The sequence below is a fragment of the candidate division WOR-3 bacterium genome (genome assembly GCA_039803925.1).
Lineage (GTDB): Bacteria > Hydrothermota > Hydrothermia > Hydrothermales > JAJRUZ01 > JBCNVI01.
Window position 1 is genome coordinate 1 of the sequence record JBDRZL010000003.1, and the last position, 115,343, is coordinate 115,343.

Here is a 115,343-nt window from a genome sequence, read left to right on the forward strand (position 1 = left end):
CCCTGAACCTCCCTATACTCCTCCCACCAATACCTTGTACAAGATAACACAAAAAATAATAAAATCATTAAACTAACCCTAAAAAAAATTAACACTTTATAAATTCCTAACATACTTTCCCTCCTTTTCAAATAAACAACTTTTCTTTTCAGAATTTTCTAAATCCACACACCTTGATAAAGATGCACCCATAGAATAAACAATAACCACAACTTCTATATTAAGGTTATCTTGCCAGTTATTTCCATAATATTCTTTAAGAACATTTTTTATCCTCTCCCCTATCTCATATCCCCATCCTTTCTGACTTTCATAAGGAAATATAATATTCCCTGCCTCCTCATCTATTGAACTTAAAGGATAATCAGCTCTTTTCTTTTATCAATCAGGAAGTTATTTTCAAAATATAAATTGAATTTTTAAAAAATGGGGGAGTATAATTAAACATAATTAACTAATTTAAATTCTGGAGGGGATTATGAAAAAAATTGACTTTATTAAACTTTTTTTCTGGTTTTTTATTTTTTTCTGGATAATTGTCCTTTTTGGAACTTCTTTAACATATTTAAGCTCAAGGGATGAGAAAAAACCCCTGTGGGTTATTATAGATGAACTAAAAAATTTTCATGAACCAAAAGTAAATTTTTATAAATTAGAGAAACCTATTTTTTTATACTTTAATGGCTCAGAATTTTTTTCTATCTCAGCTATTTGCACATTCAGAAGGGCTATACTTGAATACAAGGAAAATGAAAATGTTTTATTTTGTCCTGTCCACGGAGAAAAATTTGACCTTAACGGTAATCCTTTAAATAAAAAATTAAAAACACTCAAAAAGTATCAAGTTAGAATAAAGGGAGGAAAAATATATGTCCTTATTGAATAAAATACTTGAGTTTCTTGAGAAAAGAATTTCCCTCAATGAGCTTGTATCATTTATAACTTCCTTCGGAATTTTCTATACACCCCTTCCCCACGATAAACCTGTTAAAGAAGCAATAAAAGACGCAATGGAAACTCCTTCTCCATCATATACAAGATGGCCATATCTTCTCGGAATTCTAACTTTTATCTTATTTATCTTCTGTGTAGTATCAGGAACTATGCTCCTTTTTTATTACATTCCATCAAAGGAAAATGCATACTCTTCCACTGTGGATACAATAATAAATAAACCCTTTGGCTTTTTCATATTTAATTTCCATTACTTTTCAAGCATAACACTACTTGTTATACTTATCTTCCGCCTTATAAGATTTATTTATCATAAAGTCTTCTCCCCACCCAGGGAATTTTTCTGGATTTTAGCATACCTTCTTTTTCTTTTGATTGTGTTTGAGTATATTACAGGAATTTCCTTACCAATGGACGGAAGCTCAGGATTTATGAGTTATAGAATTTATGAAATAATTTCACCAATACCAATTATCGGGAGCCTTTATAAAATTTTTCTATTTGCAGGCGAACTTTCAGATTTTTTCCTTTTAAGAAGCTACATTTTTCACATAATTATCTTACCTTTTTTTATTTTTTTCCTTTTCTATCTACATTTTCTTTCTGTAAGAAAACTGGGTTTATCAGATGGTTACTTTAGGGGCGATAAAGTTTTCCCTGGATACTTTTTTGAAATTTTAATAATAGTGTTCCTTGCTTTTGCTATAATTTTCACACTCAGCAACATTTTCCCGAGAAAAATCTCAGAACCTTTTGTTCCTTATAAAAACTATGTAAATTATAAAGTTCCCTTCTTTTTACTGTTTTTTGATTTTCTGAGAACAAACCTTAACCAGATTTCTTATTCAATTTTATCCTTTATCCTTATTATTTTTCCATTCTTTCTCCCTTGGATTGATAGAACCCCACCAATTCCCCTCATAAAGAAACCACTTACATTTTTTCTTTATATCTTCTTTTTCAGTGTATTAATTTTTATATCCCTTTTAGAATTCCTGAAATGAAAGGAATAATAATTTATTTATCATTCTTATCACAGATAGATTCAACAGGTTGCTTTTTGTGCCACAGTGAAATAAGACTTAACTACACAAAGAGCATTCACTATTATGAGAATGTCTACTGTTCTGATTGCCATGGTGGAAATGAAAAATCCCTTGACATAAAAAAAGCCCATTCAGGGAATTTTAAAGGCAAATTCTCAAAAAAAGAAATTTTAAATTTATGCTCTAAATGTCATTCCTCAGCAGAAAAAATGGCTCCCTACGGCATAACCTTTGATCAATTTGAACTTTATATGCTTTCCGCTCACGGGAAATCTTTAAATAAAAAGAATAACATTCCTGTCTGCTCCGATTGTCACAATTACCATAATGTTTACAAAGCAAATGATATAAATTCTCCTGTAAATAAATCAAAGGTCTCATATTTATGCGGAAATTGTCACAAAAAAGAATTTGAAGAATATTCTAAAAGCATACATTTTGAATATGTTAGAAGAGGAATAAAAGACTCTCCCACATGTCCTGATTGCCATGGTTCCCATGGAGCCTATCCACCAGGTTTCAGAGATATTGATAAAATTTGTGGTAAGTGTCATGAAAATGTAAGAGCAAATTTTTTGAAAAGTCCCCATTATAAGGTATTTGTTGAGATAAAAATTAAAGAATGCGAAGTATGTCATGGAAATCACAATATAGTCAAAGCCGATCTTACCACTTGGGATAAAAGCTGTATAAACTGTCACGAAAAAGATAATAGTTCCTTAAAATTAAAAGAAGAGATCAAAACACTTCTTATTGAAACTGAAAATTCCTATAAAGATGCAACTGAATGGATCTCAAAAATAGAAAAAATTCCTCTTGAAACAAAGGATTTAAAGGAAAGAATTAATGATGCAAATAATTCTCTTGCAGAAGAAATAGGTATTCTTCATACATTAAATATTGAAAGAATAAAGGAAACCTATCTTCAATACAAGGGAGTTTATGACGATGTAAAACATGAAGCAATAAATAAATATAAACTGTTCCAGACAAGATACATAATAATACCTGTTTTATGGATTTTAATTATAGTTACAGTTTTTTTAATTTTTGAATTCAAAAGGAGAGTAGAAAAAGCATGAGAAAAGTCTACATAATAATCTTTTTTTCTTTCCTTACCTTCACAATTTTTATAATTTTTATAATTTTTTCATTTCAAATTACCTCCCATCCTAATTTTTGTGGTTCCTGTCATTATATGAGACCTTACTTTGAATCCTGGAAAACATCATCCCATAATGGCATTCCATGCGTTGAATGTCACATTCCCCCTGGTATAACTTCTGAATTTAGAAAAAAATATGAAGCCCTTGCAATGGTTGTAAGGTATTTTACAGGAACTTATAGCACAAATCCATGGGCTGAAATTGAAGATGCTGCCTGTTTAAAGTGTCATGAAAAGAGACTTTTATACGGGAAGGTGTATTTTAAAAATATTCTTTTTGACCATCAACCCCACTTGACAATGCTAAGGAGGGGGAAAAAATTGAAATGCACCTCCTGCCACTCTCAGATTGTTCAGGGAGCACATATAAAAGTTACTGAAAGCACATGTTTTATATGCCACTTCAAGGGAACAGAACTGGGGAAAGGAACAGCAAAATGCACAATGTGTCATGGTATGCCAAGAAAAAAAATAGAAATCGCCTCTTTTACATTTGATCACTCCGATGTTGAAAAATACAGTATGGATTGCCTCTTATGCCATGCTCATTCTGTTGAAGGATCTGGCTCAGTTCCTGAAGAAAGATGTTTTACATGTCATAATGAACCAGCAAGAATATCGGAGTATAAAAACAATGAAAAAATACACGAAATTCATGTCACTATACATAAGGTGGAGTGTTTAAACTGTCATCAGGAAATTTATCATGGAAAACCAAGGGAAATAGAAGAGGTAATAAAAACTCCATGCTCCACATGCCATTTGGAGGGACATACCCCGCAGAAAGACCTTTATATGGGAATTGGAGGAAAAGGTGTAGAACCAACTCCTTCAGTTATGTTTCTTTCAGGTGTAAGATGTGAGGGATGCCATATAATAGATAAAGAAGGGAAAATAAAAAAATCAGGTCCTTTTTCCTGTATGAACTGTCATGGTGCTTCCTACTACAGAATCTACAATTCCTGGAAAGAAAATATTGAAAAAAGAATAAAGGAGACTGAGAAAATCATAGATGAAGCAAAAAGTAAATTGAAGGACTCAGAATATTTAGAAAATGCTGAATATAATCTCAAACTTGTAAAAGAAGGAGGTGGTTTGCACAATGTTTTGTATTCTGAAAAATTATTGAAAAAAGCAGTTGATTTTATTAATGAAGGTTTAAAGGAAAAAGGAATTAGCCTTTATAAAACTGAAACTTTTCTTATAACAGAAGCAATAATTGAATGCACAAGATGCCACTACGGAGTTGAAAGGAAAATAAGCATCTTTGATGGAAAAACTTTCTCTCACTATATACATATTTTAAATAAAATAGAATGCAATAACTGCCACAAAGAAAATAAGGAAGAAAAACCACACATGATAACCCTTTTGAAAGAAAAAAAAGACTGTTTGCCCTGCCATCATAAAGAGAATATAAAAAAAGATTGTATTACCTGTCATGGTAAAGAAATAAACTCCTACCACAACATCCATGTAAAGGAAATGGAGTTAAAATGTAATGAGTGCCATGGTAAAAATCTTTTAATAAAAGAAGATACCTGTTCACAGTGTCACTCTTAATTTTAATTTTTTCTATAAACTGTTTAGACTGCCACCTTAAAAGCATTTATGATTCCCTTATGCAATCTCCCCATAGAATTTTAAATTGTCTTGACTGCCATATATCCTTTGATAAATATCCGCATCCAGAAAAAGATAAAATTTGTGAAAATTGTCACACAGATGTTGTTGTGTTTTTCTACAGAAGTGACCATTTTGAACATCTTAATTGCTATTCCTGTCACGGAAGTCACAAAACTTTATCATTTAAAATTTACGGCTCTAAAATCATAATTTCAGAAAAATGTTCAACCTGTCACTTGAAAGAGGGAGATGATTACAAAAAAAGTATCCACTTTTTATCTCTTAAAAAAGGCATAGAGGATGCACCATCCTGCATTGATTGTCATTCAGAGCATTATATTTTATCCCCCTTAAAAAAAGAATCACCTGTTTACTACAAAAATGTTCCAAAAACATGTGCTAACTGTCATGAAAATAAAGCCATAACCGAAAAATATGGATTACCACCTAGAAGATTTTCAACCTACCTAAAAAGTTATCACGGTCTTTATTTAGAGGAAGGCATTTTAAAATCTGCCAATTGTGCTTCCTGTCATGGAAATCACCTGATTTTACCAGCGGAGGACGAAAAAAGTCCGATACACCCCTTAAACCTTCCAAAAACCTGCGGAAAATGTCACCCTGTTGCAGATATAAAATTTACACAGGGTAAAATCCATGTGGAAGCCAAAAGAGAAATAGCACCCTATGTTTACGCAGTCAGATTATTTTATACAATTTTTATTTCAATTCTTGTTTTTGGTTTTATTATGCATATAATTTTTGATATTATAAGATACAGAAAAAAAAGGAGGGAAAATGAAAAATAAAATATTAAGATTTTCAAGGTCATGGAGAGTTCAGCATATGCTTTTAATGATAAGCGTTTTATTACTCATTCTTTCAGGTTTTTCCCTAAAATATTCCCATACCACTTTCGGTAAAATACTGATTTTTCTTGAAGGAGGATTTGAAGCAAGGGGAGCACTTCACAGAATGTCAGCTTTTTTATTAATTTTTACAACAATATATCATTTTATTTACATACTTTTTACAAAAGAAGGCAGAAAGGAATTTAAATTGCTTTTACCATGCAAAAAGGATTTTAAAGATTTCATTGATAGTATTTTATATGATATAGGAAAAACAGATAAAAAACCCGAATTTGATAGGTATTCCTACAAAGAAAAAATGCAATACTGGGTAATTTCCCTTTTAATACTTATAATGGTTCTTTCTGGTATAATTCTTATTTTTCACAACTACTTCTTTATCATTTTTCCAAAATGGATTATCGACTTTTCCCTTTCCCTTCATTCATGGACTGCTACAATTGTTATAATATTTTTAATTTTGTGGCATTTTTATATAGTCCATCTTTCACCTTCAAATTTTCCTATAAACTTTTCCTTCTGGGATGGTTATGTAGACGAAGACTGGTTAAAAGAAAATCATTATTTAGAATATAAAAAGATAAAGGAGAAATGAGCTTAATTTTAGTTTTTATTTTTATTTTACAGGCACCTTTAGAAGAAGATAGAAGGTGTCTTTTATGTCACGGTAAAAAAGATTTTGGAATTGTTGAGGAAGGTAAATTTAAAAGTCTATATGTAAGTTATGAAGAACTTAAAAATTCTGTCCATAAAAAATTTTTATGTCAACAATGTCACAATGATGTTAGAGTAATACCTCACCTTATAAAACCAAAAAAAATTCACTGTTTGCAATGTCATTTTGAAGGAAATGTTGTTGGAGCACCCACTGAGAAAAAACCTGAAAAATATAAAGAAAGTATTCATGAAAAGGGAAAAAGGGAAGGAAAAAAAGTCCCTGAATGTATGGATTGCCACGGAATTCACAATGTAAGAGCACCTGAAGATAGCCTTTCAAGTGTATATAAAAAGAATGTTCCCTCAACATGCGGAGAATGTCATATGAATCAAAGGGAAGAATATGAAACATCAATTCACTGGCAGGGTATAAAGAAAGGGATAATTGGATCTGCTGTTTGTAATGATTGTCATAGAGAACATGATGTTTTGCCACCTGAGGATCCGAGGTCAAGTTTAAATCCAAAGAATGTTATAAAAACCTGTGAGAAATGCCACGCAAATGTTGAGTTAATGAAAAAAACCGGTGTACCTGTAAAACAGGTAGAAGCTTACAAGGAAAGTTTTCATGGGATTGCCCTTGAGTTTGGTGTTTTAAAAGCTGCAAACTGCACTTCCTGCCATGAACACCACAAAATTTTACCTCAAAGAGACCCCAGATCTCCAATTCATCCTGACAATTTACCCAAAACATGTAGCAAGTGTCACCCCAATGCTTCACAGAATGTAGCAAAAGGAAGAATTCATGTTTTACCTCAAGAAAAGGAATCAGGTATTATATTTTATGTTTATAACTTTTTTAAAATCTTTACCTTTCTTGTTATAACAGGTCTTATAATCCACATATTACTTGACCTCTATGGTAGATTAAGGAGGAGAAAGCATGGAGAATAAAGAATTAGAGGAAAAATTTATTGAAGAAATTGAAAAGGAAGAAAAAATTGAAATAGATGAAAAATTGAAGGAAAAAATAAAAAGGGAAATCAAGGAAAAATATAAAAAAGAGTTTGAAAGGTTAAAAAAGGAAAAAGAAAAAAAAGAAAAGGAAGAAAAGATAAAAGAAGAATATTTTATAAGATTCAGCTTAAATGTAAGACTTCAGCACTTATTTCTTGCTATTGGTGTTTTGATTCTTATATTTACAGGTCTACCTATAAAGTTTCATGAAGCAGGATGGGCCAAGATGTTCCTTAAAATAATGGGTGGAATACAGGTATCAAGGTTGCTTCATAGAATAGGAGCAAGTATACTTATTTTCGTTTCCTTCTGGCATATTTTCTACATTCTTTTTACAAAAGAAGGCAGAAGGGAATTCTGGGAACTTTTACCCAGAATAAAAGATTTTAAAGATTTCTTCCAGAACATTAAATATTTTCTTGGACTTAAAGGGGAAAAACCAAAATTCGGAAGATTTTCATATGTGGAAAAATTTGATTACTGGGCTGTTTACTGGGGTATGGTGATAATGGTTTCTACTGGTTCTATTCTGTGGTTTCATAACTTTTTTATTGGTATTCTTCCAAAATTTGTAATAGATATTGCAAAAGAAGCACATTCAGATGAAGCAATGCTTGCAACTCTTGCCATTGTTATATGGCACTGGTATAATGCCCATTTTAACCCTGAGGTATTTCCCTTCAATCCCACCATTTTTACAGGAAAAATTTCAAAAGAGAGAATGCTAAAAGAACATCCCCTTGAATACGAAAGAATAATGAAGGAAAAAGAAAACAAAAAATGAGAAAACTTGCTTTCATTTCTTTGTTATTTTTCCTGATCCTTTCTTACCTTTCAATAATTTTCTTTAAAGCTACCGATAATCCTGATTTTTGTAATACCTGTCACTTTATGAAACCCTATTATGATAACTGGGCAAGTTCTTCACATAATACAGTCCCATGTTATAAATGCCATTATGGACCAGGAAAAAAGGAATACATAGGGGGAAAATTGAGGTTAACGGGTGAAATATTAAGATACTTTGCAGGATTTTACTCAAAAGAAATAAAAACAAAAGTAAAGGACGATGCTTGTTTAGAATGCCATAAAAAAGAAGAATTTTTAAATAAGGAAATTAAATTTACTGAGAAAGAAATAAGTTTTAACCACAATTTCCATTTAAATGATAAAACAAATAACCTTAACTTCAGGTGCCAGAACTGTCATTCAGAACTTGTTCAGGGAAAACATACTGCAGTTTCAATCAAGGTATGCATTTTATGTCACTTTATTGGTGGAGAATTTGGGAAAAAAGGTGAATGTGGAATCTGTCACGGACCGCCAAAGGAAGAACTTCTTATTTGGGGGGTTCCTTTTAAACACTATGAATATATTAAAGGTGGCGTTGATTGTCTAACTTGTCACTTAAATGTTATATCTGGCAGAGGAGATATAAAATCAGAAAAATGTCTTGAATGTCACATTGAAGTTAAAAGAGAATTTCTTGATAAAAGAAAAATACACGATATTCATGTCCATGGAGAAAATATTTCCTGTTTCAGGTGTCATGAGGAAATTAAACACGGAAAAATATTAGTGACACAGGTTTTCTCACCACAATGCCAGGAATGTCACGGAAATGCCCACTTTGTTCAGGAAAAAATTTATTCAGGAACAGGAGGAATTGGAGTACCAAATCTTCCTGATAGAATGTTTATTGCAGGTGTTATATGTCAGGGCTGTCATAAAGTTAATTTAGAAAGAACTTTAACTGGTCCTCATTTTAAACTACCAAAGGCTAATCCTTCTGAATGTGTTTTCTGCCATGGAAAAAATTTTGATAAACTCCTTTTAAAATGGCAAAACCTTGTAAAAGAGAGGATTGAAAGAATAAAGAAGAGAGAAAAAATTTATTCCCTGTTAAAAGATTTAAAAATTCTTCAATATGATTCAAAAAAGATTGAATTAAATCTTGAACTTGTTAATAAGGATAAAAGTTTCGGAGCTCATAATATAAGATATATAAATCTTTTACTTGATGAAGTTGAAAAAGAATTAAAAATTGATACAAAAAAACCAGATATTGAAAAAATTTATAGTAACAATCCAAAATGTATTGAGTGTCATTTCGGTGTTGAAAATAAAAATTTATATTTTAAAAATAAAGAATTTTTACATGGTCCCCATCTATTTAATTATAAATGTAATGACTGTCATATAGAAGATGAACCTTCAAAGGATCTTCACGGCAATTTAAAAAAAATATCGGAAGACTGTAATTCCTGTCATCACCAAAAGGAAAAAAATTGTGAAGATTGCCATAAAATACAGAAAGAATTTTATAGTGGTGAATATCTTTCAGAATCAATGGATGTAATGAAAGAAGCTGGAATAGATTGTTCGGATTGTCACATTGAAGAAGGAAAAATTATAAGACCAGAACCATCTATTTGTTCAAATTGTCATGAAACAAGTTATGAAAAAGATTTTGCTGAAAAATTAAATTTTATTAAATCAGAAATAAAAAAATTTGAATTTAGAATTGAAGAAATAGTAAATAAATTAAAGGAAAAAGGAAATAAAAAAGAAATTATTGATTTTTACAATTTTCTTGAAGAATATGAAAAATTTAAAAAAGAAGGTTCCTACGGAACACACAATATAATGTTTATGGAGGAATTTTTTAGAAAAATTAAAAAGTACAATTATTAATTAAAAGGAGGAGGGGAAAATGATTTTAATCTTTTTTTTAATTTTATTTGAAAACAGTGATTGTTTAGTATGTCACGAAGATATAAAAATGCCAGGAAGAGCCCATGAAAAGGTAAAGTGCAGTGATTGTCATACAGGAATCAAAGAATTACCCCATGAAGTACCCTTAAGTAATGTCAACTGTGGACTATGCCACAAAGAGGAAATGGGAGTTTTTGAAATGGATCCACATGAGAGGGCAAGGAAAAAGGGAAATTTGAAAGCTCCAGGTTGCACTGATTGCCATGGAACCCATGATATAGAACCTGTAATAGAAGTAAAATCAAAACTTCACCCCCTTAATCTGGATAAATTTTGTGCAACATGCCATCCTTCAGTTTCTGTTCCTGAAAAATACCATGCTGTTTTGTACCCTTCGGAAAAATGTCTTGAATGTCACGACAAAGAAATAAAAGAAAAACTAAGAAAATCAGTTCACAAAAATCATGAGTGTGTTGATTGTCATAGAACTGTATACAGTCTTGAACCTGACGGAAAACATGTAAAAAAATTAAACTGTAAGGATTGCGGGTTATGCCACAGGAAGGAATGTGAGGAACATGAGATAAGCATACATGGAATGGGCATAAAGGAAAAAAAGCCTGCTGCAAAATGCTGGGACTGTCATGATAGCCACGAAATTCTTGAAGCTTTTAATAAAAATTCAAAAGTTTATTATGTAAATTTACCTGAAACTTGTGGAAAATGTCATTCAAAACCTGAATTTGCTGAAAAATGGGGAATCACAATAAAAAATCCCTATGCTTTATATGAAGAAAGCATTCATCATGAAATGCTACTTAAAGGTGAAAGAGCAGCAACCTGTTCTGACTGTCATGGAGTTCATAATATAGTTCCCCATAGAGATATCTTATCAACAATTTATAAACAGAATGTTCCTAAAACCTGTTCAAAATGTCATGAAAAGGAATACATGGAATATGTAAAAAGTGACCATTTCCGCGCAATAAGATTTGGAAACTTTGATGCTCCCTCCTGCATAGACTGTCACTCAGAACACAGAATACTTCCTCCCTGGGATCCAAAATCTCCTGTTTATCCCTTGAACATACCAAAAACATGTGCTGATTGTCATGAAAGTGTAAAACTGAGTGAAAGATACGGAATACCTGTTATGGAATTAAAAAGTTACCTTGCAAGTTACCATGGTGTAAAACTTGGAGCAGGTAATATCAAAGTTGCAAACTGTGCATCCTGTCATGGTAATCATTCTATACTTCCTTCAAGTGATCCTGAATCACCTGTAAATAAGAAAAATTTACCAATTACCTGTGGAAAATGTCACAAAGGTATTGCGGAAAAAACAGGTTTCATTGGTCCTATTCATGAGCGGATAGATAGAAATATTCAAATAATAAAAAAGATTGTGTCCCTTATTTACATATTGCTCATAATAGTCACAATAACATCAATGATAATTTATTGCTTTTTTGATTACTGGAAGAAAAGAAAGGAATTTTTTATAAAAGGATTTAGAGAATTTAAACTTGAAAAGGTTGAAAATACTAAATTTTCCTATTTTGAAAGAAGATTGCATTTAATCCACATAATTTCTTTCTTTATTCTCGTTTATACAGGTTTTGCACATCATTATCCAGAAAATTTCTTTTTCAGCTTTTTTGTTAAAATAGGAAATGGTGCCTTGAGAGCATATTTACACAGAATTGCAGGCACTTTAACGATCATTTCTTTTATAATTACGGTCTTACTTATGTTATTTACAAAAAAAGGGAGAGAAAAATTTTCAAAAATTTTATTTAATCTTAAGGACATCTCAGATGCAATAAATTTACTTTTATATAACCTGAATATAAAGAAAGAAAAACCAGAACTGAACCACCCATTTACCTTTTATGAAAAATTTGAATTCTGGGCTTTGGTATGGGGAACTATTGTAATGAGTATAACAGGTATTGCTCTATGGTTTAAGGATTTCTTTTTAAATTTCATGCCCTCATTTATACTTGATATATTCCTTTTGATTCACTTTTATGAAGCTATCCTTGCAACTCTTGCAATATTAACCTGGCATTTCTACTGGGCAATTTTTGATCCTGAAGTTTACCCTATGAATCCTTTGATGTTTGAGGACAGAGTTTTCTCATATTATCTAAAAAAATAAAAATTAATATATTTTCTTTTTGAAATTAAATAGTTAAAAAAATTAAAATTATAAAAATTATGATAAGAATCTTAAAAATTCTTTCTCTTTTTTATTTTTTGGGCTGTGGTAGAAATATTAATATTTATTTTTTGGTATCTCTTTCTGGACCTGAAAAAGTTTACGGAAAAGAAGCAGAAAAGGGAATAAAGCTTTTTTATGAGAAGATTAAAGACAAAAAAATTAAAGGAAAAAAAATAAATGTAATAATAAGGGATACAGAAAGTGATATAAATAAAATAAAAAAAATTTTTGAAGAAATTAAAGAGGATAGAAACTCTTTTATTATAATCGGACCCGAAATTTCTAAATTTGCTATTTTTGCATCCTTAATTGCTGAAAAGAATAAAATCCCCATCATAACTCCCACAGCAACTAACCCACTTGTTACAGAAGGTAAAAATTTTGTTTTCAGATTAACCTATACAGATATTGCTCAGGGTTCATATTTGGCAAAATTTGCTATTCGTAATTTAAAAAAGAAAAAGGCTATAATTCTATTTGAAGCTCAAAATCCTTATTCAGAAGAACTTTCAAAACAGTTTGAAGCAGTATTTAATAAAGAGGGGGGAGAAATTTTATTTAAAACCTTCTATTTAAAAGGAGATACCTCTTTTTCTAAACAGATAGAGAATTTTAAAAAATATAAACCAGATCTTATTTTTATTCCAGGATATGTTAAAGAAGTAAGTATGTTTATTAAAGAAGCATATAAAAAGGGATTAAATATTACTTTTTTAGGTGGTGATGGATGGTATTCTCCCCTTTTAATAAGTTCCCTTAAAGATATATGGAAGGAAGGTGTAGAAGCATTTATCACTTCTCCCTTTTCTCCTTTTGATACATCAAAAAATGTAATAAAATTTTTAAATGATTTTAAAAATAAATATAAAGAAACTCCTTCCTTTGTTTCCGCACTTTATTATGATGCTTTTAATCTTTCTGTTTATATAATTGAAAATTTGCAAAAAATTGATAGGGAAGAATTTGTAAAAAATCTTACTAATCTAAAAAATTTCATAGGAGTAACAGGTAGAATAAGTTTTAATGGTAAAAAAGACCCTGACAGGGAGGTATTTATTTTAAAGCCAGAAGAAGAAGGATTTAAGTTTATTACAAAACTTTATTTTGAATAAAGGAATATGATAGCTATATTAATATTAAATTTTACATTAGCATCAAAATGTGGTGAGTGTCATACTGATATATATAAGGAATGGAAAAATTCACTTCACGCACAGAGCTTTGAAGACCCAGTATTTCAAGATGCTTACAAAAAAATCATAAATACCGAAGAACAAAAACTCTGTTTAACCTGTCATGTTCCCACTGTTTCTGAAACAAAAGATTATATGATAAAACAGGAAATATCAAAGGAAGGAATAACATGTGATTTCTGTCACAGTGTAAGGGATGTTAAAAATGGAAATTTTGAACTTGAAATAGGTAACATAAAATTTGGTCCAATTTCAGATATTCCTGAAAATTTAAATATAGGCCACAAGAATAAATATTCTGAAATTTTCTCAAAAGCTGAATTCTGCAAAACCTGTCATGAATTTAAAAATAAGTATGGAGTTTATGTTCTTGATACTTACAATGAATGGAAAAACAGTGAATACAGTGCAAAGGGAATTCATTGTCAAAACTGTCATATGACAGAAATACCTTTTACAAAAATTGTGGATCCAAAAGTTTATCCTTCAAAAAGACACATAACGGATCACAAGTGTTTAGGTGGACATTCAGAAATAAGATTAAAAAAAGCAGCATCTCTTAATGTCTTATATAAGGTTGAAAATAAAAAAATAATAACAAGTGTATATGTTACAAATAATGAGTCAGGACATAAATTACCAACAGGGATACCTATAAGAAAATTAATTCTTGAAGTCTCACTTGTTAATAAATTTGGAGAAATTATTAAAAAGCAAAGCAAAATTTATCAAAGGGTTTTAGTGAATAAAAATAATGAGGTAATAGATGAAATAGATAAAATTTTCACAGAGGCTTATAGGGTTTTTGATGATAATAGAATTTCTCCAAAAGAGACAAGAAGAGAAGTTTTTACCTTTGATATAAAAGATAAGGGTCCCTATTTTTTAAAAACGCAACTTAAATATGAATACAGGATCCCTTCCCTTGAACCTGATGTAATGCTTTTTTTAATACAGGAAAAGGAATTATTAATTGAAACTGAAAAACCATTGAAAATTGGAAAACTAAGTTTTATAATATTTTCTTTAATTATTTTTTTAATTTTTTTTTATATACTTATATCATTTTTAAAAACATTTAAAAAGGAGGGATAAAAATGGAAAATAAAAGAAGAAATTTTTTAAAAAATTTAGCCTGGTTTTTACTATCAATAACAAGCTTAATTTTTATCTTTCCGGTTTTTTTTTATCTTTTACCTAAAAGGGAGGAAAAGAGACTCAACATTTTTACAGATAAAAATGGAAATCCAATACCTGAAAACATAGTTAAGGAGGGAAGTTACGAGCTTGGTCTATCCCAGGATGGTCCAACTATTTTAATAAGAAGAGAAGGAAAGCTTTATGCCTTTTCAGCAGTATGTACTCACTTGGGATGTATTGTTAAATGGGTACCTGAGAAAAATGAATTTTTCTGCCCATGTCATGCAGGTAGATTTGATGCCAATGGAGCTGTTATCTCCGGACCTCCACCTTCTCCTTTAAAAAAATATAAAGTAGATATAACATCTGAAGGTATTATTGTCCTTTCTTAAAGGGAGGGAAAAATGAAAAATTTATTCAAGGCAGTTGATGAAAGATTAAAATTAAGCGAGCTTTATGAAAAATATCTATCAGGTTATATGGTTCCTGAAAACCTGAATTTCTGGTATTCAATGGGCGCTGTATGTCTTACTTTTTTCCTGATACAGATTGTAACAGGAATTCTTCTCCTTATGTATTACATTCCATCAGTTGAAAAAGCTTTTGAAAGTGTCACCTTTATTACGAATGAAGTTACCTTCGGATGGCTTATAAGAAGGGTTCATGCAGTAGCAGCAAACATATTTGTTCTTGCCCTATTTTTTCACATGCTTTCAACCTTAATAATGGGATCATACAAAAAGCCAAGGGAGATACACTGGATTACAGGATGTTTACTTTTTGCTCTTGTTCTTGTTGAGTGCCTGTCAGGTTACCTTCTTCCCTGGAGTCAGCTTTCCTACTGGGCAACTTCAGTTGCTACAAGTTTTCCTGGTGCTTTTCCCTTTATAGGTGAGTGGCTTGTTTATTTAATAAGGGGCGGAGAAAAAATAACTCAATTCACCCTCGGAAGATTCTTCTCAATCCATGTCTCCTTTATACCTTTCACAATCTTTGTTTTAATTGCCATACATATTTTCGTTATGAGAAGAACGGGAATATCCTATCCTCCCGGAACTGATGAAACAAAGGTTAAAAAGATACCCTTCTTTCCCCATTTTGCTCTTAAAGATTTAAAAATTATATATTTATTTTTAGCCTTAACATTATTCATTGTATTCTTTTTCCCTCAACTTGTTATACCTCATGATGCCCTCATTCCTGCTGACCCACTTTCAACACCAGAGCACATAAAGCCGGAATGGTATTTTCTTGCCAACTACCAATTTTTAAAATTGATTCCCAATGAATTTCTCGGAATTTTCTTACAGATTTTGATAGCTCTTCTTATCTTTCTAATTCCTTTTATTGATAGAAATCCAGAAAGGAGAATATGGAAAAGACCCCTATTTTTCGGAGCTGTGGTTTTTGGTATAGCTTTTTATATTTTATTAACAATCTGGGGGTACTTATCATGAAAAATAAATTTATAATCTTATTTTTTTTAATATACCCTTTAAAACTTTTATCTTATGAAAAAACTGTGTGTATAAAATGTCATCTTGAAAGTGGTGATGAATATTTAATTAAACCTGTCCATGAATGGGAAAAAAGTATACATGCTGAAAATGCTATTTCCTGTCATAACTGCCATGGTGGTAATCCAAAGGATGAGGAAACTGCCATGAGTGAAGAATTTGGCTTTATTGGAAAACCTAAATATGAAGAAGTTCCTGAATTCTGCGGAAAATGCCATGCGGGTGTTAAGGAAAATTATTTAAAAAGTGCTCATGGACAAACTCTCCCTGATGGTCCAAACTGTGTTACCTGTCATACAGCTCACAGTCAGCAAAAAGCCGGACTTTTCCTAATTAATCCAGAACTATGTTCAACCTGTCACGATTATGAAAGAGCTGAAAAAATCAAATTTGCACTTATGAATACTGAAAATACAATTTTAAAATTATCTAAAAAAATAGAAGAACTATGGATAAATGGATTCAATGTAGATGAATTGAATAAAAATCTCTTTGCAACAAGAAACTCTTTCAGGAGATTAACCCACATTGTCGAAGTTGATTACATTCTTGAACAAACCGGAGGAATTTATTCAGATCTTGGAAAAATTGAAGAAGAAATTAAAAAGAAAGAAGATATACTTAATAAGAGAAAATTATTAGGTGCTATAGTTATAATTTTCCTTTTAATCTCTGCATATGTTTTTGGAAAAATTTATGAGGAATTAAAAAAAGAAATAAAATCTTAATGTTACCCAAAATAAAACTGGGTAAAACTAAAGAGGAGATCCCAATTTTTTCTCTTGGAACATGGGGAATAAGAAATGAAAGGGAAATGATAAAGGTTATTCAGTATTCAATTGATACAGGTTTAAACCATATAGATACAGCTGAAATGTATACTGGAGCGGAAGAAATTGTCGGTAAAGCCATTAAAGGATACGATAGGAAAAAAATTTTTATAACAAGTAAAGTTTTACCCTCAAATGCTTATTTTAAGGGTGTAATTAAAAGTTGCGACAATTCCCTTTTAAAATTAAAAACTGATTATATAGATCTTTATTTACTTCATTATTATACAGGGGAATACCCTTTAAAGGAAACATTTGATGCCTTCAATTATTTGATTGAGAAAGGAAAAGTTAGGTATGTAGGTGTTTCCAATTTTGAAGTTAAAGAATACGAAAAATTCAAAACTTTTTTAAAAGAATATAACATTCAAAATAATCAGATAGAATATAACCTTTCAAACTGGCAATATGTAGAAGAAAAAATTTTACCACTTTATGAGAATGAAGATATCACTTTATCAGGTTATTCACCTTTATGGCAAAATAATCCTCCTAAGGGAACTAAAGGTTTTAAAGTTCTTGAAGAAATTGGTAAAAAATACGGGAAATTACCCTTTCAGGTTGCTCTTAATTTTTTAACAAGACATAGAAAAATATTCATAATATTCAAAACAGAAAATATTGAGCATTTGAAAGAAAACATTGAATCTCTAAATTTCAATTTAGAAGAAGAGGATATTAAAAAAATAAAAGAAAATTTTTAAATTTACTCAAAAACTATAAGTGAATAACTTACAAGGGAATCAGTTAATTCCTCATAATATTTTTTATAATCAATTAAAGTTCCCCTTTTTATATCAAGATTTTTTAATATTTCAAGAAAAAGAAAATTTGTATTTTTCCCATCAATTTTTGTTATGTTCTCATTTTTTTCTAAAAAATCAAAAGCTTTCTCATTTTCAAGATTTAAAAGATAATCAATGTATTTTATATCAATCTCTTCAGGGTCAAAACTTTTTTCATCACCAAACTTTTTTCCTACATGGGATAGATCAATACTTGATATAAAGAAAAATTCTCCTTCAAATTCTTTTATAACCTCTAACAATTTTTTGGCTATTTCCCTTAATTTTTCTTTATTACTTTCAGAAACAAGAAAAGCAAGAACTTTTTTATCCTCTTCAAGAAAACTTATGAAAATGAGGGGAAATTCAATTGAATGTTCTCTTTTAAATGAAAAATAATCTGATGTTATATCGTAATCAAATTTTTCTTTAATTTTTTCAAGAAAATTTATATCTGTCTCAATTATTTTTTCTTCTACCTTAAAATTTTTTGGGAATAAAGAAAAGGGAATTTCAAACCAGAAATGAGGGACACCAAATATTACTATTACTTTCTCTCTAACATTTTTTAAAAAAGCAAAAACTTTCTGATATGTTTCTTTTGCTACAAAAATATCAATATGAGGTATTATCATTCCCTTTATTTTTTTAGTTATTTCTAAATTTTTATCTTTTAAAAATTTAGTAAGTTCTTTTAATCTATTATTAATTTTAATTTCCTTAAATTCTAAACTTTTCATCTTCTCCTTCTCCTCATTAATCTTCTTAAAAAACCTTTCATTATAAAGAAGATAATTTCTGTCAAGTTCATTTATAAAGCTAGCTATCTCAAAATTCGACAAAATTATACCTGTCATTTTTAAAAATTCTGATTTTATATCTGAAATAGTTCTTTTACCATCAATAAGTGTTAAAAGCAAAAAACTTTCCCTTGAAAAAAACATCTCCTTTGATATTGAAAAGGGATCAACTACAATAAAACCTCTTTTGTCAGGAATAACATCAAAGTATCTTAACTTTGGTCTTTCTTCCATTTTTTATTTTCTTATATTTAAATTAAACTCTTACCCCTGAAAGGTATAATTTCTTCATCACTTACATCAAATATTTTTAAAATTGTATTGGCTACATCATAAATTTCCGCATCTTTCCTACCTTTAAGATTTCCATCAGGACTTTTTAAAATATAAACTCCTTCATAGGAATGATTTGCATCATCAGGTCCTGTATCATTTTCAAGAGTAAAAATTTTATTTATTCCTACTGAACCAACGCTCCTGTAATCAAGATTCCCGAATATAACAATTAAATCAGGAGGAAAACCTTTAACTTCGGGATATATTTCCTCAGGATAAAAAGCCTTTGTTCCTATATTTTTACCCTCTTCATTTTCTAAATTTTCAAAAATTTCCCTTAACTCTTTCCTTACTTTTTCATAATCCCTTTTATCTAAAATACCCTCTTTATCTCTACCTTTAACATTTAAAAAAACTCTTGAATAATAACCGCCTTCACCGTATGCAAAAGTTTTATTAAAATCAATCATCTCGGGTTCAAGACGCCTTTGCTCTTTAAAATTTTCCTTTAATTTTAAATAACCCTCTTTAATCAAAAGTTCATTAACAGCAACACAACCCTCTATTTTTTTTGCACCATGGTCTGAAACAACCATTATCCATGTATCCTCAGGTAATATTTCAAGAATCTCTCCTATTTTTTTATCGAGGAAAGCATAATATTCCGGTATTACATCTTGGTACTCATTATTTTCTTCATACATTTTGTGTTCCCTATCAAAGAACCTCCAGAATCCGTGATGAATTCTATCTGTCCCCATTTCAACAAAGAAAAAAAAGTCAAAATTTTCTTTTTTTAAAAAATATTTTACAATCTCAAATCTCTGTTCCGTTAATTTATAGATTTCTTTTTTTAACCAGTCTTTTTTCTCTGTTCTAAAACCCTTTGCATCAAACATATATTCACCAAAATTTTTTTCAATTTCTCTTTTTATTTCTTCAGGATAGGCATATTTACTTTCAGGTCCTGGTGTTAAAAAGCAGGAAATCCTTATACCGTTAATTGGTTTAGGTGGATAGGAAGGCGGAATTCCAATAGATATAATCCTTTTTCCTTTTCTTGAAAGTATTTCCAAAACAGTATCAGAGTTTAAATCATGAGATGTTAAAACCCTTAATTTATAATCTTCTTTCTTTCTATTCCTGAAACCATAAATTCCAAGGTCTCCTGGTGTTTTTCCAGAAAGCATGCATGCCCATGCAGGAACAGTTATAGGGGGAGTTATACTCTTTAATATACCATACTGGGAGTTTTCCATTAGATTTTGAATATTCGGTGTTTTCCCCTTCAACTTTTTATCAAAAAAATCAAAGGGAACTCCATCAAGACCAAAAACAAAAAGTTTCATTTTTCCTCCTATTTCAATGTATGTAATAATATACTTTTTAAAAATATTTAAAATCAATAATTAGATCTTTCAACATAGAAATTTTTTCATAAAATTTTTGTATTCAACCTCTTAAAGATTATTAATTTTAAAACCTTTTTTAATTTTTTATGATTTTTATATCTCTTCCAGATTAAGGGAAAACAAAAATAATTGTTTTAAAAATACCATATAAAATAGAGTATTTGTAGGGTCTTATTATATATATAAAAATTTAGAAAGCCTTTTCGGTTTTTTTTAACGAATCTGAGATTTTGTTATGATTAAAAAATTTTTAGTTTTTGACCCTAAATAAATCTTTATTTTAAAATTGAAAATATGACAACAGAAACAGTGAATATTCTTGCACTTATTTTAGGAGTCCTTGCTTTAATTCAACCCCTTATTCTATCTTATTTTACAAACAAACTTATACAAAAAGAAGATGAAAGAGCGAAGAAGATGATTGAAGAAAGTAAAAAAGATACAGAAAGGATAATTGAAACAACACAAAGGATGATTGAAGAAAGTAAAAAAGATACAGAAAGAATGATTGAAATAGCACAAAAAATGATTGAAGAAAGTAGAAAAAGTACTGAAAAGATGATTGAAACAACACAAAAAATGATTGAAGAAGGTAGAAAAAGTACTGAAAGGATGATTGAAGAAAGTAAAAAAGATACAGAAAAAATACTTGAAAGAACACAAAAGATGATTGACGAAGGAAATAAGAGACTTGAAAAATTTATAATGGAAACACAAAGAATGATTGACGAAGGAAATAAAAGACTTGAAATACTCCTATCAGAAGTTATTAAAAGAGTCTAACTAATTAAACTATCTCAAATGCTTTATAATTTAAAATATTTCCCTGTGCCTTTCTTCAGCATTCTTTTCCATAACCTTTAAAGTTTCATCCATTTTATAAAGCATCTCACTTATTTTTTCTAACATTTCTGTTTGTCTGTTTAAAATCTCAGTATGTTTATTTAAAATTTCTTTCATCTATTTACCATTACTCCATGCAAGAAATAATGATAAAATGAATTAATTGTAATAACTTTCAAAAAATATCTTCCCTTATCTATCTACCTCACCAAATACAGGATCTAAAGAACCAACAATTGCAACAAGATCAGAAATTAAATGCCCTGGCAATATCTTTTCTAAAATCTGTAAATTTGCAAAGGAAGGGGATCTTATATGAACCCTGTAAGGCTTATTTGACCCGTCGGATACAATATAAACTCCAAACTCACCCTTTGCACTTTCAACAGAAGCATAAACCTCCCCTTCAGGAACAGGAAAACCTTCTGTAACAAGTAAAAAGTGATGAATCATTTCCTCAATTGAATCATAAATCTTTGTTTTTGGGGGTGGAACAAATTTATAGTCATTTATTAAAACATCGCCCTCCGGAATCATTTCAATAGCCTGTTCTATTATTTTAATTGACCACTTCATTTCTTCAATCCTTACCCTATATCTTGAATAAACATCACCATCATAAAAAATAGGGATTCCAAAATCAATTTTATTATAGACAGAATAAGGAAAATTTTTCCTAACATCATATTTTATACCCGAACCCCTTAATACAGGACCTGTAACATTATATTCAACTGCCATTTCAGGTGGAATTACTCCTATACCTTTTGTCCTCCTTTCAAAAATTAAACTTTTCTGTATAATTTCATCCATTTCAATAATTTTATTTAATGCCTCAGGAAGGAAATTTTTAACTTTATTAAGCCATCCATGGGGTGTATCAGCAGCAACACCACCTATTCTAAAAAAGGAAGGGTTCATTCTCTGTCCTGATATTTCTTCAAAAAAATCCAGTATCTTTTCCCTTAATTCAAAGGCATACATAAAAATTGTCATTAAACCTAAATCAAGTAAATGGGTTCCAAGCCATATAAGATGTGCAGCAATTCTTTGAAGTTCTCCAAGAATTACCCTTATATACTCAGCTCTTTCAGGAACTTCTATTTTTAAAAGCTTTTCAACTGCAAGAACATAAGCCCAGTTCTGTAATATAGGCGCAGTATAATCCATTCTATCTGTCCATACCATTGCTTTTTGATAGGGCAAATTTTCCATAATTTTTTCCGAACCCCTATGGAGAAAACCTATTATTGTCTCTGCTTTTTTAACCCTCTCACCATCAAGATAAATTTTAAGCCTCATAACTCCGTGGGTTGCAGGATGCTGTGGACCAATATTAAGCTCAATTAACTCTTCCATTAGTAAATATCTTCAAGAGTTGGAATAGGACCTTCTTCTTCAAGTTTATAATCTTTTCTTAAAGGAAAACCAGGGAAACTCTCCCATAATAAAATTCTTTTTAAATTAGGATGATTTAAAAACTTAATTCCGAAAAGATCGTAAACTTCTCTTTCAAACCAGTTAGCACCAGGATAAATTGAACACACTGATTCAATTTCAGGTCTCTCCCTTTCAAGTTCCACTTTTACTCTTATCCTTTCATTTCTTATAAAAGACAAAAGGTGATAAATAACTTCAAAAATATTTTTTTCTTTATAATCACAGGCTGTTATATCTATTAAATAATCAAATAAAAGCTCCTCAGAATATCTCAATATTTTAAATACTTTTAATAAATTCTCCTTATTTATTTTTAAAGTTAAAATATCTTTTATTTCTAAACTAAATGGAATTTTTTCTTTACTTAGTTTATGCTCTATTAAATTTATAAGACTTTTCAAATTTTCTTTTCTATTTTTTCCTGTAACTTCTGAATGGCATATAAAAGGGCTTCAGGTCTCGGAGGACATCCTGGAACATAAACATCAACTTTTATTATCTTATCTATACCTTTTAAAACTGAATAACTCCTGTAATAGGGACCACCAGTTGAAGCACATATTCCCATTGATATAACCCATTTTGGTTCAGGCATTTCTTCATAAAGTCTTTTAATAACAGGTGCCATTTTTAAAGTTACTGTTCCTGCAATTATAAGTAAATCTGCCTGTCTCGGTGAGGGTCTAAAAACTTCTGCTCCAAATCTTGAAAGGTCAAATAATGGATCAGTTGTTGCCATCATTTCAATTGCACAACAGGCAAGACCAAAGGTTAAAGGCCATAAACTGTACTTTCTACCCCAGTTAATCACATCTTCTACTCTGGTTAAAATAAAAGGAGGTAAATCTTTCATTTTTAATTTTAAAAACCTTATAATCTAAAATTCAAATGGAAAAAAAGAAATTACTCGCTGGTCTTTTTGTATTTATCTCCATTCTCGTTCTTTTTTTTCTTTATATATTTTTTACTGAATTCAAGATAGCAAAAAATAGATTCTATTATGAAGCAGTTGTTCCTGATGCCTCATGGCTTGAAAGAGGTGATATAGTAACAGTTATGGGAATAAATATGGGAAGAGTTGAAAAACTCTGGATTGAGGGAGATAAAGTCATTATAAGATTTTTTATTGATGGTCTAAAATTAAGAAAAGGCGCAAAAATTATTGTTGAAAATCAAGGGTTCCTTGGAAGAAAAAGACTTATTATTAAACAGGGAAATGGAGAAGAATACCCACCTTTATCCCGAATTGAAGGACAAACTGGATGGGATATAGGTAATCTGATATCAGAAGGTGAAAAACTTATAGATTCTTTAAATTTAATTTTGAAAGGAGTAAAAGAGCTTGTTTTAACTTATGATAAAACAGGCAATGAAGTATTAAAAGAAATTAAAAATGTTTCTAAGGACTTATCAAGATTTTTAAATACATGGGAAAAAACAGGAGAAAGTGTATCTGAATTTACAGAAAATTTAAAGGGTTTATCTTCCCTTATTGAAAGGTCTGATACCCTTTTAAAAAAGATTGAAAAAAGTGAAGGAACACTTAAAAAATTAATTTTAGAAGATACAACTTATAGAAAAGTTGACTCCCTTTTAACTGAAATTAAAAATTTATTAAAGGATATAAAGAGTGATCCGAGGAAATATTTTAAGTTTTCAATATTTTAAATGAAAAAGGAAAAAGTAATCTACATATGTGAAAATTGTTCCTATGAATCTTATAAATGGCTTGGAAGATGTCCTGTATGCGGTTCATGGGACTCTTTCAGGGAATTAAAAAATAAAAATTTAAAGGAAAAAGAAAAAGGTGAAGTTTTTAAATTCACTGATATTAAACTCAAAACTAAAAAATTTATCGAAACAGGAATAAATGAGGTGGATCGGGTTTTAGGGGGAGGTCTTGTTGAAGGTGGTTTATATCTACTTGGTGGTGACCCTGGTATAGGTAAAACAACCCTTTTACTTATTATTGCTGAAAAAATTTCAAATAAGGGAAAAAAGGTTCTCTTTGTTTCTGCTGAGGAATCAGGGGAACAACTTAAAATGAAGGCAGAGAGGCTTAAAATTGAAGGTGAAAATATATGGATATCACAAAGTTCTGACACTGAATCAATAGAAGAAGAAATTAGAGAAATAAAACCGGAATTTTTAATTATTGATTCAATTCAAACGGTTTTTAACCCCCTTAATCCCTCTTCTCCTGGAAGTGTTTCTCAAGTTAGAGATGTAGGTTCCTTTTTTTTGAAAATTTCAAAGAGGGAAAATATTACAACCTTTTTAATAGGTCATGTAACAAAAACAGGAGAAATTGCAGGACCCAAAACCCTTGAACATATGGTGGATTGTGTTTTATACCTTGAGGGCGAAAAAAGGGAAAACTTAAGAATTTTAAGACCTTTTAAAAATAGGTTTGGCTCAACTGATGAGATAGGAATTTTTGAAATGCTGGAAGAGGGACTTTTGGAAGTAAAGGATACCTTAGGGTTATTTGTTTCTGAATTAAAAGCACCTGGAGTTATAATTTTCCCAATGGTGGAGGGTAAAAGGGTAATAATGGTTCAGATAGAATCCCTTGTTTCAAAAACTTTTTTCCCTGTTCCTAAAAGAGAATCTCAAGGGTTTGACATAAGAAGGCTTTCAATGATTTTAACCTGCTTAGAAAAATATCTGAATTTACCCTTTTATCAATACGATGTTTATGTTAATGTAACAGGGGGGATAAGGATAAATGAAACTGCTGGTGATTTACCTCTTGCCCTTTCCATTATCTCCTCCTATAAAAATATTGAACTTCCAGAAAATTTCATAAGTTTTGGTGAAATTGGACTTGCAGGTGAAATAAGAAATGTAAGGGATTATAAAAAAAGAATTCAAGAAGCAAAAAGAAAAGGGTTTAATAGGGGAATTATTCCCTATATTGAAAATTCTGATAAAGATTTTTTAAGCATAAAAAACTTAAAAGATGTTTTAAGAATAAATGTTTTTTCTTGATTATATAGGTTTTTACAGTAATTACCTTATAATTTTTCTTTTAATTTTATTGATAATACTCTTATTTTTAATTTCTAAAAAAAGAGAAAAAATTCCTCAATTTATAATTGACTTTGAAACACTAAAAGATGAAAGGTTTCTTGAACTTTTTGTTAAGGATCTATTTTATTTTAAAATTATCCTGTCAAAAATTGATTATCAAAAATTTGAAGAATACATAAAAAATCTTACTGGTGAAGAAAGGGAAAAATTTATTTTTTATTTTAAGGAAATTGAGAAAAAGAAAAAAAATAAATTTTTAAAGTTAGTAAACAAAAATATTGAAGATTTAATTTTTAAAGGAAAAAAGAAAAAAATTATCATATCCGATCAGAAACTTAAAGAAAAATTAGAAGAATCAGGTATTCAATTTTTTTATTTTCCAGAAATTGTAAAAATATTTAAAATAAAACTTAAAGAAGGAGATGTTATCAAAATAAAAATTGTAAAAAGGGGAAGACATTTTGATGAAGGAATAGGATTTTTACCGGATGATACCCCAGTAATAGTTAAAGATGGAGCAAATTATTTAGGAGAAGAAATTACCTGTGTAATAGAAAAAGTAAAAGATACTTATGCAGGAACTATTTTAGAGGCTAAAATCTTTAAAGGAAATACCTAATTTTTTCTCTGAAACTAATTTATTTAACTCTTCAAGAAGTTCTTCAAGGTTTTTGACCCCGTATTTGAGAGCATTTTCCTTTATTGTTCCCCATATAGGCTCTCCGCAGGAAATAGCAGGAATTCCATATTTTAAAAAGATAGAAACACTATCAGGATAAAGGGTTAAAATTTCTTCTATATTTGTATCCTCTGTTATCTTTTTCATATTTAATTAATACTTTTTCTATTAAGAAATTGCAAAAACTTAAAAATTATTATAAAATTAAAAAATGCCCCCGTAGCTCAGGAGGATAGAGCGGCAGTTTCCTAAACTGCAGGTCGGGGGTTCAAGTCCCTCCGGGGGCATTTAATAAAAAATTTGGAACTAAAGGTAAGAGGTAGTCTATTTTTGGTTACGAGGATTTTCTTAATAGAGAAACTTGGAGAAAAAAACTATAAGGAAAAGTTAAAGAAATTTTCTCAAGAAATTTCAAAATTTCTTGAAGGTGAAATAATAGAAACTCTCTTTTACCCATATGAGCTTTTAAAACTTTTACATAAAGAAATTTTTGATAAAATTTTTAAAGGTGATATAAAAAAATTTAGAGAAATTGGAAAATATTCAATAAAAAGGGAATTTGAAATAGGTTCTTTCAGAGAATTAATAAAAAAAGTTGATATAAAAAATTATATTTATCAAGTTGGAAGTATGGTTTATAACTATTTTTATAGTTTTGGTAAATTTGAAATAAAAAGTGCAGATCTTGAAAATAAAAAAATTGTTATTCATATAACAGATATGCCTGATATTGATTTTTTTTTCGAGGAGAGAATAAGAGGTGCTCTGGAGGCTGCAGGTGAAATAAAAGGTTTTAAAGGTTTAAAAGTTGATATCACAAAAAGAGTTTCAAAGGGTGATAATCTCTTAGAGTATGTTATAACATATAAATGAATAAAAAAGAATTAAAAATAAGGGGTATTGCCTTTACAAATCTAAAATTATTTATAAATGAAAAGTTAGGAATTAATACATTTAAAAAATTTTTTGAAATTATTCCACAGGAATTAAAAAAATTTTTTAGTGAAGAGATTATAGAATCCCAATTTTATGACCTTGAAGACTTTTTAAAAATAATTGATTATCTTTTAAAAATTTATGAGGGCAATAAAGAAGAATTAATGTTTAAGATAGGTGAATATTCTGTTCAGAGAGCCTATGAAGGTCCTTTTAAAATAATATTTGATGTATCAGACTTTCAAGGTTTTGTAAATAGTATCCTTGAATTTGCTTTTAAGTATTACTTTAATTTTGGAAATTTTAAAATAAAAGAATTTGAGCCAGAAAAAGGTAAGGTTAAAATTATTGTAAGTGACATTCCTTTTAAAGACCCTTTTTTTGAAAAAAGGCTTGAAGGAGGAATTTATTCTGCCTTCAAAATTAGAGGATTAAAAAATTTAAAAAGTAAAATAACCAAAAGTATTGCAAAAGGTGATGATGTTATAGAAATAACTTTAGAATGGGAAGTTTAATTATCCCTTTTTGTTTCTCTTAAATAGTAATAAAGTGAAAGAGCATCTGTAATTCTTATACCAGGAACTCTCAATGCCTGAGCAAAAGTTCTTGGTCTAATTTTACTCCACTTTTCCTTTGCCTCATAGGAAACATTTGGAATTTTCCAGAAATCTATTTTTTCCGGTATTTCCCTTACTTCAATCTTACTTACTCTTTTTGCTTCCTTCATTTCCCTTTGGATATAACCATCATAATGAATTTCACTTATGATTCTTTCCTTAATATTATCCTTAACCTTCCTTATTATTCCCTTTTCCTCTAAAATATCATAAATTTTATTATCCCTTTTAATAAGATCAAATAGGGTTATTGATTCCGGTAAATCTTTAATTTTCAAAAATTTCTCTGCCTCTTTTCTTTTTATCCTTTTTTGTTTTAAAAAACTTATAATCTCCTCAAAAACTCTTTTTTCTTCTAAAAATTCCTCCCATTCCTTTTTCTTTATTAGTCCGAATTTATAACCATAAGGCAAAAATCTTTCTTTCGCTGTATCCTGTCTTAAAGTTAATCTGTATTCCACTCTTGATGTAAACATCCTGTATGGCTCATCAACTCCCTTTGTTACAAGGTCATCTATCATAACACCTATATATCCCTCATTTCTTTTTACAATAAAGGGGTCTTTATTATCAAGATATAAAACAGCATTTATCCCTGCAACAATTCCCTGGGCAGCAGCCTCTTCATAACCTGTTGTTCCATTTATCTGACCTGCCAAAAATAAACCTCTTATTTTCTTTGTTTCAAGCCACGGATTGAGTTCCTGAGGATTTATAAAATCATATTCTATTGCATATCCAGGAACTAAAATTTTTGCATTCCTTAAAGGAGGTATTGTTTTTAAAATTTTATACTGAATTTCCTCTGAAAAAGATGTGGATAGTCCACTTATATAAACGATATTAGAATTTCTTCCGTCAATTTCAAGAAAAAGTTGATGCCTTTCTTTATCAGGGAAATTAACAACCTTTAATTCAAGAGAAGGACAATACCTTGGACCAATTCCGGTTATATCACCTATAAAAAGGGGACACTCATTTAAATTCTCCCTTACAATCTTATGAGTTTCTTCATTTGTATAAGTTATCCATGCTGGAATCTGCTCAACTTTTAAATAAAAATTTCTGAAGGAAAAACCCCTTGGAGGCTCATCACCTTTCTGTTCCTGAGCAAGGGAAAAATCAACACTTTCTATATCTATCCTTGGTGAGGTTCCTGTCTTTAATCTACCTATTTCAAATCCAATATTTTTGAGAAATTCAGATAACTCATAAGAAGGATCCTCCCCAATTCTTCCTGCTTTTATTTTTTTCTTTCCTATATGAATGAGCCCCCTTAAAAATGTGCCTGTTGTTAAAACACAGGAAGCTGAAAAAAATTCTCCATTTTTTACTGTAATTACTCCCTTATAAAACTTTTCTTTATTCCTTTCTTCAATTATAAAACTTTTAACTTCGTCTTCAAGAACATATAAATTTTTTTGACTGAATAAACAATTTTGCATTCTTTTTTTATATTCTTGTCTATCTGCTATTGCCCTTAATGAGTGCATTGCAGGTCCCTTTTTAATATTTAAAGTCCTGAACTGTGTGCCTGTTTCATCTATATTCATACCCATTTCACCACCAAGAGCATCGAGCTCCTTAACAAGTTGAGCTTTTCCAACACCCCCTATTGAAGGATTACATGACATCTGTGCAATCTTATCTTTCCTTATTGTGATTAAAAGTGTCTTTGCTCCCATTCTTGCAGATACAAGAGCTGCTTCACACCCAGCATGACCTCCACCTATAACAATTACATCAAAGTAATTTCCCATTACTTTTTCTTTTTTGTTTCTTGCTTTTTAACTTCCTCTATTTTCTTAACCTCTTCTTTCTCTCCTTCATAAGTAAACCAATCCTTATCCTTTTTTAAAGATGTTTCCACAAAGTTTTTAGCAAGAGTATACAGAGTAAAATCGTCACCCTCCCTCTTTACAACATACTTATTCTCATCAAGTTTCTCAATTACTTTAAAGCCCTGTTTTTCTCCATTTTTTAATGTAATATTTAGGGATAAAAAGGGATCTTTTGATGAATATTCTTTAACATTAAGTGAATCTATAAAATTCATTGAATAAATAGAACTGAGCACTCTTATGTAGTTCTGAATTTTACTCTGAACTGCATTAATTTCAGGGGAATCAAGAATCCATTTATCACCTTCCCTATAAAACATAAATCTCTGCTCTTTATCTATGTACTCAACCCTTTCTACATCCTCTGGTTTAAAATCTGTTATTCTTCTATTTCTCCAAGCCTCAATATCAAGATTTGACACATGAGGTTTAATTGATTTTTCAACAAGAATAACTTCTTTTTTCCCTGGAATTCTTACAAAGTTTGTTAAATAATCAGGACCATTTTTACCAACTATAATTTCAAGTAATTTTTTTCCCCCTATATCAAAAAGACTTACATATGTTCCCTTTTTATCGTCAACCTCGTAAGAAGGGAACTCTGATTCACTTTTTCCAATAACTTTTCCTTTAAGAGAACCCAAATTCTCTATAAGACGATTGATTTTTTCCTTATCAGCAGTTTTAATCAATGTGTCTTTAGTAACTGTCCATAATCCATTTATTTTTCTTAATTCGAGATTTTGATTTTCCCTACTTAAAACAATTTTCCCTATATTTTCTTCTTTAAATTCTCCTGAGACTTCAATTTCCTTAGGCATTCTTGCCTTTTTAAAAGCAGGACTTTCAGTCAAAAGAACAAGGATAAAAAGTATTAAAAAAGTAATACCTAAAATCCTTATATGTTTTTCAATCATTTTTTTCCTCCTTTTTAATTTCAGAGAATTTTTTCTTTTTTATCCTTCTAATTGAAGACCTAACTATTCCAAAAATAAATACAATTAAGGGTATTCCAAAAGTTATCCCATTTTGGAAAAGAAACTTCTGCATGTTATTTAAGTTCTTAATGGGTCTTTCACTTATTTCTCTTGCTTTAATTTCTGAAATATCTTTACCAAGAGCAAATGCATTCACAATATTCATAAGGAATATACCATTGTCAGGGTACATCTGAACAAAGTTATCCTGAAGAAAGATAGCATTTCCAACGAAAACTATTTTATTTTCCTCCTTTGATTCTTTTATAAATCCTGTCGTATCCTCATTTTTAAAATCAGTCCAGTTTTTAAATAAACTTGTATCATTTAAGAAAACTGATTTAAATTTTGAACTCACCATAAGGCTAAATAAATATTTTTTAAGTTCTTCCTTGGGTGGAGGAGGCTCTTGAGCAAAAGGATGAATAGAAAATCCTCCTTCCTTTCTATAAGCATTCTTTGTTGATGTAAAAATGTAGGTATATTTAAAAGCTTTATTTTCATTTGAAAGTGTATCAATTGCAGAAGGCCAAGTTAAAACAAGTTGTTCAAGATTTCTTGCAAATTGATGTTTTATGTTTTTAGGTAAAATTTTTACAAAATAATAGTAAGGAACAAGAAGCGCCCTACCTTCTGACATCATAGGAATAAAGGGAATTGTTGGATCTTTAACAAGATTAGGTTTTAAAGAAATTCCATAATTTCTCAAAAATTCAAGATCTTTTTCAAACATTGGTTTTGTTACAAAATTTTCATAATTTATATCTACAGGCTGTAAGAAAAATACAGCTTTTCCTCCTCTTAAAATAAACTGATCAAGATAAAAGAGTTCCTTCGGTAAAAGTTTTTTAATACCAAAAATTAAAAGTAAATTTATATCCTCAGGTATTTTACTTATAAGACTAACATTTCTGACTCTGTATAATTTTTCCAGTTCTCTTCTTATTATGTTATAATTTTCCTGCTTTAAACCAAGAAATAAAAGTCCCACTGTTCTTAAATTATCTCCTTCCTTCATTTTTAAAATTTTAGAAGTCAAATCATACTCAAGATTCTCGGTTTCTGTTAAAACAGGGATAGTTTCCTTTTTGTCCTTATAAAATATGAGAAGTCCAAAATTTCCATTAACAACTTTAACCTGATCCTTTTCAACCACATTAAAGGTAATTTCAGGGATACCAAGCCTTCTTGCTTTTGACTGTATATTCGGGTCTTTATCAGGATAAAATACAGTATATCTCAAAAGACCATTGGAATAGTTTCTGTATTCTTCCAGTAAATCAAATAAATCCTGTTTATAAGGATTCATCTCAGGAGGAAGTTTACTTGACATATAGATTTCTATATTCACAAAATCCTTTAATTCTCTTAATACTTCTTTGGTTACAGAATGGAGAGTGTAAATCCTGTTCTGTGTGATATCAACTCTATATACAAAATTTCTAAAAAATATATTTAAAAGAATTAAATTTAAAAAGGCAAGTATTCCCGCAATCAAAAATAATCTTTCCCTTTTCATCTTGCCACCTCCAGATGAAGATAATTAGCGTATATAAAAAGGGATATAAAGGAAAAATAATAAATTATATCTCTTAAATCAATTACACCCCTTGAAATGCTTTCAAAATGAGTTTTAACTGAAAAATTCTGCAAAAGTTCAGCCCAGAATCCTGATATAAAAGAAAGTATAGCCTCTTCACCTATTATGTAAAGTATAAAAGAAAAAGCTGCAGCAAGAATAAAGGCTACTATTTGATTTTTAGTAAACCCTGATAAAAACATACCCAAGGATATAAAGGTTGAACCAAGGAGAAAAGCACCAAGATAACCTGATAAAACTCTCCCCCAGTCTAAATTACCGAGAAATGATAAAATAATTGGAAGAGGTAATGTCAAAAGTAAAGAGAGACCGAAGAAGGAAATAGCTGCAAGAAATTTCCCAATTATTATTTCTTCAATTCTTAAGGGAAGAGATAAAAGAATTTCAATGGTTCCGAGTTTTTTCTCTTCTGCCCAGAGTCTCATTGTAATTGCAGGTATAAAAATTATAAATAAAACAGGGAACATATTAAACATAGGTCTTAAGTCAGCTTCAGGCATCAAGAAAAATCCTCTGAAAAAAAGCCAGAAATTTAACCACGAAAATACTATAAGCCAGAGATAACCGATTGTAGAATTAAAATATGATAAAAATTCTTTTTTAAATATTGCTTTTATACCCTTCATTTATCCTTCCTCCTTCATCAATTCAACAAAAACTTCTTCAAGCCCAAGAGATTTTGAATAAAGTTCAAGTATCAAAAATTTATTTTCATAGGCAAATTTTGCAAATTTTTCTCTTGGATCTCCATTTTCCTTAGGCAAAAATTTACCGTAAACTGCTTCACCTCTTTTTTCAATCTCATAAGAGGAAATAAAATCTAATTTATTCATCTTTTCCCTTATTTCTTTTTCATCTCCTTTTAAAGCAAAATATATTTCCTTTGATCTGAATTTCTTTGAAAGTTCACGAGGATTTCCCTCAGCTCTTATTATTCCCTTATGAATTATTATAACTCTGGATGCAAGCATTTCAACTTCAGGAAGTATATGGGTAGAAAGTAAAATTGTTTTTTCCCTTGATAATTCTTTAATTAAATTTCTTATTTCAATTATCTGAACAGGATCAAGACCTGTTGTGGGCTCATCCATTATAAGCACTTCAGGGTCATGTAAAAGAGCTTGAGCTATTCCGACCCTCTGTCTATAACCCTTTGAAAGTTCACCTATTGGTTTTTCCCACACTTCTTTTATCTGGGTTTTTTCCATCACCTCTTCCAGTTTTTTATTCTTGTTTTCAATTCCCCTTGCTTCTGCACAGAAACTTAAATACTCTCTTGGAGTTAAATCGGTATAAAGGGGATTATCCTCAGGTAAATAACCAAGCTTCTTTTTACAGTATAAAGGGTCTTCCTTAATCTTTTTTCCATCAATAAGCACTTCCCCGCTTGTTGGATAAAGGAATCCTGTAATTATTCTTAATGTTGTCGTTTTACCTGCTCCATTGGGTCCCAAAAATCCTAAAATTTCTCCCTTTTCCACATTAAAGGATATGCCAAGAAGAGCAGGATCCTCACCGTAATATTTATAAAGGTTTTTAACTTCAATCATAACTTTAAATTGGAAAACGGAGGGTGTGGGACTCGAACCCACAATCCCGATATAATCGGGATATCGGATTTCAAATCCGACGCCTTAGCCAGTTCGGCCAACCCTCCGGTTTTTGATGATTATAATATTATACTGATACCCTATATCTTATTCAAGTTAAAATTTTATAATAACACAAATTCAGCACTAAAATGTCTCAAATATGGGCTTTCCTTTATTAATTTAACTCCTTTCCATTTATTTTTATTTTCTAAAACCACTTTTGAAATTTCTGCAACATATCTTAAATGAGATTCAGTATAAACTCTTCTCGGTATAGCATATCTTACAAACTCAAATTTTGCATCCTTACCATGCATAAGAGAACCAATTTCACAGACCCTTATACCTCCTTCAAGATATAAAGCTATTGAAAAAACCTGTCCAGGAAAATTTTCCCTTTTAATGTGATCAAAAACCCTTTCTGCAAGAACATAAACAGCATGGCCACCTGTTGGTTTATATACAGGAACTCCTCTTTTAGAAAGTTCCTCACCAAGGAATTCCACCTCTTTTATTCTGAATTCAAGGTATTTCTCATCAGTAGCTTCCTTTAACCCTTGAGCAACAGCTTCAAGGTCTCTACCTGAAAGTCCTCCATAAGTGGGAAATCCCTCCCATAGTATAAGATACATAGAAAGTTCTTCATATAATTTTTTATCTCTAACAGCAATAAAACCTCCTATATTACTTATTCCGTCTTTTTTTGCACTCATATAACATAGATCTGAATAAGAAATTATTTCCCTTATTATTTTTTTTATACTCTTATTTTTTTCTTCTCTTTTTTTAATAAAATAAGCATTTTCTGCAATCCTTGATATATCAAGAAATAAGGGGATCCCAAATTTTTCACATATTTCCCTTGTTTCCTTAACATTCTGAAAGGAAACAGGTTGACCAGCCATTGAGTTATTGGTAAGAACAAGAAAAACAGCAGGTACTCTTTTATGATATTTTTTCAAAAAAATTTTTAAATTGTCAGTATTCATATTGCCTTTGAAAGGAAAGTATTTTTCAGGATCAAGAGCTTCATTTATCACAAAGTCTGGAGTTTCTGCACCTATATAATTTAAATTTGCTCTTGTTGTATCAAAATGAGTATTTGAAGGAACTATCGGGTTTTTGATTTTTTTTGAAAAATACTCTGCCAAAATTCTTTCAGCACCTCTTCCTTGATGACAAGGTAAAACATAATCCATTCCAGTAAAACTTTTTACCTCTTCACAGAATCTTTCAAAACTTTCAGCACCTGCGTATGATTCGTCAGCTTCCATAATTTTTGACCATTGATGTTCACTCATTGCATTTGTTCCTGAATCAGTTAAAAGGTCAATGGTTATTTTGTTTGCAGGAATTTTAAAGATGTTATAAAAGGCCTTCTCAAGAATTTTTTTCCTTTCCCTTTTTGAAGTAAAAAAAATCGGTTCAACTACTTTTATCTTATAAGGTTCAAAAAAGAAAGTCAATTATAAAAATTATATGCCGGGGGCGGGACTTGAACCCGCACGGGATTAATCCCACATGGCCCTCAACCATGCGCGTCTGCCAATTCCGCCACCCCGGCTTTAAATATTATGATATACAATTTATTAAGGAAATTTCAAATTCTCTTTTCTTAATATTTTTATATGTTTTTTTCTGAAAAACAGAATAAAGGGACAGAACTAAGAATAAAAGCCAAAAAAATCCTTTTTAAAAAAAAATCAAAATTCCAGAAAATTGAAATATTTGAAAGTTACGATTGGGGTAAAGTTTTAATGCTTGATTCCCTTTTTATGCTAACTGAAAGGGATGAATTTTTTTACCATGAATCCTTAGTTCATCCAATCTTATCAAGTATTAAAAATCCTGAAAATGTTCTTATAATAGGAGGAGGAGACTGTGGAACCTTAAGAGAGGTTCTAAAACATCCTGTTAAAAAAGTTATTCAGGTTGAAATAGATGAACTTGTATTTAAAGCATCCCTAAAATATTTTCCATGGGTTAAGAAAATTTATAAAGATAAGAGGGTGAGCTTTATTTTTGAAGACGCAAAGGATTTTATTAAAACTGCAGAGGATAAATTTGATGTTGTAATATTAGATACTTCTGATCCAGTTGGACCTGCAAAGGTTTTTTATAGAAAGGAATTTTATGAGGATTTAAAAAAAATTTTAAAGAAAAACGGGGGACTGGCTATACAGGCAGAATCTCCGATTCACCACTTAAAGAGAATTAAAAAACTTTATGAAATTTTAAAAGATAAATATAAAAGCATTTTACCTTATCTTTCACCTATGCCTACTTATCCTGGGGGAATCTGGCTTTATTTTTTTGTTTTTAAGAAAAAAATAAAAAGGCTGAGACCATTTAGAATTCCAGAGAATACAAGATACTATAATAAGGAAATACATTTTGCAGGATTTAAAATACCTGAGTTTTTAAAAAGAATTTTTGGTATATAATTTTAAATATAAAAGGAGAAAAACTATGAACTTTATTTTTACTTTTTTTATTTTAACAAAATTGATTGAGGTTGAGGTTTTTGACTTAATACCTCAAAGGGAAGGTGGTTATACTCTTGTTCTTAAAGAAATTAACTCCAACTCTTTATTACCCATTTCCATAGGAGAAAATGAAGGAATATCAATTTTAAGGGAACTTAATAAAATGGAATCAAGAAGACCCCTCACCTATGAACTTGTTAATAACATAATAGAAAAACTTGGAGCTAAAATTGAAAAGGTCACTATTGATAAATTTGAAAATGAAACATATTTTGCAACTCTACATTTAAAACAGGGAAAAAGAAAAATTTTAATTGACTCAAGACCTTCTGACGCAATTAACCTTGCTATAAGAAAAAAAGCTAAAATATATGTTGATGAAAAAGTTTTTGAAAAAATGAAAATTGAACTTAAAGAGGAAAAAAGAGAAAAAGGATTTAAAATTTAAATTTATTAAAATAAAACCCCTGCAAAGGAGAGGCTCCTTCACAGGGGGGCACTTAACTCAATTACTTTAATTACTTTTTATGTTCCCTTTTGAGTTTTTCTGCTTCGTCCTTAATTTTCTGTAAGGATTCCTTCATCTTTGCCCATCCGTACCAGTGCATATAGTCAGGATTAGCATGGAAGGCACCCTGAAATGTTCTCATTCTGTATTCAAGAAACATAACATAGAGTTCCTGTTCAATTGACGATTTTGCTTCATAAAACTGTAACAAATCAGGCGCAAATTTCCAATTTTCAGGTTTCTTTAAAAATCCCTTATCATAGAGTTCCTTTACAGTTTTTATTGCTTCAGCCATAAGTTTATCTGCTTCTTTTAAAACCGCATCAGAAGCTTCAAGTTGCTCTCTTACATATTTTTGTGAATGACAGTTAGAACAAACCTTTAACATTTTATCTCTTTCCTTTTCCCAATCTTCTTTTGTCAATCTTGCAACTTTTGCAGCTTTAACAGCTTCAAATCTTTCAGTAGGATTATTCTTATCATCAAGAACCCCAAGAGCCTTTAGTATAGTTACCCTATTATCCCACCATTCCTTATCATCTTCAGGAACCCTTAAAGCAAGAAATCCCCAGGCAGTCATAACAGCATGGTTCCCATCAGGCATATGACAGGTTTGGCAAGTCGGTGCTCTTCCAGAATTTCCCTCAATTTCCCAAATTGTCCCATGCTTTGAAGTTGACCACATCTCCCACTGAGGATGATCAAATCCCATATGACATGTTCTACATGCTCTTGGATCTTTTGCTTCCTCAACACTGAATTTGTGCCTTGTATGACAGGCATCACAGGAACCTGTTCCATAATAGAATTTTGCTTCCTTAAGTTCCTCTTCTGATTTTAATCCTATTTTGTGACATCCTGAACAACCCTTAAATCCCTTTTCTCCTCCCACCTGTATTGGCTGGTGCATTACCATTGGCATAGCCTTCATTGCTATCCACCCTAAGGCATGCTTTCCTTCTTTAAATTCCTTAACTCTTTGCTCATGACAGTTAGCACAGGTTTCAGGGGTAGGCATTTTAAGTTTATCTATATCCTTTGCTCCTGTATGCTCACCATGACAGACTGAACAATCCACATCATTTTGAGAGTGCTTACTTAATTTCCATTCTTTTACAATTTGCGGAGTAACTTTTTCATGACAGGTTACACATTTACTTGCTTTTAGACCAAACGGAAACAAAATTCCCGCTATTATTAAAGAAAAGATTGTTTTTTTAACCATATTAACCTCCTTTTTAATTTGGACTTCTAATTATATAATAGAATTTAAGAAAAATCAAATAGAAAAAGTTTAATTATTCCTTTATTTTGTTATGGAGATAAAGAAGGTAAAATATTAACCCTATCCATACAACTAAATAGGAAAAATATAAATATTTCATAAAGTTTCCTCCAATTTTTTTAATTCTCTTTTAGCAATCTTGTATCTAAGCAAAAATATTAATACAAAGAGAAAAACATAGGGAATAACATTAAAAAATAAAGCATATCTCATTGATGATGTTATCAATACATCACCAGGCGTAAAAGCAGAAGGATGGACTGATCTCCATAATTTCACAGAAAAATAAACAAGAGGAACATCAATATAAATTATTATTCCAAGAACTGAAGCAAATCTTGCCCTTTTGTCAGGTGTTTCAATAAATCCCCTAAAAATCATATAAGCAGTGTAAAGAAAAAATAAAATCAAGGTTGTAGTTAATCTTGGATCCCAAACCCAGAAATGACCCCAAACAGATTTTGCCCATAACATTCCTGTAATAAGTGTAAGGATTATAAACAAAACACCAATTTCGCCTGAGACTTCAGCAAGTATATCCCATTTTAAATTTTTTTTCAAAAGATAAATAATACTGAAAATAAAAACCAAAGTAAAAGATAAAAAAGAAAGCCATGCTTGCGGAACATGAATATACATTATTCTCACAAGATCCCCCATCTTTCTTTCAGGAGGTGTCCCTAAAAGTGAAAGGTAAAAAGTAAAAAAACCTGTTAAAAGGGCTAAAAATGCCAAAATGTATTCCTTTTTTATTTTCATAATTTACCAAGAAATTCCTTTATTAAATCTTCAAGGGTTGGTTCGCCTATTTCTTGTAACTCATACCTAACCCTTGCAAAAGGTTTTCCTATATCAAAAAGACTCGCTAAATTAATCGGAGTTCCAATAACAACAGCTTCACAGGGGGTTCTATAAATAGTTTCTTTAAGTTCTTCTATCTGCTTTTCACCATAACCCATTGCAGGAAGAACTTTTTGAGTTTGTGGATACTTTTCAAAGGTTTCCTTTATTGAACCAACAGCATAGTTTAAAGGAGATACGATCTCTTTTGCACCAAATTTTTTCGCTGCAATATAGGCAGCACCTATATCCATTTCACCATGGGTAAGAGTTGGACCATCCTCAATACATAAAACTCTTTTACCTTTTATAACTTCTTTATTTTCAACAAAAATAGGAGAAGCTGCCTCAATAATTATTGCTTTTCTGTTAAGTCTTTCTATATTCATCCTGAGTTTATAAATATTTTCAAAAGGAGCTGAATCAACTTTATTTATTACTATAACATCTGCCATTCTTAAATTTGTTTCTCCTGGATGGTATGTTTCCTCATGACCTAACCTAAGAGGATCCGCAACAACTATATGTAAATCAGGTTTATAAAAAGGAAAATCATTATTACCCCCATCCCATAAAATAATATCGGCTTCTTTTTCCGCCTCTTTTAAAATTTCAAAATAATCAACACCTGCATAAACAATAGAACCTCTTGTAATATGGGGTTCATACTCTTCCCTTTCTTCAATAGTAACCTTATACTTATCTAAATCCTCTATTGAAGCAAACCTCTGAACCTTCATTTTTTCAAGATCACCATAGGGCATAGGGTGTCTTATAACTGCTACTTTTTTTCCTAAATTCCTCAAAATTTGAGCAACTTTCCTTGAAGTCTGACTCTTTCCGCTTCCTGTTCTCACAGCACATACTGAAATAACAGGTTTATTTGATTTTATCATTGTGCTTTCAGGACCTAAAAGCCAGAAATCAGCACCCGCTGAAAGTGCCCTTGAAGCCCTATTCATAACATATATATGGGAAACATCAGAGTAAGCAAATACAACAATATCAACTTTCTTTTCCTTTATGATTTTTTCCATATCTTCCTCTAAATAAATGGGAATGCCTTGAGGATAAAGTTTACCAGCTAATGTAGGAGGATATTTTCTTCCCTCTATACCAGGTATCTGTGTTGCTGTAAAACCAACAACCTCGTAATCTGGATTATCTCTAAAAAAAACATTAAAATTATGAAAATCTCTTCCAGCAGCACCAAGGATTAAAACTCTTTTTGCCATATTTAAGACCTCCTTAAATTTATCATATAATTTTAAAAGTGTTTAATTTTATTAAAAAAACAATTTTAAATGCTTATGAGAAAGATTTTCAAAAAGAACATTTCCTTTTTCTTATAAGTATATTTTTTTTAAGAGATTTACTTGAAAGTGCCTTAGAAGGAGATTTTAAAATATTTAGAACACCTTCTCTTTATGATTCCCTTTTATTTACAATTCACCACCTCTTTTTTTATTCCTCACTTTTTTTAATTCTTGTTATTTCTGTTTCATTAATTTTAAAAGAAAAAAAAGAAAAGGTATTAACTCTTTTTACTTATTTTTCCTTTCTCCTTCTTCTTGCACCTTTAATTGATTTTATTTTTGGTGGAGGAAAAATGCTTGCTTATCCCACTTCAATTAAAAACCTTTTAATAAGCCTTTTTAAAGGAGAATTTGAAAGAGAAAACATATCAAAAGGACAAGTCATTGAGGTTTTTATAATTTGTTTTTTTATCTCTATTTATGTTTTCTTTAAAAGTGAAAATATTTTAAAATCTATCTTTTCTTTTGTTTTTTCTTTCTTTATTGTAATAACAGTTGGTGGTATTCCAGGTTACTTTTTAAATTATTTCAGTGAAGGCGGTTATATCTTCGATTACAACTCAAAACAGGGATTATTTTATGCAATATTAACAATTTCTCTTATTCCTTTCATTTTTAAAATAAAAATCAAATATAACGAAATTTTAAGTTTTTCAATATGGGGCTATCTTTCCGCAATTATAAAAATTTTATATTTAAAAACAAAGTATGATATTACGTCTCTTTACTTTCCCTTTGATTACATATCAATAATAATACTTCCTGTTTTTGTTTTAATTGAGAATAAGAAAAATATTTATTACATAACAATTTCTCTTATGACAGTTTTTCTTCTTGGTGAACTTCCCTTTATTTTCTTCACAATTTTTATTTTTTTTGACAATACCTTTTTAAATAAAAAAATTAAAAATTTTATAATGGCAAATCTAATTTTTTTATCAGGTTCTTCAATATTTTTTGGTAATTTTTCTCATCTTATTTATCCTTATCTATATCCCTTTTTATTAACCTTTCTTTTATTTATCAAAAATAATAAGATAAGAGAAATTCTTTTAAATTCTACTTTTTTAATTTTAACATTTTTATTTTCAAATAGAAGCTTCTGGGTATCAAAAGAAAATTTAAAGGAAATTTTTGTCTTAAAAAGTTCTGAAAGGGATATATATCTTTTTGAAAAATACAAGGATATATCGAAAGGTGTAAAAATTTTAAATTTTTTAATCAAAATAAAAAACTATGAAAAAATCCCAGAACTTCTAACAAAATTTAAAAAAGAAAAATCTCCTGGAAACTATTATTTTTACAGAGCTCTTGCTGGTGCTATGTTTAATGAAGATATTTTAGAAGTGGAAAATCTTTCAATAGTTTCACTTATAACTGGAAATCCTCTTGCTTTACCTTTAATTGTAAAAATTTATGAACTAAAAGGAGAATACAAAAAAGCAGAAATTTTTCTAAAAAGAAGTTTGAAACACAACATAAAGTATGAATATAATAGTTTTTAAGGTTCTAATCCTTTAATTTTTCAAGATTTATGATATTTTTAATTATCGCCTCATATATATCCTTAGGTGGGTTCAGATGGGATCCACCTTCAAATTTACCTATGATAAAAGAAGAGTTAACAAAAAAATCAGCAAATGTATATATAGTCCTTTTAAAACCACCGATATACGATTTTTACAAAAATGAAATTGAAAATAATGGTGGAAAAATTCTCCATTATGTTCCTCAAAATGCCTTTGCTGTTAGAATAAAGGAACAATCAGTTATTGAAAATATTAAAAAACTTGAATTTGTTGAGGGAATCTATATATATCAGCCTGCCTTTAAAATATCACCCAATATAGGGAAAAAGATAAAAGTGAAAGGGGAAAAATACGAAAACATATATAAAAACATATTTTATGTTCACTTTTTTGAAGATGTTGATTTTAGTAAAGCAGAAAATTCTTTAAAAAATTACGGAGCCCAAATTATTGAAGAAATTAAATCCTTAAAACATCCTGTTTTTGTAATAAAATATGAAGGTGATATTAAAAATTTAGCCTTTGATGATGATATATTCTGGATTGAGGAAAAAAGACCTTTCTTTAAAATGAATGATAGAACCTACTGGGTAATTCAGAATAATGTTCAAAATACATCACCTATCTGGAACAAAGGAATTCATGGAGAAAATCAGGTGATAAATATAATGGATACAGGTGTTGACACTGCCTCCTGCTTTTTTGGATCTGATAAAATAGTATGGAAGGAAAGTTATACTGGATTTTACACTGATGCCTGTGATTTAGGACATGGAACACATGTTGCAGGAACAGCTTGTGGTTATGATCAGACAAATAATCTAAATCAGTTTAAGGGAATGGCTTACAATGCTAAATTAACTGTCCAATATACAGGAGATAATTTCTTTACCTGCTGGTTAGGAGCTCTTCAGATTCCTGATGACTTATTTACAGCCTTTTCAAATGCTTATAATCACGGAGCAAGAATTTTCTCCAATTCATGGGGAGGTGTTGATACAACAGTTTATACAACATTTGATGAGCAGGTTGATAACTTTATGCACAGTTTTCAGGATGCAATTTGTGTCTTTGCTGCTGGTAATTCAGGAGGTGAGGTCGATCAGGCAACAGGGCAGGTTCTTGATGTTGTCCATTACAGAACAGTTGGACCCCCAGGAGCTGCTAAAAATGTAATAACAGTTGGAGCGACACCTCCACCTCCAAAACATGACATTTCTGCCTTTTATTCAAGTAAAGGACCCGCTTTTGATAACAGAATTAAACCTGATGTAATGGCTCCAGGTGGAGATTGCGGTAATAGTATTTATAATACTGATCCTAACTTATATATAAGATCAGCAGATAATGACACTGTTTCAAATCCAACCTGTGATACAATAGCCTACCCCTTTATGGGAACAAGTATGGCAACTCCTGCAGTTGCAGGTGCGGTTGCCCTTGTAAGGCAATACTTCACTGAAGGATGGTACCCTTCAGGGGTTAAAAATCCTTCTGATGCTTTTATTCCATCAGGTGCACTTTTAAAAGCAATGATAATAGCTTCTGCTGAACAGATGAATGGAACTGATCCAGACCAGATAGATTCAAGGGAGGTTCATCCTATACCGGATTCTTCACAGGGATGGGGAAGAATAAAACTTGAAAACTCTTTATACTTTCAAGGTGATCAGGATAAGCTCTATGTAGATGATAATTCTGAGCTTTCTACAGGAATTTCAAAGTTTTACTATGTAAATGCAAGTGGGGGTAAATTAAAAATTGTTCTGGTATGGACAGATTATCCTGCAACTGCTGGATCCAATTTTGCACTTATCAATAATTTAAATTTAATTGTTCAGGGACCAGGCGGGACTTATTATGGAAACAGATTTTCAAATGGTGAATCTCAAACTGGTGGAACAAAGGATAATATAAATCCAGTTGAAGTATTTTATCTTTCAAATGCACCAGCAGGAACTTATACAGTTCAGGTGGAAGGTGAAAATATCCCACATGGACCGCAAAAGTTTGCACTTGTTATTACAGGAAGATTTTCATCAGTTGGTAAGGATAAGGAAGGTTTAGTTAAAAATTATTATCTAATGAAACCTGTATTTTCTCCAGCTTCAAATTCCTATATAATAAGATTTGGAATTCCCGAAAAGGAAAAAGTAAAACTTTCTCTAATTGACATTTCAGGAAGAGAAATTGCTATCATTAAGGAAGGAATAATGGAAAAGGGTTCTTATAAGATTCTATGGAATTCAAAAGAAATTAAAAAGGGAACTTATTTTATTTATTTGGACACTGAAAGGAGAAAAATAAAGGAGAAATTGTTGAAACTTGATTGACTTTACTATTAAAATTATTTTTAAGGGAGGAATATATGGCTGGACACTCTAAATGGGCACAGATAAAACATAAAAAAGCAAAAGTTGATGCTCAAAGAGGGAAAATTTTTAATAAATTAATAAGGGAAATACAGGTTGCTGCAAAACTTGGTGGAGGGGATCCTGAAAATAATCCAAGGCTCAGACTTGCTATTGAAAAAGCAAGAGAACACAACATGCCCTGGGATAATATAGAAAAGGCAATAAAAAGAGGAACAGGTGAAATAGAAGGCGTAAAATATGAGGAAGTGTATTATGAAGGTTACGGTCCGGGCGGTGTTGCTATATTCATAAAAGCAACCACTGATAATAAAAATAGAACTACTTCAGAAATAAGGCATCTTTTCACAAAATATGGAGGAAACCTTGGAATAACAGGAAGTGTAAAGTGGCAATTTGAAGAAAAAGGAATTATACGGATTAAAAAAGAAAATATAGATGAGGAAAAACTTATTGAAATTGCCCTTGAAGCAGGAGCAGAGGATGTGAAAACAGAAGAAGAATATTTTGAAGTATACACATCACCTTCAGAATTTTTAAATGTAAAAAAGATTCTTAATGAAAAGGGAATAGAAACTGAAGGAGAGGTGAGGCTAATACCGAAAAACCAGGTAAAAGTTCAGGGAAAAGATGCAGAAAAACTTATGGGTCTTTTAAACTCCCTCGAAGAACACGATGATATTCAAGAGGTGGTTGCCAATTTTGAAATGTCTGAAGAAGAATTTTCAAAACTTGTAGGAACAGCATAAGGGAAAAAAGAAAAAAATACTTTATAGGGATTGATCCAGGTCTTAAATATACAGGAGTAGCAATTATTGATGAATATAAAAATATAATAGATTTCAATAAAATTAATTCTGAAAAAATTGTAAAATTGGGAGAAGAAATCGAAAAAATTTTGAAAAAATATAAACCAGAATTAACTGCTATTGAAAAGGTATTTACAAAAATTAATCCAAGAGATGCAATAAAACTGGGAGAATACAAAGGTGTAATAATTTATTTACTTGAAAAAAATAAATTAAGATATATTGAAACTTTATCTTCAAACTGGAAAAAGGCAATAACAGGTTCTGGAAGAGCGAAAAATTATCAGGTTGAATTTATGATAAAAAACCTTCTCAAGGGAAATTTTAAAGAAAAAATTTCAGAACATGAAGTTGATGCCCTTTCCCTTGCTTATTTTGCTCTATCAAGATGTATTACAGAATAAAAGGTAAACTTACCCTTAAAAGAAGTTTTTTCTGTGCCATTGAAGCAGGAGGTATCGAATATGGAATAACAACTCCACTTAAAGTAATGGAGAAATTACCTCAGGAAGGAAGTGAAGTTTCTCTTTATATTTTACCAATAATTTCAGAAGAAAAAATTGAACTCTTTGGATTTTTAGATGAGAGGGAAAAAAATCTTTTTGAAAAACTTATATCAATAACAGGGATAGGTTCAAAAGTTGCTCTTCAGATTCTTTCCCATTATGATTGGGATGAATTTCTTGAAATAATAAAGAGGAATGAGGAAAAAATGATTTCTAAAATAAAAGGTGTTGGGAAAAAAAGAGCAAGTTTAATTTTACTTGAATTTAAAGACTATATCTTTGAGGGGATTAAAGAAGGAATTAATATAGAAGAAGCAATCTCTGCACTAACAAAACTCGGTCTAAAAAGAAGTGAAGCAAAAGAACTCGTATTGAAAAAATTAAAGGAGAAAAAATTTGAAAAAACAGAAGACTTAATCCAGGAAATTTTAAAGGGAGAATGATAAAGGAGAAATAAAAAATAAAGAAGACTTAGAAAGCCTTTTGAAGGAATTCTACAAAATTATTTAAGATTTGATTACAAACCAGAAGATACAGATGAATATAAGGGATGAAATAAAATTATTTAAGGATGAAGAAAAACTTATTAAAAAGGAAGTTATTGAAATTCTATATAAAAATAAAAGTCTTGATTTAATGGCAATGTAACCTGGTACAAACAGCTTCATATATTCCTATACCCGTTTTATTACATAGATTATGGGATTGCTTTGCTCAGTGCAATCAGGTTATGGGGAATGTCTCTTGGTGGAAAAAAAAGAACTTTTTAAAAGCACAGGAATTGAATTCTCTTTAAATGAAAGAAATATTCTTAATTTATCTTATTTCTCTTTTAAGGAGTTCATCTAAACTTATACCCCCTTTTGAACCTTCTCCCCCAAATACTGTTCCTTTTACTCTGTTTTTAAATCTTTTTAAAACAAGTTCATAGGCTTCATCAGAAAGGGGGATATAGCCAACTTCGGATACAAGTTTCTTTGCATTTTTAATATAAAACTCAACAAACTTTTTAACCTCTTCCCTTTCAAGTGATTTTACATTTACATATATAAAAATAGGCCTTGAAAGGGGAAAGTATTTACCTCTTCTTATATTTTCAATTGTGGGATAAACAGGACCTCTACCATCTTCAGGATCAATAGCCACTGCCTTCAGTCTATCTTTATTCTGCTCGTAATAAGCATAACCGAAGAACCCAAGAGCAAGGGGATCACTTGCAACACCTTGAACTAAAACATTATCATCCTCAGAAGCAACATAATCACCCCTTGAAGCACCTTCTTTTCCAACAACAGCCTCTGTAAAATAATCGTATGTACCTGAATCCACACCAGGACCATAAAGGTGAATTTCCTTTTTAGGAAAACTCTCTCTTATTTGTGACCACATTTTTATTTTGTCCTGAGCAGCAGGTTCCCAGAGTTTTTTAAGTTCACTTACTTTAAGTTCGTTGCAGAAATTGTTTGAAGGATTAACAACAACTGTAAGTCCATCGTAGGCAATTGGTAATTCAATAAACTCTATACCACTTTTTTTTGCAATTTCATATTCAATTTCCTTTATTGGTCTTGAAGCATTATTTATATCTGTTTCATTCCTTAAAAATTTTTTAAAACCACCACCTGTTCCTGAAATTCCCACAACCACCTTTATATCCTTATAAACTTTCTGAAATTCCTCTGCTACAGCTTCTGTTATAGGAAATACTGTTGAGGAACCATCTACACGAACTATCTTTTGAGAGATTAGAGCTTTTGCACATAAAGCTATTATTAATGAATTTTTTATAAAGTGTTTCATATAAACTCCTTTTTGTTTTTGGATTTGAACCTTATTTATAAGATAAAAGGGAAATATTAAAAAATCATTAAATTTAGGTTAAAAAACTGTTAATTTAAAAAATTCATTCAACAAGACTCTCAATCCTATTTTCCCCAAATAGTTCATTAATTTCATCAAAAAACTCTTCCTTAAAAGAAACTTTAAAAACCATTGACTTATAAATTCTCCTTTTCTCTCCTGTATCAAGAGATAAATAAAGATCAAATTTTCCCTTAAATTTATTTACTATTTCCTTTAACCTTTTAATTTTTTCTTCATCAAGTTCTTTTAAATTTAATTTTATTAGTATTCCCTTCAATTTTTTAGAAATTGCTTCCTTTAAAGGCATAATTTCTCTTGCAAATATTTTTGAAGAACCCTTAACAACATCTCCTTCAACATAAAAAGGAGCAAGTTTATCAAGGTATTTTTCAATTTTATTCTTCAATTCATCAAATATAACAACTTGAAAAGAACCTTCAAAATCCTCAAGATGCAGAATATAATAATTTCTTTTCCCATCAATATTAATTTTTGACTCCACTTTGCTCAAAACCCCACACATTCTTACATTTCTAAGTTCTATCTCCTCCTCTTCCTGTATATCAATTGATGAGTGGGTTGAAAGAATCTCTGCAAATTCTGAATAGGGTTCAAGAGGGTGGTTTTTAAAATACATGTTTAAAACCTCCTTTTCCCACTCCATAACTCTTATAACATCTTTCTCTTCCTGAATTTCCTCCACTTTATTTGTAAAAAGTGAGGGAACTGATTTTTTAACAAGTTTATTTTCAAAAATATTCATCAATTTTTCTCTATCTGGATCAAAAATATCAAAAGCACCAGCTTTAATCAATGCTTCTATAACTTTTTTGGTAACCTTTTTTGAAGAAGCCCTTCTAACAAAATCCTCAAAAGAGGTAAATGGTTTTTGTCGTCTTAATTCTATAATATGCTCACAGGCATTAACTCCTACATTTTTAATCCCTAAAAGCCCGTATCTTAATTTATTTTCCCCCTGAACTTTAAAGAATTTATCAGAATTTAAAATACAGACAGGTAATATTTCTATACCATCCCTCTTTGCGGTTTGAACAAAGTAAGAAACTTTCTCAATTTTATTTATTTCACTGTTTAAAACAGAGGCATAAAATTCTGTTTTATAATTTGCCTTGAGGTATGCTGTTATATAAGAAAGAAGTGCATAACCTGTAGAATGAGACTTATTAAAAGCATACTTTGCAAAGGAATGTATTTTTAAAACAATATCCTTTGCCATATCTTCAGGAATACCTCTTTCTACCATACCACTTACAAATTCCCTCATTATACTTTCACTCATTAGCTCTTCCTTCTTCTTACCCATAGCCTTTCTTAAAATATCAGCTTTAGCAAAGGAAAAACCTGCAAGCTCATGGGCTATAAGCATAACTTGTTCCTGATATACAATGAGACCAAAGGTCTCCTTTAAAATTTTCTCAAGTTTTTCATGGGGATAACTCAAAGGAACAAGTCCTTTTTTCCTCCTTACATATTCTTCAGTTGCTCCTGCCTCAATTGGTCCGGGTCTATAAAGTGAAAGAATTGCAATTAAATCCTTAAATTCATCTGGTTTTAATCTTTTAAGAAGTTCCCTCATCCCCCTTGATTCCAGCTGAAAAACTCCCTGAGTTTTACCTTTTGATAGAATTTCAAAAGTTTTTTTATCATCAAGAGGCAAATTGTAAGGATCTATCTCAATCCCTTTATCTTTTAAAAGCTTACATGTATCTTCAATTACAGTTAAAGTTCTCAAGCCTAATATATCTATTTTTAAAAGTCCAACAGCTTCAAGAGAATTCATTTCATACTGGGAACAGATGGTTCCTTTTGAATCCATATAAAGAGGCACATAATCAGTTATTTCAGATGGTGCAACAACAACTCCTGCTGCATGAACTGATGCATGTCTTGCAAGTCCCTCTGCTTTTTTTGCATACTCATATATCTTCCTGTAATCTTCATTCTCATCAACAAGTTTCTTAAAAACCGGATTTTCCGAATATGATTCTTCTAAAGTTCCCTCAATACATTCTCTTGCAAGTTTATCAACAAAGGAATATTCATAACCTAATACTCTACCCATATCCCTTATTGCCTGTCTTGCCTTCATTCTCCCGAAAGTTATAATCTGGGATACATTTCTTTCTCCGTATTTTTTTCTTATATAGGATAAGACTTCATCTCTCCTTTCATCACCAAAATCTATATCCACATCAGGCGGAGATATTCTTTCAGGGTTTAAAAATCTCTCAAAAAGAAGATCATATTTTAATGGATCAATCCTCGTAACACCAAGTGAATAAAGAACAAGTGAAGAAACTGCTGAACCCCTGCCAGGACCAACAGGTATTCCTTCCCTTTTTGCGAAATCAACTATGTCCTTTATGATCAGGAAATAACCTTCAAAGTTTAATTTTTGTATTATTGAAAGTTCCTTTTCTAACCTTTCAATATACTTCTTTTTTATATCACCCTTAAAAATTTCTTCAAGCCCTTTATAACTTAAATATTTTAAATATTCAAAATTACTATCAAACTGATGTGGTATTTCAATTTTTGGTAGATAAAAATTTTCGTTGAGCTTCAAATCAATATCAACCATTTCTTCTACTTTTCTTGTATTTAAAACTGCCCTTTCATCATAACTGAAAATTTGCTTCATTTCCTTTTCACTTTTAAAATAAACTTCCTTTGTTTTAAATCTGAATCTTTCCTTATCCTTCAATGTCTTCCCTGTTTGAAGTGCAAGAATTGCTTCATGAAATTCATAATCTTCTTTATCAAGATAATGAACATCATTTGTAGCTATATACAAGAGGTCATATTTTTTGGCAAATTCGTAAAGGACCTTATTTACAATTATGTTTTCTTCCATATTTAGATCCATAAGTTCAATAATACAATTTTCTTTTCCGAATATTTCCATGTATATTTTTAGAAGATCTTCTGCCTCTTTTATCTTACCCTGTAATATTAGCTGTGGTAGTTCTCCTTTAATACAACCTGTCAGAAAGAAAAGTCCTTCAGAATTATCTTTAAGAACTTCCCTATCAATTCTTGGCTTATAATAAAATCCTTCAAGATATCCTATTGAAGATAGTTTCATTAAATTCTTATATCCCTTTAAATTTTTGGCAATTAAGGTTATGTGATTATAAGGATCATAACCTCCTGAAACCACCTTTTCCTTTCGTGATTTTGCTATATAAAGCTCAGCCCCGATTATTGGTTTTATGCCCCTTTCTTTAGCTTTTTTGTAAAACTCTATAACACCAAATAAAGCACCATGGTCTGTTATGGCACAGGCAGGCATCTTCTCTACAACACACTTATCAAGAAGCTTATCAATGGGAATTATCCCGTCAAGAAGGGAATACTCCGTATGAAGATGTAAATGAACAAAATCGCTCATTATTTTTAGCTTTTTTTATATTTTATAATATTTTAACTCTTCTACCCTCTATCTTCAACCTTCCCTCTGCATAAAGCTTAATTGCTTCAGAATAAATCTTATGTTCTTCCTTAAGGATTCTCTCAGCAAGGGCTTCAGGTGTATCATCTTCAAGCACAGGAACACATCTCTGGAGTATAATCGGACCCCCATCAACTGTCTCATCCACAAAATGAACAGTGCATCCTGCAACCTTTACTCCATACTCTAAGGCCTTTTTTTGAGCATTTAACCCTTTAAAAGCAGGAAGAAGGGAAGGATGTATATTCATTATTCTATTTCTAAACTCCCTTAAAAGTGCTCCTTTTAAAATCCTCATAAATCCTGCAAGAATTAAAAGTTCAACACCTTCTTCTTTCAGAATCCTTGCATACTCTTCTTCCTTCTCTGGGTCAAGGGTATGTTTTCTTTCTCCCGGATAAACATACAAAGCCTTTACACCGTATTCTCTTGCAATTTTTAATACAGGTGCATCCGGATTATCAGAAATTAATATTTTCATTTCACAGGGAAGATAACCAGTTTTAATATTTTTCAAAATAGCCTCTACATTGGAACCCCTACCTGAAGCAAGGGCTCCTATTTTTAAAAGCTTCATTTTACCTCAAAAAGATTTGCTAAATCTGGCTCAGTAAAAATAAATCCTGAATTTTTTAAAATTCTTACAATAGTTAAATAATTTAAATCACTAACTTCTTCAGTTTTTTTATATCTTGGAAGTTTTAATTCATAGTTTTCTAAATCTTCTTTAAGGAAATCAGCATCAAGATATTGAACACAGTAAGCAATATATAAATTCTTTGCCTCGTCAGGATTATTTTTTATGTAATCAACAGATTCATCCCATATTACTTTAAATCTCTCATATGCTCTCCTGTTATACGCAAGGGTTACCTTTGAACACAAAACACTTCCAATAACTGAACCCTCCCCAAAAAATTCCTTGAAAACATCATCAATTAAAACTTTTACATTTCTTTTCAGGAAAAATAACCTGTAAGGTTCGTAAACAAGAGCTAAACCCTCTATAATCTGAGGAAAAACTGTTTGATATTCAAAGATATTGGAAATATTTAAACCAAAGTTTTCAGAAAGTTTTTTCCCAATAAACTTTCCCTCCATTCTCTGTGAAGGATAATAAAATAAAGAATTCTTTATGTCCTTAATTTCCTTCAATTTTCCAAAACCAAAAAGGGAAGCATATACAAAATCTTCATTATCCTCAACATCCGAAATGATTTTATAGTTTTCAATCTCCTCCTTTTGCCTTATAAAGAAATCAATTGGCGAATAACCTACAACTATATCCACCTTACCCCTTTTTAATTCATCTATAACTTCCGGTAAAGAAGTCTTTATAATTTCAGCATCCACTTTTTCCTTTTCAAAAAATCCTTTTTCCTTTGCAACAAAAACCGGAAAACTAGCAGGAGAAGGGTAAAAGGCAATTTTTGTTTTAACAATTTTACCCTGTTGTATTTTAGGATACTGTATTATGTAAATCAGAATTAGAACAAGCACAATGTTTAAAATATAAAATAGTTTTTTCATATTAGGGATTTTCTTAAAGGAATAGAACCTATTTTTTTGATTTTAAATTATTTTGAAGTTAATTATCAAGTTCTTTATAATTATTTTTAAATGAAGAAAGAATTTTGCGTAATTGGTATTGGAAGGTTTGGAAAACTTCTTGTTCAAAATCTCTCAGAACTTGGTGCAAAGGTTGTAGCTGTTGATAAGGAAGAGGAAAAAATTCTTTCTATTCAGGATTTTGCTTTTGAAACTTACATAATGGATACAACAAATGAAAAAGCACTTGCCACACTTGATATAAAAGATTTTGAAGCAATTATTGTTACAATTAATAATGAAATTGAAGCAAGCATTTTAACATGCCTCTTATTAAAGGAAATGGGAGTAAAAAGAATAATAGCAAGAGCAAGGGATGAACTGCATGCAAAAATTCTTGATAAATTAGGTGTTACAAAAATAATATTCCCTGAAAAGGAAATAGCTGAAAAACTTGCTAAGAACCTTTATTCACCGGGTTTATTTGAAATTATAGAAGTTTCCGACAGCTATGTTCTTGAAGAAAGAGCTTCACTTTCTGAATTTTCAGGGAAAAAACTCTCTGAGCTAGAATTTCGAACAAAATATGGTGTAAATATAGTGGCAATAAAAAGAAAAGTTCCAGAGGTTAATGAAAAGGGGAAAACTGTCTTAAAGGAGGAACTTATAATAGGTCCAGGAGGGGATGAGGAGATAAAGGAAGGTGATGTGCTTTTTGTTTTAGGTGAAAGAAAAAAGGTTGAAGATCTATTTTCAAAATGAAAGAAGATCTTTTTGATCAAGCAAAGCTTTTAATGCTCTCGCAAAATTATAAAGAAGCAAGAGAAATTCTTGAAAAACTATACAAAGAGAATCCATCTGATCCAGATATAATATACCATCTTGCACTTTTAATGGATATTCTCAACGAAAACGAAGAAGCTATAAACCTTTATAAAAAACTTTTAGAAATTATACCTGAGCATAAGGAAGCAAAGGAAAGACTTCAAAAATTGATGGAGGATTGAAATGGAATTAATTGATTTATTAAATGAATCAAAAGGTATAGCAGAAGTAATTAAAAACTTGAAAAATTTTCTTGAAGAAAAAATTAATTCTGAAATAAATCTTATTGAACCAGAAAAAATAAAAGGTTTTCTTGAAGTAAAGGAATTGAAAAAATTATTGTTTGATAAAGAGGAAGTTATAAAAAATGGAAATATTTATATTCCTCTTCATGACAATGAGAAAATATACACAATAATTTCTTTTTCTTTAAAAGAAGATGTAAAAATAGGGGAAATAAAGAAAATACTCTATACAACATCTATTTTTATAAAAAATTATAGACTTTTTGAAGATGCCAAAAATGAAATATTTAAACTGAACTTTCTCTTCAATTTCCATAGGTCCTTAGAAGCTCAAATAAGGGAGAATATTGAAAATTCTTTAAAAGAACTATCCTATCTTTTAAATTTAAATGGAATCTATTTTAAAACTAAAAATTTTAATATAAAAATTGGAACTTTAGAAAAATTAGATGAGGAGAAAATTCAAGAAATAATTCCCCCTTTTGAAACTCACGGAGAAAGTATTATTTATGAGGAAAAAAAGTTATTTTCCTTTTCAAAAAGTAAAACAATACTTTTTGTAGATAAAGAATTTTTAAATGAAGAGGAAAAGGAATTTTTAAATTCAATCGTTAATCTATCAGAGGAGTGGTATGAAGAAAAACTCTTATTTTCATCAGACTTTTTTGAAAAAATTATCTCTTTAAACTTTAATGAATCCTTAAAGTTTTTCAAAAGTTACCTTAGTGAAAGATTTAATGTTTATGAAACAAAAGTTTTTATAAAAGAGGAAGAAAAATATAAGTCCCTTGAGGATAGAACAGAATTTAAAGAAAAAAAAGATTTTAATATCTTTGAATTAAAAACCTCTCAAGCTGAATACCTTGTTTCTTTCAAAGGAGAAAAAAGTTATATAAATCCGGTATTTCTATCCCATATATTAGATATTTTAAATTTAAAGAAAAAAACTGAAAATTTAAATAAACTTAACAGGGTATTGATGCGAATAATAGATATAGTGCCTTATCATCAAAATATTGAAGATCTCTTATACAATGTAGGTTATATAATAAAAGATGAATTAGACATTTTATATGTTGGTTTTCTTTTAAGGGAAGAAGAGGATTATTTAAGAATGAAAGTTGGAATTGGTTATGAGGATTTTGAGGAGCTCTCAAAGAGGAGACTAAAAATAGGTGTTGAGGGACTTTCAGGACATGCTGTTCAGAGAAAGGAGATTATTTACGCACCTGATGTTTCAAAAGATATAAGGTATATTCCAGCATCACCCCTTGTTAAATCAGAGGTTGTTTTGCCCTTAATTGTTGATAAAGAAGCAATTGGAGTGATGGTAATTTCTTCACCTAAGATTGATGGTTTTTCAAAGGAAGATATTGAAATTTTTGAAAGAATATCAAAATTGATTTCGAGTTTTTTGGCTTATAGAAAGGCTATAGATGAATACAAAAAGGAATTATCTATTTTAAAAGGAGAAGAAGAATTTATAGATATAATTTTAAAAAATATTCCAGTTGGTATAATTTATGCAGATAGAGACCTTTATGTTAAGAGGGTGAATTTTGCTGCAATTTATACTTTAAAGTTAAAAGAGGAGGAAATAAAGGGAAGCATTCTTTGTAGGATATTTGAAGAACACGAACCAGGAGGTTCAAATTGTATTTTTAGAAGAAGTATTGAGGAGAGAATCCCCCTTATAAAGAAAAATGTAGAAATAAAAAGAGGTGAAGAAAAAATTCCTCTTTCCCTTTCTTCAACTTTCATTTATGAAAAAGAAAGAATAAAGGGTTTTATACTTATGATTGAAGATATAAAAGAAGTGGTTGCACTTGAAGAACAGTTAAGAAGAACTGAAAGACTCTCAGCAATTGGAAGGATTGCAGCTCACATGGCACATGAGATTAAAAATCCACTTGCAAGTATATCAGTTGGTATTGAGTATATATATTCCAGTTTACAGGATGATGATCCAAAGAAAAAACATCTTGGAGTTATATTAAAGGAAATTTCAAGGCTTGATAGATTGATTAAAAACCTATTATCCTTTGCAAGGAGACCCCCTCTTAAAAGGAAAAGGATAAATATAAAAGAAATGATTGAAGAAATCGTAATTTTTTACAGTCAGGAATTCAGAGAGAAAAAAGTTGATTTTTATCTCAGTTTACCCAAATACGAGCTTATAGCCTATATTGATGAAGACCAGATGAAGGAAGTATTGGAAAATTTAATAAGAAACGCATTAGAAGCAATGCCAGAAGGAGGAAAACTTACCTTACAGGCAGGTGAAAAAACAGGAGGTATAATATTTATAAGTATAGAAGATACAGGTGTGGGAATTGAACCCTCTGAACTTGCCCATATATTTGAACCCTTTTATACAACAAAAAAGGGAGGATCCGGTTTGGGGCTTGCAATAGTCCACAGAATTATTGAGGATCACGGAGCGAAAATATATGTAGAAAGCGAAAAAGGAAAAGGAACCAAATTCTTAATTGAATTACCTAAATAAAAACTTTAAAATATATATTGTATGAAAGAAGAAAAATGGAGAATACTTGTGGTAGATGATGAAGAGACACTGGCTAATTTTATTGTAAAAAACATTACACAGGATAATCTTGATTATGAGGTGAGAGTAGCCTATAATGGCTCTGATGCTCTAAAAATAATTGAGGGGTTTTTACCTCATCTTATATTACAGGATATAAGACTACCTGATACAACGGGAATTGAAATTTTAAAGGCAGCAAAGGCTCTTGATCCTGATATTCAGGTAATTATGATGACTGCTTATGCATCTCTTGAAAGTTCAATTGAAGCCTTAAAGGCTGGTGCTTATGATTATTTAATAAAACCCTTTAAAGTTGAAACCTTAAAAAATGTTATTAAAAATGCACTGGGAAAAAGAAAATTACAGGAAGAAAATAAAAGACTTCTTAATGAATTAACTAGGTTAAACAAGGAACTTTCAATTGCAAATGAAAAATTAAAAGCTCAAAAAGCAGAAGTTGATAAAAAACTGGAAGAAAAAATTAATAAGTTATCAATTCTGCACCACTTAAGTGAGAAACTTCAATCCGAACTTTACCTTGAAAAACTTATACCCCTTATAATTGAAGGAGCAATGGAAATAGCAGGTAAAAAAGACTGTGCCTTTCTTTTAAAAGAAAACTCTTACTTTTTTGTTAAAGAAGTTTATGGTTTTGATAATTTAATTAAAAGGGATGATAAACTTAACCTTGAAACAGAAAAGGAAAGTTTCATAATTAAATATAAGGAAGGGGATATAAGAGAAATAATGATGATTCCCCTTGAAACAAATGAAGGGGTTATTGGTGCTTTAATGATCGGTAACAGGATGGAAGAGAGTTTATCAGAGTTAAAAGAAGAACTATCAATTTATGCGAATCATGTTTCAGTCTCAATTCAAAATGCCTTTCTCTTTAAAAAACTTGAAAGAAGCTATATAGAATCCCTTATGGCTCTTGTTAAAGCAACAGAGGCAAAGGATCCTTCCTTAAGAGGTCATTCACAGAGAGTATCTGAGCTTGCTGTTAAATTTGCTAAAAATTTAAATTTAAACGAAGAAGATATTAAAAATATAAGATATGCAGCACTTCTTCATGATGTTGGTAAAATTGGAATAAGGGAATATTTACTTGATAAACCTGGCACTTTAACAAGAGAAGAAATGGAAATGATGAAGGAACACATTCAAATAGGCCTTGATATACTAAAGCCTATTGCCTTTTTAAAACCTGTACTTCCCTTTATAAAATATCACCATGAAAACTGGGACGGTTCTGGTTATCCTGATGGGTTAAAGGGTGATGAGATTCCATTAGGTGCACAGATTATTTCTTTATGTGATGTTTATGATGCAATCACTCATGAAAGAAGTTATGCAGATAAATTAGATAAAAAGGAGGCAATAAAACTTTTAAGAGAATTAAAGGGATACAAATTTAAACCTGAACTTGTTGAAAAATTTATAGAAATGATGGAGGAGATTTGATGAAAAAATTAAAAATTCTTGTGGTGGAGGATGAGGGTCCTTTATCTTTTTTTGTTTCCCAGACATTAAAAGAGGAGCACGATGTAATCCTCGCAAGAACAGGAGAAGAAGCCCTTGAGAAATTTGTTCCAGGGGAGTATGATCTTATTATAACTGACATAAAATTACCAGGAATTTCAGGCCTGGAACTTTTGGCAAAAATTCAGATGCAGGACCCTGATATAAAATCAATAGTTGTTACAGCTTATGATTCTTTTGAAACAAGAGAAAAAGTTAAAAATTTAAACGCAGATGCCTTTTTACCTAAACCATTTACAGTACAGACTCTGAGAGAAGCAATTAAAAAAATATTTAAAGAATAACTCAATTGAAAAAAAAAATTTTTTATATTATAATTTATAATTAAGGGCCCGTAGCTCAACAGGCAGAGCAGCGGACTCATAATCCGTTGGTTGTAGGTTCGAGTCCTACCGGGCCCATTTATTATTTTTTGTGAATTTCTCTTTTAAAGAAGGTGAATTAATTCTTTCAGAACCAAAAATAATGGGTATTTTGAATGTAACTCCTGATTCCTTTTATGATGGTGGAAAGTATTTTGATTTAGATAAAGCTCTCGAAAGGGGTAAAGAAATTTTTGAGCAAGGTGCAGATATAATTGATATAGGAGGTGAGTCTTCAAGACCTTTCTCGGAGCCTGTTTCTCTTGAAGAAGAATTAAAAAGAGTGATACCAGTTATTGAAAGATTAAGAAAAAAAATAGATATTCCAATTTCAATAGATACAAGAAAGTCAAAGGTGGCTGAAGAAGCTTTAAAAAGAGGAGCAAATATAGTTAATGATATTTCAGGATTAAGGGATGATCCAGAAATGATTAAAGTTATAAAAAAATTTGATGCAGGTATAATAATAATGCATATAAGGGGGACACCAAAAAATATGCAGGAAAACCCATTCTATGAGGATACAATAAAAGAAATTAAAGAGGAACTTAAAGAGAAAATAGACTTTGCCTTGAAAAATGGGATTAAAAGAGAAAAAATAGTTATAGATCCAGGTATAGGTTTCGGAAAAAGGGTAATTGATAACCTTTTAATTTTGAAAAATATAGATGAATTTAAAAAGTTTGGGGTTCCTATATTAGTGGGTCATTCAAGAAAGTCCTTTATAGGGAAAATACTTGAATTAGAAAAACCTGAGGATAGATTAATAGGTACTCTTGCAGTTACTGCCTATTTATTTTTAAAAAAAGTAAACATAATAAGAGTACATGATGTACTTGAAACTAAACAAGTTTTTAGAATTTTAGAATCTATACTAAATCCTAATGGGCATTAAAAGATAAAAGTAATTATTAGCGCCTATGCCCTTTATTAAACTTGCACTTTCACTTCCAGTAATACCTATTTCTACCACATCTTCATCTATATGTCTTAAAATATCAAGCAAATAATGAGAGTTAAAACCAATTTCAATTTTATCTCCTTCATAGAAACCTTTTAACTTTTCGTATCCTTCTCCTACCTCACCTGAGACTGCCCTTATAATTAATGATTCAGGCGTAAGGGAAAATTGTACAGGATGATTAGGAGGTGTAGTAAAAACTGATAGTCTCCTTAAACTTTCTATTAAATCTTCCCTTACGATTTTTAATCTGTAAGGAGTTTCTGAGGGGACAACTGCCCTGTAATCAGGAAATTTATCATCCACAAGATTTACTATTTCATATCCATTACTGAAATTAAATTGAACTTTGGTTTCAGAGAAAAATATTTTAATTGTTTCATTTTTGTAATCTTTAAGAAAATCAAAACTCTTTGGATCTAGTAAATATTCGCCTTCTATACCTTTATTTTCAATTTCTATCTCATAGACTCCGAGTTTATGTGAATCAGAGGAAACAAAAGAAAGTTTATTCTTCTTTAAGTCCAGTAAAATATTATTTAAAAATTGTCTTGAATCATTCTTTGCTACACAGAATGAAACTTTTTCTATACCTTCTAATATTAAATTTGATGGGACCTCAATCCCTTCCTTTAAATCTATCTCCTCAATTGAGGGAAACTCTTCAGGTGGCTGAATAAAAAAACTGTATTCACCTAAGGAAGTATGAATTAAAAGCTCCCTTTCATCTCTTTTTTCTATTAAAATTTTTTCATTTTTAAGTCTTGAAGCTATTTCCTTTAATTCTTTTCCTTTTATACAAATTGCTCCTTCCTCCTCAACATCTGCCTTTCCCTTAACTTTTAAAGAAAAGTTTAAATTTGTGGAAAAAAGATTAACTTCGTTTCCCTTTGTTTCTAACTTTATGTTTTCAAGAATTGGCAATGCTGCCTTTGAAGGAATAGCATGATATACACTTTCAATCATTTTCAGAAAGTCTTCCTTTAAAATTTTAAATTTCATAATTAGTTTTATATTTTAAGGGTTTGAACCTCCTTAAATATATATTTATAATTATATTATTAAGATTGTGGAAATTTAAAATCATTAAGTGTATCTAAAAAAAATTCAATGTGGAAAAATATTGGAAAAATTAATAAAATACTTTTCCACATTTTTTCTACACTCTTTTCAACATTTTTTCAATTTCCATAATATCTTCTTTTAACTTTTCATTTTTCTGAATCTGGGATTCAATTTTGTTTATTGCATGTAAAACAGTTGTATGGTCTTTATCAAAGTATTTTGCAATTTCCACTACAGTCATATTGAAAACATTTTTCATTATAAACATGCTTACCTGCCTCGCTTGAACCAGCTCTTTTTTTTGTTTCTTTCCAGTTATTTCAGTTTTTGGAATATTGTAATATTCAGAAACCACTCTTACTACATCATCAGGCTCATTTATAGCGGCTGAAGAGAATATATCACTTAGATATTTTTGAGCCATTGGGAGAGTTATTTTTATTCTTTTAAGAGATTGTATTGCGTATAATTTTGCTATACAACTTTCAAGAAGCCTTACATTCTTCTTTACATTTCTTGCTATTAATTCTAAAACATCCTCAGAAATTTCAAGCCCCTTCTCTTCAGCCTTAAGTTTTAAAATAGCGAGCCTTGTTTCATATTCAGGAGGTTTTATATCAGTTACAAGACCCCAGGAGAATCTGTCCACAAGTCTTTCTGCTATATTATCCATTTCCCAGGGTGCTCTGTCTGCAGTGAATACTACCTGTTTTTTTTCATTATAAAAAGAGTTAAATATATGGAATAAAGCTTCCTGGGAAAATTCAGCTCCGGAGAGAAAATGAATGTCATCAATCAAAAGGACATCAAAGCTTCTTACTTTGCTTCTAAATTCATTCATTTTTCTTTTTTGAATTGCATCAACAATTTTAGATATGAGCTCCTCAGTTGTTATTAATAAAATCTTAAAGTTCTTTTTTCTTTTTAAAATATCATTACCTATAGCGTGCAGAAGATGTGTTTTTCCAAGACCAACCCCACCATAAATAAATAAAGGGTTGTACTCCTTACCAGGTGCATGAGCTACAGCCCTGGCAGTAGTATAAGCCATTTCACTATTTTTCCCTGGAACAAAATTTTCAAAAGTATAAACTGGATTTAATCCATAATGAATTCCCTCCTTTTTGATTTCTTCATCTTTGAATTTTATATTCTTGATTTCCTCAGCTTTTCCATCCCCTTTAATTTCAAAAACTAACTCAATCATTGGATAATCAAGATCTGAAAGTATTCTTTTTAACTTAGCCCCAAAAGCCTTTTCTATTATGTCCTTGGTATACTCATCAGGACAGAAAATTTTGAGCTTATGATCTTCCTCAATATCTCCACCATTTACCTTTTCAAATAACCTGAATTCCTGTTCAGAAAGCTCCTTTTTCAATTTTTCAACTATTTTTTCCCACAGGGTTTTACCTTTCATTTATTTACTCCCTTTTATTTGAGGAATTGAACCCCTTTAAATTTATTTTTAAATTTTTCCACAAAGATTTCCACATTATATTTTATAAAAATCTAACTCTCTTACAATCAGATAATTAAAATATTCAAAAAATTTCCACATGTATACTTTTGTTATTTTTTTAAAATCTTGTTGTTTTACAATTTTTTTTATTATTTTTTTCTTTAGAAAAAAAATTTTTTTATATCCACATTTCATAGATAATTATTAATGTTTTTTAGTTTAATTTGTCAATCAGATATAAAGAAGATTGAATTTTATATCTGAGATCTTTGCTTTTATTTCATTATCTTTAAGTTTAAAAACCTCTCCATCCAATTGAATGAATATTTCTTCTTTTAATTTTAGATTTATATCTTCTCTTTTAAAATAAATACACTCTGGTAAAGAAAGGTGTGTTCCCTTAATTGCATGGGGCAATTTTTTAAAAACATTTATCTTATCCATATCTTTAATAATACATATAGAAAGTTTATTATCAAAGGGAGAAGCATCTGGAAATAAATAGAAACCACCACCCAAATATTTCCCTATACCTAAACCCAGTATCAAATATTTTCCCTTTAAAACTTTCTCCCTATCTTCTATTTCCATCTCATAGGAAATTTTTCCCCTTAACTCTATAAAAAGTGAAAGAAGATACCTCAATAAACCCCTTAGAGACCTTATTTTAAGAGCTCTTTTTGCAATTTTAGCGTCAAAACCAATCCCTGCTGCGTTCACAAAAAAATATCTTTTATTTTTAGTTATTACTTCACCCGTATAGGTACTTTTAATAATTCCTCTTTTAAAAACTTCATAAAAAAAGGAAATATCCTTTTTATTTCGAAAAATTGTTTTTATAAAATCATTACCTGAACCAGAAGGAAAAAGAGAAAAAGGAATATTAAAATTTTTTGGTATATTATTTATAATGTGAAAAAGTGTTCCATCACCCCCTAAAACAATTATTTTGCTTACCTTTTTCTCCCATAACCTTAATAAATTTTCCCTAATACTTTTACCTTTTTCCAGAATTTCAATAAAATAACTATATCTATCACCTTTTAATTTTTCTTTTAACCATCTTAAAATTTTATTAGATTTTCCTGAACCTGAATAAGGGTTAAGAATTATTCCGACTCTAATCTTTTTTCTCTTCCTTTATATCCTTTTCAAAAAGTTCTTTTTTTAACTCTTTTTCAATTTCCTCAAATAGTTTTTTATCTTCTTCAAGAATTTTTCTTACATTATCTTTTCCCTGACCAAGTTGTCTCCCCTTATAAGCATACCAGGCCCCTGATTTCTGAATAATTCCTTTTTCCACAGCAAGATCAATTAATTCACTTTCTTTTGATATTCCCTTTCCATATAAAATATCAAAAGTAGCCTCTTTAAAAGGTGGTGCGAGTTTATTTTTAACAACCTTTACCTTCACCCTATTTCCTATTACTTCCTCATCTGATTTGATTGTTTCAACTTTCTTTATTTCAAGCCTTAAAGAAGCATGGAACTTTAAAGCAAGACCCCCTGGAGTTGTTTCAGGATTTCCATATAAAACTCCTATTCTATGTCTTATCTGGTTTATAAATATCGCACAGGTTTTTGATTTATTTAATACTCCTGCAAGTTTTCTCATAGCCTGGGACATAAGCCTTGCCTGAAGTCCCACATGAGCTTCTCCCATTTCACCTGTTATTTCTGCTTTTGGAACAAGGGCAGCAACTGAATCAACAACTATTAAGTCCACAGCTCCTGAACGAACAAGAGTTTCTGCAATTTCAAGAGCCTGCTCCCCTGTATCTGGTTGAGAGATCCATAATTCAGAAAGATTAACACCAAGTTTTTCAGCATAAACAGGGTCAAGAGCATGTTCAGCATCTATAAAGGCTGCAATCCCACCCTCTTTTTGAACCTCAGCAATTGCATGTAATGCAAGGGTTGTTTTTCCCGATGCCTCAGGTCCAAAAATTTCAATTATTCTTCCCCTTGGATAACCACCTATTCCAAGTGCAAGGTCAAGGGATATTGAACCCGTAGAAATTACAGGTACTTTTATTAATTCTTTCTCTCCTAATCTCATTATTGCTCCCTTACCATGAATTTTTTCTATTTGCTTTATAGCTATCTCGAGTGCTTTTTTTCTATCATCCTTCATAATTATTCCTCAAATTTTTTAAATAAAAGGGAACAGTTATGCCCCCCGAAACCAAAAGAATTTGAGAGAGCATACCTTATATCTACTTCTCTTGAACCCTCTTTAACATAATCAAGATCACATTCAGGATCAGGAACTTCAAGGTTAATTGTAGGGTGGACCTTTTTGTGATAAATTGAAAGGGCAGTAACAGCTGCTTCAAGGGCACCTGCTCCGCCTAATAAATGTCCTAACATACTCTTTGTTGAATTTATAGGCACCTTATATGCTCTTTCTCCCATGAGTTTCTTGATCGCAAGGGTCTCAGCTACATCACCTCTTGGTGTTGCTGTTCCATGAGCATTTATATAATCTATTTCTTCCGGATTTACTTTTCCATCCTCACAGGCCATCTTCATGGCTCTATAAGCTCCCTCTCCATCAGTACAAGGGGCTGTGATATGGAATGCATCTGCTGTTGCTCCATAGCCTATTAGTTCTGCATAAATTCTTGCTCCCCTTTTTATAGCACTTTCCTTTTCCTCAAGTATTAGAACAGCACATCCTTCACCCATAACAAAACCATCTCTTAATTTATCAAAAGGTCTTGAAGCTTTTTCTGGCTCATCGTTTCTTGTTGATAGTGCCTTCATATTTCCGAATCCAGCTACAGCTATTGGGGTTATAGGAGCTTCTGCACCTCCTACTACCATTGCTTTGGCATAACCCTTTTCTATTATTAACTTTGCCTCACCGAGAGCATGAGCACTTGAAGCACAAGCGGAAACAACACAAAAATTAGGACCTTTAAAACCATATTTTATTGAAATTACACCAGAAGCCATATCAGGTATCATCATGGGAACAAGAAAAGGAGAGACCCATTTTGCCCCTTTTTGCACCATTTTCTTGATTTCCTCCTCAAGGGTAATAATTCCACCAATCCCTGAAGAAATTATAACACCAACTTCTTCACCTTTATAAGGAAATCCCTTATCCCATCCAGCATCTTTAAGTGCCTCCTCTACAACATAAAGAGAATAAATTACAAAAAGATCCTGTCTTTTTATTTCCTTTGGAGAAAGTCTATCTGTTGGATCAAAATTTTTTATTTCAGCTGCAATTTTTGATGAGAAATCAGAAACATCAAATTTTTCAATAAATTTTACTCCACTTTTCCCTTTAAGTAAATTATTGAAATTTTCCTCTTTTGTTTTACCAAGGGATGTGAGAATACCTATCCCTGTTACAACAGCCCTTTTCATGTTTTTAATTTATTTTCAATATACTCAACTGCATCCTTAACTGTTCTTATCTTTTCTGCATCTTCATCCGGTATCTCAATACCAAATTTTTCTTCTATTTTCATTACAAGTTCCACAACATCAAGAGAATCTGCTCCCAGATCCTCCTGAAATCTTGCTTCCAATGTTACCTGCTCTGGTGTTACATTCAGTTCTTCCACAATTATATCCCTTAAAGTGTTAAAAACATCCATTAAATAACCTCCTTTTAACCAAAGGAATTGAACCTGTTGAAAAAAAATTATAATTTTATTAAAATATAAAAAGCAAATTAAACTTTGCCGGGGTGACGGAACCGGTAGACGTAGGGGACTTAAAATCCCCTGGGGGAAACCCCGTGCGGGTTCGAGTCCCGCCCCCGGCATAAATTTTTTATGAGCTCAAGAAAAATTTTTACACTTAGAAATATTATTGCTGTAATACTTGCAGGAGCACTCGGTGATATAATGGGAGTTATCTTAAAATATTTTTTACCACAGTCTCCTGCAAGAGAAGCAATACTTTATAATGCCAAGGTTGGAATAGAAGAAATAAAATTAAATCTAATGATAATTAACTTAAAATTTGGATTTGTATTCACAATTAACCTATTAACCTTTGTCCTAATTTTCCTTATGATTTACTTACTCCAGAAAATTTGAGAGATACCTCTTTTATTTTACTCGGAGCAGGAAAAGGAAAAAGATTTGGAAAACCCAAAATCTCTTTAAAACTCAATAATAAACCACTTTACCTTTTTCTTATAAATAAACTTTCTAATTTAAAATTCATAGGTGAAATTATCCTTGTGTGTCCCAAACAGTTTGTAAAAGATATAAAGAAAGAAATTGAGAAAGAAAATTATAAATTAAAAATTAAAGTGGTAGAAGGTGGTAAAACAAGGTGTTTAAGTATGGAAAAGGGTGTTAAAAATGCCTCTTATAATTATGTTTTTATACATGACCTTGCCCGTCCCTTTTTTTCTTTAAAACTTTTAAGTAAAATGAGAGAAAAACTTTCTGAAAAAGAAATAATTGTTCCCTTTTATAATCCATCTGATACTGTTTTTTATGAAAATGAGAAAATTGAAAGAGAGAAGATTAAATTAATTCACACCCCACAGGCAACAAAAAAAGATTTAATTTTAAAAGCTCTTCAAAAAACTAAAAGAAGGGATTTCCCTGATGAAAGCACTCTTTTGAAAGAAGTTTTAAATATAAGTCCCTTTTTTATAAAAGATTCTTTTTTTAACTTTAAAATTACCTTTGATGAAGATCTGATAAATATGCAAGAATTCCTTAATTTATTTTCCTTTAAAATAGGTTTCGGGTTTGATTCCCATAAATTGGTAAAAGGTAAAGGTTCCCTCTATATAGGTGGTCTAAGTGTTAAAAGGGGAATTTTTGCTCTTGGACACTCTGATGGTGATGCTCTTATTCATTCCCTATGTGATGCTTTACTTGGTGTTTTGGGAAAAGGAGATATAGGCGATTTTTTTCCTGATAAAGATGAAAGATGGAAGGGTAAAAGTTCAAAAATCTTCTTAAAAAAAATAATGAATCTTTTTAAAAATGAGGGTTACGATATTATTAATGTAGATATAACTATACTTCTTGATGAGCCCAAATTGGGTGAAAAAAAGAAAAAGATAAGGGAAAACCTTGCAAAAATTATGAAGATTGAACCCGGAAGGATAAATATAAAAGCAAAAACAACAGAAGGTCTTTTTAAAAATTTTATTTTTTCCTACACAGTCCTTACAGCAAAATCCACTATTTAAAAATTTAAGGTTAAAATTCCCTCCTTGGTTGAATAAAAGATTTTTTCACCTACTTTAATATAAAAATTAATTCCGGTCTTGGCAATTTTTTCTAATATTTCTCTTAATTCCTTAAATTCTTTCTCATCAAGTATAAGATCAGGTTCAGGGATAAAGTTCTTTAAATCACCTGATAATATTTTTATGTTCTTGATTAAAGGTTCAATATTTTCTTCTTTTATTCTAAATCCGCAGGCAAAGGGATGCCCCCCAAATTCTTCAAATAAAAAGGAGATTTCCCTTAATAACTTCAAAACAGAAAGAGGCGGTTTTGATCTCGCTTCACCTATCCATTCATTATTTTTTCTTGTTATGCATATTGAAGGAAAATTATTTTCCTTTAAAAATCTTCCTGCTATCCATCCTGCATATCTTGGATTTATTTTTTTTGATATAATAAAGTTTATGTTATTTTCAGTATAAATTGAATTTTTTGAAATAAAAAGAGATTCTTCAAAATTTCTTTGCTCTTCAATATAAGTTGAAATTATTTCTCTCATTATTTTCTTTTTTCCTAAAACCTCAGTTTCTCTTAAAAAATCTAAAATTAAGTGAGTACCATTCCTTGCAGGAATAAGGGGGATAATCTTTGATATTTCCTTGAACTGGGGAGGTTTCATATTTACCTCATTAAAAATTTTATAAATTTCAGTTTCTGGGAAAATGGTTTCACTTTTATTTAAAACATACTGGTTTACTGAGCAAATAGGAACTTTATCTGACAAAACAGAGAGTCCTGATAGATAAACAAAATCAAAAAATTTCTTTTCTTTCCATAAATTTTCTTCAAATTTTTTAAAAAGCAAAATAAAAACCAAAACACCATTAGATAAAAAGGGAAACCCTTTTCCCTTAAAAGGATGTATTAAATTTTCCTCTTCAAAATTACCTTCAAAATGATGGTCAATAACAAAAACATCAAAGCCAAGTTCTCTTAAGTGTTTAATCTCCATTATGTTTGAAAGACCGCAATCAACCGTTATTAAAAAATCAAAATTTTCACTTTTTAACCTTTCAATAACACTGTCAGATATTCCGTATGATTCATTTTCCCTTGAGGGTAGGTAAGGATTAAAGTTGAGTTCCATTTCTTTAAGTAAAATTTCTATCCCTAAAAGAGATGCTATACCATCCACATCCTCATGCCCTATAACAAGTAATTTTTCACCAATTTCACTTTTTTCTTTTAAAATTTCAAAGAATCTTTCTATATTTTCATATTCATAGAAACTCGGCTCAAGGTCAGGTGATAATAATTTTGGATTTTCTATTAACCTTTTTATTAGATCATTTCCTTCCATTTTTTTAATATTTTAAGACTTGTTTTTTCCCAAGTAAAGTTTTTTGCGATTTCGTAACCTTTAAGAACTTTGTTTTTAATATTCTCCTCACTTTCTTGAATAAAATTAATTATACCCTCTTTTATAGAGTTTTTATCAAATCCCTTTAAATAAAAAATACTATCTTGAGCAAACTCTTTAAAAACCGGAAGAGGTGTTGCTATTACAGGTTTTTTTGAAATCATTGCTTCAAGAACAGGAAGACCAAAACCTTCACAGAAGCTCGGGTAAATGAGGCTAGTACAATTTTTATATAGAAAAAATATTTCTTCCTGAGTTAAATTTCTTTTTAACCAGATTACATTACCACCTATTTCTCTTTCAATTTCTTCAAAACCAAATCCCCTTTCACCTGCTAATAAAAGGTAAAATTCTTTTAAACTCAATTCTTTAAAAGCTTTAATAAGATTAATAAGATTTTTTCTCTTTTGAACCGTTCCTACAAATAAAAAGAATTTTTCAGGAACATCAAAGGTTTTTTTTATATTTTCAGGAATTTTAACTCCAGGATAAACAATTTCTATTTTATTTTCAAATCCGTAAAATTTTTTTATATTTTCTTTTGTAAATTCTGATGGAACAAAAATAACATCTGATTTTAAAAGAGCTCTTTTTACTTTTTTCCTTGCGAGTTTTATTGAATTAGAAGGAAATAAAGAAGGCTCTGTTTCAAAACATATATCATGAATTATTGTGCTTATAATCTTAAATTTTTTTAAAAAAGGTATTCTCCCATCCGGCCCTAAATAAACATCTCCTTTAGAGAAAATTAATCTTATAAAAGGTTTTTTTATTTCAATTACCTCTTCTCCCATTTTTTTAAATTCCTTTATAAGATTCAAAGTAAAAACCTGAATTCCAGAAAAGGTGTATCTTAAAGGAGTTATATCAATAAAAATTTTCATTTTTAATAAGGAAATTTTTTAAGTTTTTTTCTAATTTTTATTAAGAATTCAATCCAAAAATTTTGAATTAATTTTTTAAATTTTAAAATTTTAAGAAAATCTTTAAGAACAAAGTATTTTCTGAAAGGTTTTTTAGTCTTTAAATAGTAAAAATCAAAATAACTGATCTTTCCTTTATCTTTTTCTTCCTTAATTTTACCCAAAAAATCTATTACCCTTTTAAGATAACTATGCTCCTTCAAAACTTTTTCCTTTCCCCTTTTTCTCTTTTCTTCCCATTCTTCTTTATTTTCTAAATAAAATTCTATTTTTCTAAAAATATCTTTTTTGTTTTTGTAAATAACTATTTCCTCTTCATTAAAAATTTCTTCAAGGTGTTTTATATAGGGAGAAAATAAAAGACAGCCACAGGCAGGAACTTCAAAGGTTCTCATATTTATATCCTTTCTAACAGGTAAATTAAAACCTATTTTTCCCTTACTCTGCATTTTTGCCATTTCTTCAAGATATATCTTTTCCATTACCTTTAACTTTATTCCTTTAAAATTTTTTTCGATTTCTTTTAAAAATTTTTCCCTTTCTTTATTTAGGTGACCTATAAAAACAATATCATACTCTTTTTCATTAAACCATTCTTTATGTATTTCAGGATCACAGGCAAGGGGTAAAAAAAGGGGAGTTAATCCATATTTCTTAAACCATGGGATAAGGGATTTTTGTGCCACAAAAACATAATCAAAGAGTTTAGCAAAATTTTTATGCCAGATAAAATTTAAGTGGTTATCAATGAGCCAGCATGCCTTTTTAACCTTTGCCTCATTTATATCCTCAATCCAGAAACCATTTCCAGGATCTGTTTCAACATAAATAAATAAATCAGGTTCAAATATTTCTTTGAATATTTTTTTTAAAAATATTTTTCTTGAATTTATAAAATAATCTGTTCCCTCGTCATATGACACAAAGATTGTATCAGGGTTTATTCTTTTGAGATACTTATAAAAATAACTAACAGTAGCATAGGGTTTATACCCTGAATAAAGAATTATTTTCATCTTCACTTAAGGAAATTCCAATAAAATAAAAAAGTGGTAAAAAAATTTCCTCAGCAAAAATGTTTATTTCAAAAAAGCCATGAATAAGAAAGGCTAAAAGATTTGTAAAGGTTAAAAAAGATAGAATTGTTTTTTTTGAATATAAAGTTTTTAAAAGATAAAAATAAATGAAATATAAAATTAAAAAACCTATAATTCCAAAATAAAAAATTATTTGAAGAAAACTGTTATGAAAGTGGTTCATTTCTCTTAAAATTTTAACGCTATCTTCTTTATATTTTTTTTTATCAATAGTTTTAATCCATTTTTCTGTGTAGACTCTTCCATATCCGAAAATTGGTTTTTTAAAAAAGAATTCAGGAAAAGCCTTTATTAAAAGAGTTCTTTTTTTTATACTTTCCTTTCTTAATCCAATTTTTCTTATATTAAGAGGATTTTTTATTAAAAATAGAATCAGAAATAAAGTAAAAATTAAAAAAATTGGTAAAATTAGTTTTTTCTTTAATTTAAAAATTAAAATTATTGAGGAAATAAAAAGAGAAAAAAGGGCTCCCCTTGAATCTGTTAATATCAAAGCTGTTATAAGCAAAAAAAAGGAAAATAGATAAAAAACTTTTCCTTTTTTCCTTGAAGTTAAGAGAAACCCCATTGAAAATATAATGGGAATAATTAAAAAGCCTGAATAGGTTAAATGATGAAGAAAAAAACCGTGAGCCCTAATTTCATCACCTTTTCCCTTTAGAATTTGAAAGAAGGAATAGAAAGCACTTAAAAGGGAAAATAAAATAAAAATTTTTAAAATTCTTTCCCTTTTTTTATATCCCTGAAAAATAAATATAGTGGAAGGAATTGCAAGGTAAAATAAAAATTCCCGGATTTTTTTCAAGCTGTATAGGGGATTATAGGAAAAAATAGAAGAAAATATATAGGAAATAAAAAAAAGAAAAAGAAGAATATAAAAGATCCTGTATTTTTTTGAGAAGTTTAAAAATTCCTTAAATTTTAAAACTGGAGATATTATAAGAAGAATAAACAAAACTGATGAAACTGAAACAGACAAGGGAAAGAAAATGGGAGGTACAAGGGAAAAAAATTCTGCAAGGATTTTCATTTTGAAATTATAAAAATTTAGAATAATAAAATGCATTTTAAATTAATTTATTTGGTTCTTTCCTACCTTTCAGGTTCTGTTCCATACGGATTTATATTTGTTAAAATTTTCAAGGGTGAGGATATTAGAAAATTCGGAAGCGGTAATATAGGTGCTACAAATGTTCTCAGGTTTGATAAAAAGCTCGGTATTTTAACACTATTTTTTGATTTAAGTAAAGCCTTTTTCCCAACCTTTTTTGCCTTAAAACTTTTTTCCTTTGATTTTGCAAGTTTAGTTGCCTTTTTAACTGTTTTGGGTCATATAACCTCTCCTTTTTTTTTATTTAAAGGTGGAAAGGGTGTTGCAACTTTATTTGGAGCCTTTTTAGCTTTAATTCCCTTTCCTATATTAATAGGTGCTATAGTTTTTGTTGCAGTTATTCTTCTATTCAGAATGGTTTCCCTTGGCTCCCTTTCTGCCTCTCTTACTATTTTAATTGTAAGTATATTTGTTGAAAGCTACCCTCTTTACTTTGATATTTTACTTTTTATAACAGTATTTTTTATTTTCTTTACTCACAGGTCAAATATTAAAAGAATAATTGAGGGTAAGGAGAGAAAAATTAGTTTTAGGTGAATCCTTATAAGAATTTTATTATTGGAATTGAAGATTTTGAGGAAGGATTTGAAATTGTTAAAAACATAAAACCCTTTGCTATTTTTTTAAAAAGCTGTTTTAGAAATAAGGATTTAAAAGAAATTAAGGAATTTTTAAGGGATGTAAAAAATTTTGCTCAATACGATTTAAAAATTGCCACAGACCAAGAAGGTGGATATGCTTCATGGATTCTTGATGGTTTTCCTTCACCTAAGGAATGGAGCAAAATGCCTTTTATAGAGTATGAAAAAGATGTTAGAGAAATGGCAAGGAAAATGAAAGATCTGGGTATTGATATAAATTTTGCTCCATGTGTTGATATTTGTTTTGATAGTGAAAATGAAGTTATATGTAAAAAGGGAAGAAGTTTTGGAAATGATCCTAAAATTGTGTCAGAGTATTCTCTTAAATTTTTTAGAATAATGAAAGAAGAAGGAGTTTCTTGCTGTGCTAAACATTTTATAAATCAGGCAAGAGCAAAGGAAGATCCTCACAGAGAGCTTCCTGTTTCATATTGTTTTCTTTTGGAACTTGAAAGAGATTTTTTACCCTATGAGGTTCTAATAAAAAATGGTATTGAGTATATAATGGCTGGATTTATTAAATATGAAAAAATATCAGAAGATCCTGTTTTATTTTCTGAATTTTTTTTAAAGGAAATTTTAAGAAAAAAACTTTTATTTAAAGGTAAAATAATAACTGATGATTTATTAATGGGAGGTATAAAAAAATATTATTCTTTAAGGGAAAGTATTGAATTTTCTTTAAAAGCAGGTTGTAACCTTATTTTAATTTCTAAATTTTCAGAAATCTTTTGAAAATTCTATAAGTTTAATCATAAAATTTTTCAATATGAGAAAATTTCTTTTCATTTTTCCAAGTATTCTATTTTCCCTTTCCTTATCACCAGGAGATTTTCCTTTTGCAAAGATTCTTTCAAGAGGTGAGTTTAAATTTGACATAAGGTTTCAAAAAAAAGGAGGCCTACTATTTTCCCTTGATGCTAGTATTCTTGATAAATTTTCTTTTGGTTTGAGGTATGGAGGACTTGGTATTGTAGGGGATCAAAAAGTAGAGTTTTATCCATTCCCAGGTATTAATGTATCTTATCTTCTTATTGAAGAATCTATCTATTTACCTTCTGTTTTACTCGGTATTGAAACACAGGGTTTTGATGAATATTTTGAGTTAACAGAAAGATACTTTGTTAAATCAAAGGGTATTTTCCTTGCTATTAGCAAGGATTTAAATATTTTAAGAGGATTTATTTTAAATGGAGGAATAAATAGAACCTTTGAAACAAAGGATGAAAAAAACGGAATGGATGTTTTTTCTTCCCTTATTTTAAATTTTTCCCCTGAATTTTCAATATTTTCAGAATATTCCTTTGGTTTTAATGATCCCATTCACAAAAAGGGAATTTTTAATGCTGGGGTTCTTTTTAATCTTCAGGATCAATTTTTCTTTTCTTTTTCTTTCAGAGATCTTTTATCAGATAATCATATAAGAACCTTTTCTGTTGGTTATAAGGGATACCTTTGAAAAAGCTTAAAGTCGGGGTAATTGGTGTTGGTTATCTCGGCTCAATTCATGCTAAACTATTAAAGGAAATTGAAGAAGCAGAACTTATCGGAGTTTATGATATAAGGGAGGAAAGGACAAAAGAGGTTGCAAGAGAGCTTTCAGTTTATCCTGCTAAAACTCCCTATGATCTTATGGAAAAAGTTGAGGCTATAACCTGTGCTGTTCCAACACTTAATCATTATGAAGTTGGTTTAATGGTTTTAAAGAATAATAAGCACTTATTTATGGAAAAACCTTTAACAACTAAAATGAGTGAAGCAAAAAGACTTATAAAGGAAGCGGGAAGTAGAAATTTAATTTTGCAAGTTGGATTTGTTGAAAGGTTAAATCCTGGTATTTTAAGTGTAAAAAATATAATAAAAAATCCAATGTTTATTGAGGCAGAGAGACTATCTACCTTTGTGGGAAGGGGAACAGATGTGGATGTAATCCTTGATCTTATGATTCACGATATAGATCTTCTCTTTATTTTTAAAGAATCACAAATTAAGAAAATAGATGCAGTTGGTGTGCCTGTTATAACTGATAAGATTGATATTGCAAATGTAAGGATAGAATTTGAGGATGGCTCTGTTTGTAATTTAACAGCTTCAAGGATTTCAAGGGAGCCTTTCAGAAAAATCAGGTTTTTCCAGAAGGATACATATATTTCCGTTGATTTAAAGGAAAAGGATGCACAGGTATATATAAAGAGAAATTCTCATATCTTGCCTTATCCTGTTGATGTTATAAATATCAATCCACTTAAAGAAGAATTAAAAAGTTTCGTAAGAGCTTGCTTATATAATGAAAAAGTTCTGGTTGATGGTAAAGAGGCTTTAAAAAGTTTAAAGGTTGCGCTCAGAATAAAGAAGATAATTGAAAATAACTTAAAAAGGATAAAATTTTGAAAAAGATTGGTAAATTTCTTTACAAAAATAGGGATAAAACAGGAATACCCTTTTTTATAATAATTTTATTTTTTATAAATCCTAATGTAAAAAATTTTTTTCTTTCACTTCCTCTTTTAATTTTAGGAGAGCTTTTGAGAATTTACAGTTTAATGTATGCGGGTGAATCGACAAGGGCAAAAGATCTTAAAGCTAACTTTCTTGTGACAGGTGGTCCTTATGCTTTTTTAAGAAACCCAATATATCTTGGAAATTTTTTCATATCCCTTTCTATTATGATTTTTTATAACCCTCCCTTATATTTCTTTTTGCTTTTTATCTTTCTTTTTTTCCTTCAGTATTTTCTTATAGTTCTTGAGGAAGAAAATTTTCTTGAAAAGGAATTTGGAGAGGAATATAAAAGTTATAAAAAAAATACTTACAGATTTTTTCCAAAATTAAAACCTTATTCAAAAAGAACAAAAAAGTTATATAATTTTCTTGAAGTTTTTAAATTTGAAAAATCAACCATTTTTTTAATTCTTTTTCTTATTCTTTTAGGGTTTTTAATTATTTATTTAAAATGAAAATACTTTTTGTAGCAGGTGAAATCTCAGGTGATAAGAATGCTTCTTATCTAATTGAAAAGATTTTAGAAAAAAGAAAAGATATTGAGATTTTTGCCTATGGCGGTAAAGAAATGGAGAAAAAGGGTGCTCTTCTTATAAAAGATATAACGGAAAAAGCAGTTGTTGGATTTACAGAGGCAATAAGTATAGTGAGCTTTTTTAAAAATTTACTAAAAGAAATTATATACTTTGTCAGAAAGAATGATATAAAAAAAATAGTTCTTGTTGATTTTCCTGGTTTCAATTTGGTTCTTGCAAAATATTTAAAGAAAATAGAAAGGGAAGTTTTTTACTACATTCCTCCTCAGGTCTGGGCGTGGGGATCATGGAGAATTAAGGATTTAAGAAGATATACTGACAGAGTTTTATCTACCTTTCCTTTTGAAGCAGACTTTTTAAGAAAAAAAGGGGTTCCCGCTTTTTTTGTAGGCACTCCTATTGCCGAAAGAATTAAGTGGAATTTAAATAAAGAAAAATGGATTATTTTCCTTCCGGGCTCAAGGAAAAAAGAAATAGAAAGACATATTATTGATATGATAAAAATAAGGGATTATATAGAAGAAGATTTTAAAGACTATAAGTTTTTAATATCCATTATTTATCCTGAAAAAGATATTTTAGAGAGGATAAAAAATAAGTTTGAAGTTATAGATAAGGATCCAACCCCTTATATAGAAAAATCTAAATTTGCTATAACAGTTAGTGGAACAGCTTCTCTTGAATGTGCCCTTGCGGGAACTCCCATGGTTGTGATTTATAAGGTATCAGAACTTACATATTACCTTGCCAGAATTTTAACAAAAGTTCCTTATGTGTCTCTTGTAAACATAATAAGTGGAAAGAAAATAATACCTGAATATATTCAACATATAAAACTTAAAGATATAAGAGATTTTTTAGTTTCACTTTCTAAAGATGAAAAAAAATTAGAAAGAATTTTGTGTGAACTTGAAACGATAAGAAAAATGCTCTCTAACAATGAAAAATTTAATCCAGTTTATTTGATACTAAATAACATAAATGAAAAATAGTATTTATAATGGTTTTAAAAACTAATTTTTGAAAATGTGCTTTTTCAACATTAAGACTTGACAAAAGTTTTCTTTTATGTTATAATTAAATATGAACCCGGGGGACGGAAAATCTTTAAAATTAAATAAAAAAAAGGAGGTGAAATATGAATAAAGCTGAACTTATTGACCATGTTGCCAGTAAGGCAAAAATAGCAAAAAAAGCCGCAGCAGCGGCTGTTGATGCTTTTATTGATGCAGTAAAACAAACCCTTAAAAAGGGAGAAGAGCTAAGACTTGTTGGATTTGGAACTTTTGGAGTTAAAAAGAGAAAACAGAGAAAAGGAAGAAATCCAAGAACAGGGGCAGAAATAACAATTCCTGCCCAGAAGGTTCCTTTCTTCAGACCTTCTTCAGAACTTAAAAACCTTGTAAAGAAGTAATATAATTAGAAAACCGTCCCCCGGTTCTAAAATTTTTTACTTTATTTTATTTTTCCTTATACCTTATTTAATTTCCTTGTTTTTGCCCCTTTATTTAAGAGAAATAAGATTCCTTTCTCTTTTTGTTTCAATTTTTTTGTTTTTTTATTCTCTTTTATTTTTAGAAATTTTTCCCTTATATAGGTTTTATAAAAAAATTATTAATGAGGAAAAGGTTTTATATATATTAAGATTTTCAACTCTTTCTCTTTCTGCTGTTATTTTTAACATTTCTTTTAAAAATTTTTATATTTCTCTTTTTTACCTTGTTATTTCTATTTATTATATTAAGAAGTGAAAAAAATTCCCTTTTTTGTAATTGTAGGAAGGGTTAATGTAGGAAAGAGCACCCTTTTTAATTCAATAGTTGGCAAAAATATAGCTGTAACCCACAGGTTACCTGGAATTACAAGGGATGTTTTGAGAAAGAGAGTTTTATATGATGGAAATATTTTTGAGATTTGTGATACAGGTGGTCTTTTTGGTCCTGAGGATGAGTTAAAAGAAGAGGTAAAGTCAAAGGTTTTCAAAATAATAGATGAGGCTGACCTTTATCTCTTTGTAGTTGACGCCAAGGAGGGTTTGACAGAGGGAGATAAAGAGATCATGAATTTGCTGAGAACTAAAAATAAACCGATCTATCTTATCATAAATAAAATTGATGTTAAAGATAAAAAAATTCTTGATTTTTATGAACTTTCAATACCTGAAGAGAAAATTTTTAAAATATCAGCCACTCAAAAGTGGGGTATTTCTGAGATAATTGAAAGCCTAATTAAAGATTTCCCCTTTAAGGTAACCGAAGAGAAAAGGATTCCTGTAACAATAATTGGAAGACCCAATGTGGGTAAGTCCTCACTCTTAAATTCCCTTATAGGAGAAGATTATGCGATTGTATCACCTGTTCCAGGAACAACAAGGGATCCTGTTGAAGCTTTTAAAGATGAATTTATATTTATTGATACTGCAGGAATTAGAAAAAAATTTAATAATGATCTTGAATATTTTTCCTATATAAAAACATCTCACTCTATTGATTACTCATTAATTGTTATATTTGTGATAGATATCCGTGAACCCTTTACAAAAATTGAAAGAAAAATTTTCTCATTAATTGAGGAAAAGGGTAAAGGTATAATTATTGCTTTAAACAAGATTGATCTTTTAAAAGAAAAAGAGGTTGAAAAAATTTATAAGGATTTGAAGGAAATCTATCCTTATATTTCTTATGTTCCAATAATCCTCGTTTCTGCAAAAGAAAAGCTCGGTATTGAAACCCTTTATTTAACTATAAGAAGTGTCTGGAAAGAGATGAATAAAGTAATTAAAAAATCGCTTCTTAAAAAATTTTTGTCAAAAGTTGTGAAAGAAAATTCCCCTCCTTTTTTTATTAAGGATATAAGAGAGAAAAGCAAAATTCCGAGAGTTTATGAAGTTATTTCAGAGGATTATTTACCAACTTATTATATAAGATATATAAAAAATCAGATGAGGAAAGATTTTGGGTTAATGGGGGTTCCTTTAAAAATTTTGAATACTCTATATTGAAAATTAATAATTTTTAATAATAAAATTAAAGATTAATGGAATCTAATCTGGCTGAAATTGCCTTCCATCTTGTAGCCCAGATCTCTGTAATAATATTTTTTGCCAAAATAGGTGGAGAAATTTTTGAAAGATTTTTTAAACAACCTGCTGTTCTTGGTGAACTTTTAGCAGGAGTCTTAATAAGTCCCTTTTTTTTGGGTAAGCACATAAATTTACCTCACGCATCTCCCCTCTTTCCCTTGGTTAATTCAAATATACTTGGTATATCACCTGAACTTTACTCCCTTGCCCAGGTTTCTGTAATAATACTTCTTTTTATTTCAGGAGTTGAGACAGAACTTTCTCTTTTCTTAAGATATTCCTTGCCTGCCTTTATAGTAGCAGTAGGTGGAGTTATTTTTCCTTTTTTCCTTGGTAACCTTTTTACAATCTGGTTTGGTTTTGCTGATTCCTTCATGAGTCCGGAGAGTCTTTTTATGGGTGCAATTTTAACAGCCACATCCGTTGGAATAACCGCAAGAATTTTATCTGATCTTGGGAAGATTAATACTCCTGAGGGTGTTACAATACTTGCAGCTGCTGTTGTAGATGATGTTCTGGGTATTTTGGTTCTTACCATTGTAATCAGCATAATAGATATGGGTCATGTTTCAATAAATAAAGCAATCTTTATTACCTTTAAAGCTATATCAATCTGGTTTATAATTCTTATTATTGGTATATTTATTGCCAAACCCCTAACAAAAATTTTAAAAAAACTTAAATCTGAAGGAGCATGGCTTTCTATAATACTTGCTCTTACTTATTTTGCTTCTTATCTTGCTGAATCCTTTGGTCTTGCTATGATAATTGGAGCTTATGCAATGGGTCTTGCTTTTTCAACTACAGAATTGAAGGAAGAAATTATTGAAGATTTAAAAGGTGCTTACCATTTTCTTGTACCTATATTCTTTGTTGTTATGGGTATGCTTGTTGATTTAAATGCAATGGGGAAATCAATTTTATTTGGTATTGTAATTACATTTATCGCAATTATAACAAAGATTTTTGGTTGTGGAATCCCTGCTCTATTAATAAGATTCAATTTTATAGGAGCATTAAGGGTTGGATCAGGTATGATACCGAGGGGTGAAGTAGCACTGATTGTTGCTGGAGTTGCTCTTGCAAGGGGTGCTATAACTCATGATATTTACGGAGTTAGTATAATGGTAACAGCAATTACAACTTTTCTTGCCCCGATTTTACTTGTTCCTATTTTAAAAATAAAAAAAGAAGGAATAAGATGAAAGAATTAAAATTTAAAGGAAAGGATAATTTTATATCAGGTTTTTTTGAAGTTTTTAAGAATAATTTAGAAAATAGAGGATTCAAAAAAATTCTTGATACACATACTGAAAAGGAAAAGATAATTGAATATGAGAAGAAAAAAGATAAAATTGTTGTGGAAATAAAAGATATAGAACCTTTTGAATCAGAATTAAAAATATCTGGGGAAAATATTGATTTTATTATTTATGAATCTCTTAAAGTTTATATTAAAGAAAATATTTTACCAATTATAAGGTTTATCAATTTTGAAAAGGCAAAAAAATTTGAAGATTTTATAGACAGTCTATGATTTATTTTATTATATTAAGAAAAGGAAAGCAAGGAGAAGAAATTAATAAAATATCAATTTTAAAGTACATTTTAAGGAGGGGTTTTAATGTTTTTTTTAAAAAATATATTGGGTTAAATTCCCTATAAACAATTTTTTAAAAATGGCTGGATTAAAGGAAGCAAAATATATATGGATGAATGGTAAATTTGTGCCATGGAAAGATGCAAAGATCCATGTATTAACACATGCTCTTCATTATGCCTCTTCTGTCTTTGAAGGAATAAGGTGTTATAAAACAAAAAAAGGCTCATTTATTTTCAGATTAAGGGAACATATTAGGAGACTTTTTGATTCTGCTAAAATATACAGAATGGAAATACCTTACTCCATGGAAGAAATCATGAATGCCTGTAAAGAGACAGTTATTAAAAATGATTTATCTGAATGTTATATAAGACCAATTGTTTATAGGGGGTATCATTCCCTGGGTGTTAACCCTATTGATTGTCCTGTGGAAGTTGCCATTGCAGTGTGGGAATGGGGTAAATATTTAGGTCCTGAAGCCCTTGAAAAAGGTGTTGATGTTATGGTCTCTTCATGGACAAGAATAGCACCAAATACTGTTCCACCTCTTGCGAAAGCTTCTGGAAATTATGCAAATGGACAGCTCATTAAAATGGAAGCGGTTCTTTATGGATTTTCAGAAGGAATTGCTCTTGATGCAATGGGATTTGTTTCAGAAGGTTCAGGGGAAAATATATTTGCAGTAAGGGATGGAATAATTTATACTCCTTTTCTTGATGCCTGCATTTTACCGGGTATAACAAGGGATACAGTAATAAGACTTGCTCGTGATGCTGGTTATGAAGTTAGAGAAGTTATGTTACCGAGAGAATTTCTTTATATAGCTGATGAAGTTTTCTTTACAGGAACTGCTGCAGAGATTACACCCATAAGAAGTATTGATAAAATGATAATAGGTAAAGGTGAAAGAGGTCCTGTAACAAAGCATCTTCAAGAACTATTTTTCAGTTATGTAAATGGCGAGATAGAGGATAAATACGGATGGCTGACGCCTTTAAAATAAAAATTGCTATTGGTGCTGATCACAGGGGTTTCAAAATAAAAGAAATTATAAAAAAAATTTTAGAGGAAAAAGACTTTGAAGTAATTGATCTCGGAAGTTTTTCAGAAGAATCATCTGATTATCCTGACTTCGCAATAAGAGTCGGAGAAGAAATAAAGGGAGGTAAAGCTCATTTTGGAATCCTCATATGTATGACAGGAATCGGAATGATGATTGCTGCTAATAAGGTGAAGGGAATAAGAGCTGCTTTATGCAGGGATGAAGAAGATGCCTATCTTGCAAGAGCTCATAATGATGCAAATGTTTTAGCTCTCGGCTCAAAGAATTTTAAAGATGAGGAGGAATTAAAAAGGATTGTCCTTAAATTTGTTGAGACTCCTTTTGAAGGTGGAAGACACGAGAGAAGAATTAAAAAAATTTTGGATTATGAAAATTGTCCCACTGGGAGCAGATAGTCTTGGAACAAGGTCTTTTGCTCTTTTCATTGAAACTGGTGATTTAAAAATTATAGTTGACCCATCCTGTGCCCTTGCACCGAGAAGAAATAATTATCCCCCTTCCCCCCTTGAAATTAAAAAGTTAAATGAAACCTACAGAAAAATAAGAGAGCATGTTAAAGAGAGTGATATTGTGATAATTACCCATTATCATAATGACCATTTTCCCTTTTTTGATACAGATATTTTTATAAATAAAAGACTTTTTATAAAAGATTATAAAAGAGATATGAATCATATGCAGATTATCCGTGCAAAAAGATTTATAGAAGATTTAGAAAAAAAAGCTATTAAATATTTTTTTGCTGATTCAAAGGATTTTATTTTTGGAAAAACAAAAATTACTTTTTCGGGTGGACTTTGGCATGGTAAAGAAAAAAAACAAGGTAAAGTTATAGGTTTTTTTTTAGAGGAAGAGGAAAAATTTTTCTATTCCTCGGACACACAGGGTTTATGGGATTTAACATTAAAAGATTTTTTAAGGGGTAAAAGACTTGATTATTTTTTTCTTGATGGACCCTCCCTATATCAGAGTAAAAAAAAGGATATAGAAGAATTTATAAATGATCTATCGGATTTTTTAAAAGAAAATGAGAAAAGCAAAGTAATAATTGATCATCATTTTATTAGAGATTTAAGTTATAAGGATTACATTAAAAAATTTAAGGAAATTTTTGGTGAAAGAATTTTAACCTGTGCTATGTTTTCAGGGGAAGAGGATTCCCCTTTGGAAAGCTTAAGGAGGAAATACTATGAAGGAAAAAATTTGTAAATTAATCAAAGAACATTTAATTGACCTCACACCTTATGAGCCAGGAAAGCCAATAGAAGAGGTTAAAAGGGAGCTCGGTCTTTCTGAAGTTATAAAATTAGCATCAAATGAAAATCTTTACGGAGTTTCTCCCCTTGCTTTAAAGGCTATGAGAAAATTTTTAAAGGAAATGAATTACTATCCTGATGATACATCATATTATTTAAGAAAAAAAATTGCAAAAAAACACGATGTTAGTGAAGAGGAAGTGCTCATTGGTAATGGTTCAGTTGAGCTTCTTTACTATATTGGTTTGGCTTTTATTGATAATAAAGTTTCAGTTATTTTTAATACTGGTTCTTTCCCAATGTATAAAATAGTTTCAAAAATTTACAATGCTAAAATTATTGAAGTTCCTTTAAAAGAAGAAAATTTGGCCTGTGACCCTGTTAAAATTGCAGAAAATCTAAGAGATGATACGAAAGTTATATTTTTAGCAAATCCAAATAACCCTACTGGAACAAGTTTTTCCCATGATGAAGCTTTATATCTTTTAAAAAAGGTCAGTGAAGATACTCTTGTTATATTTGATGAAGCTTACAATCATTTTGTAGAAAGCAAAAGTTTTCCTGACAGTATGAAACTTTACAGAGAATATAAAAATCTTATAATTATAAGGACACTTTCAAAGGCTTACGGCTTGGCAGGTTTAAGGGTTGGATATATGCTTGCAAGACCAGAAATAATAAATGCCCTTTTAAAGGTAAAAATTCCATTTAATGTGAATAGATTAGCTCAAATTGCAGCTCTTTATGCTCTTGATGATGAAAAATTTTTAGAGGAATCAAGAAAAAGGATTAAAAGGGAAAAGGAATTTTTATACAAAAATTTTGATAAAATGAACCTATTTTATTTAAAATCTGATACCAATTTTATTTTTGTAAGGTTTAATATGGATGTAAGAAAAATTTATGAGGAACTTCTTAAAAGAGGTATAATAACAAGACCTTTGCCAGGGAGTATTTTCCCCAATTCTTTGAGAATTACGGTTGGAAGAAGGAAGGATAACATAAAACTTATTAAAGCCCTTCATGAAATCCTTAAGAATTAGATTCAAGAAAAAAACAAAGGCAAGACTTTTGGCTATAAATTTACTTTATAGATTTGAGCTTTTAGGAGATAATCCCCTTGAATTGGTTGAGAAAGAAAAGGTTGAAGAGACTACATTAGCAAGGGAATATTTAGAAAAAATTTTAAAAAATTTGAATGTTATAGATGATTTAATAAAAAAAAATTTAAAAAACTGGGATTTTGAAAGAATTTTACCCTATGAAAAATCAATATTGAGGTTTGGAGTGGGTGAAATACTTTTTTATCCAGATACTCCTTTAAATGTTATAATTGAAGAACTTTTAAAAATTGCCAATAGTTTTATAGATGAAAATGCGGTTAAATTTATAAACGGTGTCCTTGATAGTATTGGGAAATCTTTAAGAAAATGAGATATCTTGTAATTTCTGATATACATTCTAACTTTGAATCTTTAAGTAAGGTAATTGAAGTGGCGAAAAAAGAAGGTTATGATGAGATTCTATGCCTGGGTGATATAATAGGTTACGGAGCTGATCCAAATTTATGTACCGATTTTATAAGGGAGAATTCAAAACTCACAGTTTGTGGTAATCATGATTACTCCTTGATAAATTATGAAGAAAGAAATAACCTTAATGAGTATGCATTAAAAGCAATTGAGTGGACTGAAAAAGTTTTAACATATGAGAACAGAAAATTCATAGAAAAATTAAATTTTAAGGAAGAAGTTAATAAGGAAGTTGATATTGTTCATACAGCCCCTTCAGCTCCAGAATCCTTTGTATATATCTTTTCCCTTGAAGAGGCAATTTTTGAATTTCAAAGTATAGATAAAAGAATTACTTTCTTTGGACACTCCCACATACCTGTGATTTTTAAAAGAAAAAAAGAAGGAGAATATCAAAAATTTGGGTTTCAGGATATCTTTTATGAAGAAAAAAAAGATTTTTTTATTTTTAAATTTTCTTTAGAAAAAAATACAGATTACCTTATTAATCCAGGGAGTGTTGGTCAACCGAGAGATGGTGATCCAAGAGCTTCTTTTTTAATTTTTGATTTAGAAAAAAAAGAGATTTTTTTTTACAGGGTTTTATATGATGTTGAAAAAGCAAGAAAAAAGATAATTGATGCTGGTTTGCCACAATTTTTAGGTGATAGGCTTCTTTACGGAAGATGATTCTTTTAATTTTTTTAATTTTTGATAATTCCTTTGATAGAAGTGTAAGGGATATCTTTCAGAGGAATAGAACTCCTTTTCTTGATAAAACTTTTTTAGTTATAACAGAAAGTGCTGATAAGGAGTTTTTCCTTTTAACTCATGTTTTACTTTCCACTCTTTTTTCAGAGCATGAAAGGGATGACGCAAAACTCTCTTTTATTGGAGTAAGCTCTGTTTCCTTTTTAACCCTTTTGATTAAATACATTACAAGGAGGGAAAGACCTTCAGGTGGAAATGAAAATCCTTTTAATTCTTCTTTTCCCTCAGGCCATGCATCAGGTTCTTTTGCTTTTTCCTATATTTTATCTAAAAGGCATAAAAATTTAACTATTCCATTTTTTTTATGGTCAAGTCTTGTTGGAGTATCAAGAATATACTTGGATAGACACTGGACAACGGATGTTTTAGCAGGTTCACTTCTTGGTATTTCTTTTGGTATAATTATAATGAAATACGAAAGTAATCTATTAAAATTTAAAATTAAATAATGGATACAGGAATTCTTCTTTCTTTTTTAAAAGAAATTTCAGCAGAAACTGATCTTGAGAGGGTAAAAAGATTCCTTGATGCCTTTTTAAGGAATTTTTTTAAAGGTTATTTATCCTTTGATGTATTTATTGGTGAAAAAGAAGAGGAGATAAAGCCTTTATTCAGAAAGTATGAAAATGAAGATAAAATTAAAAATTTTCTTTTTAATTCAAAGGAGGTTTTTTTCCTTTCTGTAAAGAGTATTCCTTTTTACGAAGGTTTAAGTCCAGAATGCAATTACATTTTTTATTTTCCCTTTTATCACTTTGGAAAACTTTTTGGTTTTATATTGATTGATTTCAGGGATGATCTTTCAGAGGAGGTTTTTAATGACCTTAAAATTCTTTCCTCCTTTATAGGTCCTTTATTTTTTTCTTCCTATTTGCATAAAAAGAGGAAAGAATCAATTGAGAGGCTTGAATTGAGTTATGACCTTGTTCTGTTTTCAACAAGGGTTTTAGATGAAGATAGGCTTCTTGAGTATGTTATAAAAAATATTTACGAAAATCTTTATGATATTGAATCTTTATGTTTTTATAAGGTTAAGGGTAATGTTTTAATTCCGGTTATGTTCAGGGGTAAAAGGGAGTTTGATATTTTAAATATAGAGTTTTCCTTTCCTGGGGAGGCAATTAAGAAGATGAAGACAGTTTTAAAAGAAGGGGAACTTGCAATACTTGTTCCTACAAAGGATTTTGTTCATGGTGTTTTTTATATAAAAAGGAAAAGGGGGACTTTTGATGAAGAGGAGATTAAAACCTTTGAGATGATTTCAAATGCTTTATCTATTGCAATTGAAAATATAAATTTTATAAAGGAAATAAGGGAAAGGAAGGAAACGCTTGAAGAGGAAATCAAATATCTTGTTGAAAGAAGATCTCAGGAAGAGAAGATGGCTTTTATAGGAAAAATAACAGCAGGATTAATTCATGAACTTAAGAATTTAATTTCAGGAGTTTTGGGGGTTAGTGAAATTATAGAGTTAAGGGTTAAGGATGAAAAAATTAAAGAACTTATAAAGGCATTAAAAGAAGAAGGAGAGATAATGCACTATGTTTTAATGTCTCTACTTGAAATATCAAAGCCATTCAAACTCAATATAACCTTAAATTCTTTAAAAGAAATGGCTCAAAAAATAGTCTCAATCTCCCATTTTTTTGTTAAAGGTAAAAATATAGAGTTTTTCATAGATATACCTGATGATATAAACTTACTTTGTGATGAGATTAAGTTTGAACTTACCCTTTTAAATCTTATTAAAAATTCAATTGAAGCAATTGAAAAGGAGGGTAAAATTTTTGTTAATTTTAAAAAGAATAAGGATTTTGTTCTTGAGATTGAGGATACTGGTAAAGGAATAGAGAGTAAATATTTAGATAAAATTTTTGAGCCTTTCTTTACTACAAAGGAAAAAGGAGCAGGACTTGGACTTTCTTTTGTAAAAAAAGTAATAGAAGCTCATGGATTTACTATTTATGTTTCAAGTATAATAGGAAAAGGAACAAAATTTATGATTTATATTCCTGAGAAATTTATTAAAGGTTCAAATCCTACTAAAATTAAAGAATATGAAACCTGAAAAAAGAATTTTAATTGTAGAAGATGAAAAATTGCTCGGGATGACTCTTTATGATATACTCTTTTCAGCAACAGGAACTTTTGAAGTTGTTCTCTGTGAAACTGCTGAAGAGGGATTAGAGAAGATAAAGGAAAAAAAGTTTGACCTTATAGTTTCAGATTTAAAACTTCCCGGGCATATGAATGGGATGGATCTTCTGAAGGCTGCAAAAGAAATAAGCCCTGATACTCATCTGATTTTGATGACTGCTTATGGTTCAGATGCTGTAAGAAAGGAGGCTGAAAATATTGGTGTTGAGGCATACTTTGAAAAACCTTTTAAACTGAAAGAGTTTCTCTCAAGAGTTCTTAAAATTCTCGGGGTTGAAATAAAAAAGGAGTGAAAAATGGCACTTATAGGTGATTTAAGAGATGTAAAAATTGAAGATATCTTAAAGTTTATAAAAAGGCTTTCCAAATCCGGTAAACTGATTATAGATGGTGCCACAAGAAAAGGTGAGATATATTTTACAAAGGGAATGATTGTTGCTGTTAAGAAACAGGGAGAAAGCATAAAAAAGGAATATCTTGAACAGGAGGTTCTTGAACTTTTAAGACAGGAGGAAGGAACTTTTACCCTTGAACCAACAGAAGAACAGATGGATACTGTCTCTTTTATTGACCCAGATGAGGTTATTTTGAAATTGTAAAGGAAATTTTTACAATTGGACATTCAAACAGAAAGATAGATGAGTTTATTGACATACTTTTATTTTATAAGATTAAAAACCTCATTGATATTAGAAGATTTCCTTCATCTAAAAAATTTTTTTGGTTTAACAAAGAAAACCTTGAAAAAGAGCTTAAAAAACATAATATACTATATTTCTGGCTTGGTGAGGAGTTAGGTGGATTTAGAAGAAGAGGTTATGAAAATTATATGAATACTCAGAATTATAAGTTAGGAATTGAAAAACTTATTGATATATCAAGGGAAAGGTCATGTATTATGTGTGCTGAGAAATTATTTTTTAGATGTCACAGAAAATTTTTATCTAAGACCCTTAAAGAATTAAATTATAAAGTTATACATATAATGGATAAGAATAAATTTTTTGAATTCAAATGAAAATTTTTACAAATGGCGGGGAACTTATTGCCAAGGGAGCAATTGATGCAGGTGTAAGATTTTTTGCAGGTTACCCCATAACTCCTGCTTCTGTTATATATGAACCAATGATGAGAGATCTCCCAAAAGTGGAAGGTATAGCAGTTGGTGCCTCTGATGAAATTTCTGCAATATCTTATTGTATTGGTGCCTCTTTAAGAGGTATAAAATCAATGACTGCAACCTCAGGACCTGGATTTTCCCTTATGATAGAATCCCTTTCCTATGCTATTATGTCTGAAATTCCTATTACAATTGTTCTTGCCCAGAGACTCGGTCCTGCAACAGGTGGTGCTACAACTTCTTCACAGGGAGACCTTTTATTTTCAGCTTTTTCAAGTTCCGGTAGTTATCCATTGCCTATCATTTCTCCTTCAAGCATAGAAGAGTGTTATGAATTAATAATTCATTCTGTAAATGTTTCTGAATTTCTGAGAACACCTGTTGTTTTTTTAACAGAAAAGGAAATAACGATGACAAAAAAGAGTATAGATTTAAACTCCTTAAAAAAACCAGAAGTTTTGGAACGTAAATATTTTTCCGGAAATGGACAATTTAAGACCTATAATTTTAAAGATTTAAAGGATGTTCCTGATTTTTCACCAGTTGGAGGTAAATTCCTTACCAGGTATACAGGTAGTGCCCATGATAAAAAAGGTGAGTTAAAAAAAGATGACCCCGAGGTAATTGAAGTTCTTTATCATCTTAAAGAAAAAATATTAAAAAATATTGATAAATTTTTATTTTATGAATATTTTGAAAAAAAATCTGATATTTTAATTGTTTCTTATGGTGTAACATCTGAATCTGTAAGAGAGGTAGCAGAATCAAAAAAGGTAAGTTATTTAATTTTAAAAACTCTTTATCCCTTGAATGAAGAATTTTTAAAATCAATTTTTGGTAGATATAAGAAAATTCTTGTTGTAGAAGAGAATATAATGGGTAACCTTTACATTTTGATAAGGCATCTTTTGGGGACAAAGGGTTATTCTTTAACAAAAATAGGTTCTTTAATATCACCAGGAGAAATAAAAAATTTTCTTGAGTCAATATGAAAGATCTTTTTGAAATTATAGATAAACCGCAGAATTTTCCTTATTGCCCTGGTTGCGGGCATACTTCAATTGATATGGCTCTTGCAAGGGCAATTTTTGAACTCAATCTTGAAAAGGAAGATGTTTTAATTGTTTCAGATATAGGTTGTGTTGGCCTTGTTGATAAACTTTTTAATGTTCATACTTTACATACCTTGCATGGAAGATCAACAGCTGTTGCATCTGGTGTAAAGATGGTTGATGAAGTTCTTTTTGATAACAAATTAAAAACAATAGTTATGATAGGTGATGGAGGAGCAACAATAGGACTTCTTCATCTTGTTGAATCTGCAAAGTTAAATGTTGATATTACAGTTCTTATTCATAACAATTTTCTTTATGGAATGACAGGTGGTCAGCATTCTGGTTTAACTCCAAAAGAGTTTAAGACCTCAACCACAAGGATAGGTAACCCTTTTGAAGCTTTAAGAATTATTGATATTCTGAAAAATTCAGGTGCTTCCTTTTATGCAAGAACCTTTTCTCAGGATCCTGATTTAAAAGATATAATAAAAGAAGCTTTATCCCACAGAGGTTTTTCTGTTATTGAAGTTCTTGAATTATGTACAGGTTATGCCACGAGATATAATGATTTAAAGGGAAGTGATTTAAAGATAATTCTTGAAAATTCAGGTGGAAAAATTAAGGAAAAAATTGAAAGGGAAAGTTTTTGTTTTTTGTATAAAAATAAATTTTTTGATAAAAAGGGTGAATTTGAATTTACAGAGATTGAAGTGGAAAAGAAAATAGAGTTAAAAGATTCACTAAAAATAGTTATAGCAGGTTCAGCAGGTGAAGGGGTTCAGCTTGCTTCTTCTCTTTTATGCATTTCTGCAATTTTAGGAGGACTAAATTCCACTCAGAAAAATGATAATCCGGTTACAGTTGGAAGCGGTTTTTCTGTTTCAGAAATTATAATAAAGGACGGAGATATAAAATACACTGGCATTGAAGAGCCTGATTATCTTATTATTACCAGTATAGATGGTTTAAAAAGGGCAAAAGGTTTTATAGAGAGGTCTAAAAATATAATTATAGATGAATCTTTAACTGATAATAAAAATTTTATAAAAGTTCCAGCAAGGAAATATATAAAATTAAGAGGTGGACCCACTTACTTTTCTCTTGGTGTTCTTTTTGGAAAATTTAATCCTTTTGATTTTGAACTTTATGAGAAAGCTATTTTAAAATATGGAAAGGCTAAAGATGAGACCTTAACCTGTTTTAGAGAAGGATTAAATTTTGGAAGAAGATTATAGGGTTCTAATCCCATTAAAAAAGGGAGTTTTTATGCTTAATTTACTATTAGTAATACTATCATTCTTCACTCCCTCATGGGAGAAAGTTCCCCCTGACCTTCAGGAAAAACTCAGAAGATCTTCAGAGGATGAAGTGCTGACTGTAATAGTTCTTATGAATCCTTTTCCTGATTATGAGTATTTGAAAACTATACCTGATATAAAGACAAGAGCAGATTATCTTAAACTTCTTGCATCTGAGTCTCAGAGAGAAATTCTTAACTTTCTATCGCAGAAATCAACTTCAGATGTAGTTTTATATGAGAGCTACTGGGTATATAATGGAATAAGACTTAAAGCAAAACCAGATGTTATAAAAGAAATCTTACAGAGGGATGATGTATTAAGAGTTGAACTTGAACCCGAGGTTTTTCTTATAAAACCTGAAAAAGTGGATAATACTCTTAATCCTGAACCTTTAGCTGCTCCTTGGAATATGCAGATGGTAGGAGCTGATTCAGCCTGGGCTAATGGTTTCAGGGGTGAAGGAGTTATAATAGGGAGTATGGATTCAGGTGTTGACAGAACTCATCCTGCCTTTTCTGGTGTTACCTTTAAAGGAAGAGATTTTACATCAGATGGAAATCCCTTTTCTGATGGTTGTCAGCATGGAACTCATACGACAGGGACAGCAATAGGAGGGACAGGTAATTTTGGACCAAATGATATAGGTGTTGCGCCGAATGTTCCTACTTTTGTTATGGCAAAGATATTTGATAATAGTTGTTATGCCGGTAATATATCAGGTGGATTTCAATGGATTGCTTCTTTAAAGGCAGATTCAGGATTAAATATCAGGGCAGTTAATAATTCCTGGGGTTCCTGTACACAGACTTCACTTGCTTACTGGTCAGCAATTCAGACATGGAGATCTCTTGAAATATTCCCAGTTTTTGCTATTGGAAATAATGCTAATTGTGGAACTTCCTGTACTTCCACAGGAACAGCAGGAACACCTGGAAACTATCCAATTGTTATAGGTGTTGGCACAGTGGGTTCAGGAGCCTGTCATGATTGTGTTGGTCAGAGGGGACCTGCTCCTAATCAATCCCCCTGGAATAATCCGGCAAACTGGTTTTATCCAACATGGAATTTGTTATAGGTGTTGGAACAGTGGGTTCAGGAGCCTGTCATGATTGTGTTGGTCAGAGGGGACCTGCTCCTAATCAATCCCCCTGGAATAATCCGGCAAACTGGTTTTATCCAACATGGAATTTATTAAAGCCTGATATAGCAGCACCTGGTTCAGGGGTTAGGTCATCTGTTCCTGGTGGTGGTTATGCTACATGGGATGGTTCATCAATGGCAACTCCTCATGTTACAGGAGCCCTTGCACTTATATTTCAGGCTAATCCTACACTTACTGTTGATAGTGCTTATTCTCTGCTTGTAAATACAACTTCAAAACCTAATAACTGTGGATACAGTTATCCAAATGATAGGGTTGGATGGGGTATTGTTAATGTATGGCATGCAATAAAGACACAACTTGGGCAGCCTGTTGTTACAATAGTTTCCTGGGATACCTCAGGAACTGGTTCTGTTTGGGATCCTGGTGAAACTGTTATTATTGATTTTGTTGCCAAGAATGTTGGTCAGGATACAGCTCTTACGCTCACAGGGAAATTAAGAACTACGAGTCCCTATGTTACAGTTGTGGATTCTCTTGGTGCATGGCCTGATTTGGTTCCCAATCAGAGTGCTCCTAATACTGATAATTTTTCTGCCTATGCTGATCCTGGGGCACCTATTGGAACGAATGTGAATTTTGTTCTTTATATTTATGGGTATGATGATAATGGTAATCCTAAAACCTGGACATACTACTTTTCACTTCAAATTGGCCAACTTGGTTCTACCACTTTTGATATTCCTGCAGGAAATGCTATTTTAACAGTTTCAAATAAAGGTGGGTTTCCTTCAGCAGATGAAGGGGGGAGTATAGGTCCAGGGACAGGTTTTAAGTGGCCAAAAACTGGTGCTAATCATCTTTATTATGGCTCTTTTGCAATTGGAAACAGTTCCACTTATGTTGTTGATGCTTTTTACAATGCAAGTGATGTATTTGATAGTGATTTTGCACCAAGGGATGGTTTGTGGTGGGTGAGTCCCTTTGTGGGAGATACTATGGCAAGGTCAGGTTATGATGATTTAAGTCACGCAAGTCCTAAAAATATTTATGTAACACAATATGCTTTTGCTTTTTCTCAGACAGGTAATCCTGGGTGTGGTAATGGTGTTCTTGTTGAGCTTGATTTAATTAACAAGGGATCAAATCAGGTATCAGGGGTTTATGCTGGATTATTTATGGATTTTGATATAAATCCTTATAATCAAAATCAGGGAAATAAAGATTTAACAAGGAAACTTATTTATATGTATTATGGAAGCACTTATGTTGGTGTTTCACTTCTTGAATCTCAGGCTAATTTTATAGGTAAGTTTTTACATAATCCAACATATGTTTATCCTACTGGAAGACCGACAGAGACTGATAAGTATCAATTTCTTGCAGGACAGATTGGGAATGATCAGACTTCTGCTGCTGATGACTGGACAATTGTTGCTTCTTCAGGACCTTTTACACTTAATCCTAATGATACACAGAGGGTTGTTTTTGCCATAGTGGGAGGAAGCAGTCTAACGAATTTACAGCAGAATGTTGATGCAATCATAAACTGTTATTCTACACTTGTAAAGGAAACAAAGGTTAATTTAAAAAAGGTTCTCTTTTTGAAGGCTGAAAGAAATCCTAAAGGTATAAATATAATTTACAGCTTACCATACAACTCAAAAATTACTCTTGATATTGTTGATGTGGCAGGAAGAATAATTAAAAATATTGAGAAGGGTGAAAGGAATACAGGTTTATACTTTGTAAATCTGAAGAAAGAAGAAGTTGGAAAGGGAGTTTTCTTCCTGAGATTGAAAACCGATAAGGAAAGTCGCGTTGTTAAATTCCTTAATTACTAAAATATAAGAAAAAGAAGTTAAAAGAGAGGGGGAGGAAATTACCCTCCCCCTTCATTAAATTGAAGTTTCTTTTTATTTCTTATTATTTTCCACCAGAATCATTTGCTGCATCTATAAGAGCATATAACTATATTAAATATTTAAAAGATTTTACTGAACCTGTTGTTCTAACAAAAAAATTGCCTTCAAAAATTTTAAAAGATAATTCTTTAATAGAGGATTTGATAAATGTAAAAATAGAGAGAGTTTTTGATTACTTAATTTTTTTAAAAATGCCTTTAGGAATCAGAAATAAAGGTGGAAGGGAATTAAAAAGATATTTAAGACCATTTTATAAAAGAGCAAAAATGCTTTTAAAGGAAGAAAATTTTAAATTCATATTTGTTACAATTCCGCCCTTTGAACTTTTAAAAGTTGCTCTATCCCTAAAAAGAAGATTTAATTTACCCCTTATATGTGAGATAAGGGATCCTGCAGATTTTGAGAGCGGAAAGAAATTTAAAAAATTTATTAAAAATTCAGAAAATATAGTTGATTTATTTATAGGTTCCCATTTTTATGTTTTGAAAAGTTTTGGTATAAAGGGCTATGTTTTGCATGGAGGCATAATAGAGTTTGAAAGGAGAGCTCATGAGGGATTTAACATAATTTATACAGGAACCCTAAAAAATGCTATGGAAAGTTTTGTAAGATTTGTGAAGTTTACAGAATCTATTAATTACAATCTTTATCTTTTGGGTCCTGAGGTAAGATTAAAAGATAAAAGAATTAAAAACATTGGCTATGTGGAATATAAAAATTTAAAAAATTATTTTGAAATTGCAGATTTATTTATAATTTTTAGGGATAGTGATACTAAAAATTATATTCCTCTTAAATTTTTTGAATATTCTGGAAGTTCTGTTCCTGTTCTTGCTTATTTTAAAAATTTTTCAAATCTTTTTTCTTACCTTGAGAAATATAAAAAAGGTAAGGGTTTTGTTTGGGGAGAAGAAGATAAAATGCTAAAATTTATTGAAGATATAAAAAAAGGTAAGTTATTTTTTGAAAAAGCTTTTAAACCCTGGAAGGATGTTTCTCTTGAGCTTTTAAAGGTAATAAATGAAAAAGTTCTTAACAGGAATAACCGTTTGTTTTAATAGCAGTGAAGTTATAATTAATTTAATTAATTCCATAAGGAAAATTTTAAATAATGAAATCGAATGGATAATTGTTGATTCAGGTTCAAAGGATAAAACCCCATCAATTTTAAAAAAAATAAAAAATGTTAAAATTTTCTTATTTAAAAAAAATATTGGCTTTTCAAAAGGTAATAATTTCGCTTTTAGATTGTCTTTAGGTGAATATGTTTTTTTCTGTAACCCTGACATTTCTTTTGATAAATCTAACTTTGAAAGAATTATCTATGAATTAAAAAAATATAAACCTCTGATTTTGGTTCCCCTTTTAAGAAAAGATGATAAATATTATTATTTTTTAAGAGCCTTACCCTCTATAGAAAATATACTGAGATTCAGATGGCATAAAGGGATAATTAAAAAGGTTGAAAAAATTCAACCTGCTTTTTCTGCAATTTTTTTAAAAAGAGAAGTTTTTGAAAAACTTTTTGGTTTTGATGAAAAATTTTTTGTTTATTTTACAGATGTTGAATTTTTTAAAAGATTTTATAATAAAGGATTTAAAGTTAAGGATATTTATTTTTCAAAAAATTACTTTTCCCACAAGGGTTCATCTATTCTTTTAAGTAGAAAAAATGAATTTTTGAAAAAATTTGATTTTGCGAGAGGTTTTTTAATTTATTTTTTAAAATATGGGAATTTAATTGAAAAAAATTTTTCTATTTTTTTATTTATTTTTTTGCTTTTAAGGGCTTTTTATTATTATTTTAAATGAAGTTTTTTTCTTTTAGGAAATTAAGAATTTCTTCCTCATTCATTTTTACTGGAAAAGTTTTTAAATTAAACCTAATATAAAAAATAAGTGAATTTGTATTTTTAATTTTCTTATTAATTATCTTAAATTCATTTTCCGCTTTATCAAATTGTTTTGTATGATATAAATATAAAAAATAAGGTATTCTATAAGTTGTTTGTCTATAAATATTTTCTTTGCAAATTTCAATTGCCTTTTTGAAATATTCCTCTGTTTTCTCATATTCTTCTTTTTTAAAATAAATTTTTGCAAGAAGCATATTTTTTTCACTTTCAAGAATTTTTCTTTCTGTCTGTAAGGATAGTGCAATCTCTAAGGCTTTTTCTGTATTGCAATTTATAAGATTGTAAAAAGATTCAAAAAGATTCATATCAAAGATAATTTCAGGATCTTTATATTCCTCATAAATTTCTTTTAACTTTTCATTAATTGAGTAAGCTTCTTCAAAATTCTCCATAAAAACATAGTAATCTCTTAGAACAGTGTAATATGTATTTAAATAGTAATAACTTTTTGATTTTTCAATTGATTTTTTCATTTCATTTAATGTACTTAAAGCCTTTTCTATGTTTCCAGAATAAAAATAGCTTTGAGATAACCAGCCGAGGGTATAGGCAATTAGGTCTTCATCAGATGTGTGACTTAAGGCTTCTTTATAATTTTTTTCAGCAAGTTCATATTCTCCTTTTCTTAGATAAATTGAGGCAAGGTTTGTAAGTAATAGGGAAAGTCCTCTTTTTGATATTTTAATATTTTTTGCTATTTTTAATGCTTCTTCATAAAATTTTTCTGCTTCTTCTAAATTTTCCTTCATTGAATTAATTGCTCCGAGTAGATTATTTAAGCGATAAAGAATTCTTTTTTCGATTTTTTCTTTATAGAAAAGGCCATTATAGGCATTTTTTTCTGCTTCTTCATAATTACTTAAATAGTATAATCCGGCTCCTTTCAGATAGTAATAAACACCCAAGTATAAAGGTTCCAGTTTATTTATATCAATTTTTTCAATCTCCTTCAGAGTTTCTTCAAATTTATGTTCTAAGAGATAGATCTGTGCTCTGATTAATATTATAAGGAAGTTCTGACGGATTTCTTCTGGTAATTTATCGAGAATTGGTTCTATTTCAAGGACTCTATTTGTTTCGAGTATATCTAAGAATTTTTTATTTAAAATATCAAGAATTTTTGAATAAAATTTTAGTTTTTCAAGATAAAAGAGTGCCTGGAAAAAATCTTCCTTTTCAAGGTAATATTCAATGGCGTTGTCAAGTATCCATTTTTTTAGCAATAGTCCCTTTGGGCTTTTTTCAAGTTCCTTTTGAAGGTATTCTCTGAAAAGGGGATTTAAGTAATAGTAGTCACCAGCTTTTTCTACAAAAAGGAATTTTTTAGTTATTTCATCAATAAATTTTTCTGGTTCTTTCAATCCAAAAATTCTTTCAAGGTCTTCTTTTTTAAATCTTTCAAGACAGGAAATTCCCATAACTAAGCTTTTTTTATCTGGTTCAAGAGACATAAATTTTTCTTTTAAAATATTTTCAATATAATCTGATTCTATTTTTTCTGGTATTATATTTTTAGATAAATACTCTGATAAGAAGATTCTTGTAAAAAGTCCATGTCCGCCAGTTTTTGACAAAATTTTCTCAATATCTTTTTTTTTGAAAGTTATATTATTCTTTATTAAAAAATCAATTACTTCTTCCTCGGTTAAAAGGAGATAGTTTCTATCAATCCTTTCTGTTTGGGTTTCAAGAGGTGTTTTTATTTCTTCTCTTGTTTCTATTAAAAAGCTTATTTCAGGGTTTGAATTTATACTTATATTCCATAATAAACTTTCAGTTTCAGACCCCTTTATTTCTTCAAATCTCTCAAATATAAAAAGTTTAATTTTTTTTTCTTCTCTGAAAAAATTAATAAGTGAATTTTTCATTCCCTCTAAGCTTTCCGCTTCACCTCTTATGAATTTTTCACTAAGTCTTCTAAGGAAATAAGCTGGTTTTTCGTCTTCCTTTGTTAAAACAAATCTTTCATAAGGAATTTTTGTTTCTAAAGTAAATTTCTCTATTAATTCACTTTTTAAAAGCCCTGGTTCTCCGCAGATTATTATATATTTTTTCCCTATGCTACTCTTTAATTTATTTAATGCTTTTAAGGGAATAAGATCTTTAATTACTTCCACCTATAAATTTTATTTTTTTTGATTTAAAATTTTCAATATAAAGGTTAAAATAGGTAAAAAAATCAATATAGAAAGATATAAGTAGTTTATTTTTTCAGTATAAATAAAAATACTTTTACTTGATAAAAAATTTAAAAGAAAAAAAATTGTTTTTTTTGTTATCTCTGTAAAAATTAAAAATCTTTCTGTCAAAAATCCAAAAGGTGAAATTAAACTTATTATTCCTCCAAGTATAGATAAAAAAATAAGGGGTGAGAGAATAATATTTGATAATGGAGCAATAAGTGAAATATTTTTGAAAAAAAAGTAAATATAAGGAAAAACAAATAGCTGTGCAGAAAGTGAAACAGAAAAGGGAAGGTATAAGAAGTTTCTTAAAAAATAGTTTTTAATTTTCATTTTGTTAAAAAGGGGGAATAAAACTATTATTCCTGTTGTTGCAAGATAGGATAGATGAAAGCCTGGGTCAAAAGCGCTTTCAGGGAAAAATGTAAGGGATAAAAGTCCAGCATTTCCCAGAATAGAAAGTGGATGTACCTTTATATTTAAAGAAAAAGTTAAAAGAAAAGATACTATCATTATATAGGATCTCAAAACAGAAGGTCTTAATGGAATAATTGATGTATAAAAAGTGAGTCCTAAAACTGAAAGTATCATCGCCTTTTTAAAGTTTAGTCTTAAAAAAATAAAAAAGAAAATAAAAATAGATGCTATTATTGCCATATGAAGACCTGAAATAGCAAGAAAGTGAAGTGTTCCTGTTTTTATAAATTTTTTTAAATTTTCTTTATTTAATTTGCTTCTTTCACCTAATAAAAGGGTAAGTAAGAATTCCTTTGTTTCCGATTCAAAGTTTTTTTCTATTTTGTTTTTAAAGTATTTGTTTAAATTTTTTAGCAAAATAGGATAATTCAAATTTTTACTTTCTTTTTCATTTAAATAAAAATGCAGACTTCCAAGTGGAATAAAGGTTAAATATTTAAATGGTGAAATTAAAAATATTAAAAAAACTAAAATACTCAAAAAAAAATTTTTAATGTTTTTACCTAAAATTATTCCAGAAAAAAAGAGTATAAAGATAATAAAACTTGGGTATTTTTTAAATATTTGCATTTTTAAAAAATATATGGTATTTTATAGAGATTTATTTTAAAGGTTCAAATCCTAAAGTTTTTTAATCAAAAGGAGTTTTTAAGATGCGTCTCACAGGTCGTGTAAAGTGGTTCAACGCAAAAAAAGGATATGGATTCATTGTTCCTGACGATGGATCTGAAGAGCTTTTTGTCCATTACTCGGACATAGAGATAGATGGATTTAAAACCTTAAGACAGGGTGAAGCTGTGAGTTTTGAAAAAGTAGATTCACCAAAAGGCCCCAAGGCTGTAAAAGTAAAAAGAGCCTAAATAGAATTTTATAGTTCTATAAAGGGTGGAAAAAATTGGGTTGGTGGGTTTCCCAAATTCAGGGAAATCCACCTTCTTTTATATTGTAACAGGGAAGGAAGTAGAGAGAAATATCTATCCATTCACAACCATTGGTAAAAATGAAGGAAAGGCAGAGATTGAAGATGAGCTTTTAAAAAAACTCGCTCTTAAGGCTCAGTCAAAGGAGATAAGAAATTTTAAGATAAATGTTTATGATATTGCAGGGATAATTGAGGGTGCCCATAAAGGAGAAGGTCTTGGTAATGAGTTTCTTTCTTATATAAGAGAAGCTGATTTATTAATATTTATTTTAAGGGGTTTTAGTGATGAAAGAGTTTCTTCTTATTTAAAAGAAATAAATCCTGATAAGGAAAGAGAAATTCTTTTAATAGAACTTTCTATTTCAGATATGGAAAGAATAGAAAAAAAATTGAAAGAGAAAAATTTAAATAAGGATTTAAGGGAAAAATTAATTGAAGCAAAGGAAAAAATTGAAAAGGGTCTTGAACCAGAAGATATAAAAGATTTTCCCCTTTTAATGGCAAAGAAGAAGATTTTTGTTATAAATTCTGATGATAAAAAGAAAGATTATAAACTTGATATTAAGGATAAATATTTTATTTCTCCTTTAAAAATATATGAAGAATTAAAAGATCTAAGTGAAGAAGAAAGGGAAGAAATTTTAAAAGAATTAAAAAAAGAAGGTTTTTCTTCTCCCTTTGAAATTCTGGAATATACCTTTAATTTTCTTGGGTTTATAAGATTTTATACATTAAAGGGTGAGATTGCAAGTGCCTTTCCACTTAAAAAAGGAAAGAATGCTTATGAAGCAGCAGGTAAGATTCATAGTGATATTCAGAAGGGATTTATAAAAGTAGAAGTTGCAAACCCTTTTGACTTTCTTGAAATTCCTTCTTGGAAAGAACTTAAGGAAAAGGGAAAAATAGAGATTCACGGACCGGATTATATTGTTAAGGATAGAGATATTCTTGAATTTAAGTTTAGTTCAACTGTATAATTAACTTTTAAACTTGTCTCAGGACCCGTAGGTAAAAATTACGGGTTCCATACCCAACCTGAGACATTTTAAACAAAAGGAGGAAAAATTGCGAGAGTATGAAATGATGTTTATTTTAGACCCTGAACTGGATGTTGAGAAAAGAAAGGAAATCTATAATAAATTGGAAAATCTTATAAAGGAAAATGGTGGAGAAATTTTAAAGGTGGATGACTGGGGAATCAGGGAGTTTGCTTATCCTATAAGGCATAAAAATTCCGGTTTTTACAGTGTATGGGAATTTAAATCAGGTCCAGAGCTTCCCATTTTTTTAAGAAATCAGATTCGTCTGATTAGAGAAATATTTCGTGTAATGATATTGAGAAAGGAAAATGTAAAATCTTTTAAAGGAAAGAAGGAGGTGGAAGTTGGCTGATATAAAGATTCCGAATATGAATTTAGTAATTCTTTCAGGGAGACTTGTCCAGAGTCCTGAAATAAGATTTACCCCTCAGGGTAGGGCAATATCAAGATTTAGGCTTGCTTCTACTAGACCTTACAGAGATCCTTCAACAGGTGATTGGAAAGAGGATACTCTTTTTATAAATGTAGTAACCTTTGGTGCGCTTGCTGAAAGAGTAAACCAGAAACTTTCTAAAGGTTCACCTGTTTTTATTGAAGGTAGATTACAATCAAGAACCTTTGAGACTCAAAATGGTGAAAAAAGGAGTGTTGTTGAAGTTGTTGGTTTAAGGGTTCAATTTTTAGAAAAGGAAAAGACAGAAGAGATATCTGTTGCACCTGAAGAAGAATTACCACCTGAGGAGATACCACCTGAGGATGATTTACCTTTTTAAAAGGAGGGAAAATATGAAATCAAAAAAATGTAGGTTTTGTAAAGAAGGAATAGGAATAATAGATTACAAAGATGTTGAAACTTTGAAAAATTATCTTACTCCAAGAGGTAAGATAATGACAATAAGACAGACAAAGCTCTGTGCATACCATCAGAGGAAGCTTGCCCTTGCATTAAAAAGAGCAAGACAGATGGCACTTTTACCATTTGTAAAAGAATATGTAATCTAATTATGAAGGTTATACTTTTGAAAGATATAAAAGGACTTGGTAAAGAAGGTGAGATAAAAGTAGTAAAAGATGGATTTGCTAGAAATTTTTTGATACCAAAGGGTTTAGCAGTTCCGGCAACGGAAGGTATAATAAGGCATTTAAAGGAAGTTGAAAAACAGAAATTAAATAAAGAAAAGCATTTAATAGAACAGGCAGAAAGGCTTAAAGATTCTTTATCTTCAATATCTATTTCCTTTACCTTAAAGGGTAAAGAAAAAACTTACGGAGCTGTGACAAAGGTTGATATAGTTAAAGCCCTTGAAGAAAGAGGTTTTAAAAATATTGAAAAGACTCAGATTGAACTTGATTCACCTTTAAAAGAACCAGGTTTATATGAAATTCCAATAAAACTTTACAAAAATATTGAAGGAATAATAAAGGTCTGGGTTATAAGGGAAGAATCTTGAATTCTTTTTTTTTCTGGCATTTAACTTTTGCTCATTTTCTTACAGATTATCCTCTTCAAACAGATAAACTTTTTGAAAAGAAAACTAAAAGTGTCTTAGGCATTTTAATTCATGGTCTTTTGCTTTTTTCTTCAATGTTCTTATTTCTTTTGCCTTTTTCTTTTTCTTTAAATGTTCTTTTTGGGATTATTCTTATAACAATTTTGCATATACTTCAGGATAAATTTAAGGTATTCTTATCTTATAGAGAAGAAATTGGAGAAAATTTTTTTTATTATGTAATTGATCAGCTATTGCATATATTTATCATTTTCATTTTTTCTAAGTATTATTCGCTTCCTGAAGTAAAGGAAAAGGGTTTATGGTTTGAGCCCTTTTTTTTTAAAATTTTAACATTTATTATTATTGTTACTTATGCTTACTGGATTCTTTTATATTCAATAGAATATACATTTTTTAAGTACAATAATCTTATTCAGGGAAAAATGAAATTTTGGGGATTTGTTGAAAGGGGTTCTTCCTTTTTTCTTTATTTTTTAAATCCTTTTCTTTCTTTAATTCCTTTTATTTCAACCCTTTATTTTATATTTAACTTTAAAGAAAAAGAAGTTAAGTTTTTTTATGTTTTTAGATCTTTTTCAGGTATAATTTTAACAATTTTGACTGCTTTTTTATTTTATAATTTTATATTATGAATGAACCTCAAATTGTAGAAGTAGAAGTTTTTTCAATTTATCAACAAACCCTTGGTCCTGAGGGTGCTTTAAGTGAAGAGACTTTTGTGGTTGTTTTAAAAGAGAAAAACAGGAACCGTTTTCTTCCCATATGGATTGGAAAACCAGAGGCACAAGCAATTTATATGGGTATGAAAGGTATAGTTTATGAAAGACCTTTAACCCATGATTTGATTAAATCAATTCTTGATGCTTTTGATATTCAGTTAGAGAAAATTATTATTAATGCTTTAAAAGATACAACTTATTATGCAAGACTTCTGTTTAAAGATAAAGAAGGAAACATTTATTCTATTGATGCAAGACCCTCTGATTCAATAGCAATTGCTTTAAGAACAGGCTCAAAGATTTTTGTAGCTGAGGAAATTATGCAAAAAGGTGAAGAATTTGATTTAAAAGAGGGATTTTAATAATTTTAAAAAAGGAGGGAACCATGAAGGAGTATTTAAATTACATTGATGGTAAATGGAAACCTTCAAAGTCAGGGAAGTTTTTTGAAAATAGAAATCCTGCAAACTGGGATGAAGTTATTGGAATTTTCCCTAAATCAGTAAGAGAAGATGTAGAAGAAGCTGTTTTAGCTGCAAAAAAGGCTTTTAAGATGTGGTCAAAAGTTCCAGCACCTAAGAGAGCTGAAGTAATGAGAAAAGCTGCTCAAATTCTTCTTGAAAGAAAAGAAGAAGTTGCTAAACTTCTTGCAAGGGAAAATGGAAAGATAATGAAGGAGGCAAGAGGTGATGTACAGGAAGGAATTGATACTGCTTTCTATGCCTTTGGAGAAGGAAGAAGACTATTCTCTTATAACACTCCCTCAGAACTTCCTGATAAATTTGCTTTGACATTCAGAATGCCTGTTGGTGTTTTTGCTGTTATAACACCATGGAATTTTCCAATTGCTCTTCCTGCATGGAAAATTTTCCCTGCTCTTTTAGCAGGTAATACTCTTGTTTTTAAACCACCTTCTGATGCTCCAGCCTGTGCTTACGAACTTGTTAAGATTTTAGAAGAAGCAGGAGCACCTCCTGGTGTTATAAATCTTGTATTCGGAGGAGGTAGTGAAGTTGGAGAAATTTTACTTTCTCATCCTGATATAAGGGGTGTTGCTTTTACTGGTTCTTCAGAAGTAGGTTCTAGAATAGCAGAGGTTGCTGGAAAAAATCTTAAGAAAGTTTCCCTTGAACTTGGTGGTAAGAATGCCCAAATTGTCATGCCTGATGCAAATCTTGAACTTGCCCTTGAAGGAGCCTTATGGGGAGCTTATGCAACAGCAGGTCAGAGATGCACTGCTACATCAAGGATAATTGTTCATCAGGATATTTATGATAAGTTTATTGAGATGTTTGTGGAGAGAGCAAAGCTTTTAAAAATCGGAAACCCTCTTGATGAAAGAACTGAAATGGGTCCTGTTATTAATGAAGCTCAGAGGAATAAGATTCATTCATATGTAGAAATTGGTAATAAGGAAGGTGCAAAACTTATTCTTGGTGGAGAACCTTTAAAGGGAGATGAATATGATAAAGGTTTCTTTTATAAACCTACTGTATTTAAAGATGCTGAACCTTCTATGAGGATCTGTCAGGAAGAGATATTTGGACCTGTTGTTGCTTTTATAAAGGCTAAAAATCTTGATGAGGCTATTGATATATTAAATGGAACAAAATATGGTCTTTCTTCTTCAATTTATACACAGGATATAAATAATGCAATGAAAGCAATAGAGAAGATTGAAGCTGGTATTACTTATGTAAATGGACCAACAATAGGAGCAGAGTGTCATCTTCCCTTTGGAGGAATAAAGGCTACTGGTAATGGACACAGGGAAGGCGGGTGGACGGTTTATGATATTTTTACAGAGATAAAAACAGTTTATATAGATTATTCAGGAAAACTTCAAAAAGCTCAGATTGATACATGGGAAAATAAATAACTTTTGACATTTATAAAAATTTGACTTAAAATAAAAATAATTTATAAAGGGTTTAAAGGAAAAAATATAAAAAATTTAATTAGGGGAGCAAGTTTATATAATATATATAGGTTAAGAAGGAGGTATAAATGTTTAAATTTTTATTAATAATATGGGGGTTAACTCCCCCCTCTTTACCTTTTGAGGGTAAAATAACACCCTCACTAAGAGAAAAATTAAAATCTCTTTTACAGAATGATAGAATACATGTTGTTGTCCATCTTTCTGATATTTATCCCTATGAAGAAATAGAGATTCTTTCAACAGAAGAAAAAGTTCGGTTTTTTAAGGAATATTCCAAAAATTCTCAGTCAAAAGTAATAAAATGGCTTGAAGATAATTTTAAGGGTGAATATGAAATTTTAATGCAGAATTTTGCTTATAATGGTTTTCATATGGAGGCTACTAAAAAAGTTATTTATGCACTTGAAAAAAATGATGATATCTGGTTTATAGATGAAAATCGCGAGGTAAAGATAATATACACAAAAACTGAAAAGGATAATACCTATCCAGCAGCTATTGAGTGGAATGTTTCAAAGGTTAAAGCTGATTCCTGCTGGTATGCTGGTTATAATGGACAGGATGTTATAATAGGTCATATTGATACAGGGGTAGAGGTATCTCATCCTGCTCTTTCAGGTAAATGGGTTACAGGTTACTGGTTTGATGGTGTAAATGGAAATCCTAATCCATATGATGATAACGGACATGGAACCCATACAATGGGAACTATTCTCGGAGGAGATGGTCCTGGTCCTTTTACAGAAGATATAGGAGTTGCTCCTGGTGCGAAATTTGTTACAGCCAAGGCTTTTACTTCTGGCGGTTCTGGAAATTATGCAACTATAGACCCATGTATGGACTCAATGGTTTCGTGGAAAGCAAGGGTTGATATAAGGGCTGTTTCAAACTCATGGGGAGGTTCTGGAACTGATACCCACTGGTGGCAGGTTGTTTATACTTGGCTTTCCCTTGGTATGCTTCCTGTTTTTGCAGCAGGAAATGAAGGATTTTCTGGTCTAAGAGCCCCTGGAAGTTATCCCCATAATTTATGTGTTGGTGCAACTGATATAAATGATAATATTGCAAGTTTTTCAAGTAGAGGACCAGCACCAAATCAATCGCCTTGGAATGATACAACCTATTGGTTAAGAAATGACTGGAACTTTATTAAACCACAGATAAGCGCACCTGGGGTAAATGTTCGGTCCTCTGTTCCAGGTGGGGGTTATGGAGCCTTGAATGGAACTTCAATGGCAACTCCCCATGTAGCCGGTGCAGTTGCAATTATTGTTCAAAAAAATAATCTGCTTACACCAAAACAGATATACAGTTTAATAATTGATTATCCTGACAAACCTACTCAGGGTTCACCTTATCCAAATAATAATTATGGATGGGGTAGATTGAATATATGGAAAGCCTTAAAAAATACTCCTTTACCGAATAGACCCTCTATTTTATTTTCAAGGTATAGAGTTGATGATGAAAATGGTAATGGAAACGGTATATTTGACCCGGGTGAAACTGTAAATCTTTTTATTACATTGAGAAATATAGGTATTAATGCCACAAATGTAAACGCTGTTTTAAAAACTTCAGACTCATATGTTAGTGTTTTAGACTCAACTGCACTTTATCCTGATATGCCTGCAGAAAGTTCAAAGGTAAACATTGATCCTTTTGTTGTGACATCTTCACCTTCAACTCCACTGGGATATCAGGCTCCCATGGTTCTTAAAATAAATTCCAATGATTCTATCTATGATTTCAGAAATTTCAATTTGAAGGTTGGACTTATACCAGTTCTTTACGGAAATCATGATGTTGGTGAAATTTTGCTAACAGTCACAGCTCTTGGAGCAATAGGATTTACAAATAGTAACCAGAATGAAGGTAGTGGACTTCATTATCCTAAAAATAGTCAAAATTATCTTAAAATTGGTTCAATCTGGGCTGGTAATTCAAATACCTATGTCTTAAACACAGACTATTCAGCTGATAACGCAGATTGGATGTATTTACCAAATGGATTATTACAGATAGGAGCCACTAAATATTCAGATCAGGATGCAAGTGCAAGGTATGATGATTCAGGACACCCCAATTCAAGAGGTGTTGAGGTGCATCAGGAAAGTTTTGCCTGGGCCCTTCCACCCTATAACGATTTTATAATTTTTAAATACACAATAAAAAATAACTGGAATTACGATTTGATTGATTTTTACTCAGGAATGTTTCTTGATATTGATATAAGTCCAAATTCTGATACAGGTGGAAGAGATCTTGGAAGGAAAGCTATTTATTTAAGTAATGGTAACCCTACTCATAACAAATGTCTTGGAATTGCACTTCTTGAACCACAGAACCCGAGAAATATAACATTTATACAGAATTCCGTTTATGTTGACCCTAATGGCTATATCACGGATGCCTATAAATTTCAATTTCTTAAGGGTTTAATTGGAATTCCTAATACATACCAGAAGGATAACTGGTCTACTCTTATTTCAGCGGGTCCATTTACAATCCCTTCAGGTGATAGTATTGTTTTAGCATTTGCTGTTGTTGCAGGTGATAGTCTTTTTGATTTTCAGGGAAATGCTGATACTGCAAGAGATGTCTGGAATGGATTAAGTATTAGAGAAAAACCTGTTTCCTTTATTTATTCAAATAGTCCTTATATCATATCAACTTTTGGTTTAAAAAATAATGAATTAAAACTTTTTGTTCCTCACTCAGGTAAATATTATGTTTCAATTTATAACCAAACAGGTAGAAGACTCGGTAAAACCTTTAAATTTTATGAAAAAGAGGGAATTTATACCCTTTCACTTTCAGAAATTATTTCAAAATCAAATAAACTATCCAAGGGCACTTACTTTATAAAACTTAGCTCGAATTCAAGGGACTTTTTAGGTAAGTTTATTATATTTAAATGAAAGTTAATGAAGGGTTTAATCCCCTGAAAAAATAAGGAGGAAAAGCATGAGGAGTCTCATTTTAGCCCTTTTAGTAGCAGGGCTTATAGCTGGCGAAGGTGTTACAGTAAAAACAGGTTCTTTACCTACCTCTAAAAAAGATGAACTTTTAAAAGCAGGTGCCTCTCTACTTCAAAATGGAAAACCTTCAGAGGTTTATAAAAATCTTTTAAAGATTCCTCTATGGGATGTTGTTGATTCCTTCCCTGCTCCAGGTTTATATCACATGGGTCTTGGATTTGATGGGACTTACCTTTATAATGTTTCAAATGCAACTACCCCTGTTATAGTTTATGTTATTGATCCCTCAACCGGTAATGTGGTTAATCAGTGGCAACTTTCAAGTAGCGGTTATTGTCTTGGAATCACATATTTTCAGGGTTATTTATGGATAGCTGATTATAGCTATGGATACATATATAAATACCAGACAAATGGAACCTATGTTCAAACATATTCTTCACCTGTTGGATCATATATAAGGGGTCTTACAAATGATAATAATTATTTATGGCTTGCAAGTGTTGGTGGTGGGGTTGGATTAGGCTCTCTTGTTCAATGGGATCCTTCCAACAATCAGATTATTAGAACTGTAAGTGTTGGAAGCATTATTGATTGGCCAATGGATATAAGTTATGATTCAAGAACAGGAAATATGTGGGTTAATGATGATAATGGAGCTTCTGCTGAGATAAATGAGGTTGATATTTCAGGCTCAAACGGTGTAATTGTGGCTCAGTATGCTCCACCCGGGGGTTACGGTCTTATTCCAGAGGGTATAGTTTTTGATGGTGGCACTTATATATACTATACTGCCTTTTATGCCTCTTATATATGGAAAATATTGGCAGCCACTTTCAATAACGATGTCAGCACCTATCAAATAATATCACCTTCCTCAACTACTCTGCCCTATACTCCTACTGATATTAAAGCTATAGTTAAAAATATAGGTCAAACAAATGCAGGTAGTTTTAATGTTTATTGTGTTGTTGAATCTCTCGGTGTCCAGGTTTACTCTTCATCTCAAACAATACCTTCTCTTTCTGCTGGAGCATCTGATACTATTACTTTTTCTCCACAGTGGACACCATCAGAATTTACTTATGAGATAATTGTATGGCACGATTATGCTGATGATTTTGCCGGGGATGACACTTTGACAAAACAAGTTAAAGCTTCTTCAGGTGAATGGATATGTTATAATGATGGAGTGATGGCAAATGCTTGGGCATTTTATGCTGCTGGTAATGCATGGGGACACAGAATTTCCCCAGCAACATATCCTTATTATGTAGATACAGTTAAAGTTTATATTCTATCAGAAGGAGACCCTTACTGGCCATGGCCTGATGCAACCCATCAGAATTTCCAGATTTCTGTATTTGATGAAAATGCAGGTTATCCTGGAAATGAAATTTTTGTTGATACCGTGAATGTTACAACAGACTCACTTGACCCTTCAGGCTCAAGGTCCTGGGTTTATGCTTTTCCAAAAGTAAAGATTAATTCAGGAGATTTCTGGATAGGTCATGTTCAGCTTTATCCTTATCCTGGAACAGAGGGTCAGGGTGTGGATGCTTCTCTTAATTATCCATCAAGAACTTGGGCAAGAATTGGAGGAACCTGGCAGCAGTATGCACTTTCTGGAGATCTTATGATGTGTGCCTTTGTAAGATATCCTTATGCACATGATGTTGGAGTATTTAGTATTGAAAAACCAAAACCCTTTGCTCCTGCCTATTCTTCAATTCAGATTCAGGCCAAGATAGTTAATGAAGGATTAAATACAGAAAGTTTTAATGTGGAAGCCAAAATAGACTCTGCTGGTTTTACTGTATATGCTGATACTGTTCCTGTAAATAACTTAATCAGTGACGACACTGTGCTTGTAAGTTTTGCTCCTTTCACTACTGGTGCTAATAACCTCAATTATACTCTCACTATAAAAACCCTTCTTCCAACTGATGTAAAACCTACAAATAATTTTAAGTCTCTTTCCTTTACAACAGTGGAAGTTCCAAGATTTATTACTGTTCCTGTTTCTCAGGTTATGCCAATTATTGATGGATTTATTGATACTTTGAGTGAATGGAATGATGCTATAAAACTTGATGCCTCAGATGTATTTCAGATGCATGGATTACTTAATCCCCCTGGTTCTGCTTTCATTTATTTAAAATACGATGGTGATTATCTCTATGCAGCTGTGAGAGCTCCCTTTGATATGACAAGAACTCAATTTGATAGAATATTCCTTTATTTTGATGATAATAACGATGGTCAATTTCCTCCTCCAGGTATTAAAAAAGAAGGTAGAGTTGCCCTCTATTATACTTCAATTCTTGATATAGCAGCTTTCACACCTATTTTTGTAGATAGAACACTTGGACAGACAAAAAGCGTTGGATTCCCTTGTGCTTCTGCTATGCCTCTTGGTTACGAACAGTATGAAATTGCTATCCCTTTTGGGTCCCTTGATGAGGAGCTGGATGTTTCTTTCCCTGACACTGTTGGATTTTTCTTCCAAGTAGGTGATACTTTTGCTAATAAAATAGAATATGGAGGATGGTTCCCTCAGGATAATGATAGCATAAGGGTCCCGTCCTATTATACAAAACTTATTTTCCCTGTTGTTGCTGTCAAAGAAGGTAAAAAGCCAATTAATATAAAAGAAAGACTTGAACTTGCTCTTAATATTCCCAATTCAATTTCTAAAAATCCTGAAATTAATTTTACAATTCCATATGCTTCCCCTGTGAAGATAAATCTTTACAATGTAAATGGTGTAAAAGTTGCAAATCTAATTGATAACAAATTTATGACACCAGGTAAATATAGTGTAAAGATTGATAGAGACAAACTTTCTTCAGGTGTATACTTCATAAGACTTGAAACAAATACAAAAGATATCACAAAGAAACTTGTATTTGTGAAATAATTCATAAAGGGGGGAACTATCCCCCCTTTTTTATTTATCCTTATAGATTTTTGTATTGTACTTTTTTAATAAATTTTCTTTTATTTTATCTTTTTTTTCTTTAAATTTTTCCATTTTTAAAGCCTTTTCTATATAACTCTTTGCATCTTCAAAGGTTTTATTTTCTGCTTTGAATTTATCTAAGTGTTTATTATAATAATTTTTAATATCTTCTTCTTTTATATTTATTGTATCAGCAATCTTTTTAAAATATAACTTTATTAAATTTTCCTCTTTTAAATTTTTTAATTCCTTATTATATTCATAATCCCAAAAAAGTCCTTCTTTTAAGGATTCAATTAAAATTATTTTTTTTAATAATAAATCTTCAATAACTTTTTTTTCTTCCTCTTTATTTTTAGGTTTTTTATAAGGTGGTAAATTCTTTACATAATTTTCATATTCCAATTTTGTTAATTTTATATTTTCAGCTTCTGCAACATATTCTTTTAACCTTTTTTCAAAAATTTTATCTATCTCCTTTTCTGCAATTTCTTTCAAAATACTTTCTTTGTAATCTATTAAAATTTTTTGAAAGTACTTTAAGGCACTGTCTGTTTCACCTATATTTTCAAATGTTAATCCCAGTTTATAAAAAATAGAATCTCTATTTCCTTTTTCTCTTATCTTATTTAAAGTTTTTAAATAATTTATTGCCAGATTATAATCGCCTGTAAAATAAGCTATATCAATAATTTTTGAGATAATTTTTTCTTTTTCTTCCTTCGAAAGGGATTTTTGTAAGGCTTTTTCACATAAGACAATTGCCTTTTTAAATTCAAAAGATGCAAAAAGAGAATCAGCCTTTTTAAGTATAGAAACTTCTGTTTTTAAGAAAATTAGATAAATTATTAGAATCATACTAATAATTTTAAAAGAAAATGTGAAATTCATTCTATATTAATTATGAGTTTATTTTTAATTTTTTATTTTTTTGTTTTAAAATAGATTATGGAAAATTATAAAATATTAATAACTGATAAAATTCATGAAGAAGGGAAAAATTATTTAATTTCAAAAGGATTTGAAGTTAAAGAAATATTAAATCTTTCTGAAGAAGAACTGGTAAAATTAATTAAAGATTTTCATGTTCTTATTGTTAGAAGTGCTACAAAGGTAACAAAAAAGATTATTGAAAATGCTTCTAATCTTAAAATAATTGGAAGAGCTGGTGTTGGCCTGGATAATATAGATGTTAAAGCTGCAGAGGAAAGAGGAATAAAAGTTATAAACTCACCCGAAGCCTCCTCAGTTGCTGTTGCTGAGCTTACAATACTCTTTATACTTTCTGCTCTAAGAAGTTTTCCTCATGCCCATATTTCAATGAAAGAAGGTAAATGGGAAAAATCTAAATTTATGGGATTAGAATTAAAAGGAAAAAAAGTTGGAATTATCGGATACGGAAGAATCGGTAAGGAAGTTGCAAAAAGATTAAAATGTTTTGAAACTGAAATATTAGTTTATGATCCTTTTATAAATGGAAACAAAAATGAAAATTTTGTTCAAACTCTTGAAGAAATTTTTTCAAATTGCGATATTATTACTATTCATACTCCTCTCACAGAAGAAACTAAATACATGATAAATAAAAAAATTCTTGAGAAAGCTAAAAGAGGGATAATAATAGTTAACTGTGCAAGAGGAGGTATAATTAATGAAAAGGATCTTTTATGGGCTTTAAATGAAGGAATAGTTTCCTATGCTTGTCTTGATGTTTATGAAAATGAACCCCCTAAAAATTTTGAACTTTTAAATCATCCAAATGTAATATTAACACCTCATATTGGAGCTCAAACTTCAGAGGCTCAAAGTAAGGCAAGTTTAATTCTTGCTGAAAAAATTTATAAAGAACTTATTGAGTTTTCTTCAAAAGTTTAAAGCAGTTTTTTTTGAAGATAAAGTAAGAGAAAAAATTAAGATAAGATTAGAGAATTATTTTTCTTTTCTTGAAGAGAAAGATTTTCTAAAAAATCACCCTTTTTATGAATTTGTTAAAAAAGTTAATGAGGATGGCTTTAAATATATAGAAAGTCTCTTTAAAAGGGAAATTCTTAAAATGGATGAAAAAGAGAATTTTTATGTTTATGAGCAAGAGTTTAAAATATTTGAAAAAAATTATTTGAGAAAGGGTCTTTTATGTAGCTTCAATATGGATTATGAAAATAAAATTTTTCCCCACGAACAAATTTTTGATTTTGCGGCAGAAATTCACAAGGATTTCTATGAGAAATCAAAATTAAATTTTGAGCCTGTTCTTCTTTTATATAAAGGTGAAAAGATAAATAATTTTATTGAAAAAGAAGAATTTCTTTTTGAAACTCAAGATGAATATGGTGAAATACATAGAATAAAAAGGTGTGATTTAAGAAAAGATTTTTTTGATATAATAAATAAAAGTGAACTTGTTATTGCTGATGGGCATCACAGATTTGAAGCAATTAGAAAATCTAAATTTAAAAAGAGACTAACCCTTATATTTTCTATTGAGGATGAAAATTTAAAAGTTTTACCAACACACAGGGGCGCATTTATTAATAAAAAATATCTTGAGCATCTTATAAATAAATCTACAAAAATTGAAGAATCAGAATTTGAAAATTTCCTAAAAAATTTAAAAAATCCCTATCTAATTTTTTTTAATGGTCATAATTTCTATTTACTAAAGGGAGAAAAAAATCTTTCAGTAGAGTATCTTCATAATGATATTCTTAAAGATAATAAAGAAAAAATTGGATTTTATAGGGATTATAAAAGTTTAGTTAATGATGTTAAATTAAAAAAATTTAATGTTGCCTTTTTCTTGCCTCCAATAACACCTGAGATCGTTTTTGAATACGCAATTAAAAAAATTAAATTTCCTCCAAAATCAACAGATTTTTATCCAAAAACACTATGTGGTTTTATTGGGCTCAAACTTGTATAGTTTTTTGAAATTTTAAAAACAAGGTTATAAAATAATATCATGAAAATAATAATTTTTATTTTTATCCTTTTATCAAACTGTTTATATATTCATCATTATCAGCATCTTCCAAAACCAGAAGAAAAAAAGGAAATTAAAGAAAAAGGTCCCTTTAAACCCTGGGATGAAGTTCTTAAGGATACAAAACTTGAGGAAGGATTTTTAAAGATTTATATAAAAAGGGATAACACATTATACCTTGAACTCTCTCCTTCAGATTTTGAAAAGGATTTTGGTCTTATCATGCACCTTTCCTTTGGTCTTGGAGATTTAAATATAATTGAAGGTCTCCCTTTAAGTGATACAAGGCTTTTAAGATTTAGAAGAATCGGAGACAAAGTTTATTTAATTCATAGAAATGCAAAATTCAGAGCTGAAAGAGAAGAATTCAAACATTTTCTTGAGGAAAATGTTGGACACTCAGTTTTAGCCTCATTTAAAATAGAAAGTGAAAATGAAAAAACTAAAAATGTTTTGATTAATATAACAGATTTTTTAGTTTCCGATTACCCTGATCTTTCAAGATATCTTAAATATTATTATAGAAATAAACCTTTAAGGTTTGATAAAAATAATAGCACAGTTTATAAAGTAAAGAATTTTCCTGAAAACACTGAAATAGATGTTTTCTTGAATTACGAAACATCTGATACTCCCATTTCTGGAGGAGAAGGTATTTCAGATTACAGATATTTAACTATAGGCGTTAGATTTTCCTTCTATAAATTACCTGAAAAACCCATGAGAATAAGATTGGCTGATGAAAGGATGGGTTACTTTTTAGAAGCTTTTATGGATTTTGATAGAGAAAAAGAAGAATCGCCCTTTTTAAGAATAATTAATAGATGGAGACTTGAAAAAAAGGACAATTCAAAGGAAATATCAGAACCTGTAAAGCCAATTGTGTTTTATCTTGATAAAAGTATACCTCAGGAATATAAGAAATATGTTAAGGAAGGAATTTTGGCTTGGAATGAGGCTTTTGAAGAAGCAGGCTTTAAGGACGCAATAGTTGTCAAAGATGCCCCTGATGATCCAAACTGGGACTCTGAAGATATAAGATATTCAACAGTAAGATGGATTTCTGCAAGAGAAATGGGCTATGCGATAGGACCCTCACAGGTAGATCCAAGAACAGGTGAGATATTGAATGCAGATATTTTGATTTCAAGTAGTTTTGTAAGAGGTTGGCTTTTTGATTACGAGGAACTTATTGAACCTTTAAAAAATCAAAAGGAAATAGAAAGATTTACTAATGCTTTGCCAGAAGATTTGAAAAAAAGAATTTGTTTATATGAATATGGCTTAAAACAACAAATAGGTTTTCAATATGCTGTTCTAAAAACTTTAGGTTTAATAAAAGAAGATAGAGAATTTCCAGAAAAATTTATTGGTGATGCGATTAGAGAACTTGTAATGCATGAAGTAGGACACACCCTTGGTTTGAGGCATAATTTTAAAGCCTCTTCCAGCATACCCTTTGAAAAATTGAATGATACATCCTTTACCCATAAATATGGCCTTTCCTTATCAGTTATGGATTATAATCCTGTTAATATTTCTTTGGATAGAAAAAAACAGGGAGATTTCTGGAACAAAAAAGTTGGAGAATACGATAAATGGGTTATAAAGTATGGATATGCTCCATGCTACAAACAGAAAGAAGATGGTCCTTTTCCTATGAAAGGAGAGCTCATTGAGGATCCAGTAGAAGAATTTAAATATTTAAAAAAGATAGCAAGAGAGAATACTTTACCCTTTTATGCTTATGGAACAGATGAAGATGCAAGTTTTTATTATGGTGTTGACCCTCTTACTTCTACATGGGATCTTTCAGATAATCTTTTAAAATACGCAGAAGAAAGAGCCTTTATAACGAAAAATGTGTTACCAAAACTTGAAGATGTGCTGATTCAGGAGGATGAAAGTTATCTCAGATTAAGGAACGCATTTGTAAGGGTAAATTATGAAAAGTATATAGCATCTTTACCACTTATTAAATTCATTGGAGGAGTCCATTTTAACAGATTTCATAAAGGATATGAAAAACCTCCTCTTGAACCAGTTCCTTCTGAAAATCAAAGAAAAGCAATAAATTTTCTCCTTAAAAATTTCTTTTTACAGAATTCTTTCAATTTTGATGAAAATTTATTGAATAAACTGGCTCCTAACAGATGGGCACATTGGGGAATGTGGAATTCCTTTTATCCTACAGATTTTCCAGTTCACGATTTTGTTTTGTTCCTTCAAAAAAGTATCTTAGAATTTTTATTTTATCCTGAAAGATTAAAGAGAGTTATTGATAATGTTGTGAGAACTAAAGACAAAAATCCCTTTACTTTAAGCGAACTATTTGAAAATGTAACAAATTCAATTTTTGAAGAGGTTTTAAAGGATGAAATTATTATTATAAACTCTTTCAGAAGGAATCTTCAAAGGGCGTATGTGGAAAAACTTGGAGAAGTTCTTTTAAGTGAAAAATATCCAAACGATGCAAAATCCCTTTCAAGATATGAATTGACTAAGGTAAAAGATAAAATTGAAAAAAAGATTGATAAAATAGAAGACCTTGATACAAAAGCACACCTTATAGAACTTAAAGAGAAAATTAAAAAGTTTCTTGAAAGTTCTTTAACTATAGAGGTTAAATATTAGTTAATAAAAACCTTCTCTAACAGTGGCAATTTTAATATTAATAGAACTTCCCTTTTTCACCTTTGTTCCAGGTTTTGGATTTTGATCAATTATTTTATTTTCAGGATATTCTGCACTTATTTCTTTTTCTACTTCTCCTAATTTTAATCCTTCTTTTTCTAATATTTGGTTAGCTTGGTTCAGATACTTCCCAATAAGGTTTGGAACAATTACAAGTTCTTCTCCAGAAGAAATATAAATTGTAATTTTTGAACCCTTTGGAATTTCACTCCCTTGTTCTGGGTATGTTTTAACAACACGACCCTCAGGTATCTCAGAGTTTTTTACTTTTTCTATATCACCAATTAAAAATCCATAATCAATGAGAACCTTCTGTGCAGAAGCAAGGTCTAGACCTAAAACAGGGGGCA

General features: G+C 30.2%; 113 protein-coding genes and 5 tRNA genes (1 of these 118 running past the window's edge). 82 read left to right on the plus strand and 36 right to left on the minus strand.

The genetic code is table 11. The annotated features are described in order from the left end of the window. Positions 1–478 precede the first annotated feature (478 nt). From ABIN17_02300 to ABIN17_02375, 16 genes are read left to right on the plus strand one after another with little or no spacing between them, the layout of a single operon-like run. Complete coding sequence (locus ABIN17_02300; GenBank protein MEO0283889.1) at positions 479–886, plus strand: Rieske 2Fe-2S domain-containing protein; 408 nt, start codon at positions 479–481, stop codon at positions 884–886. Then, complete coding sequence (locus ABIN17_02305; GenBank protein ID MEO0283890.1) at positions 870–1,958, plus strand: cytochrome b N-terminal domain-containing protein; 1,089 nt, start codon at positions 870–872, stop codon at positions 1,956–1,958. Before ABIN17_02300 ends, ABIN17_02305 begins: the two co-directional genes overlap by 17 nt. Beyond that, entirely contained in the window at positions 1,955–3,082 is a 1,128-nt protein-coding gene (locus ABIN17_02310; GenBank protein MEO0283891.1) for a multiheme c-type cytochrome, read from the plus strand. Before ABIN17_02305 ends, ABIN17_02310 begins: the two co-directional genes overlap by 4 nt. Further along, positions 3,079–4,728 carry a NapC/NirT family cytochrome c gene (locus ABIN17_02315; GenBank protein MEO0283892.1) on the plus strand — a complete coding sequence of 550 codons (1,650 nt, stop codon included), beginning with the start codon at positions 3,079–3,081 and terminating at the stop codon, positions 4,726–4,728. The genes ABIN17_02310 and ABIN17_02315 overlap by 4 nt, the downstream gene beginning before the upstream one ends. After that, entirely contained in the window at positions 4,716–5,600 is an 885-nt protein-coding gene (locus ABIN17_02320) for a hypothetical protein (protein ID MEO0283893.1), read from the plus strand. The genes ABIN17_02315 and ABIN17_02320 overlap by 13 nt, the downstream gene beginning before the upstream one ends. Continuing rightward, positions 5,590–6,258: a cytochrome b/b6 domain-containing protein gene (locus tag ABIN17_02325; GenBank protein ID MEO0283894.1), complete on the plus strand. Its 669-nt coding sequence runs from the start codon at positions 5,590–5,592 to the stop codon at positions 6,256–6,258. The genes ABIN17_02320 and ABIN17_02325 overlap by 11 nt, the downstream gene beginning before the upstream one ends. Further along, complete coding sequence (locus ABIN17_02330; GenBank protein MEO0283895.1) at positions 6,255–7,274, plus strand: cytochrome c3 family protein; 1,020 nt, start codon at positions 6,255–6,257, stop codon at positions 7,272–7,274. The genes ABIN17_02325 and ABIN17_02330 overlap by 4 nt, the downstream gene beginning before the upstream one ends. Continuing rightward, a complete protein-coding gene (locus tag ABIN17_02335; protein MEO0283896.1) occupies positions 7,264–8,121 on the plus strand; it encodes a cytochrome b/b6 domain-containing protein in 858 nt (285 codons plus the stop codon). The genes ABIN17_02330 and ABIN17_02335 overlap by 11 nt, the downstream gene beginning before the upstream one ends. Then, positions 8,118–10,031 (plus strand): hypothetical protein, encoded by a 1,914-nt coding sequence (locus ABIN17_02340; GenBank protein ID MEO0283897.1) that lies wholly within the window; start codon positions 8,118–8,120, stop codon positions 10,029–10,031. Before ABIN17_02335 ends, ABIN17_02340 begins: the two co-directional genes overlap by 4 nt. A gap of 19 nt (positions 10,032–10,050) precedes the next feature. Then, positions 10,051–12,213 (plus strand): cytochrome c3 family protein, encoded by a 2,163-nt coding sequence (locus tag ABIN17_02345; protein MEO0283898.1) that lies wholly within the window; start codon positions 10,051–10,053, stop codon positions 12,211–12,213. A 59-nt stretch (positions 12,214–12,272) separates the two neighbouring features. Further along, positions 12,273–13,388 (plus strand): ABC transporter substrate-binding protein, encoded by a 1,116-nt coding sequence (locus ABIN17_02350; protein MEO0283899.1) that lies wholly within the window; start codon positions 12,273–12,275, stop codon positions 13,386–13,388. Between the two features lie 6 nt (positions 13,389–13,394). Beyond that, positions 13,395–14,564 carry a multiheme c-type cytochrome gene (locus ABIN17_02355; GenBank protein ID MEO0283900.1) on the plus strand — a complete coding sequence of 390 codons (1,170 nt, stop codon included), beginning with the start codon at positions 13,395–13,397 and terminating at the stop codon, positions 14,562–14,564. 2 nt (positions 14,565–14,566) lie between these two features. Next, positions 14,567–15,001: a Rieske (2Fe-2S) protein gene (locus ABIN17_02360; GenBank protein MEO0283901.1), complete on the plus strand. Its 435-nt coding sequence runs from the start codon at positions 14,567–14,569 to the stop codon at positions 14,999–15,001. A 12-nt stretch (positions 15,002–15,013) separates the two neighbouring features. Further along, positions 15,014–16,066, plus strand: coding sequence for a cytochrome bc complex cytochrome b subunit (locus tag ABIN17_02365; protein MEO0283902.1), 1,053 nt, complete (start codon positions 15,014–15,016; stop codon positions 16,064–16,066). Then, positions 16,063–16,854, plus strand: coding sequence for a cytochrome c3 family protein (locus tag ABIN17_02370; protein ID MEO0283903.1), 792 nt, complete (start codon positions 16,063–16,065; stop codon positions 16,852–16,854). Before ABIN17_02365 ends, ABIN17_02370 begins: the two co-directional genes overlap by 4 nt. Further along, entirely contained in the window at positions 16,854–17,660 is an 807-nt protein-coding gene (locus ABIN17_02375) for an aldo/keto reductase (protein MEO0283904.1), read from the plus strand. The genes ABIN17_02370 and ABIN17_02375 overlap by 1 nt, the downstream gene beginning before the upstream one ends. A 2-nt stretch (positions 17,661–17,662) precedes the next feature. On the opposite strand, the gene amrB is transcribed toward ABIN17_02375, so the two are convergent. Further along, a complete protein-coding gene (amrB, locus tag ABIN17_02380) occupies positions 17,663–18,775 on the minus strand; it encodes an AmmeMemoRadiSam system protein B (protein ID MEO0283905.1) in 1,113 nt (370 codons plus the stop codon). A gap of 17 nt (positions 18,776–18,792) precedes the next feature. Beyond that, positions 18,793–20,166, minus strand: coding sequence for an alkaline phosphatase family protein (locus ABIN17_02385; protein MEO0283906.1), 1,374 nt, complete (start codon positions 20,164–20,166; stop codon positions 18,793–18,795). Between the two features lie 357 nt (positions 20,167–20,523). Between ABIN17_02385 and ABIN17_02390 the strand changes: the two genes are divergently transcribed. Continuing rightward, on the plus strand, positions 20,524–21,012 hold the full coding sequence (locus ABIN17_02390; GenBank protein MEO0283907.1) for a hypothetical protein: 489 nt from the start codon (positions 20,524–20,526) through the stop codon (positions 21,010–21,012). Positions 21,013–21,042: 30 nt separating this feature from the next. Here ABIN17_02390 and ABIN17_02395 read toward each other — a convergent pair whose 3' ends face one another. From ABIN17_02395 to nuoB, 4 genes are all read right to left on the minus strand, one after another. Further along, positions 21,043–21,189: a hypothetical protein gene (locus ABIN17_02395; GenBank protein ID MEO0283908.1), complete on the minus strand. Its 147-nt coding sequence runs from the start codon at positions 21,187–21,189 to the stop codon at positions 21,043–21,045. A 75-nt stretch (positions 21,190–21,264) separates the two neighbouring features. Next, a complete protein-coding gene (locus tag ABIN17_02400) occupies positions 21,265–22,431 on the minus strand; it encodes an NADH-quinone oxidoreductase subunit D (GenBank protein ID MEO0283909.1) in 1,167 nt (388 codons plus the stop codon). Then, positions 22,431–22,913, minus strand: coding sequence for an NADH-quinone oxidoreductase subunit C (locus tag ABIN17_02405; protein MEO0283910.1), 483 nt, complete (start codon positions 22,911–22,913; stop codon positions 22,431–22,433). Before ABIN17_02405 ends, ABIN17_02400 begins: the two co-directional genes overlap by 1 nt. Then, a complete protein-coding gene (gene nuoB, locus ABIN17_02410) occupies positions 22,910–23,365 on the minus strand; it encodes an NADH-quinone oxidoreductase subunit NuoB (protein MEO0283911.1) in 456 nt (151 codons plus the stop codon). The genes ABIN17_02405 and nuoB overlap by 4 nt, the downstream gene beginning before the upstream one ends. A gap of 35 nt (positions 23,366–23,400) precedes the next feature. Between nuoB and ABIN17_02415 the strand changes: the two genes are divergently transcribed. Genes ABIN17_02415 through ABIN17_02425 form a run of 3 tightly spaced genes read left to right on the plus strand, consistent with a single transcriptional unit; the run spans position 23,401 to position 26,164 of the window. Beyond that, the gene (locus ABIN17_02415; protein ID MEO0283912.1) at positions 23,401–24,180 is read left to right on the plus strand and encodes an MlaD family protein; all 780 of its coding nucleotides are present in this window, start codon (positions 23,401–23,403) and stop codon (positions 24,178–24,180) included. Beyond that, entirely contained in the window at positions 24,181–25,503 is a 1,323-nt protein-coding gene (gene radA / locus ABIN17_02420; GenBank protein MEO0283913.1) for a DNA repair protein RadA, read from the plus strand. Beyond that, positions 25,490–26,164, plus strand: a complete 675-nt coding sequence (locus ABIN17_02425; protein ID MEO0283914.1) for a TRAM domain-containing protein — start codon at positions 25,490–25,492, stop codon at positions 26,162–26,164. Before radA ends, ABIN17_02425 begins: the two co-directional genes overlap by 14 nt. Here the strand turns inward: ABIN17_02425 and ABIN17_02430 are convergent. Further along, complete coding sequence (locus tag ABIN17_02430) at positions 26,132–26,371, minus strand: DUF1858 domain-containing protein (GenBank protein ID MEO0283915.1); 240 nt, start codon at positions 26,369–26,371, stop codon at positions 26,132–26,134. The two genes, ABIN17_02425 and ABIN17_02430, sit on opposite strands and share 33 nt — an antisense overlap. Positions 26,372–26,437: 66 nt before the next feature. Between ABIN17_02430 and ABIN17_02435 the strand changes: the two genes are divergently transcribed. From ABIN17_02435 to ABIN17_02445, 3 genes are all read left to right on the plus strand, one after another. Continuing rightward, a tRNA-Arg gene (locus ABIN17_02435) sits at positions 26,438–26,511 on the plus strand. 13 nt (positions 26,512–26,524) lie between these two features. Further along, positions 26,525–27,097, plus strand: a complete 573-nt coding sequence (locus ABIN17_02440; protein MEO0283916.1) for a hypothetical protein — start codon at positions 26,525–26,527, stop codon at positions 27,095–27,097. After that, positions 27,094–27,675 (plus strand): hypothetical protein, encoded by a 582-nt coding sequence (locus ABIN17_02445; protein MEO0283917.1) that lies wholly within the window; start codon positions 27,094–27,096, stop codon positions 27,673–27,675. The genes ABIN17_02440 and ABIN17_02445 overlap by 4 nt, the downstream gene beginning before the upstream one ends. Here the strand turns inward: ABIN17_02445 and mnmG are convergent. From mnmG to ABIN17_02485, 8 genes are all read right to left on the minus strand, one after another. After that, on the minus strand, positions 27,672–29,537 hold the full coding sequence (gene mnmG, locus ABIN17_02450; GenBank protein ID MEO0283918.1) for a tRNA uridine-5-carboxymethylaminomethyl(34) synthesis enzyme MnmG: 1,866 nt from the start codon (positions 29,535–29,537) through the stop codon (positions 27,672–27,674). The two genes, ABIN17_02445 and mnmG, sit on opposite strands and share 4 nt — an antisense overlap. Next, positions 29,537–30,535 carry a DUF4340 domain-containing protein gene (locus ABIN17_02455; protein MEO0283919.1) on the minus strand — a complete coding sequence of 333 codons (999 nt, stop codon included), beginning with the start codon at positions 30,533–30,535 and terminating at the stop codon, positions 29,537–29,539. The genes mnmG and ABIN17_02455 overlap by 1 nt, the downstream gene beginning before the upstream one ends. Beyond that, positions 30,528–32,114: a GldG family protein gene (locus ABIN17_02460; protein ID MEO0283920.1), complete on the minus strand. Its 1,587-nt coding sequence runs from the start codon at positions 32,112–32,114 to the stop codon at positions 30,528–30,530. The genes ABIN17_02455 and ABIN17_02460 overlap by 8 nt, the downstream gene beginning before the upstream one ends. Continuing rightward, a complete protein-coding gene (locus ABIN17_02465) occupies positions 32,111–32,821 on the minus strand; it encodes an ABC transporter permease subunit (protein MEO0283921.1) in 711 nt (236 codons plus the stop codon). The genes ABIN17_02460 and ABIN17_02465 overlap by 4 nt, the downstream gene beginning before the upstream one ends. Beyond that, entirely contained in the window at positions 32,822–33,745 is a 924-nt protein-coding gene (locus tag ABIN17_02470; GenBank protein ID MEO0283922.1) for an ATP-binding cassette domain-containing protein, read from the minus strand. Between the two features lie 17 nt (positions 33,746–33,762). Continuing rightward, positions 33,763–33,852: transfer RNA gene (locus ABIN17_02475), tRNA-Ser, on the minus strand. A 57-nt stretch (positions 33,853–33,909) separates the two neighbouring features. After that, complete coding sequence (locus tag ABIN17_02480) at positions 33,910–35,253, minus strand: tryptophanase (protein ID MEO0283923.1); 1,344 nt, start codon at positions 35,251–35,253, stop codon at positions 33,910–33,912. 14 nt (positions 35,254–35,267) lie between these two features. Continuing rightward, positions 35,268–35,351, minus strand: a tRNA-Leu gene (locus ABIN17_02485). 64 nt (positions 35,352–35,415) lie between these two features. On the opposite strand from ABIN17_02485, the gene speE reads away from it, so the two are divergent. Together speE and ABIN17_02495 are read left to right on the plus strand one after the other, a co-directional pair. Then, a complete protein-coding gene (gene speE, locus ABIN17_02490; GenBank protein ID MEO0283924.1) occupies positions 35,416–36,231 on the plus strand; it encodes a polyamine aminopropyltransferase in 816 nt (271 codons plus the stop codon). Positions 36,232–36,256: 25 nt separating this feature from the next. After that, positions 36,257–36,721: a bifunctional nuclease family protein gene (locus ABIN17_02495; protein MEO0283925.1), complete on the plus strand. Its 465-nt coding sequence runs from the start codon at positions 36,257–36,259 to the stop codon at positions 36,719–36,721. Positions 36,722–36,791: 70 nt separating this feature from the next. Here the strand turns inward: ABIN17_02495 and ABIN17_02500 are convergent, their stop codons facing one another. The 3 genes from ABIN17_02500 to ABIN17_02510 all read right to left on the minus strand — a co-directional run bounded on the left by ABIN17_02500 (position 36,792) and on the right by ABIN17_02510 (position 40,141). Continuing rightward, a complete protein-coding gene (locus tag ABIN17_02500) occupies positions 36,792–38,006 on the minus strand; it encodes a multiheme c-type cytochrome (protein MEO0283926.1) in 1,215 nt (404 codons plus the stop codon). Positions 38,007–38,162: 156 nt separating this feature from the next. Then, positions 38,163–38,825 carry a cytochrome c biogenesis protein gene (locus ABIN17_02505; protein MEO0283927.1) on the minus strand — a complete coding sequence of 221 codons (663 nt, stop codon included), beginning with the start codon at positions 38,823–38,825 and terminating at the stop codon, positions 38,163–38,165. After that, positions 38,822–40,141, minus strand: a complete 1,320-nt coding sequence (locus ABIN17_02510) for a cyclic 2,3-diphosphoglycerate synthase (protein ID MEO0283928.1) — start codon at positions 40,139–40,141, stop codon at positions 38,822–38,824. Before ABIN17_02510 ends, ABIN17_02505 begins: the two co-directional genes overlap by 4 nt. A gap of 38 nt (positions 40,142–40,179) precedes the next feature. On the opposite strand from ABIN17_02510, the gene ABIN17_02515 reads away from it, so the two are divergent. From ABIN17_02515 to ruvA, 5 genes are read left to right on the plus strand one after another with little or no spacing between them, the layout of a single operon-like run. Beyond that, the gene (locus tag ABIN17_02515; protein ID MEO0283929.1) at positions 40,180–41,727 is read left to right on the plus strand and encodes a hypothetical protein; all 1,548 of its coding nucleotides are present in this window, start codon (positions 40,180–40,182) and stop codon (positions 41,725–41,727) included. Positions 41,728–41,756: 29 nt separating this feature from the next. Further along, a complete protein-coding gene (locus ABIN17_02520; GenBank protein ID MEO0283930.1) occupies positions 41,757–44,084 on the plus strand; it encodes a S8 family serine peptidase in 2,328 nt (775 codons plus the stop codon). A 35-nt stretch (positions 44,085–44,119) separates the two neighbouring features. After that, positions 44,120–44,872 carry a YebC/PmpR family DNA-binding transcriptional regulator gene (locus ABIN17_02525; protein MEO0283931.1) on the plus strand — a complete coding sequence of 251 codons (753 nt, stop codon included), beginning with the start codon at positions 44,120–44,122 and terminating at the stop codon, positions 44,870–44,872. A gap of 29 nt (positions 44,873–44,901) precedes the next feature. Beyond that, positions 44,902–45,336, plus strand: coding sequence for a crossover junction endodeoxyribonuclease RuvC (locus tag ABIN17_02530; GenBank protein ID MEO0283932.1), 435 nt, complete (start codon positions 44,902–44,904; stop codon positions 45,334–45,336). Then, complete coding sequence (gene ruvA, locus ABIN17_02535) at positions 45,321–45,881, plus strand: Holliday junction branch migration protein RuvA (protein ID MEO0283933.1); 561 nt, start codon at positions 45,321–45,323, stop codon at positions 45,879–45,881. Before ABIN17_02530 ends, ruvA begins: the two co-directional genes overlap by 16 nt. Before the next feature lie 373 nt (positions 45,882–46,254). On the opposite strand, the gene ABIN17_02540 is transcribed toward ruvA, so the two are convergent. The 4 genes from ABIN17_02540 to ABIN17_02555 form a co-directional block, all read right to left on the minus strand. Continuing rightward, positions 46,255–47,238 carry a PstS family phosphate ABC transporter substrate-binding protein gene (locus tag ABIN17_02540; protein MEO0283934.1) on the minus strand — a complete coding sequence of 328 codons (984 nt, stop codon included), beginning with the start codon at positions 47,236–47,238 and terminating at the stop codon, positions 46,255–46,257. Positions 47,239–47,341: 103 nt separating this feature from the next. Beyond that, positions 47,342–50,713: a DNA polymerase III subunit alpha gene (gene dnaE / locus ABIN17_02545; protein ID MEO0283935.1), complete on the minus strand. Its 3,372-nt coding sequence runs from the start codon at positions 50,711–50,713 to the stop codon at positions 47,342–47,344. A 22-nt stretch (positions 50,714–50,735) separates the two neighbouring features. Further along, positions 50,736–51,350 carry a phosphoribosylglycinamide formyltransferase gene (gene purN, locus ABIN17_02550; protein ID MEO0283936.1) on the minus strand — a complete coding sequence of 205 codons (615 nt, stop codon included), beginning with the start codon at positions 51,348–51,350 and terminating at the stop codon, positions 50,736–50,738. Continuing rightward, positions 51,347–52,303, minus strand: coding sequence for an ABC transporter substrate-binding protein (locus ABIN17_02555; protein ID MEO0283937.1), 957 nt, complete (start codon positions 52,301–52,303; stop codon positions 51,347–51,349). The genes purN and ABIN17_02555 overlap by 4 nt, the downstream gene beginning before the upstream one ends. 90 nt (positions 52,304–52,393) lie before the next feature. Here ABIN17_02555 and ABIN17_02560 point away from each other — a divergent pair, with 90 nt between their 5' ends. The 7 genes from ABIN17_02560 (at position 52,394) to folP (ending at position 58,738) form a co-directional block, all read left to right on the plus strand. Beyond that, the gene (locus tag ABIN17_02560; protein MEO0283938.1) at positions 52,394–53,083 is read left to right on the plus strand and encodes a TrkA family potassium uptake protein; all 690 of its coding nucleotides are present in this window, start codon (positions 52,394–52,396) and stop codon (positions 53,081–53,083) included. Next, on the plus strand, positions 53,080–53,328 hold the full coding sequence (locus tag ABIN17_02565; GenBank protein MEO0283939.1) for a tetratricopeptide repeat protein: 249 nt from the start codon (positions 53,080–53,082) through the stop codon (positions 53,326–53,328). Before ABIN17_02560 ends, ABIN17_02565 begins: the two co-directional genes overlap by 4 nt. 1 nt (position 53,329) lies before the next feature. Next, the gene (locus ABIN17_02570; GenBank protein MEO0283940.1) at positions 53,330–55,897 is read left to right on the plus strand and encodes an ATP-binding protein; all 2,568 of its coding nucleotides are present in this window, start codon (positions 53,330–53,332) and stop codon (positions 55,895–55,897) included. A 21-nt stretch (positions 55,898–55,918) separates the two neighbouring features. Beyond that, a complete protein-coding gene (locus ABIN17_02575; protein ID MEO0283941.1) occupies positions 55,919–57,403 on the plus strand; it encodes an HD domain-containing phosphohydrolase in 1,485 nt (494 codons plus the stop codon). Then, entirely contained in the window at positions 57,403–57,765 is a 363-nt protein-coding gene (locus ABIN17_02580) for a response regulator (GenBank protein ID MEO0283942.1), read from the plus strand. Before ABIN17_02575 ends, ABIN17_02580 begins: the two co-directional genes overlap by 1 nt. Before the next feature lie 44 nt (positions 57,766–57,809). Then, positions 57,810–57,882, plus strand: a tRNA-Ile gene (locus tag ABIN17_02585). Positions 57,883–57,895: 13 nt separating this feature from the next. Beyond that, on the plus strand, positions 57,896–58,738 hold the full coding sequence (folP, locus tag ABIN17_02590; protein MEO0283943.1) for a dihydropteroate synthase: 843 nt from the start codon (positions 57,896–57,898) through the stop codon (positions 58,736–58,738). Here folP and dnaN read toward each other — a convergent pair. The 6 genes from dnaN to acpP form a co-directional block, all read right to left on the minus strand. Further along, complete coding sequence (gene dnaN / locus ABIN17_02595) at positions 58,718–59,806, minus strand: DNA polymerase III subunit beta (protein ID MEO0283944.1); 1,089 nt, start codon at positions 59,804–59,806, stop codon at positions 58,718–58,720. The two genes, folP and dnaN, sit on opposite strands and share 21 nt — an antisense overlap. 157 nt (positions 59,807–59,963) lie before the next feature. Further along, positions 59,964–61,289, minus strand: coding sequence for a chromosomal replication initiator protein DnaA (gene dnaA, locus ABIN17_02600; protein ID MEO0283945.1), 1,326 nt, complete (start codon positions 61,287–61,289; stop codon positions 59,964–59,966). Positions 61,290–61,562: 273 nt separating this feature from the next. Next, the gene (locus tag ABIN17_02605; GenBank protein MEO0283946.1) at positions 61,563–62,456 is read right to left on the minus strand and encodes a YegS/Rv2252/BmrU family lipid kinase; all 894 of its coding nucleotides are present in this window, start codon (positions 62,454–62,456) and stop codon (positions 61,563–61,565) included. After that, entirely contained in the window at positions 62,452–63,465 is a 1,014-nt protein-coding gene (gene recA, locus ABIN17_02610; protein ID MEO0283947.1) for a recombinase RecA, read from the minus strand. The genes ABIN17_02605 and recA overlap by 5 nt, the downstream gene beginning before the upstream one ends. 2 nt (positions 63,466–63,467) lie before the next feature. Beyond that, positions 63,468–64,709 (minus strand): beta-ketoacyl-ACP synthase II, encoded by a 1,242-nt coding sequence (gene fabF, locus ABIN17_02615; GenBank protein ID MEO0283948.1) that lies wholly within the window; start codon positions 64,707–64,709, stop codon positions 63,468–63,470. Then, positions 64,706–64,942 (minus strand): acyl carrier protein, encoded by a 237-nt coding sequence (gene acpP / locus ABIN17_02620; protein ID MEO0283949.1) that lies wholly within the window; start codon positions 64,940–64,942, stop codon positions 64,706–64,708. The genes fabF and acpP overlap by 4 nt, the downstream gene beginning before the upstream one ends. An 86-nt stretch (positions 64,943–65,028) precedes the next feature. Between acpP and ABIN17_02625 the strand changes: the two genes are divergently transcribed. The 3 genes from ABIN17_02625 (at position 65,029) to ispF (ending at position 66,507) form a co-directional block, all read left to right on the plus strand. Then, positions 65,029–65,112 (plus strand) — tRNA-Leu (locus tag ABIN17_02625). A 10-nt stretch (positions 65,113–65,122) separates the two neighbouring features. Next, positions 65,123–65,389, plus strand: coding sequence for a hypothetical protein (locus ABIN17_02630; protein MEO0283950.1), 267 nt, complete (start codon positions 65,123–65,125; stop codon positions 65,387–65,389). Next, the gene (ispF, locus tag ABIN17_02635) at positions 65,386–66,507 is read left to right on the plus strand and encodes a 2-C-methyl-D-erythritol 2,4-cyclodiphosphate synthase (GenBank protein MEO0283951.1); all 1,122 of its coding nucleotides are present in this window, start codon (positions 65,386–65,388) and stop codon (positions 66,505–66,507) included. Before ABIN17_02630 ends, ispF begins: the two co-directional genes overlap by 4 nt. Here the strand turns inward: ispF and ABIN17_02640 are convergent. The 4 genes from ABIN17_02640 to ABIN17_02655 are packed head-to-tail and all read right to left on the minus strand — an operon-like array spanning position 66,504 to position 70,957. Next, positions 66,504–67,847 (minus strand): DHH family phosphoesterase, encoded by a 1,344-nt coding sequence (locus tag ABIN17_02640; GenBank protein MEO0283952.1) that lies wholly within the window; start codon positions 67,845–67,847, stop codon positions 66,504–66,506. The genes ispF and ABIN17_02640 overlap by 4 nt on opposite strands. Next, positions 67,829–68,791, minus strand: coding sequence for a glycosyltransferase family 1 protein (locus ABIN17_02645; GenBank protein ID MEO0283953.1), 963 nt, complete (start codon positions 68,789–68,791; stop codon positions 67,829–67,831). The genes ABIN17_02640 and ABIN17_02645 overlap by 19 nt, the downstream gene beginning before the upstream one ends. Positions 68,792–68,793: 2 nt before the next feature. Next, on the minus strand, positions 68,794–69,846 hold the full coding sequence (locus tag ABIN17_02650; GenBank protein MEO0283954.1) for a glycosyltransferase: 1,053 nt from the start codon (positions 69,844–69,846) through the stop codon (positions 68,794–68,796). Then, a complete protein-coding gene (locus ABIN17_02655) occupies positions 69,818–70,957 on the minus strand; it encodes an O-antigen polymerase (GenBank protein ID MEO0283955.1) in 1,140 nt (379 codons plus the stop codon). Before ABIN17_02655 ends, ABIN17_02650 begins: the two co-directional genes overlap by 29 nt. A gap of 30 nt (positions 70,958–70,987) precedes the next feature. Here ABIN17_02655 and plsY point away from each other — a divergent pair, with 30 nt between their 5' ends. From plsY to ABIN17_02795, 28 genes are all read left to right on the plus strand, one after another. Beyond that, the gene (gene plsY, locus ABIN17_02660; GenBank protein ID MEO0283956.1) at positions 70,988–71,575 is read left to right on the plus strand and encodes a glycerol-3-phosphate 1-O-acyltransferase PlsY; all 588 of its coding nucleotides are present in this window, start codon (positions 70,988–70,990) and stop codon (positions 71,573–71,575) included. After that, positions 71,572–72,414 (plus strand): glycoside hydrolase family 3 N-terminal domain-containing protein, encoded by an 843-nt coding sequence (locus tag ABIN17_02665; GenBank protein MEO0283957.1) that lies wholly within the window; start codon positions 71,572–71,574, stop codon positions 72,412–72,414. The genes plsY and ABIN17_02665 overlap by 4 nt, the downstream gene beginning before the upstream one ends. 34 nt (positions 72,415–72,448) lie before the next feature. Then, positions 72,449–73,138 carry a hypothetical protein gene (locus tag ABIN17_02670; protein MEO0283958.1) on the plus strand — a complete coding sequence of 230 codons (690 nt, stop codon included), beginning with the start codon at positions 72,449–72,451 and terminating at the stop codon, positions 73,136–73,138. Then, complete coding sequence (locus ABIN17_02675; GenBank protein MEO0283959.1) at positions 73,135–74,070, plus strand: Gfo/Idh/MocA family oxidoreductase; 936 nt, start codon at positions 73,135–73,137, stop codon at positions 74,068–74,070. The genes ABIN17_02670 and ABIN17_02675 overlap by 4 nt, the downstream gene beginning before the upstream one ends. After that, positions 74,067–74,636: a methyltransferase gene (locus ABIN17_02680; protein ID MEO0283960.1), complete on the plus strand. Its 570-nt coding sequence runs from the start codon at positions 74,067–74,069 to the stop codon at positions 74,634–74,636. The genes ABIN17_02675 and ABIN17_02680 overlap by 4 nt, the downstream gene beginning before the upstream one ends. Continuing rightward, complete coding sequence (gene lpxB / locus ABIN17_02685) at positions 74,633–75,709, plus strand: lipid-A-disaccharide synthase (protein MEO0283961.1); 1,077 nt, start codon at positions 74,633–74,635, stop codon at positions 75,707–75,709. Before ABIN17_02680 ends, lpxB begins: the two co-directional genes overlap by 4 nt. Positions 75,710–75,855: 146 nt before the next feature. Further along, the gene (locus ABIN17_02690) at positions 75,856–76,131 is read left to right on the plus strand and encodes an HU family DNA-binding protein (protein MEO0283962.1); all 276 of its coding nucleotides are present in this window, start codon (positions 75,856–75,858) and stop codon (positions 76,129–76,131) included. 82 nt (positions 76,132–76,213) lie between these two features. Further along, positions 76,214–76,468 (plus strand): hypothetical protein, encoded by a 255-nt coding sequence (locus ABIN17_02695; protein ID MEO0283963.1) that lies wholly within the window; start codon positions 76,214–76,216, stop codon positions 76,466–76,468. Continuing rightward, a complete protein-coding gene (der, locus tag ABIN17_02700; GenBank protein ID MEO0283964.1) occupies positions 76,465–77,718 on the plus strand; it encodes a ribosome biogenesis GTPase Der in 1,254 nt (417 codons plus the stop codon). The genes ABIN17_02695 and der overlap by 4 nt, the downstream gene beginning before the upstream one ends. A 35-nt stretch (positions 77,719–77,753) precedes the next feature. Continuing rightward, a complete protein-coding gene (locus ABIN17_02705) occupies positions 77,754–79,004 on the plus strand; it encodes a cation:proton antiporter (protein MEO0283965.1) in 1,251 nt (416 codons plus the stop codon). Continuing rightward, positions 79,001–79,336: a hypothetical protein gene (locus ABIN17_02710; GenBank protein ID MEO0283966.1), complete on the plus strand. Its 336-nt coding sequence runs from the start codon at positions 79,001–79,003 to the stop codon at positions 79,334–79,336. Before ABIN17_02705 ends, ABIN17_02710 begins: the two co-directional genes overlap by 4 nt. Before the next feature lie 142 nt (positions 79,337–79,478). Continuing rightward, the gene (locus ABIN17_02715; protein MEO0283967.1) at positions 79,479–80,405 is read left to right on the plus strand and encodes a branched-chain amino acid transaminase; all 927 of its coding nucleotides are present in this window, start codon (positions 79,479–79,481) and stop codon (positions 80,403–80,405) included. Next, on the plus strand, positions 80,384–80,860 hold the full coding sequence (gene rpiB, locus ABIN17_02720) for a ribose 5-phosphate isomerase B (GenBank protein ID MEO0283968.1): 477 nt from the start codon (positions 80,384–80,386) through the stop codon (positions 80,858–80,860). The genes ABIN17_02715 and rpiB overlap by 22 nt, the downstream gene beginning before the upstream one ends. Then, positions 80,832–81,674, plus strand: a complete 843-nt coding sequence (locus ABIN17_02725) for an MBL fold metallo-hydrolase (protein MEO0283969.1) — start codon at positions 80,832–80,834, stop codon at positions 81,672–81,674. Before rpiB ends, ABIN17_02725 begins: the two co-directional genes overlap by 29 nt. Continuing rightward, positions 81,655–82,764 (plus strand): histidinol-phosphate transaminase, encoded by a 1,110-nt coding sequence (gene hisC / locus ABIN17_02730; GenBank protein MEO0283970.1) that lies wholly within the window; start codon positions 81,655–81,657, stop codon positions 82,762–82,764. Before ABIN17_02725 ends, hisC begins: the two co-directional genes overlap by 20 nt. Next, a complete protein-coding gene (nusB, locus tag ABIN17_02735; protein ID MEO0283971.1) occupies positions 82,745–83,155 on the plus strand; it encodes a transcription antitermination factor NusB in 411 nt (136 codons plus the stop codon). Before hisC ends, nusB begins: the two co-directional genes overlap by 20 nt. Continuing rightward, positions 83,152–83,922, plus strand: coding sequence for a metallophosphoesterase family protein (locus ABIN17_02740; GenBank protein ID MEO0283972.1), 771 nt, complete (start codon positions 83,152–83,154; stop codon positions 83,920–83,922). The genes nusB and ABIN17_02740 overlap by 4 nt, the downstream gene beginning before the upstream one ends. Continuing rightward, the gene (locus tag ABIN17_02745; GenBank protein MEO0283973.1) at positions 83,919–84,452 is read left to right on the plus strand and encodes a phosphatase PAP2 family protein; all 534 of its coding nucleotides are present in this window, start codon (positions 83,919–83,921) and stop codon (positions 84,450–84,452) included. The genes ABIN17_02740 and ABIN17_02745 overlap by 4 nt, the downstream gene beginning before the upstream one ends. After that, entirely contained in the window at positions 84,452–86,071 is a 1,620-nt protein-coding gene (locus ABIN17_02750; protein MEO0283974.1) for a HAMP domain-containing sensor histidine kinase, read from the plus strand. The genes ABIN17_02745 and ABIN17_02750 overlap by 1 nt, the downstream gene beginning before the upstream one ends. Then, the gene (locus ABIN17_02755; GenBank protein MEO0283975.1) at positions 86,061–86,453 is read left to right on the plus strand and encodes a response regulator; all 393 of its coding nucleotides are present in this window, start codon (positions 86,061–86,063) and stop codon (positions 86,451–86,453) included. The genes ABIN17_02750 and ABIN17_02755 overlap by 11 nt, the downstream gene beginning before the upstream one ends. Positions 86,454–86,456: 3 nt before the next feature. Continuing rightward, complete coding sequence (locus tag ABIN17_02760) at positions 86,457–86,759, plus strand: DUF4388 domain-containing protein (protein MEO0283976.1); 303 nt, start codon at positions 86,457–86,459, stop codon at positions 86,757–86,759. A gap of 35 nt (positions 86,760–86,794) precedes the next feature. Continuing rightward, positions 86,795–87,178: a DUF488 domain-containing protein gene (locus ABIN17_02765; protein ID MEO0283977.1), complete on the plus strand. Its 384-nt coding sequence runs from the start codon at positions 86,795–86,797 to the stop codon at positions 87,176–87,178. Next, on the plus strand, positions 87,175–88,272 hold the full coding sequence (locus ABIN17_02770; GenBank protein ID MEO0283978.1) for a pyruvate flavodoxin/ferredoxin oxidoreductase: 1,098 nt from the start codon (positions 87,175–87,177) through the stop codon (positions 88,270–88,272). Before ABIN17_02765 ends, ABIN17_02770 begins: the two co-directional genes overlap by 4 nt. Continuing rightward, entirely contained in the window at positions 88,269–89,570 is a 1,302-nt protein-coding gene (locus ABIN17_02775; GenBank protein MEO0283979.1) for a thiamine pyrophosphate-dependent enzyme, read from the plus strand. The genes ABIN17_02770 and ABIN17_02775 overlap by 4 nt, the downstream gene beginning before the upstream one ends. Positions 89,571–89,601: 31 nt before the next feature. Further along, positions 89,602–90,711, plus strand: coding sequence for a S8 family serine peptidase (locus ABIN17_02780; GenBank protein ID MEO0283980.1), 1,110 nt, complete (start codon positions 89,602–89,604; stop codon positions 90,709–90,711). Next, positions 90,696–92,582, plus strand: a complete 1,887-nt coding sequence (locus ABIN17_02785) for a S8 family peptidase (GenBank protein MEO0283981.1) — start codon at positions 90,696–90,698, stop codon at positions 92,580–92,582. The genes ABIN17_02780 and ABIN17_02785 overlap by 16 nt, the downstream gene beginning before the upstream one ends. Before the next feature lie 59 nt (positions 92,583–92,641). Continuing rightward, positions 92,642–93,721, plus strand: coding sequence for a hypothetical protein (locus ABIN17_02790; protein ID MEO0283982.1), 1,080 nt, complete (start codon positions 92,642–92,644; stop codon positions 93,719–93,721). After that, a complete protein-coding gene (locus ABIN17_02795) occupies positions 93,684–94,475 on the plus strand; it encodes a glycosyltransferase (protein ID MEO0283983.1) in 792 nt (263 codons plus the stop codon). The genes ABIN17_02790 and ABIN17_02795 overlap by 38 nt, the downstream gene beginning before the upstream one ends. Here the strand turns inward: ABIN17_02795 and ABIN17_02800 are convergent. After that, the gene (locus ABIN17_02800; GenBank protein MEO0283984.1) at positions 94,468–96,696 is read right to left on the minus strand and encodes a tetratricopeptide repeat protein; all 2,229 of its coding nucleotides are present in this window, start codon (positions 96,694–96,696) and stop codon (positions 94,468–94,470) included. The two genes, ABIN17_02795 and ABIN17_02800, sit on opposite strands and share 8 nt — an antisense overlap. A 9-nt stretch (positions 96,697–96,705) precedes the next feature. Continuing rightward, positions 96,706–97,719, minus strand: a complete 1,014-nt coding sequence (locus tag ABIN17_02805; protein ID MEO0283985.1) for a ComEC/Rec2 family competence protein — start codon at positions 97,717–97,719, stop codon at positions 96,706–96,708. 173 nt (positions 97,720–97,892) lie between these two features. On the opposite strand from ABIN17_02805, the gene ABIN17_02810 reads away from it, so the two are divergent. The 11 genes from ABIN17_02810 to ABIN17_02860 all read left to right on the plus strand — a co-directional run bounded on the left by ABIN17_02810 (position 97,893) and on the right by ABIN17_02860 (position 109,277). Next, entirely contained in the window at positions 97,893–98,099 is a 207-nt protein-coding gene (locus tag ABIN17_02810; GenBank protein ID MEO0283986.1) for a cold-shock protein, read from the plus strand. A 43-nt stretch (positions 98,100–98,142) separates the two neighbouring features. After that, positions 98,143–99,138 carry a DUF933 domain-containing protein gene (locus ABIN17_02815; protein ID MEO0283987.1) on the plus strand — a complete coding sequence of 332 codons (996 nt, stop codon included), beginning with the start codon at positions 98,143–98,145 and terminating at the stop codon, positions 99,136–99,138. Between the two features lie 88 nt (positions 99,139–99,226). After that, positions 99,227–99,553 (plus strand): 30S ribosomal protein S6, encoded by a 327-nt coding sequence (gene rpsF / locus ABIN17_02820; GenBank protein MEO0283988.1) that lies wholly within the window; start codon positions 99,227–99,229, stop codon positions 99,551–99,553. Further along, positions 99,546–99,974 carry a single-stranded DNA-binding protein gene (locus ABIN17_02825; protein MEO0283989.1) on the plus strand — a complete coding sequence of 143 codons (429 nt, stop codon included), beginning with the start codon at positions 99,546–99,548 and terminating at the stop codon, positions 99,972–99,974. Before rpsF ends, ABIN17_02825 begins: the two co-directional genes overlap by 8 nt. Further along, positions 99,958–100,203: a 30S ribosomal protein S18 gene (rpsR, locus tag ABIN17_02830; GenBank protein MEO0283990.1), complete on the plus strand. Its 246-nt coding sequence runs from the start codon at positions 99,958–99,960 to the stop codon at positions 100,201–100,203. Before ABIN17_02825 ends, rpsR begins: the two co-directional genes overlap by 17 nt. A gap of 2 nt (positions 100,204–100,205) precedes the next feature. After that, positions 100,206–100,652, plus strand: coding sequence for a 50S ribosomal protein L9 (rplI, locus tag ABIN17_02835; GenBank protein ID MEO0283991.1), 447 nt, complete (start codon positions 100,206–100,208; stop codon positions 100,650–100,652). After that, positions 100,649–101,347 (plus strand): DUF3307 domain-containing protein, encoded by a 699-nt coding sequence (locus tag ABIN17_02840; GenBank protein ID MEO0283992.1) that lies wholly within the window; start codon positions 100,649–100,651, stop codon positions 101,345–101,347. The genes rplI and ABIN17_02840 overlap by 4 nt, the downstream gene beginning before the upstream one ends. Next, the gene (locus tag ABIN17_02845; GenBank protein MEO0283993.1) at positions 101,344–101,796 is read left to right on the plus strand and encodes a bifunctional nuclease family protein; all 453 of its coding nucleotides are present in this window, start codon (positions 101,344–101,346) and stop codon (positions 101,794–101,796) included. The genes ABIN17_02840 and ABIN17_02845 overlap by 4 nt, the downstream gene beginning before the upstream one ends. 23 nt (positions 101,797–101,819) lie before the next feature. Beyond that, positions 101,820–103,313, plus strand: coding sequence for an aldehyde dehydrogenase family protein (locus ABIN17_02850; GenBank protein ID MEO0283994.1), 1,494 nt, complete (start codon positions 101,820–101,822; stop codon positions 103,311–103,313). Positions 103,314–103,441: 128 nt separating this feature from the next. Continuing rightward, positions 103,442–106,297, plus strand: a complete 2,856-nt coding sequence (locus ABIN17_02855; GenBank protein ID MEO0283995.1) for a S8 family serine peptidase — start codon at positions 103,442–103,444, stop codon at positions 106,295–106,297. A gap of 46 nt (positions 106,298–106,343) precedes the next feature. Further along, on the plus strand, positions 106,344–109,277 hold the full coding sequence (locus tag ABIN17_02860; GenBank protein MEO0283996.1) for a CARDB domain-containing protein: 2,934 nt from the start codon (positions 106,344–106,346) through the stop codon (positions 109,275–109,277). A 30-nt stretch (positions 109,278–109,307) separates the two neighbouring features. Here ABIN17_02860 and ABIN17_02865 read toward each other — a convergent pair whose 3' ends face one another. Beyond that, positions 109,308–110,177, minus strand: coding sequence for a tetratricopeptide repeat protein (locus tag ABIN17_02865; GenBank protein MEO0283997.1), 870 nt, complete (start codon positions 110,175–110,177; stop codon positions 109,308–109,310). A gap of 90 nt (positions 110,178–110,267) precedes the next feature. On the opposite strand from ABIN17_02865, the gene ABIN17_02870 reads away from it, so the two are divergent. The 3 genes from ABIN17_02870 to ABIN17_02880 are packed head-to-tail and all read left to right on the plus strand — an operon-like array spanning position 110,268 to position 114,933. Then, entirely contained in the window at positions 110,268–111,194 is a 927-nt protein-coding gene (locus tag ABIN17_02870) for a hydroxyacid dehydrogenase (protein ID MEO0283998.1), read from the plus strand. Then, the gene (locus ABIN17_02875) at positions 111,172–112,239 is read left to right on the plus strand and encodes a DUF1015 family protein (GenBank protein ID MEO0283999.1); all 1,068 of its coding nucleotides are present in this window, start codon (positions 111,172–111,174) and stop codon (positions 112,237–112,239) included. Before ABIN17_02870 ends, ABIN17_02875 begins: the two co-directional genes overlap by 23 nt. 39 nt (positions 112,240–112,278) lie before the next feature. Next, positions 112,279–114,933, plus strand: a complete 2,655-nt coding sequence (locus ABIN17_02880; GenBank protein ID MEO0284000.1) for a zinc-dependent metalloprotease — start codon at positions 112,279–112,281, stop codon at positions 114,931–114,933. Here the strand turns inward: ABIN17_02880 and ABIN17_02885 are convergent, their stop codons facing one another. Further along, on the minus strand, positions 114,934–115,343 hold the 3' portion of the coding sequence (locus ABIN17_02885) for a PASTA domain-containing protein (GenBank protein ID MEO0284001.1). It continues 367 nt past the right edge of the window; the window shows 410 of its 777 coding nt (coding positions 368–777); its start codon lies off the right edge, out of view; it ends in the stop codon at positions 114,934–114,936.

Excerpts from the sequence above, each read along its gene's own strand:
- ABIN17_02845 (MEO0283993.1), top strand. The coding sequence starts at position 101,344 with ATGAATGAACCTCAAATTGTAGAAGTAGAAGTTTTTTCAATTTATCAA.
- ABIN17_02570 (MEO0283940.1), top strand. The coding sequence starts at position 53,330 with ATGGAATTAATTGATTTATTAAATGAATCAAAAGGTATAGCAGAAGTA.
- speE (MEO0283924.1), top strand. The coding sequence starts at position 35,416 with ATGTTTTTTTCTGAAAAACAGAATAAAGGGACAGAACTAAGAATAAAA.
- lpxB (MEO0283961.1), top strand. The coding sequence starts at position 74,633 with ATGAAAATACTTTTTGTAGCAGGTGAAATCTCAGGTGATAAGAATGCT.
- ABIN17_02390 (MEO0283907.1), top strand. The coding sequence starts at position 20,524 with ATGACAACAGAAACAGTGAATATTCTTGCACTTATTTTAGGAGTCCTT.
- ABIN17_02355 (MEO0283900.1), top strand. The coding sequence starts at position 13,395 with ATGATAGCTATATTAATATTAAATTTTACATTAGCATCAAAATGTGGT.
- ABIN17_02870 (MEO0283998.1), top strand. The coding sequence starts at position 110,268 with ATGGAAAATTATAAAATATTAATAACTGATAAAATTCATGAAGAAGGG.
- ABIN17_02645 (MEO0283953.1), bottom strand. The coding sequence starts at position 68,791 with ATGAAAATTTTTATTGATATAACTCCTTTAAGATACACCTTTTCTGGA.
- ABIN17_02460 (MEO0283920.1), bottom strand. The coding sequence starts at position 32,114 with ATGAAAAGGGAAAGATTATTTTTGATTGCGGGAATACTTGCCTTTTTA.
- rpsR (MEO0283990.1), top strand. The coding sequence starts at position 99,958 with ATGATTTACCTTTTTAAAAGGAGGGAAAATATGAAATCAAAAAAATGT.
- ABIN17_02750 (MEO0283974.1), top strand. The coding sequence starts at position 84,452 with ATGGATACAGGAATTCTTCTTTCTTTTTTAAAAGAAATTTCAGCAGAA.
- ABIN17_02500 (MEO0283926.1), bottom strand. The coding sequence starts at position 38,006 with ATGGTTAAAAAAACAATCTTTTCTTTAATAATAGCGGGAATTTTGTTT.
- ABIN17_02465 (MEO0283921.1), bottom strand. The coding sequence starts at position 32,821 with ATGAAGGGTATAAAAGCAATATTTAAAAAAGAATTTTTATCATATTTT.
- acpP (MEO0283949.1), bottom strand. The coding sequence starts at position 64,942 with ATGGATGTTTTTAACACTTTAAGGGATATAATTGTGGAAGAACTGAAT.
- ABIN17_02725 (MEO0283969.1), top strand. The coding sequence starts at position 80,832 with ATGAAAATTGTCCCACTGGGAGCAGATAGTCTTGGAACAAGGTCTTTT.
- ABIN17_02850 (MEO0283994.1), top strand. The coding sequence starts at position 101,820 with ATGAAGGAGTATTTAAATTACATTGATGGTAAATGGAAACCTTCAAAG.
- ABIN17_02350 (MEO0283899.1), top strand. The coding sequence starts at position 12,273 with ATGATAAGAATCTTAAAAATTCTTTCTCTTTTTTATTTTTTGGGCTGT.
- ABIN17_02305 (MEO0283890.1), top strand. The coding sequence starts at position 870 with ATGTCCTTATTGAATAAAATACTTGAGTTTCTTGAGAAAAGAATTTCC.
- fabF (MEO0283948.1), bottom strand. The coding sequence starts at position 64,709 with ATGAAAAGGGCTGTTGTAACAGGGATAGGTATTCTCACATCCCTTGGT.
- ABIN17_02770 (MEO0283978.1), top strand. The coding sequence starts at position 87,175 with ATGAAAATTTTTACAAATGGCGGGGAACTTATTGCCAAGGGAGCAATT.
- ABIN17_02375 (MEO0283904.1), top strand. The coding sequence starts at position 16,854 with ATGTTACCCAAAATAAAACTGGGTAAAACTAAAGAGGAGATCCCAATT.
- dnaA (MEO0283945.1), bottom strand. The coding sequence starts at position 61,289 with ATGAAAGGTAAAACCCTGTGGGAAAAAATAGTTGAAAAATTGAAAAAG.
- amrB (MEO0283905.1), bottom strand. The coding sequence starts at position 18,775 with ATGGAAGAAAGACCAAAGTTAAGATACTTTGATGTTATTCCTGACAAA.
- ABIN17_02330 (MEO0283895.1), top strand. The coding sequence starts at position 6,255 with ATGAGCTTAATTTTAGTTTTTATTTTTATTTTACAGGCACCTTTAGAA.
- ABIN17_02715 (MEO0283967.1), top strand. The coding sequence starts at position 79,479 with ATGGCTGGATTAAAGGAAGCAAAATATATATGGATGAATGGTAAATTT.
- ABIN17_02655 (MEO0283955.1), bottom strand. The coding sequence starts at position 70,957 with ATGAAAATCCTTGCAGAATTTTTTTCCCTTGTACCTCCCATTTTCTTT.
- ABIN17_02425 (MEO0283914.1), top strand. The coding sequence starts at position 25,490 with ATGTTTTTTCTTGATTATATAGGTTTTTACAGTAATTACCTTATAATT.
- ABIN17_02780 (MEO0283980.1), top strand. The coding sequence starts at position 89,602 with ATGCTTAATTTACTATTAGTAATACTATCATTCTTCACTCCCTCATGG.
- ABIN17_02580 (MEO0283942.1), top strand. The coding sequence starts at position 57,403 with ATGAAAAAATTAAAAATTCTTGTGGTGGAGGATGAGGGTCCTTTATCT.
- ABIN17_02430 (MEO0283915.1), bottom strand. The coding sequence starts at position 26,371 with ATGAAAAAGATAACAGAGGATACAAATATAGAAGAAATTTTAACCCTT.
- ABIN17_02745 (MEO0283973.1), top strand. The coding sequence starts at position 83,919 with ATGATTCTTTTAATTTTTTTAATTTTTGATAATTCCTTTGATAGAAGT.
- nusB (MEO0283971.1), top strand. The coding sequence starts at position 82,745 with ATGAAATCCTTAAGAATTAGATTCAAGAAAAAAACAAAGGCAAGACTT.
- ABIN17_02445 (MEO0283917.1), top strand. The coding sequence starts at position 27,094 with ATGAATAAAAAAGAATTAAAAATAAGGGGTATTGCCTTTACAAATCTA.
- ABIN17_02575 (MEO0283941.1), top strand. The coding sequence starts at position 55,919 with ATGAAAGAAGAAAAATGGAGAATACTTGTGGTAGATGATGAAGAGACA.
- ABIN17_02760 (MEO0283976.1), top strand. The coding sequence starts at position 86,457 with ATGGCACTTATAGGTGATTTAAGAGATGTAAAAATTGAAGATATCTTA.
- ABIN17_02555 (MEO0283937.1), bottom strand. The coding sequence starts at position 52,303 with ATGAAAAAACTATTTTATATTTTAAACATTGTGCTTGTTCTAATTCTG.
- ABIN17_02705 (MEO0283965.1), top strand. The coding sequence starts at position 77,754 with ATGGAATCTAATCTGGCTGAAATTGCCTTCCATCTTGTAGCCCAGATC.
- ABIN17_02690 (MEO0283962.1), top strand. The coding sequence starts at position 75,856 with ATGAATAAAGCTGAACTTATTGACCATGTTGCCAGTAAGGCAAAAATA.
- ABIN17_02360 (MEO0283901.1), top strand. The coding sequence starts at position 14,567 with ATGGAAAATAAAAGAAGAAATTTTTTAAAAAATTTAGCCTGGTTTTTA.
- ABIN17_02300 (MEO0283889.1), top strand. The coding sequence starts at position 479 with ATGAAAAAAATTGACTTTATTAAACTTTTTTTCTGGTTTTTTATTTTT.
- ABIN17_02505 (MEO0283927.1), bottom strand. The coding sequence starts at position 38,825 with ATGAAAATAAAAAAGGAATACATTTTGGCATTTTTAGCCCTTTTAACA.
- ABIN17_02565 (MEO0283939.1), top strand. The coding sequence starts at position 53,080 with ATGAAAGAAGATCTTTTTGATCAAGCAAAGCTTTTAATGCTCTCGCAA.
- hisC (MEO0283970.1), top strand. The coding sequence starts at position 81,655 with ATGAAGGAAAAAATTTGTAAATTAATCAAAGAACATTTAATTGACCTC.
- ABIN17_02560 (MEO0283938.1), top strand. The coding sequence starts at position 52,394 with ATGAAGAAAGAATTTTGCGTAATTGGTATTGGAAGGTTTGGAAAACTT.
- ABIN17_02470 (MEO0283922.1), bottom strand. The coding sequence starts at position 33,745 with ATGATTGAAGTTAAAAACCTTTATAAATATTACGGTGAGGATCCTGCT.
- radA (MEO0283913.1), top strand. The coding sequence starts at position 24,181 with ATGAAAAAGGAAAAAGTAATCTACATATGTGAAAATTGTTCCTATGAA.
- dnaN (MEO0283944.1), bottom strand. The coding sequence starts at position 59,806 with ATGAAATTTAAAATTTTAAAGGAAGACTTTCTGAAAATGATTGAAAGT.
- ABIN17_02365 (MEO0283902.1), top strand. The coding sequence starts at position 15,014 with ATGAAAAATTTATTCAAGGCAGTTGATGAAAGATTAAAATTAAGCGAG.
- ABIN17_02455 (MEO0283919.1), bottom strand. The coding sequence starts at position 30,535 with ATGATTGAAAAACATATAAGGATTTTAGGTATTACTTTTTTAATACTT.
- ABIN17_02520 (MEO0283930.1), top strand. The coding sequence starts at position 41,757 with ATGATATTTTTAATTATCGCCTCATATATATCCTTAGGTGGGTTCAGA.
- ABIN17_02860 (MEO0283996.1), top strand. The coding sequence starts at position 106,344 with ATGAGGAGTCTCATTTTAGCCCTTTTAGTAGCAGGGCTTATAGCTGGC.
- ABIN17_02650 (MEO0283954.1), bottom strand. The coding sequence starts at position 69,846 with ATGAAAATAATTCTTTATTCAGGGTATAAACCCTATGCTACTGTTAGT.
- ABIN17_02865 (MEO0283997.1), bottom strand. The coding sequence starts at position 110,177 with ATGATTCTAATAATTTATCTAATTTTCTTAAAAACAGAAGTTTCTATA.
- ABIN17_02710 (MEO0283966.1), top strand. The coding sequence starts at position 79,001 with ATGAAAGAATTAAAATTTAAAGGAAAGGATAATTTTATATCAGGTTTT.
- ABIN17_02740 (MEO0283972.1), top strand. The coding sequence starts at position 83,152 with ATGAGATATCTTGTAATTTCTGATATACATTCTAACTTTGAATCTTTA.
- ABIN17_02880 (MEO0284000.1), top strand. The coding sequence starts at position 112,279 with ATGAAAATAATAATTTTTATTTTTATCCTTTTATCAAACTGTTTATAT.
- ABIN17_02400 (MEO0283909.1), bottom strand. The coding sequence starts at position 22,431 with ATGGAAGAGTTAATTGAGCTTAATATTGGTCCACAGCATCCTGCAACC.
- mnmG (MEO0283918.1), bottom strand. The coding sequence starts at position 29,537 with ATGGGAAATTACTTTGATGTAATTGTTATAGGTGGAGGTCATGCTGGG.
- rpiB (MEO0283968.1), top strand. The coding sequence starts at position 80,384 with ATGGCTGACGCCTTTAAAATAAAAATTGCTATTGGTGCTGATCACAGG.
- ABIN17_02640 (MEO0283952.1), bottom strand. The coding sequence starts at position 67,847 with ATGGAAGGAAATGATCTAATAAAAAGGTTAATAGAAAATCCAAAATTA.
- ABIN17_02385 (MEO0283906.1), bottom strand. The coding sequence starts at position 20,166 with ATGAAACTTTTTGTTTTTGGTCTTGATGGAGTTCCCTTTGATTTTTTT.
- dnaE (MEO0283935.1), bottom strand. The coding sequence starts at position 50,713 with ATGAGCGATTTTGTTCATTTACATCTTCATACGGAGTATTCCCTTCTT.
- ABIN17_02310 (MEO0283891.1), top strand. The coding sequence starts at position 1,955 with ATGAAAGGAATAATAATTTATTTATCATTCTTATCACAGATAGATTCA.
- ABIN17_02785 (MEO0283981.1), top strand. The coding sequence starts at position 90,696 with ATGGAATTTGTTATAGGTGTTGGAACAGTGGGTTCAGGAGCCTGTCAT.
- purN (MEO0283936.1), bottom strand. The coding sequence starts at position 51,350 with ATGAAGCTTTTAAAAATAGGAGCCCTTGCTTCAGGTAGGGGTTCCAAT.
- ABIN17_02510 (MEO0283928.1), bottom strand. The coding sequence starts at position 40,141 with ATGGCAAAAAGAGTTTTAATCCTTGGTGCTGCTGGAAGAGATTTTCAT.
- ruvA (MEO0283933.1), top strand. The coding sequence starts at position 45,321 with ATGTATTACAGAATAAAAGGTAAACTTACCCTTAAAAGAAGTTTTTTC.
- ABIN17_02340 (MEO0283897.1), top strand. The coding sequence starts at position 8,118 with ATGAGAAAACTTGCTTTCATTTCTTTGTTATTTTTCCTGATCCTTTCT.
- ABIN17_02855 (MEO0283995.1), top strand. The coding sequence starts at position 103,442 with ATGTTTAAATTTTTATTAATAATATGGGGGTTAACTCCCCCCTCTTTA.
- ABIN17_02325 (MEO0283894.1), top strand. The coding sequence starts at position 5,590 with ATGAAAAATAAAATATTAAGATTTTCAAGGTCATGGAGAGTTCAGCAT.
- ABIN17_02795 (MEO0283983.1), top strand. The coding sequence starts at position 93,684 with ATGAAAAAGTTCTTAACAGGAATAACCGTTTGTTTTAATAGCAGTGAA.
- ABIN17_02315 (MEO0283892.1), top strand. The coding sequence starts at position 3,079 with ATGAGAAAAGTCTACATAATAATCTTTTTTTCTTTCCTTACCTTCACA.
- ABIN17_02415 (MEO0283912.1), top strand. The coding sequence starts at position 23,401 with ATGGAAAAAAAGAAATTACTCGCTGGTCTTTTTGTATTTATCTCCATT.
- ABIN17_02395 (MEO0283908.1), bottom strand. The coding sequence starts at position 21,189 with ATGAAAGAAATTTTAAATAAACATACTGAGATTTTAAACAGACAAACA.
- ABIN17_02775 (MEO0283979.1), top strand. The coding sequence starts at position 88,269 with ATGAAAGATCTTTTTGAAATTATAGATAAACCGCAGAATTTTCCTTAT.
- plsY (MEO0283956.1), top strand. The coding sequence starts at position 70,988 with ATGCATTTTAAATTAATTTATTTGGTTCTTTCCTACCTTTCAGGTTCT.
- ABIN17_02335 (MEO0283896.1), top strand. The coding sequence starts at position 7,264 with ATGGAGAATAAAGAATTAGAGGAAAAATTTATTGAAGAAATTGAAAAG.
- recA (MEO0283947.1), bottom strand. The coding sequence starts at position 63,465 with ATGAAGGATGATAGAAAAAAAGCACTCGAGATAGCTATAAAGCAAATA.
- ABIN17_02540 (MEO0283934.1), bottom strand. The coding sequence starts at position 47,238 with ATGAAACACTTTATAAAAAATTCATTAATAATAGCTTTATGTGCAAAA.
- ABIN17_02755 (MEO0283975.1), top strand. The coding sequence starts at position 86,061 with ATGAAACCTGAAAAAAGAATTTTAATTGTAGAAGATGAAAAATTGCTC.
- ABIN17_02370 (MEO0283903.1), top strand. The coding sequence starts at position 16,063 with ATGAAAAATAAATTTATAATCTTATTTTTTTTAATATACCCTTTAAAA.
- nuoB (MEO0283911.1), bottom strand. The coding sequence starts at position 23,365 with ATGAAAGATTTACCTCCTTTTATTTTAACCAGAGTAGAAGATGTGATT.
- ABIN17_02630 (MEO0283950.1), top strand. The coding sequence starts at position 65,123 with ATGAGCTCAAGAAAAATTTTTACACTTAGAAATATTATTGCTGTAATA.
- ABIN17_02525 (MEO0283931.1), top strand. The coding sequence starts at position 44,120 with ATGGCTGGACACTCTAAATGGGCACAGATAAAACATAAAAAAGCAAAA.
- ABIN17_02810 (MEO0283986.1), top strand. The coding sequence starts at position 97,893 with ATGCGTCTCACAGGTCGTGTAAAGTGGTTCAACGCAAAAAAAGGATAT.
- rplI (MEO0283991.1), top strand. The coding sequence starts at position 100,206 with ATGAAGGTTATACTTTTGAAAGATATAAAAGGACTTGGTAAAGAAGGT.
- ABIN17_02495 (MEO0283925.1), top strand. The coding sequence starts at position 36,257 with ATGAACTTTATTTTTACTTTTTTTATTTTAACAAAATTGATTGAGGTT.
- ABIN17_02345 (MEO0283898.1), top strand. The coding sequence starts at position 10,051 with ATGATTTTAATCTTTTTTTTAATTTTATTTGAAAACAGTGATTGTTTA.
- ABIN17_02670 (MEO0283958.1), top strand. The coding sequence starts at position 72,449 with ATGAGAAAATTTCTTTTCATTTTTCCAAGTATTCTATTTTCCCTTTCC.